The following is a 115343-nucleotide window of genomic DNA, read 5'->3' on the forward strand; positions in this document are numbered from 1 at the left end:
TACATCAGACAGGCACTGGATAGCTTTCTCATGCAGAAAACAGATTTTGATTATGAAATATTGGTTCATGACGATGCATCCACCGATGGAACCAGTGAGATCATAAGGGAGTATGCAGCAAAATACCCAGGTAAAATCAAACCACTTATCCAGACGGAAAACCAGTATTCCCAGGGCATTGATAACATCAGTGGTGCGTTTAATTTTCCAAGAGCCAGTGGAAAATATATCTTTATGTGCGATGGAGATGATTATTTTGTCTCTCCTTATAAGCTGCAAAAGCAGGTAGATTATATGGAGGCAAATAAAGATTGTACACTTTGTATCCATAGTGCAGCGATCCATCTGGTAGGAAAGGCTTTCACCAAAAAGCAGATGAGACCTTACACAAACAGCAGAAAGATTACTCCGCAAGAGATGATTGACAAAACATCTGGATATGCCATGTCCTCCATGGCTTTCCCTTTAAGCCTTGTAAAAGAACTACCAGATTACTATGTGGATTGCCCCGTGGGAGATACTCCGATCCAGTTGATGGCAGCAGAAAAAGGGTATGGTTACTATTTTGATGAGCCCATGAGTGCATATCGGGTAGGGGTGGCTGGTTCTTGGACCGTATCAGGTAAAAGTGGAGATTATGCCAGAAAACAGAAGACTTACTATGAACGGATGAAACGTGTCTATAAGGAGTTTGATTCTGCCACAAAGGGACGGTTCCATAGAGCGGTAAGAAGTGCATCTTTAAGAACTTACTATCAGACCATGGTCAACACAAGACAATTTAAAGAAATCTATAAACGGGAATTTAGAACTTTTTATAAAGAGCTGGATCGAACAACCCGGGCATTGATTTTCCTTGAGTGTCGGACACCGCTTCTCTACCAGTGGATGAGAGAAAAATACACAGGTCAAAAATAAAAGACAGGAAAAGATCGGCATACGCCAGATACTTCCCTGTCTTTCGGAGAAATCAATGACAAAAACTTACTGTACTACGTTGGGATCGGTTGGATCCCAAGTCTGAGTCTCCGGTATAATCTGTTCAATGGCAGGACGTTCAAAGGGTCCTGGAACAGGTGATTCATAAATATTTACGGTAGTTCCGATGGCACAATGATCGTAGATCCATTTGGCATCTCGGGTCAGCAGTCGGATGCATCCGGCCGATTCGGCGATGCTTAAATAATTATAGGTCGTTGGATCTAGTGTTTTATTATCTGGTTTGCTGTAAAGAATGGAATGGATCAAAAACCCTTTATAAACCCTTGTTGCATACTGGGTGTAAATTCCGTGATTCATATCTCTCCAGCGGTATTTGATTGGTGTCTGATAGGTACCAAGTGGAGTATCTGATCCTGTGGAAGTCAAAAACGTCTTTACTGGAATGATAAACCCGTTCTGTCCGTCTTTGCCATAAACGGTCATGGTGTTCATCTGTTTGTTGATTTGGATTAAAAATGGTCCTTTGTTTCCTAGGATTGGTTCTAAGTCGGAAAGGAGACGACCCGTTTCATCAAAGTAGTATTTGTATCCGTCGATATACTGCCAACCAGTAACTGGATTGGAATCAACAAAATAATACCTCTGGTTTCCATCCCATGCCCAGCCAGTAAAAGCGGTTCCGTCGCCGTTATAATACCGGAGCGAACCGTCAATCTGCTGCATTCCGTCGGGACCAGCAGAAATAAGTGGTGTTTCCATTGCATATGGAAATTGAGTATTCTTTGCAAAAAATGCCATACGAAATTCTGTTATGTAATGTCCCGTTCCCATGGTTCCTGCGCTGGCTCCGTTCTTAGCCCAGTCTGTGACGGTTCCATCCTCAAGCTTCGCCGAGTAGTAGAGATCAAAGCGGTTGTTTACATATCCAGAAAACCGCATCTGTATCGCCTCGATGTTAATATCATTGGGGTAATTGGTGGTTTGCTGACCGTTCATCACCCAGGGAGACCAACCGGTGCTTGCTGTATAGCTCCGGTATAATACGTTTCCTACAATGTTCGTTAAAAACGTGGACATACCGTGGAACCCCTCGCCGTTATTTGTTATCCATGCATCATTTACAAATGGCTGGGACCAGTTACTGTCACCTACCATAACCGTAGTCTGGAGCCGGGGGGTATTGGCTTTTAATGCTTCCTGAGCGGCTTTCTCCGCTTCATCGACAACACCATCTTCGCCGCCGGCGTCTCCTTCCTGTTCCATGTCTATGCCGGCATTTGCCAAAGCGGTTTCTGCTTCTTCTGTAGTGACATTCCCCGTCGACTTGCCATCTTCTTTCTGGTTGTCAGACTCACTAATTGGGACGCCATTCTTGAAGCCCGGTCCGAAAGACTCTTTTGCAAAGGAAAAAGAAGCCTGTCCCAGGACAAGAGCAGCCGTGAAACAAAATGCCATCAGGCCGCGTGTCAGTTTTCGCATAATTTAAAACCTCCTGAATTTATGTAATAAATACTATATTCCATAACACTTTATCACAAACAAATCTAAAATGCTATATACGATTTACATTTACTGGGTAATATAGTACAATAAGGCGGAAATGTCAATTGGAAATACGAGGAGAAAACCTAGTATGTATCAGGAAAATATAAAAGAAAAAGTGCTTTCTGGCCTGTTCTGGAAAGTCATGGAAAATGGGGGAACTCAAGGGATTCAGTTTCTGGTTTCCGTCCTTCTTGCCCGTATGCTGACACCAGCGGAGTCTGGGGAAGTCATGCTGATTATGATATTTATTACCATAGGAAATGTATTCGTACAGAGTGGATTTAACACCTCTCTAATTCAGAAGCCTCATGTAGAGGAAGCAGACTATTCCTCTGCTTTTTTCATGAGTGCTGCCATCGCAGCGGTGCTTTATGCACTGCTTTTTCTGTCTGCACCTCTGATTGCGTCTTTTTATGGACAACCAGTGTTTCAACCGGCGATTCGGGTCATGGCGATTACCTTGTTTTTTGGAGCAGCCATTTCCGTTCAATCTGCATCCGCTGCAAGGAATATGGAGTTTCGCAAATTATGCATTGCCAGTTTGTTTGCAGCGCTTGGTTCTGGCTTCATCGGTGTGGGACTGGCGGTAAAGGGGTATGGGTTGTGGTCTCTTGTTATGCAGCAGTTTTTTTACAGCCTGTTTCTCATGGTTTTGCTTCATTTTCAAAGGACTTGGATTCCCAGATTTTTGTTTTCTGCGAAAAAGGCAGGAGAACTTTTTTCTTATGGCTGGAAGATCCTGTTATCGGGTCTGATTGATACGATTTTTACCAATGTTTATGGACTTGTGATCGGAAAAATATATAATACGGATATGATGGGGCAATACTCAAGAGGGAACCAGTTTCCAGCTTTGATTGCCAATAACTTAGGTGCGGCGATCCAGTCCGTTATGCTTCCAGCATTTTCTGCCTATCAGACCGATCGGAATCGGGTGAGAAATATGGTGAGAAGATCCATTACCACAAGCTCTTATCTGGTATTTCCTATGATGGCAGGGCTAATTGCAGTCGCAGAACCCATGGTGAAGCTTCTATTGACCGATCAGTATCTGCCCTGCGTTCCTATGCTCCGCCTGCTTTGTGTGGCGTATGCTACCTGGCCTCTCCATGTGGCAAACCTACAGGCTATAAACGCACTGGGGCGTAGCGAGATATTTTTAAAACTGGAAGTAATTAAAAAGGCAGTCAGTGTGGCCGCTCTTATAATAAGCATCCCATTTGGGATCTATACCATGGTGGCGTTACGTGCGGTTACCGACTTTATCTGTACATTTATCAATTCCTATCCCAATAAAAAGTTGTTAAATTATAGCTTTTTAGAACAATGGAGGGATGTATTCCCATCTTTTATCTTGTCAGCCATCATGTGTGCACTGGTCTATGGGGTACAGTTTTTAATAGAAGGAACGTTACTTACGCTTGTCGTTCAGATCTTCGTGGGAGTCGTATCCTATGTGGGTCTATCTTGGCTTTTTAAAATCGAAAGCTTTTTCTACCTGTGCCGTACCGCAGGGATACTGAAACGGTAGTGGGTAGTTCTGGTTTACATTTTAAAGGGGATATTGTAGAATATAGAAACACGAAACAGGAAACAGAGGAATAAAAATGGAACGAAAAAACATGGCATGGAACATGATAGGAAGCCTGATCTATGCAGGCTCTAGCATGCTATTAACAGCCTTGGTCAACCATCTGGTGGGAACAAGTCAGGGAGGAATCTTTGGCTTTGCTTTCAGCACCTTCGGACAGCAGATGTTTCTGGTGGCCTATTTTGGTATGAGACCGCTGCAGAGCACAGACATAAGGGGAACCTATACCTTCGGTGAATACCGGCTGGCACGTCTGATTACCTGTACGGGTGCCGTATTGTTTGGAATCGGATATCTGCTCTACCAGTTTTACGTGTCACCCTCCGGTTATACCGTGGAAAAAGGACTGGTGGTGTTTTTGATGGTTTTATATAAAGTCCTTGATGGATACGCAGATGTCTATGAATCGGAATTTCAACGAGTGGGGAAGCTTTATTTAACCGGACAAGCAATGGCCTTGCGGACCCTTTTATCGGTAGTTTGTTTCTTGGGAACGCTGGCAGTGACAAGGAATCTGGTTTTTTCCAGTGCGGTAGCAGTTCTTTCTCAGGGCGCAGGAATTTTTTTGTTTGACCGGAAAATCTCTCTTACCCTTACAAAGATTCAGTATTCTCGTACACAAAATAAGCAATGGAACATCTTACACGATGGCTTTTTGTTGTTCTTATCTGTGTTTCTTGATGGGCTTATCTTTGCCATGGCAAAATATGCCGTGGATGCCCAGATGACCTCCACAGACAATGCGGTATTTGTAGCTATTTTCATGCCGACTTCGATCATTAACCTGGCGGCCAATTTTGTAATACGTCCATTTTTGACCCGGCTCTCCGCCTTGTGGGAGGAGAAAAATTTTCCAAAATTCAAACAGATGTTACAACGGTTAACCAGCATTATCATAGGACTGACTGTGATTGCCTTAATCGGGGCATGGTTTCTCGGGGCACCGGTCCTTGGGGCAATCTCCAATGTAGAGCTTATGCCATACCGCACTGGACTTTTGGCCATTATTCTGGGAGGGGGGTTCTTTGCGGTTATGAATCTCTTCTATTATGTACTTGTTATTATGAAGAAACAAAAACTTATCTTTCTTGGCTATGTTCCGGTTTGCATCGCATCCTTTTTTCTATCCTACTGGTTTGTAAAAGTAGGAGGAATCAATGGAGGGGCATGTTCCTATCTGATTGAAATGCTGCTTTTGATGCTATGTTTTGTATATCAGGCAGGAAAGGTATTTGTGACGGAAGAAAAGAAACGGAGGAACCAGTGGGAATGAAGGAACGGGTGCTGGTAGTCATACCTGCTTATAACGAAGCATTGAATATCGAACGGGTGGTAGGGGAAGTGATCGAAAACTACCCGATGTATGATTATGTGATTATAAATGACGGATCTACCGATCATACGGCTAAAATTTGTAGAGAGCATGGTTGGAAGATCATTGATTTACCAATGAACTTAGGGCTAGCCGGTGCGTTTCAAACTGGATTAAAATATGCACACCGCAAAGGGTATGCGTACGCCATCCAGTTTGACGGAGACGGACAACACAGGCCAGAATTCATTCTTCCGATGAAAGAGAAGATGGATGAAGGATATGATATTGTGATCGGGTCTCGCTTCTTAACAGAGAAAAAGCCACGTTCTATAAGAATGCTTGGCAGCAGGCTGCTTAGCCTTGCGATCTGGTTTACCACAGGGGTGAGAGTAAAAGATCCCACATCAGGAATGCGCATGTTTAATCGGAAGATGATTAAAGAATTTGCAGATGGTTTAAACTATGGACCAGAGCCGGATACCATATCTTATTTAATCAGACAGGGAGCAGATGTAGCAGAGATTCCTGTGGTTATGGATGAAAGGCTTCTTGGAGAAAGTTATTTAAACCCATTGAATGCGGCACGTTACATGGGAAAGATGATGTTTTCCATCTTGTTTGTACAAAGCTTCCGCATACGAAACAGAGGATAAAGGAAGGGAGAACGTGATATGACAGTTTTACTTCGCTGCGTGCTGATCAGTGTATCCATATTACTTACATGCTATGTGTTAAAAAGAATCCGTCATTCAAAGATGAAGATTGAAGATTCTATCTTCTGGGTGATGTTTTCTCTGCTCTTGGTGGTTTTTAGCATATTTCCCCGAGTGGCGGATTTTATCTCTCGTATCGTAGGGACTTATTCCACTGCCAATTTTATTTTTGCTTTTATGATTTTCATTCTATTATCCAAAGTATTTTTCCAATCCATTAAGATATCCCAGTTGGAGCGGAGAGTGACGGAGTTGATTCAGATGCTGGCGCTGGATAAAGAGGTGGAGAAAGGGAAGGAGGAGAAAAAAAGTGAAGCAGATTCCAATTAAAAAAGGCTTGTGGCTTACGGTTGGCACCATTCTTCTTTTACTCTTTTTATTTGTCCGCACGTACAAAAAAACCATTATTGGGATTCCTTCCCCAGAGTTTGAAGCAGTTCGGCGTTTTTATTGGTGGATTCTTGTGGCAGGTTGTGGATTTCTTTTATTTCTTGGCTTCTTTTTGTGGATAAAAGAAAGTTTTTCCCTCTGGCTGTTTGCAGTGGCAATGGTGGGGATGGGTCTTTTTTATCTATTTGTACTGACCCCTTTTTCCGCTCCCGATGAAGCGGCTCATTTTGTGAGTGCGTATCGGCTTTCCAGTCAGATCATGGGAAAACAGCCAGTAGCAGATGAGGAATATGCAAAGCAAGCAGGAGTAAAAGAAAAGGAAAGAATCAAACGAGGCGCCAATGTACTGGTTCGAAGTGGGGATGACAGTTCTTTCCTCTCCAATCAGCCGGGGCAGGTCACGTATGAACGTATTTTGACGGAGTTGTTCTCTATGGATCACAGCCAGTCCGTTACCGTTCGAGAAGAAATTCCCGTTAATACTACTCCGGTTGTGTATCTTCCCCAGGCACTTGGAATTACCGTGGCAAGGCTATTAAACCTTGGTTATGTCCCTTTGGTTTATCTTGGAAGACTTATGAATCTGTTGGCATTTGTTTCCATGGCTTGCCTCTCTTATCGTCTTATGCCTTTTAAAAAAGAGTTAATTATGGCAGTGTCTTGTCTGCCTATGTCCCTTCATCTGGCGGCATCTTTTTCCTATGATGCAGCGTTTATCGGTTTATCCCTGGTGCTTTTGTCCTGGTGTTTTTATTTGGCTTATGAAAAAAAAGAAGTATCCACCAAAGATGTTTTGATCCTGACTCTTTTGCTGATTCTTTTGGAACCAGGTAAGATCGTATATCTTCCGGCAGCAGGAATCTGCCTTTTGATTCCAGTTTCTAAATTTAAATCAAAAAAGCATTATATTCTGTCTGTGCTTAGTGTCATCACAGTTGTATTCCTTGCCGTATTTTTGGTGAATCATCTGGTGCTATCGGCCTGGGCAGGGGCGACCGAAAGCTATGTGGGCTGGAATCAGGCGGCTGGATATACCTTATCTGACGTATGGAAATATCCCTATGAAGTGATTGGAGTATATTATGAAACGCTGGTTACGCAGTTTGATTACTATCTGGTCACCATGCTGGGAGGCTTTTTGGGGAATTTGGATCCCAATCTGACCGTTCCTCCCTTTTGCCTTACTATTTTGTGGTACGTGTTATTTGTCAGCGTGGTAAGACGAGAAGAGGAGACGGTTCCCATCACAGGTAGGCAGAAATGTTACCTATTATTGTTGGTGTTTTTAAGTGCAGGTCTAGTTCTTACTTCCATGTTTCTTGGATGGACGCCCAGGGATTTGACTTATATCACAGGGGTTCAGGGACGTTATTTTATTCCACTCCTGCCACTTTTATTAATTACCGTATTTGATAAACGTCTCGTCATTTTGGCAGACTTAAGAAAAAGTGCCTGGTATCTAGAATGTTTTGTAAGCATTTATGCCCTGATTCGGATTTGTTCGACGGCATGTCTGCGCTATTGATGGAAAGTTGAGGATAATCAGTTGGAAAACATAGAAAATGAAAACAAAACAGTGGATGTAATCATTCCGGTCTACCATCCGGATCATGTTTTTAAACGTCTCCTGATCCGGCTTGGGGAGCAAACCTATCCCATTCGGAAAATCATTCTTATGAATACAGAGAAATCTTATTGGGATCAGGAGGAATACCAAGGAATTTCTAATCTTGAGGTGCATCATGTGACGAAAGAGGAATTTGATCATGGTGGGACTAGAAATAAAGGGGCTGCTCATTCTGAAGCAGACATTATGGTGTTCATGACAGATGATGCGGTGCCTGCAAACCGAGAACTGATCCACTTCCTGGTTCAAGCCTTTCAACAGACGGGAAAAGATGGAGAGAGAGTAGTGGCAGCATATGCAAGACAACTTCCAAACCCGGATTGTGGGTTAACTGAACGCTTCACCAGATCTTTTAATTATCCGGCAGTAAGCAGGGTTAAAACAGGTGCAGACCTTAAAGAACTGGGGATCAAGACCTTCTTTTCTTCCAACGTTTGCTGTGCCTATGACCGAGTGGCCTTTGTAAAAGCGGGCGGTTTTATTAACAGAACCATATTCAATGAGGATATGATCTATGCAGGCAATGCAGTGCGGTACCGGAAAGAGGCCATTGCTTATGTGGCAGAGGCCAGAGTGATCCATTCTCATAATTATGGTTGTCTGGCCCAGTTAAAACGAAACTTTGATTTAGGGGTCTCACAGGCCGATCATTCCGAAGTGTTTTTGGGAATCCAATCCGAGCGTGAGGGAATCTGCTTGGTGAAAAAGACATGTGGCTGGTTGATCCACGAGAAAAAGCCATGGCTCATACCAGGCTTGATTGCAAAGAGTGGATTTAAATATTTGGGCTATTTACTGGGAAAACGGTACCGGAAACTACCGAAAAGATTAATCAAATGTTTGACCATGAATCGTTCCTATTGGAAGAAAAATGAAATAGAAGTGTAAAAGTAGAATCTGAAAAAACCGGGGAAACCCGGTTTTTTTGTTTGATCGCAAAAAAATGCTAACTCATCACAAATTTATCCTGCTTTTGTTTTGCTTAATGATTTAGTATAATAGGGATAGCATAGAAAAAAAGAGGCGAATTATGGAAAATGACAAAAAAAACCTTTTAATTCTGGTGGTGTTTGGATTGCTGGGGATTGTATTCCTTACCATGTTGACTTCTACCTTTTATAGTTACGTGTTAAAACGGAGTGGGGTGGAACATGCAGAAAACGCTCAGACGTATCAATATCATTATGTTATGATTATTGACGATCTGGATTCTCAATTTTGGAACGATGTATATGAAAGTGTTCGAAAAGAAGCAGCTCGAAACGATGCATATGTGGAATTAAAAGGCAGGAATCAATCTTCTGAATATAACGCGGTTGATTTTATGGATATGAGCATTGCCGCAAGGGTGGATGGAATACTTTTGGAATTTACAGGAGAGCCTAGTTTAGAACAGCGGATCAATGAGGCAACGGATCAGGGGATTCCGGTTGTGACTTTATTAAACGATGCTCCTACGACAAAACGCAAAAGTTATATCGGAATCAATTCCTATGAGTTAGGACTTTCGTACGGCAACCAGATTCTTAACATACTTTCTAAGAATCGTGACCATGCCAGGGTGATGATGCTTCTTCATGATAATTCCATCTTCAGCAGTCAGTCCCAGATCTATAATCAGATCAATAACCGTATGGTTACATCCAAAGAGACACAAGGAAGAATTAAATCAGAAGTGATAAAAATACCCTCCGGACGTGCCTTTGAATCAGAGGAAATTGTGCGGGACCTATTTCAGAATGCAGAAGGCCCCCCGGATATTATACTTTGTATGGACGAGGTGGATACGGAGGCCGTTTATCAGGCGGTTATTGATTATAACTGTGTGGGAAGAACTCAGGTTATCGGTTATTATAAATCAAAAGCAACTCTAGATGCGGTCAGAAAGGGAACCATGGCAATGACACTTTGCATTGATACCAGACAGTTGGGGAGGTACAGCGTTCAGGCATTAACGGAATGTATGAAAGATGGGCGAACCAATTCATTTTATAGTGTAGATTTGGAGTTTGTAACCAAGGACAATGCACTTAATTTTATTCAGAATCAACGGAGTGTCTATGAAAATTAATTGGAAATGCTTCTGGGATAATCTTCCGATTTCCCGTAAATTATTTTTAGAAATTGCAGTTACTGCGGTCGTTTTGTTTGCTTGTAACCTGTTTATTTATGCACAGATCAATCAGATGGTGGAACGAATGAATTCCGTCTATATGAGCAACGTAAACTTAAATGAATTATCCGATGCTTTAACCAATGTACAAAATTATATTTACAAGTACTTGCAGGTAAAAGACTCAGAATCTCTAAAAAACTACTATCGGTCGGAACAGGATTATAAAAAACTGTTAGAAGGACTAAATCAATCGGTGACGGACAATGAAATCCAGATTCTGGAGAAAAACATCCGCAACATGTCAAATGGCTATCTTATGATCACAGAAGAAGCGGTTCAGTCAAAACGGGGTCAGAATGTGGAAAAATATAAAAGCTCCTATGAATCGGCATTAAGGATATTTCAGTTTATAAACCATGACATTTCTGTGTTAAACAGCAAGCAGTTTAAGAACAATTCAGCCAGTTACCAGACCCTGCAAGCAGCGCTGCAGTATTTGGAAATCATAAGTTCCGTGATTCTTGTGATCGTGATGATCATCAGTCTGACGGTTATGATCATGATGACGAAAGACATCGTGACGCCCCTCACCAATCTGGCAGAGACGGCTAAACTTGTAGGGCAGGGGAACTTTAACGTCAAAGTGCCTTCGATTCGTACGGGGGATGAACTGGGGATCGTGACCGCAACGTTTAACCAGATGGTGGATAGTTTGGCTGAGTATGTGAATAAAATAAAGGAAAGTGCAGAAAAAGAGCAAGTGATGAAGGAACGGGAACTTTTGATGGAGAATCATCTAAAAGAGGCACAGTTAAAATACCTTCAGTCCCAGATTAATCCTCACTTTTTGTTTAATTCATTAAATGCAGGGGTTCAACTTGCCATGATGGAGGATGCTGAAAAAACTTCGATTTTCATGGAGCGGATGGCAGATTTTTTTCGTTATAATGTAAAAAAAGGATTGGAAGATGCCACGATACGGGAAGAAGTGGAAACGGTGGAAAACTATATCTATATTTTAAATGTCCGGTTTGCCGGTGATATTCATTATGAATCTAGGATTGATGAACAGGCAATGGAATTTTCCGTGCCCAGTATGATTCTGCAGCCATTGGTTGAAAATGCAGTAACTCACGGAATCCGGGATATAGAGTGGCAGGGAACCATTCGTCTAACCGTAAGAAATTTACATGAGATTATAGAGATCTGCATTGAAGACAATGGAATTGGGATAGACGAAGAAAAACTAATGCAGATCAACAATGGGAACCAAACCAGAAAGAATTTAAATTCGACCGGAATTGGGTTGACTAATGTGAGGTCTCGTTTGACCTTATACTATAACAGCGAACATATTTTCCGAATATTTAGTGAGGGAAATAACCGTGGGACCCGTGTGGTTTTGCGAATTCCGAAAAAAGGGGGAGATAGTAATGTTTCGGATACTGGTTGCTGACGATGAAGGGATTATGCTAGAATCCATACGAAGTATAATTAAATCAAACTTTGGAAGTGAATGTGAGATCAGCTGTGTAAAGACAGGCAGAGCCGTGGTGGAACAGGCAGGCTCGTTTCGTCCCGATATTGCATTTGTAGACATACAAATGCCAGGGCTCAATGGAATTCAGGCAATCAAAGAAGTACGTAAATTTAACCCATCCATTGTATTTATTATCATTACTGCCTTTGATAAATTTTCTTATGCCCAAGAAGCAGTTAATCTTGGGGTGATGGAATTTATGATGAAGCCAGTAAACAAAAAGAAAATCCTTGATGTCTGTGTAAAAGCGATGCATCAAGTCGAAGATGCAAGGAAGAAATTAAGCGATGACTTAAGAATCAAAGAGAAGTTAGAGATTGTAGTTCCCATGATTGAAAGTGGATTTATCTACAATGTGCTGCAGGACGATTCGGATGTTTCCCATACGGATTATGTAGATTTGCTGGATCTAAACATGCCCTATGGATTTATGAGCGTATTGGAGTTTGGAGACAGCTTTGAAGGAGGGACCATGACCAATGCCATTGGGGTCAGTGTGCGTGTTAATAAATATTACGCTATGTTCCGGGAAGTGGTCAAAGATTACTTCGAGTGTATCATTGGTCCAGCTATGGGAAACCGTCTGGTTTTGTTTCTTCCCTATGCACTGGAAAAAATGAATTATGAAAAGAGAGTAGAAGTCATAACAAGAACCAGAAATATGATTTATAAGCTGGAACAAAGCATTGACATCAAATGCAGAGGAGGCATTGGGGCAGTAAAGCCTCTGACACAGATTCGCGATTCTTACAAAGAAGCATTAAAATCCTTACGGGAAAGCGATAGTCATGTGGTTCATATTACGGATATTCCTGCGGTGGCAGAATACGATGGAGAATATCCTCTTGAGTTAGAAAACCAGTATTTAAAAAGAGGAATGCGTGCCGACAGAGAAGGGGCTTTGTCTTGTGCCAATGAGTTTTTTGACTGGATGATGGTTCATGGTGAAGGAGTAAGAGACAACATCGAGGTAAAGATACTAGAGCTTGTAATGCGGCTGGAACGTCGAGCATTTGAAGCAGGGAATGTACGATATGGGTTCCGATACCGGGAAAACTATTTAAACGAGTTGAAAGCGGCACCGGACCTAGAAGGATTACGACGATGGTTTTTGGATAAAACAAGGGTTTTATGCGAAAACATCAGTACGGCCAGAGAGAGGGAATATGAGAATGTAGTCTCTAGGGTCAAGGGGTATATTGATGAAAACTACGCAAAAGATCTATCCCTTGATGAAGTCTCAAAAATGGTGGATATCAGTCCTTATTATTTCAGCAAATTGTTCAAACAGGAGGTAGGTGAAAATTTCATAGAGTATGTAACCAGAACCAGAATTAAGCATGGCAGACAATTGTTGGAAGATCCCAGATACAGTATCAAAGAAGTCTGTGTGATGTCCGGCTACAGTGATCCAAATTATTTCAGCCGGATTTTCAAGAAATATGAAGGGATGACGCCAAGCGAATACAGGGAGAGGGAAACGTTATGAAACGATGGAGAGGGAGTATTCTTGTGGTGGTGCTTTGCTGTTTGTTTAGTAGTGGGTGTGCAAACATGCAGTCAGAGACGGAAGCAGAAAAAGGGGAGGAGGTTCATTCTGTAAAGGAAGATAGTCCCTTGCAGATCGGTCTTAGCATTGATTCGTTTGTAATTGAACGTTGGATTCGGGACCGGGATGTATTTACGTCTGCCGCAAAAGAAATGGGGGCAGAGGTGAATGTGCAAAATGCCAATGGGGATGTGGAGGAACAGATTGAGCAGATCCAGTATTTTATCAAAAAACAAATGGATGTGATCGTTGTAGTGGCAGGAGACTGTGAAGCCTTATCCGATGTGATGAAAAAGGCAAAGGATGCAGGAATTAAGACCATGTGCTATGACCGCCTGATTCAAAATGCTGACTGCGATATGTATATATCCTTTGATAACAGGGAAGTAGGAAGGCTTATGGGGGAAAGTCTTTTAAGGAACATGAATGATGGGGGAAAGATCTTTATGATCCAGGGTCCCCAAACCGATCACAATGTGGCAATGGTCCGGGAAGGATTTGACTCTGCCATACAAGGAACAAACATACAGGTTATCTATGAAAACAATTGTGAGGAATGGCTTGCAGAACAAGCATATGATTATGCAAAGGAAGCCTTAAAGATCTATCCCGATGTAAAAGGGATCATGTGCGGAAACGATGACCTCGCGACTCAGGTTTTTCGTGCTCTCTCCGAAGATCAGATGGCAGGAAAAGTCTGTCTGGTGGGGCAAGATGGGGATCTGATTGCATGTCAGAGAATCGTAGAGGGAACCCAGAATATGACTGCATTTAAATCCGTAGAAGAAGAAGCCAGACTGGCAGCAGAATATGCGGTTAAGTTGGGGAAAGGAAAACCCCTAGAAGGGGTCTCAAAGACCATCTCAGATGGAACGTATGATGTCCCAAGTTTGGAACTAAAACCAGTGGCGGTAACCAAAGATAATATGGATTCTGTTATTATCAAAGGGGGATTTCACGCCAGAGAAGACGTTTATCTCAATGTAAAAAGGAAATAGCATAATATTGTTTCTAAAAAGTCCTGATCCCTCAGGGCTTTTTTTTGTGTCGCTTAAATATGCTATTGGTTCACAAACAAGTGCTGATACGCCCATGCTACAATCAAATTATCAAAAACAAGTATTGGAGGAGGAAGTAACATGAAAAGAAAGATTGTAGCAGTTGCCATGTCTCTGGCAATGACCGCTGGTCTATTAGCGGGTTGTGGAAGTTCAGCAAGTTCAACCCCAAAAGACAGTGAATCTCAGACAACAACAGCAAAAGCAGAGGATACAAAGGCAGAGGAAGCAAAAACCGAAGGACCCAAAAAAGATGCTCTGATCGGGGTTGCGATGCCAACCAAAGATTTACAGAGATGGAATCAGGATGGCGCAAACATGAAAAAGGAACTGGAAGCTGCTGGTTACACCGTAGATTTGCAGTTTGCAAGCAATGATGTCCAGACCCAGGTTTCCCAGATTGAAAACATGATCTCCAATGGCTGCAACATGCTGGTGATCGCATCCATTGATGGAAGTTCTTTGGGAGAGCCGCTGTCGCAGGCAAAGGAGATGGGGATTCCTGTTATTGCCTATGACCGATTAATCATGAATACCGATGCAGTTACCTATTATGCAACGTTTGATAACTATAAGGTGGGTCAAAAGCAGGGAGAATATCTGGTAGAAGCATTGGGACTTGAATCTGCATCTGATCCAAAGAACATTGAACTTTTCACTGGAGACCCAGCAGATAATAATTGTAATTTCTTCTTTGGCGGTGCAATGGATGTGCTTCAGAAATACATTGACGATGGAAAATTGGTTGTAAAATCCGGGCAGACTTCCTTTGAACAGGTTGCAACGGAAAAATGGGATTCCGAAAAAGCACAGAACCGTATGGATACTGTTATCGCTGGAAACTATTCCGATGGAACTGTATTAGATGCCGTTCTTTGTTCCAATGACTCAACCGCACTTGGAGTTGAAAATGCACTGGCTTCGTCTTATACGGGGAATTACCCCATTATTACTGGTCAGGACTGTGACATTGCAAATGTTAAAAATGTGATTGCAGGCAAACAGGCAATGAGTGTATTCAAAGACACCCGTACTCTGGCTACTCAGGTAGTCAAGATGGTAGATTCCGTTATGCAAGGGGGGGAAGCTGAAATCAATGATACCCAGTCTTATGATAACGGAACTGAAGTCATTCCTACTTACCTGTGTGATCCGGTTGTAGTAACGCAGGACAATTACAAAGACATGCTCATTACTTCTGGCTACTATACAGAGGACCAGTTAAAGTAATCAAACAAATTTTATGGGACGGCTTTTAAAGCCGTCCTTGTAAATAACAGCAAGGAGGGGTATTCTTGGCAAAAATACTGTTGGAAATGAAAGACATCACCAAGACATTTCCAGGCGTTAAGGCACTGGATCATGTAAACCTTCAAGTAGAAGAAGGTGAGATACACGCTCTGGTAGGAGAAAACGGAGCGGGCAAGTCCACATTGATGAATGTATTAAGCGGCATATATCCCTATGGTTCCTATGAGGGAGACATTATATACAACGGAGAAATCTGCAAATTCAATCATATTGGGGATAGCGAAGAAAAAGGAATCGTAATCATACATCAAGAACTGGCACTGGTTCCTTATATGACCATTGCAGAAAATATGTATTTAGGAAATGAAAAAGGAAAGAAATATGCGATCAATTGGAATGAAACCTATGGGGAGGCAGACCGGTATTTAAAGACAGTAGGATTGTTAGAATCTTCCCAAACCAGGATTAAAGACATAGGAGTAGGAAAACAGCAGCTTGTGGAGATTGCAAAAGCTCTGGCAAAACGGGCCAGACTGCTGATTCTGGATGAACCTACCGCATCCTTAAACGAAGATGATTCCAAAGCACTTTTAGAGCTTTTGTTAAAATTTAAAAAGGAGGGTATGACCTCTATTATAATTTCTCACAAATTGAATGAAATTGCCTATGTAGCGGATAAGATTACAGTCGTCCGTGACGGCTCAACCATAGAGACGCTGGATCGGAAAACAGATAAGATTACAGAAGACCGGATTATCAAAGGAATGGTAGGCAGAGAACTAGTGGATCGCTTCCCCAAGCGGGAAAACGTAACCATAGGGGAAAAAGCCATGGAAGTTGATCACTGGAATGCCTATCACCCCCTTTATATGGAACGGAAGGTTGTCAACGACGTGTCCTTTTACATAAAAAAAGGAGAAGTAGTGGGGATCTGCGGACTGATGGGAGCAGGGAGAACCGAGCTTGCGATGAGTATTTTTGGAAAAAGCTACGGAACCAACGTATCTGGAACCCTTAAAATTCATGGAAAAGAGGTTACACTTCATACGGTAAGAGATGCCATTCGTCATAAACTGGCCTATGTAACCGAAGATAGAAAGAGCAATGGCTTAATTCTTGAAATGCCAATTAAGACCAACACCACAATTGCCAATCTGCAGGCAATCAGCAGCCACTCTATTATTGACAAAGATAAAGAAATAAATATAGCGGAAGAATACCGGGATAAATTAAAGACCAAATGCCCATCCGTAGAACAGAATGTAGGGAACTTAAGCGGAGGAAACCAACAAAAGGTTCTCCTGGCAAAATGGATGTTTGCAGAGCCGGATATCCTGATTTTAGATGAACCGACGAGAGGAATTGATGTAGGTGCAAAATATGAGATCTATTGTATCATCAACCGACTGGCGGCCGAAGGAAAATCTGTAATCATGATTTCCTCGGAACTGCCTGAGGTTCTTGGAATGTCAGATCGAATTTATATCATGAACGAAGGTCAGATTGCAGGTGAATTAGACGCTGGGGAAGCAACCCAGGAAAAAATCATGGCATGCATCTTAAAATCAGATAAAGGAGAGTAGAAGATGGAAAATAAGATGAAAATATCAGAAGGCATAAAAAAATATACCATGGTAATCGTTCTGGCTGTGGTCGTCATTCTATTTACAGTTAATACCGGTGGAAAGATGCTCTTGCCCCAGAATGTCAATAACTTAATCGCACAGAATGCTTATGTGTTCATATTGGCAACTGGTATGCTCTTTTGCATTCTGACAGGAGGAAACATTGATTTATCCGTAGGGTCATTGGTCTGTTTTGTAGGAGCAATTGGCGGAAGTTTAATGATAAAATTGGGCATGAATCCTTATCTCAGTCTCCTGTCTATGGTAGTTGTGGGGATACTCGCAGGTGCGTGGCAGGGATTCTGGATTGCCTATGTACGGATACCTCCTTTTATTGTAACACTGGCAGGGATGCTCATGTTCCGGGGACTGTCAAATGTGGTTCTAAAAGGAATGACCCTTTCTCCCATTCCGGATCCTTTTTTGAATCTGTTTAACACATATGTTCCTGACTTTTTTGGAATGGAAGGATTTAACCTAACCTGTTTTCTAGTCGGTATTATTGCCTGTCTGGCTTATATATTTGTTGAACTTTCAAGCCGCAATAAGAAGAAAAAGAAAGGGTATCGAGTAGACTCCCTAAATGGACTAATTGTCAAGATGGGAATTATCAGTTTGGTGGTTCTGATTTTCATGTTTAAACTGTCTCAATACAAAGGAATTCCAGCCGCTCTTATCTGGGTTGCAGTGGTAATTGGTATCTACAGTTACATATCTTCTAAGACCACGGTAGGACGATACTTCTATGCAGTTGGCGGCAATGAAAAGGCAACTAGGTTGTCTGGAATCGACACCAATAAAGTATACTTCCTCGCCTATTTGAATATGGGACTTTTATCAGCCGTTGCAGGAATGATTACAGTGGCCCGGCTAAACTCTGCAAATCCAACCGCAGGAAATAACTATGAGATGGATGCCATTGGCGCCTGCTTTATCGGCGGTGCTTCTGCATACGGCGGTACTGGAACGGTACCAGGTGTTATTGTAGGTGCAACTTTAATGGGAGTTTTAAATCTTGGAATGAGTATTATGGGGGTTGATCAGAACTTACAGAAAGTCGTAAAAGGAATTGTTTTGGTGGCAGCCGTTATTTTTGATGTTGTAAGTAAAAGAAAATCCTTTATTGCAAAACAGTAAAAGGAAGAGAAATAAAAGCTATAAAAACCCGTCTGACCAAATGAGTCAGCTGGGTTTTTATAGCTTTTTCAAGGTTTCATACGGAATATAGCAACAAAAATCCCCCGATATATGGAAATCTGGGTAAAATTGTGGTAGAATGCTACAAGTATAAGAATGTGTATTCGTGTAAAGGAGCTATAAATATGGGAAAGATAAAAGTAACAGCTTGTGAGATAGAAGGACTTTATGTAATTGAGCCAACGGTGTTTCCAGATTCCAGAGGATATTTCATGGAAACGTATAATCAGAATGATTTCAAAGAGGCAGGACTTACCATGAATTTTGTTCAGGATAATCAGTCCATGTCAGTCAAAGGAGTTTTGCGTGGACTTCATTTTCAGAAGCAGTTTCCACAGGGGAAGCTAGTTCGTGTCATCAAAGGTTCCGTATTTGATGTGGCGGTGGATTTAAGATCTTCTTCCCAAACCTACGGAAAGTGGTTTGGAGTCGAATTGTCCGCAGAAAACAAGAAACAGTTTTACATTTCAGAAGGCTTTGCCCATGGATTTCTAGTTCTGTCTGACGAAGCGGAATTTGCCTATAAGTGTACTGATTTTTATCATCCTGGTGATGAGGGCGGAATTTTGTGGAATGATAAAGAGATCGGCATAGAATGGCCCATAGAAGCGGACATGAACCTGACGATATCTGAGAAAGATCAGGCATGGAGTGGGATCCGTGATACCTTTAAATTTTAGTGAGAGGAGAAAACCATGAATTATTTGGTTTCCTTATTGAAAGAAATCTATTCAAAGAGAAGATTGATCCTGGATCTTGCAAAATCTGATTTTAAGAAACGGTTTGTCGGTTCCTACTTTGGAATTGCCTGGATGTTTTTGCAGCCCATGGCAACGATTCTGGTTTATTTTTTCGTATTCCAGATGGGATTTAAGAGTGTACCACCCGTTCCTGGCTATCCATATGTATTGTGGCTGATTCCTGGAATCGTACCCTGGTTTTATTTTAGCGAGATCTTAATTTTGGGGACTGGATGTCTTCAGGAATATAATTATCTAGTAAAAAAAGTGGTATTTCGGGTGGAAATTCTTCCCGTAATTAAGATGCTATCCTGTTTTATGGTTCATGGAATTTTTACGTTAATTATGATCCTGGTATTCTTCTTTTACGGGGAATTCCCAAAAGCTACCTGGATCCAGATCCTCTATTATTCCTTTGCCAGTTCCATGATATCATTAGCCATTGCCTATTTCACCAGTGCCATTCAGGTATTTTTTAAAGATATGGCACAGATCATAGGAATTTGCCTGCAGTTTGGCATGTGGATGGTACCGATCATGTGGGCACCGGAGATGTTTAAGAACACTCCAACTTGGCTGCCTTTTGTTTTAAAATTGAACCCGTTTTATTATATTGTAGCTGGTTACCGGGACAGTATGCTGACTGGGAATTGGCTTATAGAACGTCCCATTTTAGGGATCTATTTCTGGTCTGTAACTATAGTTCTGATGTTAATCGGATTAAAAACATTTAAGAAACTGCGTCCGCACTTTTCTGACGTGCTGTAAGCAGTCTATTTGGAGGATTCCATGCCCATAGAATCAAACAGCAAAGCACTGACTGTAAACGAAGTGACAAAAATATATCGATTATATGATAAACCCATCGACCGGTTAAAAGAGGCCATGGGCCTGACCCATAAAAACTACCATAAGGATTTCTATGCCTTGAATGGGGTTTCTTTTGAAGTGGAGAAAGGAAAATCAGTAGGAATCATTGGAACCAATGGTTCCGGTAAATCCACCATTTTAAAAATTATTACTGGGGTTTTGACTCCTACCACCGGAAGTGTGACTGTGAATGGAGTCATATCTGCGCTTTTGGAGCTAGGAGCTGGTTTTAATATGGATTATACGGGAATTGAAAACATCTACATGAATGGAACCATGATGGGATTTTCCAGAAAAGAGATGGATGAGAAGCTAAGTGACATTCTAGATTTTGCAGATATTGGAGAATTTGTTCACCAGCCGGTTAAAACCTATTCCAGTGGTATGTTTGTCCGACTGGCATTTGCCCTTGCCATCAATGTAGAACCAGAGATTCTCATTGTTGATGAGGCACTTTCTGTTGGAGATGTATTCTTTCAGGCAAAGTGTTACCGTCGGATGGAACAGATCCGGAAGAATGGGACAACCGTTTTGATGGTAACGCACGATATGGGAGCTATCATCAAATACTGCGATCGAGTGGTGGTATTAAACAAAGGCAATTTTATCGCAGAAGGAGAGCCGGGAAAGATGGTGGACCTGTATAAGAAGATCCTGGCAAATCAGATGGATGACTTGGGGGAAGAACAAGAGGAGATCCGTAACGATGTGATCAATGACTTCTCCGGAGAAGCAGTTACTGCAAATCAGGGATTGATGAAAAATAAGCTGACCGTGAACCCAAACCGAACCGAATACGGAGATAAGAAGGCCGAGATCGTGGACTTCGGACTGTTGGATGAACGGGGCAGTGTTACCAATCTTTTATTAAAAGGCGAATATTTCACCATAAAGGAACGGATTCATTTTACTGAGGCTGTTAGTTCTCCCATATTTACCTATACCATCAAAGACAAACGTGGAGCCGATTTAACTGGGACCAACACCATGTATGAGGGACAAGAGATAAAGCCGGTAAAAAAAGGCGATGAATATGAGGTGGAATTTAGGCAGAAGATGACGCTGCAGGGCGGAGAATATTTACTTTCCATGAGCTGTACCGGATTTGAGAATGGAGAACATGTTGTCTATCACCGCCTGTATGATATTGTAAATATCACAGTTATTTCCAATAAAAATACAGTAGGAGTTTATGATATGGAACCGGAAGTGAAAGCTACACTTCATCCGGCAGGAGAGTAAGGAGGTAGGACCCATGAATGATATCAGTCCTGAGATAAAGAAATTGTATCAAAAATATAAGGGAAATATTAAAGATATTTTAAAGGAGAATCCCAACCAGGAATATTTATATGCCTTGTCTGACCAAAGAGAGAATTTGTTGGAGTGGTATGAATGGAATCCGGATGGGAGACTTTTGCAAGTGGGTTCTGATTACGGTGCAATGACCGGACTCTACAGTCGACGAGTAAAAGAAGTAACCGTACTAGATGAAAATCAGAATAATCTGACTTTTAATCGGTCAAGATACCAGAAACAGGAAAATATTCGGTATGTAACCGGAACCCTTTCTTCTTTTGAAGATGCCGAGGGGTTTGATTATGTAGTCATGATTGGTTCGTTAGAGGAGCCTTATAAAGAACAGATTGCAAAAGCAAAATCCCTATTAAAACCCGAGGGAAAACTGATCCTTGCTGTTTGCAACCGTTTGGGGCTAAAATATCAGGCAGGTGCCATTCCTGATCCATGCCGTCTTGGAAAGACAGAACTGCTGGAACTTTTGTGCGGGACGAAACAAAACGATGGAACGGTCAGGTTTTATTATCCCATGCCTGATTACCGGCTTCCGGTCAACCTTTACTCCCCTGATTATTTACCAGGAAAAGGGGAGTTGACCCATGCCGTCCTGGCTTATGACTTTCCTCGCTATTTAAGATTTGATCTGGGGAAGTGGTATGATGAGGTTTGCGAGGGAAAAGAATTTGAGACATTTGCCAATTCCTATTTAACCATTTGGAGCCGTTATGAAGAAAATTAAGTTTGTAAAATACAACAAAACACGTAGGGATCAATTCCAGATCCGCACCAGTCTGGTGGAGGAAGGTGGCTGCCCGTATGTGGAAAAAACCGCTTTAAAAGACGAAGGGGTTTTACACATTCAGTCGCTGAAGGAGAAGTATAAAAGCTTAAAAGAGCAGAACCTTACATTAAACGTGGCAGAGGTGTCGGTCAGTGAAGACGGACGCACTGCCCGGTTTGAGTACTTAAAAGGAGAAACCTTTGCTGAGATACTAGGCAGAGAGATTGTAGATGGAACGGCGCCAGTCTCTAGAATTGAAGAGGGACTTTCCATGATATTTAAAGTCCGAAAAGATGGTATGGTTCCCTTTCACGAGACACCAGAATTTAACCAAGTCTTCGGTAGTCTGACAGGAGCCAAAGAACGGATCCAAAAAGACTGGACTTTTCAGGCTTCCAATATCGATTGCCTGTTTGAAAATATTATGATGACGGATGATGGCCCGTTCTGCTTGGATTATGAATGGGTATTTTTCTTTCCGATACCGGTTACCTTTGTTAAATACCGGGTGCTTTACTACTTCTACGAGCAGTATAAGAGCCTCTTAAGTTATGATTCCACGGAACAGTTTTTGGAAGAATTTGGAATAGATCTGGAACAGGCTGGTGTTTATCAGGAGATGGAAACCCAGTTTCAGGACTATGTACACGGGGAGAACCAGCAGATATATCTGGTTAACTACATGCATGAGACATTCGCATTGCCAGATAGCATGTACGAAGTGTCTCAGGTGATTGAGGATACCAAAGATCAGATTGCCCAGATGAAACTGGAATTGAAAGAAAAAGATGTGACTATCGCCAGGCAGCAGGAAGAAAAACGACTTACAGACAACCATGTGACCAATCAGGAGATGATTATAAGCACGTTAAGGAAAGACTGTGAAGAGATGCAGACCATCATAGAACGACTTCACAAACACCAGTCTTTTTTATACCGGGTTTTCAATAAAATCAGTAGAATCTTTGATGAGAAATTTCCGGAAGGAACAAGGAAACGTAAGTTAATGCGCTATGCCACAGACACCTTTCTTCATCCCATAAAATCGTTTTCCCTTTATACCACGAAGAAGGGAAGAAACTTAATTGAGGGTGATATGAAGATTGGGGAAGCATACCGGACCCATGGTAAATTGCGCTTTATAAAAGAGGGGCATCCCATGGTATCCATTATCATTCCAGTTTATAATCAGGTTCATTATACCTATGCCTGTCTTGCATCCATTTTAGAACAGACAAAGGACGTGGTTTACGAAGTTATCCTTGCAGATGACGTGTCCACGGATGCGACGGCACAGCTGTCTAAATTCGTGGAGAATGTAGTGATCTGCCGCAATGAGACCAATCAGGGATTTTTAAAAAACTGCAATCAGGCAGCGAAAGCGGCAAGAGGAAAGTACCTCATGTTCTTAAACAATGACACTCAGGTAACAAAAGGGTGGCTAACTAGTCTGGTGAACTTAATGGAGATGGATTCTTCCATTGGTATGGCCGGTTCCAAACTGGTGTATCCAGACGGACGTCTCCAAGAAGCAGGTGGAATTCTTTGGAGTGATGGATCTGGGTGGAATTATGGACGTCTTGATGATCCAGAGAAACCGGAATACAACTACGTCAAGGAGGTTGATTATATTTCAGGAGCTGCCATCCTACTGCCGAACTGGCTGTGGAAGCAGATTGGCGGGTTTGACGAACGGTTTGCACCTGCATATTGTGAGGACTCAGATCTTGCATTTGAAGTCAGAAAAGCTGGGCTCCGGGTGGTTTATCAGCCATGTTCCAAAGTGATTCATTTTGAAGGAATCTCCAACGGTACCGATGTAAATGGTACTGGTTTAAAACGGTATCAAGTGGAGAACAGCCACAAATTAAAAGAGAAGTGGGCCGACGAATTCAAGAATCAGTGTGAAAACAACGGAAATCCCGATCCTTTCCGAGCAAGAGAAAGGAGTCAGGGGAAAGACATCATTCTGGTTGTGGATCATTATGTGCCCACTTATGACCGAGATGCAGGTTCTAAAACCACGTTCCAGTATTTAAAGATGTTCGTGGAAAAAGGATATGTGGTTAAATTTTTAGGAGATAATTTCCTTCACGAGGAACCGTATTCCACCGTCTTACAGCAGATGGGAATTGAGATCCTTTACGGCAAAGAATGTCAGGCTGGGATATGGGACTGGTTAAAATCCCATGGAGATGAGATAAAAGTGGCCTATTTAAACCGACCTCATATCGCCCAGAAATACATTGATTTCATTCGGGAAAACACCAATATGAAAGTGATCTACTATGGTCACGATCTTCACTTTTTACGAGAGGGAAGAGAATATGAGCTGACGGGTGATCCCCAAAAAAGAGAAACGTCCGAATACTGGAGATCCATCGAACTGCGTTTGATGAAAAAAGCAGATATCTCCTATTATCCATCCTACGTGGAACGGGATGCCATTCATGAGATCGAGCCATCCATTCCGGTTAAATCCATTGTGGCATACGTCTATGAGCAGTTTTTGAATAATATATCACAAGATTTTACAAAAAGAGATGGACTTTTGTTTGTGGGAGGATTTGCGCACCCCCCGAATGCCGACGCGGTGCTTTGGTTTGCACGTGAGATCTTTCCTCTCATCCGAGAACAGTTATCGGTTCCCTTCTATATCGTAGGGTCCCGGGTGACGGATGAGATTAAGGAACTGGAAAAGCCAGGTAACGGAATCATCGTGAAAGGGTTTGTATCAGAGGAAGAACTGTTACAACTCTACGCCGAAAGCCGGATCGTGATCGTCCCTCTGCGTTATGGGGCAGGCGTCAAGGGAAAGGTGATCGAAGCACTCTATAATGGAGCGCCTATTGTTACTACCTCCATTGGAGCGGAAGGAATTCCAGAGGCAGATTCGGTTATGGTTGTTCGAGATGAACCAGAGACATTTTCACGAGAGGTTATTTCCTTATATCAGGATATAGACCGATTAGAGAAGATGTGTAAAAAGACCCAGAACTACATCCACCAGTATCATAGCATTGATGCTGCCTGGAGTGTTGTGGGAGAAGATTTTGAAGGAAATAAACAGCAAGAGAAATAATAGAGATCAGGAGGAGAAAAGATGCAGGCAGTTTTGCTGGCAGGTGGTCTTGGCACACGGCTTCGTTCGGTCGTTAGTGATAGACCAAAGCCCATGGCACTGATTTTAGACAAACCTTTTATGGAATATGTTGTTTTAGAACTGATCAAATTCGGAGTAACCCATATTATCTTTGCCGTAGGTTATAAAGGTTCTATGGTGGAAGAATATTTTAAGGATGGCAAGCAGTGGGGCATTTTGATTTCCTATTCCTATGAAGAAGAATTATTGGGAACGGCAGGTGCCATCAAACGTGCGGGGAAACTGGTAACAGAGGACTGGTTTTTGGCCTTGAATGCGGATACGTTTTATCAGATTGATTATAGCCGCTTAACGGAACTAACAAAAAAACCAGAACTGGATATGGCACTGGTACTAAGAGAGGTTCCTGATGTATCTAGGTACGGACAAGCCGTTCTTACCAAAGGGCGATTAACCTCATTTGATGAAAAAATAGAAGAAAAAAGACCGGGAACCATAAACGGAGGCTTTTACTTAATCCATCGTCCTCTTCTTGATACCATACCAGAGGGAAAGGTATCGTTAGAACACGAGATGATCCCAGGGTGGCTGTCTGAAGATAAAAGGATAGGTGGAATTATCAATGACGGTTATTTCATTGACATCGGAATTCCGGAAGATTATTACCGGTTTTTAAATGACGTGAAGAAAGGAACGGTGACCATATGATTATCAGAGGACGTGCTCCGTTAAGAGTCAGCTTTGGCGGCGGAGGAACCGATGTTGCTCCATTTTGTGTCAAACAAGGAGGAGCCATTATTGGAAGTACCATCAACAAATACGCCTACTGTTCCATTGTTCCGAGAGAAGATGAGCAGATTATCGTTCATTCTCTAGACTTTGATATGACTGTAAAGTACAATACCAGAGAAAACTATGTTTATGATGGACGTCTGGATCTGGTAACCGCTGCCTTAAAGGCAATGGATATCAAAAAAGGGTGCGAAGTGTATCTCCAGTGTGACGCTCCTCCCGGATCTGGACTGGGAACCTCTTCCACGGTTATGGTGGCACTTCTTACCGCCATGGCAAAATGGAAAGGGGTAGATTTAGATAGCTATGCAATGGCAGATCTTGCGTATCAGGTGGAACGGGAAGATTTAAAAATCGACGGAGGATTTCAGGATCAGTATGCAGCTACCTTTGGTGGATTTAATTTCATTGAATTTCATGGACGTAACGATGTGGTCGTCAATCCACTGAGGATCAAAAAAGAGATCATTCATGAACTAGAATACAATCTGCTGCTTTGTTACACCGGGAACATTCACGTATCAGCCAATATTATAAAAGATCAGGTGTCAAATTATGAGAAAAAAGATCCCTTCGATGCGATGTGTGAAGTGAAAGCACTCTCTTATGCGATGAAGGATGAATTGCTCAAAGGAAATCTCTATAGTTTTGGGAAACTGTTAGACTATGGCTGGCAGAGTAAAAAACGGATGAGCAACAAGATTTCCACCCCTCAAATTGATGAACTCTACGAAGAGGCAAAAAAAGCAGGAGCTCTTGGAGGAAAACTCTTAGGAGCCGGCGGAGGCGGATTTTTACTGGTATTTTGCCCCTATAACGTACGCCATAAGGTGGCGGCACGGATGGAAAAAGCGGGTGGACAGTTAACGGACTGGAATTTTGAACTTCGGGGAGCTCAGGCATGGATCACCGATGAGGCAAGATGGGATTATAAAGAAGTGAAAGTATCCATACCCGATGGAGAATACAAATTTAAATTGTAAATTTTAAGTCATAATAAAACGTGTACACATACGTCAGGAGAACGGATTGCATGGATAAAGTTGTATTTTTAGACCGAGATGGAACCATAAACAAAGAGGTGAATTATTTACACCGTCCTTCGGACCTGGTTCTCCTGCCCGGTGTGGTCTCTTCTTTAAGGAGACTAAAAGAACATGGATTTAAACTAGTGGTCATCACCAATCAGGCTGGAGTGGCAAGAGGATATTATAAAGAGGAAGACGTGATTAAGCTTCATGCATATTTAAATCAGCTCTTAATAAAAGAAGATGCAGGAATTGACCACTTTTTTTATTGTCCACACCACCCGGTACATGGAATTGGAAAGTACAAAACAGCATGTACCTGCAGAAAACCAGAGATAGGAATGTTTCAGATGGCAGAAGCCTTTTTCCAGGTGGACAAAGCGCTTTCCTACATGATAGGGGATAAGCGATTGGACACGGAAGCAGGGAAAAGATATGGGGTCAACACGGTCTTAGTAGGGACCGGATATGGAAGAGAATCTTACAGGGGTCTGTCCGAGGAAGAGAAAAAGACAGCCTTTGATGTTTATAAAGAAACCATGGAAGAAGCCGTAGACTGGATCCTTTCAGAAAAGGAGTGTGACTAGGATGGAACCGATGAACTATTTGGATGAACTGATCGAGCGTTATCCCGTATTATCCGGGATCAGAAACCAGATAACGACTGCTTATGAGATTCTGGCAGAATGTTATGAGAACGGAGGAACCCTGCTTCTAGCTGGCAATGGAGGAAGTGCGGCCGATGCGGAGCACATTGTCGGAGAATTGATGAAGGGATTTGTAAAACCCCGGAAGTTAGAGGCATCGTTTCAGGAAGAACTAAAAAAAGCGGATGTAACGGACGGAAGTTTACTGGCAGAAAAGCTGCAAAGAGGGTTGCCGGCGATTGCGCTGACGGGGCATCCAAGCCTTTCCACGGCTTATCTAAATGATGTGGATGGTACCATGATCTTTGCACAGCAAACCCTTGGCTATGGCAAAAAAGGGGATGTCCTATTGGGGATCTCCACTTCTGGAAATTCTCAGAATGTACGGTATGCCATGACAGTTGCAAAAGCTCTTGGAATGAAAACCATTGGACTATCAGGTAGAGATGGTGGACGTATGAAAGAGATGGCTGATGTGACCGTTATTGTACCAGAGACAGAGACATTTAAAATTCAGGAACTCCATCTGCCGGTTTATCATGCGCTATGCCTTATGCTGGAAGAACGGTTTTTTTAAACAGTGATTTCGAAAGGAGGAACTATGGACGATAGACAATGGACGGAAAAAGTGTCAGTCTGGAAAAGTGAAATCATTGCGGCCTTGCTTTTGTTTGGATTTGCTTTTTTCATCAACAGAGGAATTGAGATCAAAGGTCTTTATATGGACGATTTATATCTGTGGTCCTGTTATGGAGAACAGTCCTTTGCACAGTTTGTGTTTCCCATAGGAAGCACCCGGTTCCGTTTTGTTTACTATCTGGCTGCCTGGCTTGAGATGATGCTATTCGGGAGAGATATTTCCTTATTTGTTCCTTTTAATATTCTACTAAATAGCTGCATTGCCTATACGGTGTATCGATTTGGCAGACGACTCTCCAAACGGTGGCTGGTGGGATTTACCGGAGGAATCTTATATTTGCTGTCTCGAATGTCCTATTACCAGATCAGCCAGGTGTATGGTTTGATGGAAAGTCTGGCATTATGGGCGGCTCTTGGAATCTTATACTGCCTCTATCGGTATCTTACCGATGAAACCAAGGGGAAACGGTACGTTAAAATCGCAATTCTATTGTATTTTTCTGTTTGTTTTATTCATGAACGCTATATGGTATTATTGCCATTATTTTATGCAGCATTCTTGTTTAAAAAGGACAGGAGATGGAAACCATGGGGGGGAGTGACCGGTGCGTTTCTTATTGTACAGGGGATTCGGTTTCTCACCATTGGGAGCTTGTCACCAGCAGGAACCGGCGGAACGGCAGTGGAAGATACCTTCCATATTCTCGGTGCAGTCCGTTTCGCGCTCAGTCAGGTTCTTTATCTATTTGGAATCAATGCAGGCCCGGATCACCTAAACGGATTAAGCTGGATCAATTCCCCGTCCTGGGTGCGGGTATTTGTGGGATTTGCAGATGTACTCCTATTAATCATGATTATGGTTTTTCTCATCACGCTTATAAAAGAACGGAATCAGTTAAAAAAACGACTTCCTGTGGTTGGCCTTTTTTTGCTTTTTATTGCCTTATGTATTGGCTCCTCAAGTGTGACCATACGAGTGGAGACTAGATGGATCTATGTGTCCATGACGGCAGCCTGGCTGTTTGCCTGTTATATGTGTGGCATCGTAGTTCCAAAAAAGGAAGGACAAATCAGTTTAACCAAGCCCCTGTTATATTGTGGACTGTTCCTTTTATACGGACTGTTTCTACTTCCAGTCGAAAGTTTTTACAGAGGAAACTATGAAAACCTATATTATTGGTCATCCCAGCTGCGTTATAATTCTCTGGCAGAAGAAACCTATGGGAAGTATGGAGCCGATATTTTTGGAAAACGGATCTATATTATAGGAAACTCATATGAGATGAGTGATTTTACAGCAAGGACTTTCTTTAAGACCTTTGATCCGAAGAAGCTGGCACAGGGGACCGAAGTTAACTTTATTGATTCCATTCGGGACATTGGACTAATCGCTCCCAATATGCTTATTTTACGGGAGGATCCGGAACACAATGCATTTCAGGATGTAACTGATTTTGTTCGAAACTTAAAATTTGAGCGTGTCTATGGCAGCTATCCAGATGGCTGGCTGGATGAAAGTGCAAAAGTCAGAATTATGGCGGGCAAACAGGGAAAACTTAAGATGAAATTTTACTATCCAGGAGTAATCACAGGTCTAGAACATGTGATGGTAACCGTAGAAGGAAAGGAAACCACGATTCCCATAGAATCTGCAACAGTGACGGCTGAGATTGATGCCCCTCCTTTTAAGGTATCAGAAGTAACATTTGAAAGTAATTTTTACTACGAAGCCGCTACGGAAAAGCGGGGGGAGAAACATATGTCTGTTGTCGCCGAGATTACAGCTGATTAAGGAAAGAGGTAGAATGATGAATAGAAAAAGACGATATTATCTGATCCCTGCATTTGGGACCATCTTTTGCCTCTGGTATGTGTTTGCAGCAACCAGTGACGGAATCTATTCTGATTATGTCCGCCTTGTAAACAGTTATTTATCCAATGTGTGGGACCCGGCCAGGTTCTTTACTCCAGATATCCTCACCAGGATTCCCATCAATTATTTAGGACGAATCATCAACGTCTCATGGTTCGGATACAATCTCATGTTTGACCGGGTACTTGGCGTTTTGGCACTGGGACTTTCCGGTGGCGTCCTTACCGCCTACTGCATCCGAAAAAAGATTTCGTTTGGGTGGCTTTTGGTGTTAATGATGGTATTTTTTAGTTTGAATAAGTGGGAGATGCTGACAAATGGAAGTGGTTGGGCACACTTTTTAGCCTTTGCCTTTTTCTATTATCATTATGAAGTTATAGACCGGGTTTATACTGGAGAAGTACGTCCCCATGATCGATGGAAGCTCTACGTTCTTCCATTTGTCACCACACTTTTTATTGCTGGTCCTTATTGTGCGATCTATTCGGTTACGGTCATCTTAGCCTGTGCCGGAATCTTTTTCCTAAGAAAAAAAGAATCCAATCGGGATTTTATCCGGTACGGAATTTGTTCTCTGTCGGCTCTGGTTTTATACTTAGGCAGCAATTCGTTTGCAGTAGAGGATCATGCGGCTCCGGCAACGGTTTCTTTGTTTACTCAGCTAAAAGATACCCCTGGATTTTTTGCGCGCTTTATTATAAAATCCTTCTCTTCTATGGTGATTGGCGGAGAACGGGCAGAAGAAATTTTTTCCACCAATACTCCCTTTCTGATCCTTGGCTTGGCTGTGATGGTTTTGTATGCACTGGCACTTTGGCTCCAGTGGCGTTACAAGGTGTATGAAACAACCTTATTTCCTTTGATTCTTTTAGTGTCGGGTGGACTGAATCATGTTTTAATTGTTCTGTCCCGGTGGATCTTTTTAAGAGATAATTATGGAATCAGTTCCAGATACGCTCTGCAATACCAGATTGGGATATTGGGGATTTTACTCACTTTTTCCTTGGTCTTAAAACAGCAAAAGAAAAAAGTGGGTTCCGACTGGCCGCTTCGATTGGCTGCAGGGGCTGCCTGTGCCTTATTTCTCACTGGAAATGTCTATACGACCTATACGGAGATAAAAAAAGCACCCCTTCGGAAGAATCTTTTTGAAAAAAGAGCAGAACTGTCCCTTCATTTTGAAGAACTCACAGATGAGGAACTTCCAAAAGAATTTGAATATCGGCCTAGCCGGGCGGATAGCGGAGAGAAGGTTCGAAGTGCACTGACAATTTTAAAAGAAAATGGATACAGTGTATTTCATAATTCCAAGGAAAAAGAAAGATGAGTGAGGGTCATATGATACGATCAAGAAAGCACCGTTTTGCAATCTGGATTTTTATGGGGGGGTCTGTGGCTGCAATTTTGTATTCTCTGAAACAGATTCTGGGGATGGAAGCATTCCACTGGATGATAAATCAAAATGAATATAAGACGATGATGGCAGAGACAGCGGTGCTGTTTGCTGCCTTCTGTTTGTCCGGGCTTTTAATTCCTGGAAATAGAAGAAAACTCGGTGCTACAATCATAATAACTTCCATATTTTTATGGGCGCATCAGGTGTTTGTTCCAGTGGTGGTCGCTGGAGGGTATCTATTTGGCATCTTAGGGATGGGACATCTGATCCGGGTCAAACTGTTTAGACTTCCCCAAAAGGACGGAATTGCAGTGGATTTTCTAACCGGAGTATCGGCGGTTGTCTCCCTTTTTTGCCTCCTATCAGCTCTTGGATTTGGATCCATTCCTTGGCTAAAGGGCTTTGCTGTTGCAGGGTGGATTCTTTTTGCCCTTTTTGGAAGATCCGTTTTTAAATCAGAGAGAGTAGAAAATAGAGTTGCCTTTACCAACAGTGAGCTTGTGTTGCTTGCCTTTATTCTGACCATGGTCTGTATGCAGGCAGGAAGACTTAATATCGCAGTAGATTATGACAGCTTATGGTATGGAGTTCGGTCCCAGTATATCTTAAATAATGGGCATGGAATCTATGAAAATCTTGGTACCATTGGAATTGTGTACACATACTCAAAGGGATTTGAGGTGCTAACACTGCCGTTAGCAGATCTTCCGTCCTATAGTTTTGTTACAGCAGTCAACCTATGGCTTTCAGTCGGAGTTCTCTATTTGGGATATCATCTGGGGCGATTTAATTTAAAGCGGGGACAGGCAGTTTTTTTAACGGCTCTGTTATCGGGCACACCAGGAATTATGAATATGGCGGTTGCAGCGAAAAGTGATATGATTACCCTGTTGTTTCAGGCGATTTTGTTTTCCTGTTTTTTGTCTTATTTAAAGAAAGGAACCAGTTCCTATCGTTATCTGGTCTATGGGGTGGCAGCTTATTTGATCAGTCTGACGTTTAAGCCTACGGCCCTGATTTTTTCCACTGCAGTGTTTGGTATGGGATGTCTTTATATACTTGTTAAATTATTGATTCCTAAATTAGGAAAAGAAAAAGGAAATATCAGTTCTATCTTTGTGCTTCTAAGCGCAGCGGCAGCACTTCTGGGAATTTGGGGAAGAACCATAAAACTAACAGGACTTCCTGTTACATCTGTGTTCTCTGCCTTTTTCGTGAAGCTGGGATTTCATTTGAAATATCCATTCCGGATCAATCATATCCCCAATTGCAATGCCGGATTGTCTATGAAAGAACGGGTTTTGGGGTTCATAAAACGCCTTTACAGTTTCTTTTTTTCCCCAATAGGACCAGAAATGGACCATGTTATTCTTGCTTGGGGTGGATATTTGTTGTTCTTTCTTTTGATTTTGTGGATTACCGCCCAAATTTGGGGCAAACATGTGGATAAGGGAGAAAAAAAACACGTATCCGACTTTTTGGGTTTCGTATATGTTCCCTTTCTCATCGTCAATCTCATTGGTTTTGCCATGCTAAGCCAGGTGGATGGAAACTACTTTATGCTTCTTTATCTGCTCACGACGATTTGCGTGTTAAAAACCGCGGCGCAGGTGCCGGGTGCTGTGGTATGGAACAGTGCACGGGGGGCAGGAGCTTTTATACTGATTTTTTCCGTGTTTTTAACAGCTATGACAAACTGGAGCTGGAGTGTTGGATATACGCCGGTGTCCTTCCATCACAAAGGTTACTATAATCATATAGAAGAAACTCGTAAGAAGATGGAAGAAAAAGGAAATAATAGAATCTGGGAACTGGTGGCTTCCAATCCTCAGACCCGAATGATTGCCATCGGGAGCCATCCCGAAGTGCTGTCATTCCCATGCAATGTTCAATCCTACGATGATATTACAGGAGTATGGGGGAACGTAAAACTAGTAAAAAAGATGGATTACTTCGTGGATTTCATGGAGTATGCAAAGACAGATTTTGTCTATGTTCAGGCAAGCTATATTATGGAAAAGAATCGGTCCTATACCCTAGTTCGTGATCTGATTGAAGATGGAAAACTGGTTCCGGTATGCTATGAGAATGGGAATCTGCTGGCCAAGGTGGATCTTAAGGGGAGATACAGCCATATATCCCAACAAGCACTGACGGAATTCAAGCAATGTTATAGAAAAAAAGAAACCAAGCAAACGAAAGAGTGAAAGCAGCATTGAGGAGCAAACATATGGAAAAAAAATTATCGGTTGTTGTATCATGCTACAACGAAGAACAGGCACTTGGTCAGTTCTATGAGGAAACGCACCGTATTCTAAATAAACTTTACTGGGATTATGAACTTATCTTTGTCAATGATGGGAGTCAGGATGGCACGGAGGCTGTCTTAAAACAGCTTGCAGCAAAGGATAAAAGAGTGAAAGTGATTTGTTTTTCCAGAAATTTTGGGCATGAAGCAGCAATGATCGCAGGTCTGGATTACAGCGTAGGAGATGGAATCGTCTGCATGGATGCGGATTTACAACACCCACCGCAGTATCTGCCCCAAATTGTGGAGAAGCTAGAAGAAGGCTACGGAGTGATTAATATGGTCCGCACGAAGAATGAGTCTGCTGGTTGGGTTAAAAATTTTGCTTCTTCTGGATTCTACCGCTTGATCAACGTATTATCCGATGTTAAATTCGAACCCAATGCCTCGGACTTTTTCGCCATATCCAGACAAGCTGCAAAGGTACTGAAAGAGAACTACAGAGAAAAGGTCCGGTTCTTACGAGGCTATGTGCAAAACATTGGATTTGACCGGACAAACATTGAATATGAAGCTCGAGTGCGGGTAGCTGGAGAAAGCAAGTATAGCATAAAAAAATTATTTGCTTTTTCCATAAATACCATCATGTGTTTTTCCAATCTTCCGTTAAAACTTGGAATCTATGCGGGGTGTGGTGCGGGGATCCTTGGAATCTTGATGATGGCTTATACCATATGGAGTTGGGCGAGAGTAGGAACCCCCAGTGGGTATGCTACGATCATCGTACTGATCTGTTTCATGTTTGCGGTTCTGTTCTTAATTATAGGAGTCATCGGAAATTACATTGCCATCTTGTTTGCAGAATTAAAAGACAGACCCATCTATATTGTGAAAGAAACAGAGAATCTTAAGGACTAGGGAGCAGATAGAGTCAAACAATGCAAAAGACACCAGAGATCGATAACCGATTCTAGTGTCTTTTGTCATTCTATTATTTAGTGTATACCAGGTCCGATTTCTTTGGTAGGACTGGTCTCCCCTGTGGTTTCTGTATTTGCACTTGTTTGATTTTCTTTACGGGGAGCGTCAGGCTGTGTTCCAGAAGTGGGATCAGTCTCATTCGGAACTTCTGCTGGAGTTTGCGTGCAGACGCCGTTGGCATCGGAATCGTAGGAAACTCCATCGACTACAAAGGTAGTGGAAACTTTCATCTTTCCGTCCGATGGATCCAGATAATACGGTTTGCCGTTCACCGTTACCATGCCTTTTGCCATCGCACCGCTTTCACTAAAGTAGTACCAGTTACCATCTAACTGTCTCCATCCGGTGGTCATCTTACCGGAGGAGGTGCTTAAATAGTATTTGGAATCCTTTTCTTCCACCCATCCGGATTGCATCACACCGTTGGTATCAAGATAGTACCAGCTTCCATCGGTACTTACCCACCCAGAGCTCATAATCCCGTTTGGATTGAAGTGATACCACTGATTGTCTAACTGCTTCCATCCTGTGATTGCAGAGCCATCGTTGTCCATGTAGTACTTCATACGATCTTGCGTATTCCAACCAGTTACCATGGATCCATCCTTGTTTAAGAAATATCGTTTTCCGTTTAATTCCATCCATCCCGTTGCCATGACTCCGGAATCCTGTAGATAGTATCGTTTTCCGCCCATGTCTTTCCATCCGGTAATCATGTGTCCGGAAGGTTCATCCATGTAGTAGTACTGACCGTTTAGGTCCAGCCAGCCAGTTGCCATGGTTCCATCGGGATTTAAATAATACTTGGAGCTGTTATCCAAAAGCCATCCGGTATTCATGGAGCCGCCAGCATTGAAATAATACCAATGATCGGTAAGATTTTTCCAACCGGTAAACATTCGCCCATTTGATTCATCAAGGTAGTAACGCTGTCTGTCTTTGTCAAACCATCCTTTAAGAGGCTGCCCTTCTTCACTGATGAAAAACCAACCAGTTCCATCATTGATCCAGGCGTTTCTCTGCATGGCATAATTCTGGTAGTAATAGGTCTTATCTCCAATGGTTCTCCAGAGATTTTCAGGAAGTCTGGGTGTAAGATCTTGATATAAAAAGTCAACGTCGACGTTGCCGCTAATTCCATTGACGGACCCAGTACTTGTTACCTGCCACATGATGGGATTTTCAAACTTGTGTCTGGCTTCGTAACGAGCAACCCATACATCATAGTTCATGCTGGACAAATCAATCTTATTGGAAAGCCAATAATCATTGGCATAAACAATGGGATAATATCCAGCGTCCCGGATTCGGTCACAGAATGCGTTGATTACCTCGCTTACCTTCGTTGGCGGTAGGGTGCCAAGGCTGGCACTGTCTTCTGCATCAAATGCTATAGGGAAAGAGATTGGATAATCCTTTACCAAATCAAGAACAAAATCTGCTTCATCTCTTGCCATATCTGGCGTAGTAGCAAGGGAGTAAATATAAGCACCAACCTTTAATCCAGCTTGGGATGCCTGCTGAACATTGGTATGGAAATTAGGATCTGTGATCCCTTTGGAACGTGTTCCCAACATTACAAAGCTAACATCATCTGAAGCAACGGCTGACCAGTCAACTTGTCCCTGCCATCTGGAAACATCAATGCCTCTGGCAATAACTTCGGTGATTTTGGTACCGTCAGCCAACTGATAGGAACCATCCACCTTTTCATAACCAGCCGCCATGGAATCCATCGTGTGATGGAATCCACTCGACAGGAAAAGAATGGAACATAATGTGGCAGCGGCAAAACGCATGCCTGTTTTAGTATGTCTCAATGCTATAGCCTCCTGATTTTCTCTGAAAATTATTTGATCTGCTTATGTATAAAACAAAAGTGGGTATCCGCACCAAAGTGCAGATACCCACACCGATAGGATGTTCGTTCATTCTCAGCCAGGACCGTTTGTTTGCCCCGGTGTTAACTGATAGACTCCGGCTCCATTGTTTGATGAATTTGTGGTGCCGCCTGGAGTACCGTTTCCAGTTGCCCCCGGAGGGGAGGCTAAGTTATTCTGTCCGTTTCCAGAACTTCCACCTGGTCCGTTGTTTGTAATCCCGGCTGTAGAGTTGCTTCCACCTGGTGCATTCACGCTTCCGCCGCTGCTAGTTCCCGGAGCATTTCCGCTGTTGCCTCCGTTCCCTGACGGTGTGTTATTATTTGATCCAGAAGGGGCATTGGAACCGTTTGAACTGCCCTGATAGTTTCCATTGGAATCAAAGGTATAGCTTTTTCCATCAATGGTAAGGGTCGTATTCGTTGCCATCTTACCGGTAGAGGGATCTAGATAATAATAGACACCGGACAACTGAACCCAGCCAGTCATCATATGACCGGAATCATTAAAGTAATACCAGTTCTCGTCTATCTTTTTCCAACCATGGGTCATCTTCCCGTTGCTGGTGTTCATGTAATATTTATTGGTTCCATCACTGAGCCAGCCAGTCATCATCTTCCCAAGTACTGTTTTTTTGTCTGCATTGAGATAATAGTACTCGTTGTCAATTTGTTTCCAGCCAGTTACCATCTTCCCATCCGTTCCGAAGTAAAACCAGTCGTTCCCGACCTGATTCCATCCGATGGCGCAGGTTCCATCTTCTTTAAAGTTGTACCAGCCTCCGTCCATCTCACGCCAGCCGGTAGACATGGAACCGTCGCCTTTCATATAATAGTACTTGTCCCCGATCTTTAACCAGCCTTTAACCAGGATCCCGGTATCATCCATTAAATAATAATATTTTCCATCACTCTTGACCCACTTAGTACCCATGGCACCATTGGAATGAAAATAATACCAGTTCCCATTGATCTGCTTCCAGCCAGATGCCATATAACCTGTGGATAAATCAAGAAAATAAAAGGTTCCATCAGACGTCTTAACCCAGCCCTTATGGACAGAACCATCTTGGTCAAGATATTGCCAATGAGAGTCCTTCTCAACCCACCCGGTTGCGGCCCATGATGTCATTGCAGGCATCATGACTGCAGATCCGATTAGTCCTGCAAGTACCAGAGCTGCCGCTTTTTTTCCGTATCGCATATTGTTCGATTCCTCCTATTCTTGCCATTGCTTTTTCACATATTGATTTATTATAACATAGGACACATACCAATACTTAAACATTTTATTACGATTTGTAAACGAATTTCCAAAAATGTCATTTTTTAGATAATTTTTCACATCGTTTGCTGTAAGTTTTGGCATAACGATACATGATTATGGTATATTCGCCAAACTCTTCCCCAAGCGCTGCTTTGTACATCGCCCAAAGACTCCATAAGAAGCCACCAAGTGCCATATAGGCATAGATCCGGTATCGTTCGTCTTCATTGGGATCTCGTTCCAGATACATGGTTATCAGACGGTCAGTTTCTTCTTCATCATAATAGGAATAAATCGCACACATGGCAATATCGACAAGGGGATCACACATACCTGCATACTCCCAGTCGATAAGCTTAACCTCCCCATCTGGAAGGATCAAAAAGTTGTCGACCACCGTATCCACATGTGAGAGAACCTTCTCATTGTTTAATTTGTCCAGTTGATCCAATAGTCCATTGATCTGGGTGCGTACTTGATCATAATCTTCAAATGGAATGCTTTTGTTCTGCCTGCATAAGTCTTCATAAAACTGGATCCGTTCATGGAAATCAAAGGAATGTTCCACCTTAAGCCCAGTTTTATGAAACTTACGAACAACCTCCATACAGTGTTTCATTTCTTCCGGATTTTGAGGATCTGCATTATGGGTTCCTTCATAATATTCAGAAATTTTATATCCAGTCTCTCCATTAAAATAAATCACCGTCTCAGAGATCCCTTTGCCTGCAAGGACATCATAGACAGCTTTCTCCTGCTTCCGGTTTATTAATCGCTCGGTTCCAGGGCCTGGTATCCGGCAGATATAATGTTTCTTCTTAACTTTAAAGAGGAAGGATTTGTTGGTCATACCCGCTTTTAAACATCGGATTTCCGTGATATCAGATTCTGGAACCTGAAACACTTCCGATACCAGTTCCATCGCTGCACTGTCAGAACGATGTTGATATTTAATATCAAACAGGCGCAGTTCCTCCAGATTTTCAAATTCGTAGACTTCATCTTCCTGCCTCCGGTTTACATGCAGATGGATCTCTTTGCCCGCTGGCCAAAGATCAGGCAGCTTTTTAGACGCTTCCCCGGAGAGCATATCCATAAAGACATTTTCCCAGTAAAGCTGTTCAGTTCCAGGCATTTTATAATAACCTTCCAGCACAGGAATAAACTGTTTGGAGAATGATTTCGTAAAATAAGCAGGACCGTACATGACCCAGGCATCTGTTCCGCCTACCTGTATGTCTAAAATCTGTCCTTTCTTATTAAAGTCTAGACTCCACTCTGAAGTCTCTCCTTTCATAAAGACGGATGAGTACCAAGAGCCACCCTCAAAGGTATGATACATGTTATGGCGAATCCAGTTGTCAGAAGAGAGAATATATAGATTCTTCTTTATTAAAAGGTCTCTGACATGGTAGATGGTAGCCAGGTTGTTTTTCTTTGTATATTCTGGATTATAAAAAAGGTTCACTTGATATTTATCAATTAGGTATTCAAATTTTTCCTTCAAATAACCCACCACAATGGTGATGTCGGTGATACCAGCTTCATGAAGCTGGCGAATCTGCCGCTCAATCATCCGTTCTCCAAAGACTTCTAAGAGTCCCTTTGGGGTTTCAAAGGTTAAGGGAACAAAGCGAGATCCAAATCCAGCCGCCAGGATGATGGCACCATCTACTTTATGTTCGTGAAGCAGTGCTTGTCCATCTGGAAGCAGTTGATAGGTCTGACTGTTGGGTTCAAGTGAAATCAGCTTTTCTTCTATACAATCTTTGACCAGGCGATTGACGGTTCCAAGGGAAACAGACAGCTCCTGGGATAAATCTCGTTGGGTAACAGCCGGATTCTCCAAAACAGAACGGCAGATAATAATTCTACGATCCATAACAGTATAACCTCCATATAGGAATATTTGATGTTCAAATTTATGAGTTTCATAATTTATATGAACATTATACCATTGTTATAGCAAAAATCAATACAGGATTCTCTCTTTGTTTTCTGCCTGCAAAAGCGACGTTTTCATAGATTTTCAATGAAACACTAGCCTTATGTATGAAAAAAATACAATTTTAGAGGAATGAAACCGTTTCGTAATGTTTATGTAAGGAAATGAACAGAGAAATGTTATAGCATTTTCGTAAAAAATGTATTATACTGTTCCATGTGATGGAGGATTTGATAGCTTCTGGCGGAAATGTAAATATTTTGTGCTTTTTGAAAAATATGCAAAAAAAGTAAAAAAAGTATTGATAATTTCCATTGCAGGAAGTATAATTACCTCGTAATGCTATTAGGAATTTCAGAAAGTATTTCAAAAAGAAAAAAGGAGAGTGCATTAATTATGAGAAAGCAGACTAAATTAGTTGCTGTTTTATCAACAGCAGCACTGCTGGCAGTAGGCGCTTCCATGACTTCTTTCGCAGCAACAGGCTGGCAGGAAGAAAACGGTTCATGGGTGTACTATGACAGAAGCGGAGATTTAGAAACAGAGAAATGGGAAAAATCAGGAGATAACTGGTTTTACTTAAACGATGACGGCGAGATGACTACCGATGCAGTCGTTGAATACAGCGATAACTTCTACTATGTAGATGAGAATGGTGCTATGATAACCAACAAGTGGGTTTCTGTAGAAAATACAGAATCTGCTGATGATGATGATCAGCCTACCAATTATTGGTATTACTTTGGATCCAATGGTAAGGCTTATAAGAGCTCTAGCAACAGCGACAATGCTTCTTTCAAAACCATTAATGGCAAGAAATATATCTTCGATGATGAAGGTAAGATGTTATATGGCTGGATCAACAGTAACGGAGAAAGAGAAACAGCTGATGATGCATGGCAGACAGGTCTTTACTACTGTGGTACTGAGAATGACGGTGCACAGGCAGCAGGTTGGGCTCAGCTTGATATCGTTGATACAAATTATGATTCTACTAATACTGGATACTCCAGTGGTAATGTATTTGATGATGAAAATCAGACTCGTTGGTTCTACTTCAAGAGCAATGGTAAGAAGATTGACGACGAGGATGGTAAAGGCATCAATGGCAAGAAGTACAGCTTTGATGAATATGGCCGTATGAACGCAGAGTGGGTTGTTTTTGACGCTACTCCTGCAACTGCTAGCCAGGGTAATGCAGCTTACACTGAAAACTGGAGATACTACGGTACACCAGAGGATGGCGCTAGAGTAACCAAAGGATGGTTTAAGGTTGTTCCTGATGAATTCCTGAATACCGGTGATTATGATGATGATGAAGATGCTTGGTACTATTCTGATAAAGATGGTAAATTACTTGCATCTGAGATCAAAACAATCAACGGAAAAAAATACCTCTTTGATGAAAAGGGTAAGATGAAATCCGGATTAAAATTCGTTTCATTTAAAAATGATAGTACAAAAGAAGTAGATACCATTTTATCTGATGATAATGATGATCATCCATTCGATACAGAAGATAAATTCAAAGAGAATGCTCCTAAATTGACAGCGGATAATTATTATTGCTACTACTTCGGTGATGGCGATGATGGTTCTATGAAGACAAATAAGCAGACTCTTGATATTGATGGAGAGAGCTTTAGCTTCATATTCAACAAGTCCGGTACTTACAAGGGAACTGGTAAGACTGGTGTTGACAACAAAAAGTACTATTTAGCTGGTATGCTTTTAAAGGCTAAAAAGGAAGACAGATATGCTGTTGTTAAGATTACTTCTGTAAAAGATAAAACTGATGAGTATGATTTATTAACAACTGATGATTTCTACAAAGAAGAATATGTAACTAAGGGTGATGCAGCTAAGCAGGATAAGGATTGGACTGAGTATTATACAGTAAAAACCGATGATGCTAAAGCGGCTGGCGTTACTTACAGATTAGTTAATGCTTCTGGTAGTGTTCAGAAGAACAAATCCAAAGCAAAAGATGGCGAGGAACGTTGCTATCACCTTGATGGAAATAATATTGAATACGTTTATGCAGAAGACTAATCTTATACATTAAGATAAGTTACAGAAAGTCGGTGACGGGGAAACCCGTCACCGGTTTTTTTGTAAAAATGTATAGTTTATTTGCAATTGGTTTATGATTAATATTAAGAATTTGCTAAATCATTGTAGAGACCAGACTTCAGTGTTATACTATAAAACAAATGGATGGAAGGGGCTGGTACTGGTATGTTTATAAACGAAAAGGGGAGTAAGCAATCTGTGAATCAATATGATTTTAAGGCTTTGATTCTTGTGGTTTACATTATATTAATCGGTGTAATTTTCCCATTGGTTGTCAAAGATGCGTACTTTGATATATTAACCGTAAAATATTACTATTTCTGCATCTGTACGATTGGAATGATTATCATACTTTTTTTCTGTTATTTATTTACCGTAAAAACTAATTTTAGTATGGTTAAGCCAAATGGAATGAATGAAAGTCTGAAAAAACTTAGTAAGATGGATTATTTTGTTTTGTTGTTTTATTGTATTGCTGTTATTTCTACAATAACATCCTCTTATGTGTTTGAGTCATTTTGGGGAAATGAGGGACGATTTACAGGTCTTTTCTTAATTACTTGGTATGTGCTTTCTTATTTTTGCGTCAGTAAATTTTTGAAGTTTAAAAAGTTGTATCTTAATTTAATACTAATTGCTGGCCTTATTGTATGTATATTTGGTATTACCGATTATTTCAAATTAGATATATTGGGATTTAAAATTCGCCTGATGGATGCTCAAAAAGACATATTCACTTCAACTTTAGGCAATATTAATACTTATACCGCCTATGTGGGTATGATAACAGCAATTGCCACTGTTTTATATTCTAAGGCAGAAAATAAACTTCAATTGCTCTTATACTATCTTTGTATGATAATTACTTTTTTTGCTATAATAATGGGAGTTAGTGATAATGCCTACCTTTCGTTATTTGCATTGTTTGTTTTTTTACCTTTGTATCTATTCAAGAATATAAGAGGGATTAAGAGATACTTAATCATCTTAGCAAGCTTTTTTTCTGTCATTCAGACTATTGCCTGGATCAATGTATGGTTTGGAGATCGAGTGCTTGGTATCGATGGGTTGTTTGGGGTGATCGCTCATTTTTCTTATTTTCCTTACATTGTATTGGCCATATGGGGAATTATAGGAGTCTGGTATTTGATTGATTTTAAGCATCATAAGGATAGATCAGAGGAATGTGACAAATGGATTAGAATGGTTTGGTTCGGGTTTATTGGCTTGACCTTTCTATCAATTGTTTTTGTTTTGTACGATTGTAATATTGCTGGAAATGAAGAACGGTATCGCTCGTTTAGCAATTATTTAGTATTTAATGATGATTGGGGAACGCATCGTGGCTATATCTGGAGAAATGCTATGGAATGTTTTCGTGAATTGCCTATATGGAAAAAGTTGGTTGGATTTGGACCTGAGACATTTGGCATTTTGATTATGAATAAAACAGCAAACAATCCTTATCATGAATTGTTTGACAGTGCACATAATGAATATATACACTTATTGACGACGGTCGGTATTGTCGGATTGATGGCTTATTTGGGCATTCTTATATCATTTATAAAAAACGGGATAAAACAACAAATTAGTAATCCCTACGGAATAGCTATTTTGTTTGCCGTGATTTGTTATAGTGCTCAGGCATTTGTTAATTTAAATTTACCAATTGTAACTCCGATTTTCTGGCTTTTATTGGGTATGGGAGTGGCTGTATCTAATTCAAATAGTTAATATATAGAAAAGGAATTTTATTGGGGATTTAATGACCAATAGAATTCCTTTTTATTTTAATTAAACAAGTATATGTAATGTTTGGATATAGTGTAAATTTAGTTATAATTAGGGAATATATTACAATATTAATAAAATATTAAAGGATTTCCAATTCTTTTTGCTTTGTATCAAGTTGCGTTCTTAAGTGTTGGATGATATACTGTACAAAGGTTTATTTAGAGAAGTATACAAAGGCAATTTAGTAGATTACAATTAATAGAAGCTACTTCGATTGCAGAACTGCAGATAGCAATGGAACAGCAGGAAGCAGAAGGAGAGATTAATAAATTATGAATCAGAAAGATCAATTCAGGCGTATTATCAAATTTTTATCTTCGGCTATAGCGCTTGCGATTCAGATGGCTTTTTTTTGGATTGTTTGGATGCAATATTATAATAATAATATTGAACTTCCTTTCTTTCGCAAAGGGAACTGGCTGATGGCATCTCTTTATGGATTATTGATGTTTTTCTTTGTAAATACCTATGGGGGATTTAAAATTGGGTATTTGAGAAAGGGAGATATTATATATTCCCAGGTTTTAGCCACCGTTTGTGTAAATGCGGTTACATATATTCAAATCTGCTTGTTGGATCGTCATTTTGTGCATATCATTCCACTTTTGGTATTAACCTTTATACAGAGTATTATAGTTGCATTATGGGCAAGCATTTTTCAATGGATCTATGCTTCGCTATTCCCTCCTAGAAAGATGATTATGATAGCTGGTGATAGGGCGGCATTTGGATTGAAAATGAAAATAAATTCCCGGGAGGATAAGTATAACATTCGCGAGGTGATTAATATACGAAAGGGAATGAATTATATATATAAAAAAATCGAAGGGTATGAGGCAGTAATCATAGGCGATATTCCTTCCCAATATAGAAACCAAATTATGAAATATTGCTTTGAAAAATCGATTCGTACATATATGTTACCAAAAATATCTGACATTATTCTCAGAGGTTCCGATGATATTCATCTCTTTGACTCACCGTTACTACTGGCTAGAAATAATGGCTTTACTTTTGAACAAAAAATAATGAAACGGACTACTGATATTCTAATATCTTTGGGATTGCTACTTTTAACATCCCCAATTATGTTAATCACATCAGTTCTTATCAAAAAGTATGATGGAGGAACGATAATTCATAAACAAACACGTTTGACGATGGGTGGAAAAGAATTTAATGTATATAAATTTCGCAGTATGATTATGAATGCTGAAAAAGATGGGATAGCACGTTTGTCAGCGGAAGGGGATGTACGCGTGACACCCATAGGAAGGTTCATTAGAAAAACACGTATTGATGAACTTCCCCAGCTCTTTAATATCCTAAAGGGAGAGATGTCTCTGGTAGGACCAAGGCCTGAACGACCTCAGATCGTAAAAGAGTATCTGGAGTATATGCCGGAATTTGATTATCGGTTAAAGGTAAAAGGCGGCTTGACAGGTTATGCTCAAATTTATGGAAAGTATAATACAACACCATATGATAAGTTGAAACTGGATATGATGTATATTGAAAACTATTCTTTTCGACTGGATTTAAAATTAATCCTAATGACTCTAAAAGTCTTATTTATGAAGGAAAGTACAGAAGGGGTAGCAGAAGGACAAGTGACTGCCACATTAGATCCGGGAGCATACAATGAAGAAGATAAAGGTATTACAGATTAATAAATTATATTATCCGGATATTGGAGGGATTGAACGAACGGTTCAACATATTGCGGAGGGATTAAAGGAGTCGGTTGACATGAGTGTTCTGGTCTGTCAACCTAAAGGGCGTGGCGTAAAGGAAATCATTCACGGAGTTCCAGTACAACGTTGTGGGAGTTTCGGAACATTATTTTCGGTACCAATCTCTTTAAGCCTTTTGTGGGAACTTCGAAGAAAAGCGAAGGGACAGGATATCCTGCAATTTCATGCACCGTTTCCACTTGGAGATTTGGCATGTCTGCTGTCAGGGTATCATGGCAAGGTTGTCATATATTGGCATAGTGACGTTGTCAAGCAAAAGAAGCTCATGGTTTTGTATCGTCCAATCATGGAAAGGTTTTTGAAACGAGCCGATGCCATAATAGTAGGGGCAGAGGGGGTGAGTAAGGGGTCTTCTTATTTGAAACCTTATCAGAATAAATGTGTAACCATTCCTTTTGCTGTAAATCAAAAAATAGAACAAGAAGGAAAAGAATACCTGGAGCATGCTAAGCCGAACTTAGAAAAATGTGCTAGATTCTTATTTGTAGGAAGGTTGGTCTATTATAAAGGCGTTGATGTGCTGCTTCAGGCTTTTTCAACGGTTCCGAATGCAGAATTGGTCATAATTGGAAGTGGAGAATTAGAAGAAACTTTGAAAATTTACGTTAAAGATCAAGGGATGATTGACAGGGTTCATTTTTTAGGAAAGGTTGAGGAAGAAAGTTTATATCGTGCGTTCTCTGAATGTGATGTATTTGTATTACCTTCAGTAGCAAAAAGTGAAGCGTTTGGTCTTGTACAACTGGAAGCCATGGCTTACGGGAAGCCTGTGATCAATACAAATCTTGCAAGTGGAGTTCCTGAAGTTAGTTTAGATGGTATTACTGGCTTGACTGTGGAACCTGGTAATAAGCAAGAGTTAAGCAATGCAATGCAATGGCTGGTGGATCATCCTGAGGAACGGTGCAAGATGGGAATTGCAGCGAGACAGAGGCTGGAGAGTAACTACACCATGGAGGTCATGATGAATCGTATGATGAGACTATATGAATGTTTGCTGGGAGATGATTCTAACTCCTGTTGATACAAATATTGCAACACGTATATGGAGAGATGATATGAATATTTCAAAAGTGGTGTTGGAAGTAACCGGTTATTTAAAGCCGCTACTTCTGAAAATTTTCCCTTATCGGCTACTTCGCCAATTAAAGGGGAGGATGATACATAAAAGTTTTAATAAAATTTTAGATATGAAGAGGGAACCATTTCAAAGAAAAAGTTATAGAGACGGCATAAATTTAATTGGTAATATAAAAGCAGATACTGGATTGGGTCAGAGCTGCCGTCTGGTTGCATTGGAACTGGCTGAGGGACAATTTCCCTATTCGGTATATCAATATAACCAACTGGGAGTTATGTCGAATACGAATACACAGTTTGATTCCAAAATCTCCAAAGAACTTCCTTATAATGTGAATTTAATTCATATAAATCCCCATGAGTTAGGGTTAGCATTCTTACAGTTGGATCAATCTATATGGAACAAGAAGTATAACATAGGATTTTGGCTTTGGGAATTGGAAGAGTTTCCAGAGGAGTGGGTGCCATGTTTCCATGGGCTAGATGAGATTTGGACACCTTCTGAGTTTATCAGTAGGTGCATACGTAAAAAGACAGAATTGCCAGTTATCACAGTACCCTATCATGTTTCTGTATCCATCAAAAAAAAATATGATCGGTCGGATTTTTCTTTGCCAGAAGACGAATTCTTATTTTTGGTTATGTATGACAGAACAAGTATGACAGAAAGAAAAAATCCAAATGCCGTGTTAGAAGCTTATAAGAAGGCTTTTGGACAGGGAGAGAAAACGGGCCTGGTCATTAAGATAAACAATGGTACAGATGAAGAGATAGAGAAACTTAAATCAACATTGGAATGTTGCAGTAATGTATATTTTATTTCTGAGATTCTTGACCGGGATCAAGTGAACAGTCTGGTACAGTGCGTTGATGCTTTGGTATCTCTTCATAGAGCGGAAGGATTTGGACTTGTTTTAGCGGAAGCCATGTTGCTTGGAACTCCGACCATAGCTACAAACTGGTCCTCAAATACGGAATTTATGACGAAAGAAACGTCATGCCTTGTTGATTACCAGATGGTAGAATTGACCCATGATATAGGACTGTTTAAGAAGGGGAACCGCTGGGCGGAACCTGATGTGGAGAAGGCTGCATTATACATGCGTAAGTTATATGAAGAACCAAAATATTGTCTTGCGATGGCAGAACAAGCAAAAAGCTATATAAAAAAACGTTTAAGTATGGAACAGGCAGTTACTATCATTAATAAGAGAATCAGCAGGATATATGGGGAATGATAAAAATGAAAAAGAAAATTGCCATAGTAAACCAGCGATATGGTGCAAAAGTCAATGGTGGATCTGAATACTATACAAAGAAATTAGCTGAACATCTGTCAGAATACTATGATGTGGAAGTTCTTACCACTACAGCATTAGATTACGATACATGGGAATCCTATTATCAAGAGGGAGAGCAGGTAATCGATGAAATCCTTGTCCGCAGATTTTCAATCAAGAAACCCCGGAATATTATGGCATTTAAGATTATAAATAAATTGGTTCAATTGCTACCTTTGTTATGGCGGTTGTTGGAACCTATTTGGATTTATGCACAGGGGCCTTATTGCCCGGATTTAATTCGTTATATTAAGAATCACAAGAATGAATATGATTGCTTTATTTTTGTGACCTATCTATATTATACTACGGCTGTTGGACTGCCGTACGTTGCAGATAAAGCCATATTTGTACCTACTGCACACGATGAGTATTGCATTTACTTCCATGCCTACGAAAAACTATTTAAAACTCCGAAGGGAATTATATACTTGACTGGAGAAGAAAAGGATTTTGTGGAACTGTTATTTCAAAACAAAAGCGTACCTCATCAAGTGGCTGGTTCAGGTATTGAGATACCTGATCGTGTCTATGCTGGTAGCTTTAGGGAAAAATATCAGATCGAAACGGATTACGTTATCTATGTGGGGCGAGTTGACACAAGTAAAAAATGTGATAAGTTGTTTGAATACTTTACACAGTTTAACAAACAGAAACAAAGTGATTTAAAATTGGTCGTAGTGGGAAAGGTGATGATGGAGGAACCTGAGACTAAATGCATTCGTTGTCTGGGGTTTGTAAGTGAAGAAGACAAGTACTCTGCGATCGCTGGGGCTAAGGCATTAGTCATGCCGTCGGAACATGAAAGTTTATCATTGGTTGTGTTGGAAGCCATGGCGATGGGGGTCCCTGTTGTTGTAAATGGGGCGTGTGCAGTATTGAAAGGGCATTGTGAGAAGAGTGGAGCAGGCATTACCTATAACAATTACCAACAGTTTGAAGAGGCGCTTGAATTTTTACTTAAGAATGAAGTAGAATATGAAAAGATGCAATATTATGGTAAAAAATATATAGAAGAAAATTATAGTTGGGATAAAACTATTGATAAATATAAAATGATATTGGGTTAATTGAAAACACTAAACTCCCAGCTATGATTGGGAGTTTAGTGTACGTGGAAACGATGAGGTTATAACTAAAAAGCTTCCTATGATAAAATGAGAATGGAGTCGTGAGCCAACTCAAAAAAATAAGAGGTAGTTCAAATGAAAAAATGTTTATCACATAGTAAATGGAAATACCAGTACCATAAAGTGTTTATTTCAAAGTATCGTAAAAAGTAACTGTACGGGCAGATAAAAGACGATGTATCAGAAACACTTGACACACTATCCAAATATAAAAATGTAAAATAATAGTAGGAGCAGTATTTGTAAATCATGTAGTTTAAGCTTAGCAATTTTGGTAATTTGAAAGGAAAAAGTACACGGATGGTTTGTAGATTTTAAAGATAGAAATATCATTGTTTTATGTACATCGGCAGAATTATGAAACAGGAAGGGCTGGTTTCAAGTTATATGACTACACAGTTCTGTCCGCAAAAAGATACCTGAAACGAATCAAAGATTAAAAATGTCGTTGTTCGTCAAATCGATAAACAAACATATAGAAATGTTGTAGTAAGTGATTTAATATATGTCAGAGTCAGTATGAGCTAGGAACGTGTTCTTGTTTACCTATTTAATAAAATAATTGGTTACAGTGTGGAACGGAACAAATTAGCAGACCTTGTAAAAAGGGCATTTTAACTCGTAAAGGAAAATCTGAAAGATATTCAGATATTTCACACGGACCGTGGCAACGAATTCAAAAATCAGACCACGGATGTAATATTGGAATTATCTAAAATTCAACGTTCCCTCAGCCATAAAGGCTACTCCTAGTTTAATCAGTAGTCATGGTTTTAAGAAATTATTAAAAGATTTCCAATTCTTTTCTATAACCCAAAAGTTGCGTATTTAGTTGTTAAATGATATACTATGTTTGGGTTTATTTGTCGAATGACGAGAAATAAAGGCATTTGAAAGGCGGTTATTATGGAAACAATTGATATTGAAAAGATAATGCAAGAGATAAGGCAAGATATTAAAGAAAAAGGTTATACTAATGAAATGCTTAGTTTTGAGGATGTTGTTATGGTTAGTTCAGAGAATAAAACTATTGAAGAATATTTAGACCTTATGAATGGTTCATGGAACATACAGCCTTATAAAATATTACAAAGTGGATTTGGATTTGTTGGAAAACTGAAAAATTTTATTAAAAAAATCATAAGAAAGACTATAAAGTTTTACATAGAACCAATTGTTTCAGAACAAGATGAATTTAATGCCAATAATGTTAGAATTTTAAATAAATTTTATGACTATATGGAATCAAGTAATCAAAAGATTGAAAAGTTAGAAATAGAGATTCAACAGTTAAAAAAAATAATAAGTAAGTAGACGTGTAGGAGATGTGAAATGCGTATTATACAGATTATCCCAACGCTGGCATATGGGGATGCAGTTGGTAATGATGCAATGGCTCTGAAATGCGTTATTCAAGATATGGGATTTGAGACAGAGATTTATGCAGAAAATATTGTATGCCCGGAGAAAATGCCTGCCAAACTGGTTAATCAGATTCCGGCATTGTCAAAGGATGATATTGCTATTTTGCATCTTTCTACAGGTGCCAAAATAAATAATGAGTTTGGGAACCTTTTGTGCCGAAAAATTGTTCGGTATCATAATGTAACCCCGCCAGAATTCTTTGAAGTAAATGATCTTTATATTGCAGAAGTTAATAAGTGGGGGTTAAGGAGTGCTGCTTATTTAGCAGACAAAGTCGATTATTGTTTGGCAGATTCAGAATTTAATCGTCAGGATTTAATCGAACTAGGATATAAGTGTAAAATAGATGTCCTTCCGATATTGATCCCTTTTGAGGATTATAAAAAAAAACCAGATCAAAAAATAATAAAAAAGTATAGCAAAACCCCTGTAGTTTTATTTACTGGGAGAGTTGCTCCAAATAAGAAGCATGAAGATATTATTCAATCTTTCTGTATGTACAAGAAATTTTATAATCCAAAAGCAGTTTTAGTTCTGGTTGGTTCTTATAAAGAAACAGATCTCTATTATCAGAGATTAAAAAAATACGTTGAAGAGCTAAATGTAGAAGATGTAATATTTACAGGTCATATTCATTTTAATGAAATCTTGGCTTATTATTACATAGCGGATGTTTTCTTGTGTCAGAGTGAACATGAAGGGTTTTGTGTGCCGCTAGTCGAGGCTATGTTTTTTGATAATCCAATTGTTGCGTATAAAAGTACTGCAATTCCTTTTACATTGGATAAAAGTGGTTTCCTTATGGATACCAAGGATCCACTTCTGGTTGCTGGGGTATTGCACGAGATAGATAAAAGCACAGATATGAGAAATCAGCTAATAAAAGAACAGCGAAAAAGGCTGGAGGTATTTTCCTTTGAAAGGATAAAATATCAGTTCGAAAAATTTATTAATTCATTTATAGAAAATGGGACGTGTAATGAAAAGAAAAATAGCAATTATTAATCAGCGATACGGTTTGGAAGTGAATGGTGGTTCAGAACTTTATACAAGACAAATTGCAGAGCGATTAAACCAATATTATGATGTCGAAGTTCTGACAAGTTGTGCAGTGGATTATATAATTTGGGACAATTTCTATCCAGTAGGTATTGAAATGGTCAATCAGGTTAGAGTTCGAAGGTTTAATATTGAACATAGCCGCAATGAATCAGTATTTCCAGGGTTGAATGATGCAATGCATAATAACCCAAATGTAACCACAGAGATTTCAGATGCATGGATTGAACAGTTAGGCCCGTTTTGTCCAACTCTAGTTCAATATGTGAAAGCACATGAAGACGATTACAGCTTATTTATTGTAGTGACTTATCTTTATTATCCAGCAGCTAAATGTATTCCATTAATTGGAGATAAGGTGATTTTTATTCCTACGGCACATGAAGAACCCTTTATTCATTTTAAAATGTATCAGCAAGTGTTTGAGTCTGCTAAAGCTTTTGTTTTCTTGACAGAGGAGGAAAAACGTTTGGTAGAAGGTCTTTTTGTTTTGGAAAATCAAAAAAAAGAGGTGATGGGTGTTGGTGTTGATATTCCAGATAAATTAGAGGCTGAAGGTTTTAACCGTTTTGAGAAGACAAATTACCTTATATATGTAGGGCGTATAGATGAAGGTAAAAATTGCCCTAGATTGTTTCAGTACTTTGTAGAATATAAACGAAGAAATCCGGGAGATTTAAAATTGATTTTGATGGGAAAGAAGGCATGTGCCATACCAAGGCATAAGGACATTATACCCATGGGATTTGTGAGCGAGGATACTAAGTTTACAGGAATATTAAACGCAAAACTATTAATTCTTCCTTCACTTTATGAAAGCCTTTCTATTGCGGTGCTTGAGGCTATGAAGATGGGAGTTCCGGTACTGGTGAACGGTAATTGCGATGTTTTAAAAGGCCATTGTCTGAAAAGTAATGCAGGATTGTATTATAAAAATTATTTTGAGTTTGAATCATGTATTAATTATATGTTGATACATCAAACAGTAGTACACCAAATGTCAGTAAATGCGAAAGATTATGTGGAACATTATTTCAATTGGGATAAGATTATGGAAAAATTCTGCAATTTGATTGAAGAAACAGCAGAGGTGTAAGATGAAGATTTATCAAATAGTAACTGCGCTGGGATATGGAGATGCAGTTGGGAATAATATTATTGCTTTAATGGACGCATTGAGACAGGAAGGATATGAAACAGGGGTATATGCCGAAACAATTGATGTTCGAATTGGTAATATAAATATAGGCTTGATTCAAGACATGCCTCTAATGAAAAAAGAAGATATCATAATATATCATTTGGCAACGGGAGCTGAGCTTAATTATTCTATAGTAAAATATTCTTGTAGAAAGATTCTAGTATACCATAATATTACTCCTCCTCACTTCTTTCTCCCATATAATGAGCAGGTGGCGCGTAATTGTGAGTACGGACTGGAAGGAACAAAATTCCTTGTGAATAAAGTTGATTATTGTCTCGCTGATTCGGCTTATAATAAAAAGGATCTGGAAAGCATGGGGAGTCAGACTGATATCGATGTTCTTCCGATTCTGGTCAAGTTTGAAGATTATAATAAAACGCCTGATGTGGCACTCATGAAGTGGTTGGATGACGGGTTTATAAACCTGCTTTTTGTTGGAAGAATTGCTCCAAACAAGAAGCAGGAAGATGTAATTGCTGCGTATGCATATTATAAAAAACATTACAATCCTAATTCAAGACTAATATTGGCTGGATCTTATGACGGAATGGAAAACTATTATCTGAAATTAAAGGCCTATATAGGAGCCAACGAGATAGATGATGTTATATTCACGGGACATATTAGATTTTCGGAAGTGCTAGCATATTATCGCAGTGCACATGTTTTTCTTTGTATGAGCGAACATGAGGGGTTTTGTGTACCGTTGGTTGAAGCGATGTTTTTCCAAGTACCAATCATAGCTTATGCATCTACGGCAGTTCCCGAAACGCTAGATAGAGCAGGTGTTTTAATGAAAGAAAAAAATCCATTATTAGCAGCTGGATTGATTAACAGGATCTGTTTAGATAAAGAAATGAAAAAAAAATTAATAGAATGTCAAAGAGAACGTTTGAATGATTTTTTGGCGGATACAATAAAGAGAGAGTTTATAAATGATATTAAGAGGTTTATAGGAGAATAGGATGATAAAGATTGCTTTTGTTAATCAGCGGTATGGACTGGAAGTGAATGGTGGTTCGGAATATTATACCCGTGTCATGGCTGAACATCTGAAAGATAGCTATGAAGTTGAAGTTCTTACCACTAAGGCTGTTGACTATGTAACATGGGCGAATTATTATAAGCATGATGAGGAAATCATCAATGACATTTTGGTAAAGCGTTTCTCTGTAGAAAAAGAACGCAATTCAGAAGAATTTAGCGTGCTGAATCAAAGTCTATTAAAAAGACGGAATCATACAGACCAAGAGGAACAGGCGTGGTTTGATGCACAAGGGCCGTTGGCATCGCAGTTAATACAATATGTAAGAGAGCATAAAGACGAATATGATGTATTTGTTTTTGTAACGTATCTGTATTATCTGACAGTTATGGCAATGCCAGAAGTGGCTGATAAAGCAGTGCTGATTCCTACTGCACACGATGAACCCTACATTTATTTTAGCCGATATAAAAGAATATTTACGATTCCCAAAGCAATTGTTTATCTGACAGATGAAGAGAAAGCATTTGTAAATAATCAGTTTTGTAACCAACATATCAAAAATGCTGTTATGGGGGTGGGCATCGATGTACCAAAGCGTGTGTCACCTTCTGAATTTACAGAAAAGTATAATTTGGAACAATATATTACTTATGTTGGTCGTATTGACGAATCTAAGGGTTGTAAATGGTTGTTTCAATATTTTGAAGAATATAAAAAAAGAAACCCAAATAATGAACTAAAATTAGTATTAATGGGAAAAACTGTATTGAAAATACCTAAAAACCCTGAAATTATAAGTTTGGGATTTGTGAGTGAAGATGAAAAATTTTCAGGGATTGCTGGGGCAAAGTCGCTTATTCTTCCTTCAGAATTTGAAAGTTTGTCTATATCGGTTCTAGAAGCCATGGCGTTGTCGATTCCAGTTATTGTAAATGGCCGTTGTGAAGTTCTAAAAGGACATTGTGAAAAAAGCAATGGTGGACTCTATTATAAAAACTATTATGAATTTGAAGGTTGCTTAGAATTTGTTCAGAACAATGTAGAAGTGTATGAGCAGATGCGCAATAATGCAAAGCAGTATGTGGAAAAAAACTTTAAATGGAATGTAATTATTGACAAATTCAAAAATATTGTGGATTTTGTAATAAGGGATCAAGCGATTTAATGGTATTGGAGGAAATATGGATATATTTAAGGAACTGTATTCTTATCGCGAAATGATATTTAGTTTAGTTAGAAGAGATCTGAATGGAAGATACAAAGGATCGGTACTCGGCTTTTTATGGACGTTTTTAAACCCTCTATTACAGCTATGTGTTTATACAATGGTTTTTTCTGTTATCATGAAAAATGGTATAGAAGATTTTTATCTATATTTATTCGTGGCCTTGGTTCCATGGATTTTTTTCAGTACTTCGATGGCGGGAGGATCAAGTTGCATTTGGACGCAGCAGGATTTAGTAAAGAAGATTTATTTTCCAAGAGAGGTACTGCCTATAGCGTTTGTAACGAGCCAGTTTGTAAATATGCTTTTGAGTTTTTTAGTTGTTTTAGCTGTTCTCATTATGTCTGGAAAGGGAATTAATATTGTTGCGATATTATACCTGCCGCTAATTATGTTAGTGGAATACCTACTTGCATTGTCTATGGCATTTATCACATCAGCTTTAACAGTATATTTGCGCGATTTGGAATATTTATTAGGAATTATTACAATGGCATGGCAATTTTTAACCCCAGTTATGTATTCCATAGATCAGGTACCTGAGAAGCTACAACCGATTTTTAATTTAAATCCAATGACTCCGATTATCATAGCTTATAGGGATATTCTTTATTATAAGAAGATTCCAGAAGTAGACACTTTACTGCGTGCGGTAATATTAGGTATTATTCTGATGATTATTGGAACTATAACTTTTTCAAGATTAAAACGCCATTTCGCGGAGGAAATGTAATGGATAGTTGTTATGCAATAGAAGTAAAACATGTTTCAAAAAGCTTTAAGGTATATTTGGATAAGGGACGTACGTTAAAGGAAAAGATGCTTTTTAGTGGACGCAGAAAATATGAAGAGAGAAAAGTTCTGAAAGATATTAGCTTTGAAGTGAAAAAGGGACAAGGGCTGGGCCTAATTGGACATAATGGTTGTGGTAAAAGTACTATGCTGAAGATGCTGACAAAGATCATGTATCCGGATTCTGGAACTATTGAGATGAGGGGCAGAGTATCCAGCTTGATAGAGCTTGGTGCAGGTTTTCATCCAGATATGAGTGGGAAACAAAATATTTACACTAACGCATCTATCTTTGGCTTAACTAAAAAGGAGATTGATGCTAGACTTGAAGATATTATTGCCTTTTCTGAACTTGAAGATTTTATTGATAATCCAGTAAGAACGTATTCATCGGGTATGTATATGCGTTTGGCATTTTCTGTTGCTATCAATGTGGATGCGGAGGTTTTGCTGATTGACGAAATTCTGGCAGTCGGAGATGCATCTTTTCAGGCAAAATGCTTTAATAAGCTAAAAGAAATCAAGGCTAGTGGCACAACGGTTGTAATTGTGTCGCATTCCTTGTCACAGATTGAAGAAATTTGTGAGACTTCAATATGGATTCATCAAGGAAAAGTGAGGGAGTGCGGAAATCCAAAAGATGTTCATGAAAAATATATGTTATACGTAATGGATAAGCGGATTGAGGTAGCAGAAAAAGAGTTAGTACGGCAGAATGAGAAAAGGGAAGAAGAGCACAAATTAGTTGAGTCAGTAAAGGATTCGGTAGAGAAAACTCTTATAAAGGATATAGAGATTACGGATGTAAAGATGTTAGATACATTAGGAAATGAGAGGAATATATTTAAAACAAATGATAGATGTGCAGTTAATATTTCTTTTAAAGTGAATACTGAAAGAAATAACATGCTTTTTGCAGCTGGCATATTAAGGATTGATGGAATTTTGTATCACTCTATGAAGATGAGGGTTGATGGTGAGAAGGGATATTGCTTAAAAGAAGATGGTGAAGTTTTATTAACAATTGATGATTTAACCATGCTTCCCGGCTTATACAGTATGGATGTAGCAATTGAAAATGAGGATGCTAGTATTGTCGATTATATTACCAATGCATATAAATTTGAGGTTGTTTCAATTATCCATGATGAAGGAATTACACGTTTAAAGCATTCATGGAAAGTGAGGTAGAAGAGTGGTTTTGGATTTTTCGGAGAAGAGACTAAAACACGAAGCGTTAAGTGTGGAGTATTTATCGGATAATATTGCGAAAAAACTTCGTTTAACTCCTGGGTATATTATTAATAAATACGATGGGCAAAAATTTATCTATCAGTCCTATTTATGTCTTTGGGATATAGAACCAAGAAATGATGAAATAAGAAAATATTTGTCTTTGTTGAACCAAGGTATGTCAAAGGAAGGAATTATTTACCTATTTCTTAAAGATTCTAGGTTAAATAAGGATATTGTATTTTCAGAACAGGCTTTTCTATTTTACAAGTGGAAATATCATAAATATGAATGGGATGTTTCTGATCTGTTAAAGTTTGATGGTCCGGTGTTTATAATGGAGTGTTATTTACAGTTATTGGAACGTAAACCGGATGAAGCAGGCTATTTGGAATTCTGTAACTGGCTAGATGAGGGAATGCCAAAAGAAGGAATTCTGTACATGATAGGTAGTTCAGAAGAAGTATTAAGTAAGAAAAAAGTTAAGGGAATCAGCAGTTATAAACTTGCATATGATAAGTTCATGAACAGTGTATACATCAAACGTAATGGGCAACTAGGGAAACTAAAAAAAATACGAAAAATGTTTTGTGTTCCAGCCATGACTGAGACTATTAGAAAAATCCTGCTTCGCAGTGATTTAAAAGACGATTTTCGAAATGAGCAAATATCTGATTGCTTGATTTATATACGTGAACAAAATGATTTTTTAGTAAGAAAAATGGATATAATGGAAAATGAGATAGCAGAATTAAAAAAGCAACTATCAAGAAAGTAATGGGTGTTGTGGAGGCATTAATTTGAAAAAAGTAGTAATTATTGGTGCAGGCGGACATGCAAGAAGTGTCATAGATATTTTTCTTCAGTCAGGAGATTATGAGATTGCGGGATGTCTTGACCCTTGTTATTCTTATAGAGGTAGCGTTGAATTTATGGAAGATATTCATATTATCGGTGATGATACTATTATACCCGATTTGGTTAAGTTAGGAATGGAATATGTTTTTATAGCAATAGGTGATAACAAACTACGGTGTAAACTTATGGATACAGTGAAAAAATATGCACTTCAAGTTGTAACAATAATAAGTCCTAATGCATATATATCACCCAGAGCAGAAATAGGCACAGGATCTTGTGTAATGGCAGGAGCTGCGATTAGTGTAAACTGCAAAATAGGGGAAGGTGTTATTATTAATACTAATTCATCTGTAGATCATGATTGCCAGATCAATGATTATGTACATATTGCACCAGGAACAGCTATTTCTGGCAGTACCATTATTAGTAAAGGGACACATATCGGTACGAATGCTGCTGTTATTGACGGTGTTCGTATTGGATCATGGTCTTACATTGGCGCAGGGGCGGCAGTGGTAAAGGACATCCCTTCCAATGTTATGGCGTATGGTGTTCCGGCAAAAATCATTAGAGAAATATAAATTCAAATTATAATAGTATATATTAAGGAGAAAAACAAAATGAAAAGATTTATACCTGTGGCAGTGCCTCATTTTGCTGGAAATGAAAAGAAATATGTAGATGACTGTATGGACACAGCCTGGATATCATCTGCAGGAAAGTATGTTAGTCAGTTTGAAGAAAAGTATGCGGAATATATGGGAATGAAAGAAGCCATTTCTTGTTGCAATGGAACGGTTGCCCTGCATATTCCGCTTATTGCGTTAGGCCTACAGCCTGGAGACGAGGTGATTATTCCCTCATTTACTTATATTGCTACTGCAAATGCAGTAAAATATTGTGGTGCAACACCTGTCTTTGCGGATTGTCTGCAAGATACATGGAATATTGATCCAGAAGATATCAAACGAAAAATCACATCTAAAACTAAAGGAATTATGCCTGTTCATTTATATGGGAATCCATGTGATATGGATGCCATCATGAAAATTGCTAAGGATCATGATTTATTTGTTATTGAAGATGCTGCAGAATGCCATGGAGCAACATATAAAGGTAGAAAAGTGGGAACATTTGGTGATGTGTCTACTTTCAGCTTCTTTGGAAATAAGATTATTACAACTGGAGAAGGTGGAATGGTCGTAACTAATAATGAAGAGCTGGCAAATCAGATGCGAATTTTAAAAGGGCAGGGACAAGATCCAAATAGACGATACTGGTTTATTGAAGTCGGTTATAATTACCGTATGACTAATATTGAAGCGGCGATTGGGTTGGCTCAGCTGGAAAATATTGAGCTTCATATCGGTGATAGGAGAAAAGTTGCTTCATGGTATCAGGAAGAGTTACATGGTATGGAGGATTATATCAAGTTTCAGGAGATTACTTCTGGGGCTGAAGGTGTCTGGTGGATGTTTTCCATCATTTTAAAAGATACTATAAAAATTACAAGAGATCAGTTAATGAACAAGTTAAAAGAAGATGGCATTGAGACCAGACCATTATTTTATCCTATGCATCTGATGCCTGTATATGAAGACCCCAACGCAGAATGTCCGGTCAGCGAAAAAATCGCAGCTAATGGTATGAATTTACCGACACATGCATTGCTGAGTAGGGATGATGTCAAATATATTTGTGAGAGATTAAGAGCTTATATCGTTTAAAGAGGAGCAATACATGAAAATAATAGTTGTAAGTACTATCGTTCCATTTGTAAATGGTGGTGGAGTATTTATTGTGGATTGGCTTGAAGAAAAGCTAAGAGAATATGGGCATCAGGTACAAAGCATAAAAATACCTTTTGTACATGATTATAGAACAGTAATGACTCAGATGCTTGGACTTCGTATGTATCATTTAGAAGATGAGTGTGATCGTCTTATTGCTATTAGGACACCCTCCTATTTGCTGAAACACCCGGATAAATATCTTTGGTTTATCCATCATTATAGGGAAATGTATGACTTGTGGGGATCAGAATATGAAAATATTCCAAAAGAAAACAACACCTTTGCAATACGTGAATTTGTAAAAAGAGCAGACGACCTAGCGTTTAGAGAGGCAAAAAAGATATATACGAATTCAGAGATTGTATCACGTAGATTATTGGATTATAATAATATTTCTGCTCAGCCAGTTTACCCACCGCTACTGCATCCAGAACAATTTTATTGTAATCAGTATGGAAACTTTATTTATTACTCGAGCAGAATTTGCGGTCATAAGCGACAACTGATGGCTATTGAAGCAATGAAGTTTGTGAAAACAGATGTCAAGCTAGTAATAAGTGGAAAATTTGAAACTACTTTAATTGAAGAGTTGATCAAAAATACAATAAAGAGAAATGAACTAGAAAATAGAGTTAAATTAGTAGACCGGTGGATTACTGAACATGAAAAAGCAGAATATTACGCTAATTGTCTTGCGGCAATTTATATACCTTTTGATGAAGACAGTTATGGTTATCCATCTTTGGAAGCACATCACAGTTGTAAAGCGGTAATTTCCTGCACTGATAGTGGCGGAACAAGTGAGCTTATTAAAGATGGGTATAACGGGTATATTATTGATTCTGAACCACATAAATTAGCAGAAGTATTTGATCAATTATATGAAAATAAAAAACTAGCAGAAACAATGGGAAATAATGGATTTAATAGAATCAATGAACTTGATATTACATGGGATAATGTAATCAGGAGGTTTACAGAGTGAAGATAGCAATAGTTAATAATATGGTTCCATATCTATATGGTGGAGCCGAATTTCTGGCTGACAGTTTGTGCAAAAAACTGGGGGAGTATGGGCATCAGTCAATAGTGATAAGTTATCCGTTTAAATGGGCGCCTAAAGAAGCTATATTAGATAGTATTATGGCAGTTAGATTAAACGAACTAGATAATTGCGATTTAGTGATTGCTTTAAAATTCCCTGCTTATTATATAAATCATCCTAATAAAAAGCTATGGTTATTACACCAGTTTCGGCAGGCCTATGATTTACACGGAACAGAATATGGAATGTTTAATGATAATGATGAGCATGACACTGCGATAAAGAATACAATTATTGATATGGATAATAGGTTTTTATCACAGATGGAAGGAAAGATTTTTACGAATTCTCATGTTGTAAGTGATAGGTTGATGAAATTTAATGGAATAAGTTCAGAGGTTCTTTATCCGCCATTAATGGATGCTTCATTATACTCTGTCGCAGAGGAGTATGGGGATTATATTTTTTACCCCAGCAGAGTGAACTATTCAAAGAGGCAGCACCTTGCAATAGAAGCCATGAGATATACGAAGTCAAAGGTGAAATTAATTATTGCTGGTAAAGGTGATTCTCCAGAAGATGAAAGATATTTGTTTCATTTAATAGAAATGTATAATTTGAGTGAAAGAGTTATATATCTGAATCGTTTTATTACGGAGCAGGAAAAAATAGACTTATTTAGAAAATCATTGGCAGGAATTTATATACCTTACGATGAAGATAGCTATGGATATGTAACCTTAGAAGGATTTCATGCAGGAAAGGCAATGATATCGTGTAAAGATGCTGGTGGAACAAACGTAGTTGTCAAAAATGAAATTACTGGTTACATGACAGATAACACCCCTCAGGCGTTGGCAGAAGCAATGGATAAATTATATAATGATAAGAAAAAGGCTAAGGAAATGGGATTGAATGGATTGCCATTATTGGAGAGTATAGGAATAACTTGGGATAATGTAATTAGGAGGCTTATAGAGTGAGAGTAGCATGGTTTACGCCGTTTAATATTGAAAGCGCAATTGGACGTTATAGTAAGTTCGCGACAGCTGTTTTAAAGAGATATGCAGATGTAGATATTTTTGTATGCCAGAACGGCAATCTTCATGACACAGACTGTAATATTGTGAATTATACAGTTGAAAATGCAGGTGAATCGCTGAAAAAATATGATATTGCTGTATATAATATAGGTGATAATGCAATTTATCATTCGGAGATTTATTTTGTATTAAAAAAGTATCCAGGAATAATTATTAATCATGATGTATGCCTACATAATTTGTTGAGAGGATATTATCTAGAGTATAAGAAAGATATTAATGGGTTTAAAGCCTTATTGAAAAGTACATATGGTGAGACTGAGGTTAAAGAAGTTTGGAATGCTGCTTTTTATCCGGAAAAGTTTGATAAATTGAATTTATTAAAATATAACTTATCAGAGCATATTGGAGATAATGCATTAGGTATGATTGTGCATTCTCAGTATCATGAAAAATATATGAGCAATAATTTTAAAGGCAGTATGGCAGTTATACCGCTTTTGAATATGAGCGATGAATTAGAACAGCTTGATAAAGGTATAAAATTTAATGGATATAGTAATAGTAAAATTCATATTTTGACAGTTGGTAATTTAAACAATAATAAGCGAATTCATTCTATAATATCTGTTTTGGGCGAAAATCCTATACTTGCTGAAAAGTTTGATTATACAATAATTGGATCACAAGACAATATAAGTTATTTTGGGAAGTTAAAACAATTGATTAATAAATATAAGTTAAATGATCAAGTTAAAATGCTGGGTTTTGTTAATCATAAAGAGTTAGCTTATTATTATCAGAGGGCAGATATTATATCTAATCTTCGTTTTCCAGCTTATGAAGGTGCATCGGCATCAATTCAAGAACAAATGGTAATTGGAAAACCATGCATAGTTACGAATACGGGAGTATATGCTGAGTATCCTGATGATTGCTTAATAAAGATTAATATAAATAATGAAATGCAAGAATTAACGAGAACATTTTTTGATATTATTGAAGAACATATTATAATAGAAAATATAGGAAAAAATGCTAAAGAGTTTGCATCAAAACACTTTGACAGAAATTTGTATGCATCAAGAGTATATGAATTCTTAAAACAGGTTATTTTTACTAGGCCAATATATGGTGTAAAAGATAAATGTATTCAGGTTATAAGTGATATGCCATCGGTTTATATGACAGGGCTACCCAGAAGAATAGCTGTGGAGATTGATGATTTATATAATTAGAAGTTATTTTTGGAGGAAAAATGAAATATCTGATTTTGGTAATATTACTTAATTGTATGTTATGGCCACTTATCTCTTCAAAAGGAAAGGTATGGCACATATTAAAAGCTTTGGTCGCCTGCTTTGGATTATTTATAACAGAGTATACAATTGTTTCATCTGTGCTACTATATTTTAATTTATTCGAGGTGAAAAGAGTCCTAATTATAGTCCTATTTATACAGATAGGAGGATATGTATTAGTTCGGCCCTCTTTAAAATTAGCATTAGAGTGTTTGGATTTTGATTTGAGAAAACATCTGGAAATAATTTTGTTGGTAATGTGTTTATTACCGATTATAGTACTGAAGTCTGTTCCCATAGCTCCCCTTTTTGATGCGGGTGTTTATGGAGCGAAAACACTGGATTTAATCTCGGAAGATAATACTAGCAACATTAAGACGTTAGGTGAACTTGAAGTAGCGAATAATTCGATAAAAGAAGAACTGCTGACACTGCAAAAAACACAGGCAGGAATTTATCTATTTCCGGTTAATTCACAAAGTGGGGATATGAAATATGAGTATCACGGATTGCCAACTTGGCCGGCAATGATGGCATTGTCTGCAAAAATTGGAGGCATTCGAAATATGAGCCAAATCTTGACTCCAATATTTATACTTATATGCTTAACTATGTATTTTTTTCTGGACAGCTTAAAGCTACCTAAAAAAAATAGATTATTATCAGTGCTTATTTTTGGGGCTTCTCCTCTGGTCCTTTATTTAGCAAAACTACCACTTTCAGAATTATTTATAACAGCACTTACATTTTTGACTCTTTTTCTCTTAAGTATGGAGGAGGATGTGCTGAAAATATTTGCTGGCCTTTCTTTAGGGGCGATGTGCTTATCGCATTTATCCTTATTTATGTATATGCCAATTATTTTTATTAGCTTATTAGTTTTGTGCGAGATGAAAAATAATAAGGTATACGGTATTGTTAATATTATATCTAATGGTATCCTTATGTTATCCCTATTCTATGCAAATAAAGTAACATCGTTATATACTGATGGTCAATTAGGAAAAATGTTTGGTCATAGTATTTCGATAAAAAATATAATTGGCATCATAATAATAGGAGCGCTCTTTTTTATAGTTATTCAAATTACGTTTATGTTCATAAAATATAATAACATTTTAAAGCGGTTATTAAGGACATTTTTGGAAAGCTATATTAATTACTTTATAATTGGTTTACTAATTTCACTCGGGATTTTTACTATCTACCAATCATATATTTTGGGATTTACAGATAAATTAAAAGTAACAGATGATTCCTGGAGATTTAGAGCATTATATATTAATAAAGGTATTATGTCTTTAAAATATTTGAATATAGTTAATATAATCATGGCATCATCATATGTGGCTTTTCCATTAGTTGTCTGGAATATGGTGCGAAAAAAAGGCAAGAAGATAGAAGCTATTCTTATGGAACTTGTATTAATTTATTCTTTAGCTATTTATACAATTCTGCGTTGTGATTCTCCAATAAATTATAGTTCATCCAGATATTTTGTACCATTTATTATTCCGATGATTGTTTTGTTATTAGCAGTATATGTAGTATCTAAGAAGCAAATAGTGATTATAAGCTGTATTTGCGTACTTACATCGTTACCATTCAATTTAATGCTGGCAAAGACAAATGAATACTATGGAAATATACAATTTATGGAAGATATTAGCATGATAGTGGGAAAACAAAGCTGGGTTTTTATTAATCCTGAAGAGACATTCGTATCTTACCAATTGACTACTAATCTAAGGGAATATAATGATAATAAAGTTTTTGACCTGGATTCTGTGGATAAATTGAGAAAGTATAGTGATGTACAGCCAATGTACGTGATTACAATGAATGAAATTAATAATGAAAAATATGAAAAAATATTGGAGAAAAAGTATCCTATAGTAGGAGAATTGTATAGTTTAAATGTAATATATCCTTTGACTGTAGGAAAAGCAATGATGCAAGTTTATGTATATAAAATAATTAGTACTTAGGAGGATTTATGAAACTTATCATACAAATACCGTGCTATAACGAAGCAGAAACGTTGGAAATTGCGTTGAAAGACCTGCCAAAAGAGATTAAGGGAATTGATACGGTTGAGTACTTAATTATTAATGACGGAAGTAAAGATAATACGGTTGAAGTAGCAAGAAAATGGGGGGTTCATTATATAGTAAATTTTAAACGAAATAAGGGACTTGCTAAAGGGTTTATGGCAGGTTTAGATGCGTGTTTAAGAAATGGTGCGGATATAATTGTGAATACGGATGCGGACAATCAATATTATGGAAAGGATATTGAGAAACTAGTTAAACCGATAATCCAAGGTAACGCAGATATCGTTATCGGCGAAAGACCAATTGATGATACGGAGCACTTTTCACTGATGAAGAAGAAGCTTCAACGCTTTGGCAGTTGGGTCGTAAGAAAGGCTTCAAAAACAGATATTCCAGATGCTCCCAGTGGTTTTCGAGCATATAGCCGTGAAGCGGCAATGCGATTAAATGTTGTGAATGAGTATACATATACACTTGAAACAATTGTTCAGGCTGGGCGAGATAAAATTGCTATGATATCAGTCCCCATTCGTACAAATCCAGAATTACGAAGTTCTCGCTTATTTAATAGTATGTTTGGGTATGTAAAGAAATCTATGTTGACAATTATCCGGGCTTTTATGATGTATAAACCGCTTCGTTTTTTTTCTTTGATAGGTTTAATACCCGTTCTTTTTGGAATTGGTATAGGAATTCGTTATTTGTTTTTTTTTGTAATTGGATCTGGAGATGGTCATGTACAGTCCTTAATTTTAGCAAGTTTATTGATTTTAGTGGGTGTGCAAACTATAGTTGTTGGCTTACAGGCTGATATTATTGCGGCGAATAGAAAAATTCTTGAAGATATCCAGTATCATGTAAGAAAACTTGATTATGATAAGGATAAGGATAATGCAGATAAAACGTAGACAAATAAATAGAATTTTGAACAGTGATAAAGTTCTTTACGGGGTGTTTGGTATAATTACTTCTATCTTGAATATAGTATTATTTCAAGTTTTAATTTGGACAGGTCTGGATTATAGATATTCAAATTTTATTACACTGGTTGTCGTAAAATTAGCAGCATATTTGTGCAATAAAAATTTTGTATTTCAAAGTAAGTCTGGAAGCCGTTTGGAACTGTTGAAAGAATTTTGTCGTTTTGTTGTTGCCCGAGGTGCCACCATGATTATTGATTATTTTGGTCTGATTTTTATGGCTGAAAATTTACGTGCAGATAAGTTTATTAGTAAATGTTTAATTACGGTTTTGGTTATAGCTATCAATTATTTTGTTGGAAAAAAGCATGTTTTTAAAACAAACAGATAAAAGTAAATTAGAATAATTCGGAAAGGCAAGGATATGCGAAAGATAGCAGTTGCAGGAACGGGATATGTAGGATTATCTAATGCAGTATTATTGGCACAGCACAATCAAGTGATGGCGTTGGATATTGTAGAAGAGAAAGTGGATTTAATTAATGAAAGGATTGCTCCAATTGCAGATATAGAATTAGAAGAGTATCTATCTAAAAAAGAATTAAATCTGAAAGCTACATTGAAGCCAGAAGAAGCATTCAGCGAAGCAGAGTTTATCATAATTTCTACGCCTACTAATTATGATTCGGTGAAAAATTACTTTGATACGAGAACCGTAGAAGACGCACTGGAGAAAGCATTAAGATTGGCACCAGATGCAATGATAATTATTAAATCCACTGTTCCGGTAGGGTATACAGAAGAGATTAGAAGGCGTTTTCAAAAGAATAATATTATGTTTTCACCAGAATTTTTGAGAGAGGGAAGGGCCTTGTATGATAATCTTTATCCTTCCAGAATTATAGTTGGAGAAGACTCAGACTGTGCCCATGAATTTGCGGGTCTATTACAACAAGGTGCAATAAAGAAAGATATTCCTACTTTATTTACTAATTCCACGGAGGCTGAAGCCATAAAGCTATTTGCCAATACATATCTGGCAATGCGTGTGTCGTTTTTTAATGAACTGGATACTTATGCAGAATTGCGTGGCTTGAATACAAAACAGATTATTGAAGGAGTATCTTTAGATCCAAGAATAGGAGATTTTTATAATAATCCATCGTTTGGATACGGTGGATACTGCCTGCCAAAAGATACGAAGCAATTGCTGGCAAATTATTCTGATGTTCCCAACAATATCATGGTCGCAATTGTAGATGCCAACCGAACTAGAAAGGATTTTATCGCTGAGCAAGTGCTGGCTTGCAATCCAGAGGTTGTGGGGGTATATCGCCTTACAATGAAATCTAATTCTGATAATTTCAGACAGTCATCAATTCAAGGAGTTATGAAGAGGATAAAGGCCAAGGGAATCAAAGTTGTGGTTTTTGAGCCTGCTATGAAAGAATCTGAATTTTTTAAATCTGCAGTAATACGGGACTTGGAAGACTTTAAGAAGATGTCGGACATTATTATAGCAAATCGCTGGGAAGCAGAACTTTTAGATGTACAAAATAAAGTTTATACCAGGGATATGTATGGAAGAGATTGAGAAGGTTATAAATTTTAAGATTAAAAGGAAAATATATAATGAAAAATCAGATTTTAAAAATAAAATCAGTTTGGTTAGAGTTTATAATTTGGTCAATATTTATTGGTAGTATATGTTTTATTCTAGTATATGGAATTGCTTCACTGGATGTTACAAATGATAATTGGCTTTTAAACGCGGAAGATCTAAATCAGCATTATATTGGTTGGAAATTTTTTAGAAGATCCGATTGGCGCTTTCCGGTTGGGTTGATACAGGGTATAACAGAAACTCCCATTTCTATTATTTATACAGATTCGATTCCGTTGTTTGCAGTTTTATTTAAATTAGCGTCTCCCATATTACCCAAAACATTTCAATATTTTGGACTGTGGGGGATTGTTTCTTTTATCTTACAAGCTTATTTTGCAATGATATTGTTAAACGTATTCATAAAAGAGAAATTTGCAATAATTACTGGCAGTATTTTTTTTGTAATGTCACCTATGGTCTTAATGCGTATGTTTGGTCATACTGCACTTGGAGGAAATTGGCTGATATTAGCCGCATTGTCCGCATGGGCTTATAGGAAAACAGTTAAAGGATTTAGATCTAATATTATGATATGGTCAACACTAATGGTTCTTGCGGTCACAGTGCATATGTATTATATTCCAATGGTCTTGGCTATTATGTGTGCATCTTATTTAAATCAAATTCTAGATGGCAAGAAAGAGAAAATTGTTAAATTGTCAATAGTTACAATTGGTATCTCAATCGTAAGTGCGCTTATAGTGATGTATGCTTTAGGAGCATTTTACGGTGAACCGAATGTGCTACAGGGTGGTGTAAGGCAGTTTTCCGCAAATTTAAATACATTTTTTAATTCACAGGGAACATCTATGTTTTTAAAAGGGTTTGCGTTGATATCATCTCTTCAAGGGGAAGGGTATGGATATTTAGGATTAGGGGTCATAGTTATGTTGGCATTAGGAATTACGGGAGGAATATTAAATAAGAAAAAAATTGAAATAGATAATAATTTTTTCTTATGCTTAATTATTCTTACTCTTATTCTTGGAGGCTATGCATTAAGTCCTTGTATTACATGGAATGCCAGAGTGTTGATTAATATTCCATGGCCTGAAGTAATTATTAAAGTTTTCAGTATTTTCAGAGTTACGGGTAGATTTGTTTGGCCAATTTATTATATTATATTTACTTTGGCTATTGTATTGTTGATAAAAGTATATTCAAAAAAATTATCTTTCCCGTTGCTAATAGCTGGAATTGTGTTACAGATGGCAGATATCTCTCCATTAATAAAAATTGCACATGAGAGAGTAGAAGCAGATATTCCATCAAGTATTATTCAGAATACAGCATGGGGAGATATGAAGGCAGATTTTGATAAAATAGAGTTTATTACAAGCTTTTCGAAAACCGGAGATCCGCAGGCTCTCCTTGTTAACTTTTTTTCTATGAAAGAAGTCTTTGATATAGCTGAATATGCATGTGATAATCAAATGAATATTAATGATTTTTATATTGGAAGAAGGAATGGAAAATATATAGAAGATACAAAATATGCAAATTGGTGCGGTCTTCTGAAGGGAGATGTCAATGAACGGACCATATATATATTTAGTAATATGCCATATATCTTGATAGATAATCCTAATATTAATATCTATGAATGTGATGGATTGATTATTGGTATATCCAGTAATTATAAATGGATAAATGAACCGGAAAATAAAGTCACCAAAACAAAACCAGTGGATATTATACGGGAGTCTATGTATATAAACAATGGAGTAGATATTGATGGACAGCGTATTATATATCCCAATGGTATTTCATATGGACCGTATGCACCTATTGATAAGGGTATTTATCAGGTTACTGCGGAAGGGAAAAATCTGAAATCAGGAGATTTTGATGTTTTTAGCCATGAGAAAAATAAAAATATTCCAATTTATAATTTAAAAAGATCATCAGAAAAAACTTCTTTTAATATAAAATTATTAGAACCAATATATGATATCGAAATTCGTTTGGCTAATAATCAAGATGATAATATTATTCTTAAAAAGTTAAATATACAAAAAATTGGAGATAAAAATTAATGATATCGGTTATATTACCAGCCTGTAATGAAGAAAAAATGATAGAAAAAGCATATTTTACTATAGTTGAGTTATTAAGAGCAGAAAAAATAATATATGAAATAATTTTTATAGACGATGGATCTAAAGATGGAACGTGGGATGAAATTCGTAGCCTTGAACAAAGAGGGGCGGTTAAAGGAATAACATTTTCTAGGAATTTTGGAAAAGAAGCGGCTATAATGGCGGGATTGACTTACGCTTCTGGAGATTGCTGTGTTGTAATGGATTGCGATTTACAGCATCCGCCTAAGACTATAATTGAAATGTACCGTTTATGGGAACAAGGATATGAAGTTATAGATGGAGTCAAGAAGAATAGAGGAAAAGAAAGCGGTTTACATAGAATTGCGGCCCAGACCTTTTATAGACTAATTAGTAATGCGACCCATCTGGATATGTCAAATGCATCTGATTTTAAGCTGCTTGATAGAAAAGCCGTAGATGTTTTATTGAGACTACCGGAAAGACAGCCTTTTTTTCGAGCATTATCTTCCTGGATAGGATTTAAAACGGCAGTGATTGAATTTGAGGTACAGGAACGTGAAATCGGTGAATCAAAATGGTCGTTGAAGTCACTGATAAAGTATGCGTTAACGAATATTACATCTTTTTCAACTATTCCGCTTCATTTTGTTACAATTTCGGGATTCCTGTTTTTGATTTTCTCCATGATACTGGGGATTCAGATGCTTTATTTTCACTATAGTGGACGTGCTTTAGAAGGTTTTACTACAATTATAATATTACTTCTTTTAATTGGAAGTATTTTGATGATTGGATTGGGTATTGTTGGCTATTATATTGCCAAAATATATGATGAAGTGAAAGGACGTCCTAGATACATTGTTTCCGAGATAGCTACATCTGAAAACGAGAAAAACAACAAGGATTCATTTAATATTTAATAAAATCATAATTTGCATTTCTCATATGCATATAGTACAATTATTTTTAGAATTAATTCATAAAAGGAGAACAGTTTATATGAACACAACAGCACTCATAATGGCGGGTGGTCGAGGAGAGCGTTTCTGGCCCAAAAGTCGTAAGAATTTGCCAAAGCAGTTTCTATCATTAACAGATGATGGAAAGACGATGATACAGTTAACCGTAGAGCGCATTTCTTCCGTAGTGAAGTTAGAAGATGTTTATATAGCTACCAATAAAGACTATAAGGCATTGGTTCTGGAACAATTACCAGGACTTCCGGAACAGAATGTTCTTTGTGAACCAGTAGGAAGAAATACGGCTCCTTGTATTGGTCTTGGTGCAATGCACATTGCGAAAAAATATGACGATGCCATCATGCTTGTTTTACCATCGGATCATCTGATAAAATTTAATAAGATGTTTATACGTACGTTGCAGGATGCTTGTAATGTTGCAGAGGAAAATAGCAATTTGGTTACGATCGGGATTATGCCTGATTATCCTGAGACAGGCTATGGATATATTAAATTTGATTCACGGATTACAGACGGACAAGCATATAAGGTGGATCGCTTTGTTGAGAAACCTAGTTTGGAAGTGGCCAAGGAATATCTAGCTTCAGAAGAGTATCTTTGGAATAGTGGAATGTTCATATGGAAGGTATCATCTATATTGAAAAATATGGAAAAGTTTATGCCTGATACTCATGAAGCACTAAAACGGATTCAGAATACCATAGGAACCGAACAGGAAGAAACAGTTTTGGAAAACGAATTTTACAGTTTAGAGTCCCAATCCATAGACTACGGGATTATGGAAAAGGCTGAGGATATTTACATTCTTCCAGGGGCATTTGGATGGGATGATGTAGGTTCCTGGCTTGCGGTAGAACGGATTAAAAAATCAAACGAGTTTGGAAATGTAGTAAATGGGAATATTATTACTGTGAATACTCATAATTGCGTGATTCAGGGAGAGAAGAAACTGATTGCAACTGTGGGACTGGAAGATATGATTGTAGTGGATACTAAAGATGCTACTTTGATTTGCTCGAAAGATCATGCCGGTGACATAAAGAAGGTTCTAGAAAATCTTAAAATCTGTAACCGAGAAGAATATATATAAGAAAGACGAAGGAGATAAAGAAATGAGAAAAGCGCTGATTACAGGTGTAACAGGACAAGATGGTTCCTATTTAGCAGAGCTTCTGTTAGAAAAGGGATATGAAGTTTATGGCATCATGAGAAGAAAGAGTGTAGTTGATTATGGCAACGTTGAGCATATGAAAGACAAGATTCACTTTATTTATGCAGATATGACAGATGTAGTTTCATTAATCAATGCCATGAAAATATCTCAGGCAGATGAGGTTTTTAATCTTGCTGCTCAGTCTTTCGTAGGAACCAGTTGGGAACAGCCACTGGCAACCGCCGATATCGATGCACTTGGCGTTACGAATATGTTAGAAGCAATCCGTACAATCAAGCCGGAAGCACGTTTTTATCAGGCATCTACCAGTGAGATGTTTGGTAAAGTTCAGGAGATGCCCCAGACAGAGAAGACTCCGTTTTATCCAAGAAGTCCATATGGAGTTGCAAAAGTGTATGGTCATTGGATTACGAAAAATTACCGGGAAAGTTATGACCTATATGCCTGCAGTGGAATTTTGTTTAATCATGAAAGTGAACGTCGTGGTTTGGAATTCGTAACTAGAAAGATCACAGATGCCGTTGTTAGAATAAAATTAGGGGTACAAGATTGTCTGGAACTGGGTAGTATGGATGCAAAACGTGATTGGGGACATTCTAAGGATTATGTAAAAGCGATGTGGCTTATGTTACAGCAAGAAAAAGCGGATGATTACGTAATAGCGACCAATGAGACCAGAACGGTTCGTGAGTTTGTTGAAACAGCTTTTTCTCATGTGGATATTGAAGTAGAGTGGAGCGGAAATGGAGTGGACGAAACCGGCATTGACAAAGCCACAGGAAAGACAATCGTTCGCGTGAATCCCAAATTCTTTAGACCTGCTGAGGTAGAAGTACTTCTTGGCAATCCAGCTAAGGCAGAAAAGGAATTAAACTGGAAGAGAGAAATCTCCTTTTCCGAATTAGTAAAACGAATGGTTGATAATGATAAGAAACTGGTTGAGGAAGAGATTAAGATCTCCGATTTAAAATAAATATTGAGGAAAAACTATGAAGAAAGCATTAATAATAGGTGCAGCAGGCTTCGTAGGAAACTATCTAATAGACCATATACAGAAAAACTGCATATGGTCTATTACAGTTACGAAGATGAAGCATGAAGATATCTCCTTAAATGGAGTGGAGATTAGAGACTTAAATATACTGGAATATGATGAAGTAAAAGAACTGATAACAGAAGTAAGACCTGACTTCATTTTTCATTTGGCAGCCCAAAGCTCTGTGGCACTTTCTTGGAAAAACCCCGGACTAACGGTTGATGTTAACATAAAGGGAAGTTTAAATGTGCTAGATTGTATTCGGGAATTGGACTATAACCCCAATGTTCTTCTGATCGGTTCAGGAGAAGAATATGGTCATGTGAAGGAAAGTGAAATACCAATTGGTGAAGATAATACGTTAAGACCTGGAAATCTCTATGCGGTCACAAAGGCTTGTCAGAATATGATCGGAAATATCTATGCAAATGCATATGGGATGAACGTGGTGATGGTAAGAGCATTTAACCATATTGGGCCAAACCAAAGCCCCCGGTTTGCGGTTGCAGATTTTTGCAAGCAGGTAGCGGAAATAGAATGTGGGAAGAAGGATCCAGTCATTCGAGTTGGAAATCTTGCGGCAAAACGTGATTTTACAGACGTAAGGGATGTAGTAAGGGCGTATGTATTACTTATTGAAAACGGACATGCAGGCGAAAATTATAACGTCGGATCGGGAAAGGCTGTATCCATTCAAGAAATACTAAACAAAATTGTGCAGTTTTCAATGGAATCCGTCTCCGTAGAAGTGGATGCTTCTAAAATACGGCCTCTTGATGTTCCTGTAATAGAAGCTGATATAACAAAACTTAAAAATTGTACAGGTTGGAGTCCGCTAATTTCACTGGAATCAACATTAAAAGAAACTCTGGATTATTGGAGAAAAGAGACAAATTGTTGGAAAGGATAAAATAGGGTGTAATATGAACGACAAGGTAATAAAGAGTTGGAAGGAATGGCAAGTTCAAGAGTTAGAAGATAATGATTTAGTAAAAGAACTGGAGCATATTGCAGATAATGATGAAGAAATATCGGATCGTTTTTACCGTGATCTGGAATTTGGTACCGGGGGATTACGCGGTGTTATAGGAGCAGGAACCAATCGTATGAATGTTTATACGGTAGCAAAGGCAACCCAGGGATATAGTAATTATCTAAAAAAGCACAAGGAGTGTCCAGCAGTAGCGATCGCTTACGACAGTAGAATTAAATCTGAAGTATTTGCGAGAAAAGCAGCTGAAGTATTCGCTGCCAATGGGATAAAAGTATATATATATCCGGAATTAATGCCCACACCAGCCCTATCATTTGCAGTACGACACTTAAAATGCTCAGGAGGGATTGTAATTACTGCAAGTCACAATCCAGCCAAATACAATGGATATAAAGTGTATGGTAGCGATGGCTGTCAGATTACGACAGAAGCTGCAGATGCGATTTTGGAAGAAATCAATTCTTTAGATCTATTTCAAGATGTAAAAAAGTCAATCTTTGACGATGAAATGACACATAAAAGAATAACTTATATTACGGAAGAAGTAAAAACGAAATTTCTTGATGCGGTATCCTCACAATCGTTATGTGGAGATGAGATAGATAAAAGTGTATCGATTGTTTATACACCTTTAAATGGTTCGGGCTTAAGCTGCGTCACTCAAGTGCTAGAACAAAATGGATTTACTAATATTTCTGTTGTTGCAGAGCAGGAAAAACCAGATGGGAATTTCCCAACCTGTCCATATCCAAATCCAGAGATAAAAGAAACATTAGAACTAGCGCTTAGAGATGCAAAAAAGCTGGGAAGCGATTTGCTTCTGGCTACTGATCCAGACTGTGACCGAGTAGGAATAGCCGTACGTGATAAAGATGATTACGTTTTGTTAAGTGGGAATGAAGTGGGAATGTTGCTTTTAGACTATATCTGTAAGCGCAGGATTGAGTTAAAAACAATGCCAGAGAAACCTGTTTTAATAAAAACAATTGTTACGATCGATATGGCAAAAAAGATAGCCGATGATTACGGAGTCCAAGTAATTGAGGTGTTAACTGGATTTAAGTTTATTGGAGAGCAGATTGGAATATTAGAAGCAAATGGGGAGGAAGATCGCTATATACTGGGCTTTGAGGAAAGTTATGGATATCTTACTGGTGGATATGTGCGTGACAAAGATGCGGTAGATGGTTCCTTGATGATATGTGAGATGTTTGCTTATCATAAGACCAATGGGGTTAGCCTGGTTGATCGGTTGAATGAGCTTTATCAGAAGTACGGGTATTGTTTGAACACGTTGCACAGTTATACGTTTGAGGGTGCAGAAGGGTTTTTAAAGATGCAGTCAATCATGCAGAGATTTCGTCACAGTCCTCTGGAACGATTGGCAAGCAAGAGAGTGGTTGACAGGAAAGACTATCTTACTGGTGTTGATGGACTACCGAAGTCAGATGTTATAAAATATTTTTTAGAAGAGGATATCTCTATTGTTATCAGACCATCGGGGACTGAACCGAAGTTGAAAGTATATCTATCTGTTAGTGCAAAAAATCAGAAGAATGCAAAGATGATAGAAACTGCGATCGCAAAAGAATTGGAGCAGCTATTGCAATAGAGTTAGGAAAAGATTACTGGTTTCCTTTTAGAGGGCGGAGAAGACCCCATACAGCTCTTGTACCAGCTAAGAGCAACTATTCAAGCCTGACGGCACAAAAGTCCCGTCAGGCTTGTTTCTGAAGGCCTGTACGGTTTTGGGTGCAATAATGATTGCTTACAACTTAATTATATCAGGTCAAAATATATTTAGTAAAAAAATTATAAAGGTGAAATTTATGTATAATAAATTTATTCATAGTATAAAAATTGACTGGAGCAAAATTAATGAAAATTCATATCTAAAAAAAATAGACTCAATTCGTAAAATTGATCAGCTTTCATTTACAAGTAATATAACTTTCTTTATAGGCGAGAATGGAACTGGTAAATCCACATTGCTAGAAGCAATTGCAGCAGTTTATGGATTTAATCCAGAAGGAGGTACCTTAAATTATAGGTTCAGCACGTATAATGATCTATCAGATTTAGGGAATGCTATTCGCATATCCAAAGGTTACAAAAGACCTATGTCTAGCTTTTTCTTTCGAGCAGAAAGCTTTTTTAACGTAGCAACTATGGCAATCGAGTATAATAGTATCTATGGTGAAAAAGGGTTACATGAGCAATCGCATGGAGAGAGTTTTTTATCTTTTTTTCAATCTTTTCAGGATGAGGGAATCTACATAATGGATGAACCGGAATCTGCATTATCCTTACAGAGGCAATTAACTTTACTGATTCAAATTGTTGAAATGGCAAAAAAAGGTTCGCAGTTTATTATTGCTACACATTCTCCCATTTTACTGGCAATCCCAAATGCTTCTATATGGTCATTTGACAATGGGAAAATTCATACATGCAAATATGAAGATACAGAAAATTATCAAATCCTTAAAATGCTCATAAATAATCGAGAATCATTTCTGAATCAATTATTAGCAGATAGAAAGTAAATAAAAAACCGTAGAGCATTTGTTTTGCTGCTACGGTTTTTTGTTTATAGTGTTCTTGCAAACGGCACTAACTCAGCTATTAAATTACGTGCAAATGCTTTTATTAATGCAATAACAACGATATCATCAAATCCTTTTGCACTAGGTATGATATCTTCTAGCTGTTTTCTAAAAAGCGGTACAGATAGTTTGTCAAACTCATTTTGTCGTAACACTTGGTTAAAAGCCACAAAGATTTCCCCTTTTTCCTCGTTAGTAATTCCTAATGTCAAGCACAATAGACTAATAGAAATAGGATTATCAAAGGAGTGACCTAATGCTTCGGCTATCTCCGCCAAACTATCGAAATATAATTGTTGTTTATCGTCCATCATATTAAATAAACCAACTTAATCCTTCCTTAATTGCTAAAGCTATGTTTGTTGCTACAGCCCTTGATACACCTGCATTATACAAACCTCTAAATACAGCATCATATACAGCCTGTGCAGGGATCTCTGACCATTCTAACAATGGTTCTATTGCCGCAGTAATTTTAGTAAAATGCTTTAGAAAATTTTTAGCTACTGTTTTACCGGACACTTTTTCGATTACTTTTGCCGCAGCGGATTTATTTTTTATAATAAATTTAATTGCTGATTTTACGACCTTAGAGCCCCAACTCTGTGGAGCTATAGTAGTTACATAATCACTTTCTTGTGGCATTGCTAATTGTTGAACTGCAGTTGTGGAAACTTGTGTTTCGGCAGCATACACGGTATTTGCTCCCCCAACTAATGGAGTAATTCCTACAGTTGCTGATAATATAATGGCTAAAATTCTTTTTCTCATTTTAATTCCTCCTTTTTTGTTTTTACATAGTAATTTATTTCAAACTTACAAATTCCTGCAAATGCCAATTAAACCAGTAGTATCCTCCCCTCTCTCCATAAACACATAATGATATTACAAAATTCATAACAACATTGTATATTAAATAATTTAAGCTGTCAATTAATGTTTTTTTACATTTACATCCAGAGTTGAATTGTTGCTAGCATCAATTAAGAATAAGACTCAATTATAATGTTATTACGATCCTAAACCTATGATTTAGGACTTTTTATCCAACGATTCAAATTAACCTAGTTAATTCCGCCAATCACTATAAATAGACATATATCATATAATTACCCTCATTTTTTGTAATATATGGTATGATTATAGTAGGAAAAGCGTATTTGCAAACTTATAGTAGGAAAGGGGTTATACGTATGAAGCATGAACGATTTAACTATAAAACTTTAGGTGAAATAAAAGCAAAGGCAAAGGAGCTGGGTGTGACCTTACCATTTGCCGATACAACGTCTATTCTAAAGGAAAAATTGAATGTAAATCAGGATGTGATCTGGAACAACCGCATGGGAATCGCACCCATGGAAGGAGCAGATTCCCTGCCGAGTGGGGCACCAACGGAATTAACCACACGTCGTTATGTAAGAGAAGCCGTTGGTGGAAGTGCTGTTATCTGGTTTGAAGCAATCTCCATCGTTCCCGAAGGACGTTCCAGTGCGCATCAGTTAATGTTAACGGAAGATAACTTAGAAGAATACAAAGTATTTACTAAAACCATCAAAGAAGCTGGATTAAAAGCCAATGGCTTTGCCCCTTATTTGATTATGCAGGCAAACCACAGTGGACGCTATTCCAATCCCGATGGGAGGCCAGCCCCTCTTATTGCTTATCGCCACCCAGAATATGAAAAACTGCGCAAAGCAGATGATTCCTGTATCGTTTCCGATGAATATCTGAAAGGGTTGGAAGAAAAATTTGGGAAGGCGGCAAAATTAGCCAAAGAGGCGGGATTTGATGCGATTGACATAAAATCATGTCACGGTTACTTATTGGCGGAATTATCTTCTGCCTATAACAGACCAGGACAATATGGTGGGAGTTTTGAGAATCGAACCCGCTTATTAAAGAATGGCATTTCTGCTGCAAAGGGATATGAAGATTCCAGTTTTCTTATAACGGCAAGAATCGGAATTTATGATGGATTTGCTTATCCCTATGGGTTTGGAGTAAAAGAAGACGAAGGAACGGTTCCTAATATGGAAGAACCCATTCGACTGATCCGGGAATTAAAGAAAGATTACGGCGTTGATATGGTAAACTTAACCATGGGAAATCCTTATGTAAGTACTCACGTAACAAGACCTTATGATGGTGGAACGTACATTCCAGATGAGCATCCACTTTTTGGAGTTTCCAGGATGATAGAAGGCATCGGGAAAGTGAAAAAAGCAGTACCTGAAATGATGATATCAGCATCTGGTCCAACCTATTTAAGACAGTATTCCGATTTATTGGCAGCAGGTGCCATAGAAGCTGGATTGTGTGATCATATACTATTTGGACGTATGTCATTTGCCAATCCAGAATTTCCAAAACAGATAATAGAAACAGGGAGATTGGATGCCAGTAAGGTCTGCGTTACCTGTGGCAAATGCGGGGATTTAATTCGGGCAGGAATACCCACTGGATGCATAATAAGAGATTCCGAAGTCTATATGAAGTATTATAGAGACTTTCAAAAACGATACAAAGAAAGCCACTGAATTGGTTTCCATAAGAAGTTAATTATAAAAAATAATTTAAAAGTTACCATAATATGCTTTCGATGGATAGCCAAAAAAATAACGAAATGTCAGACTAGAATGAATTACAAATCTTCATTTGTAAAAATATCCAAATTTTACCCTAATATTGATCGCAATTATGTCGACAATATAATTAATACATAATCATACATCTTGTATCAAAAATAGGTAGCATAGATACATATGGTGTTAAAAACCAATTTTGATTAGAATAATAACGATTTCGAAGGGGAGATTGACAAAAAAATGTCGAATTTTGCGGTTGATTTTACTTTTCAAATAAGAAAAAACATTTTATAGTGGAAACAAGAAAAGCAGAAAGAAGGAGGGGGATCTTTATGACGGACGCTGAGAAACTGCGAATTGTAGAGATGGAAAATGAGAGGTTAACAGAAGAGAACAGGAAACTCCATAAAGTGATTGAGAGGTTGAATCAGACGCTTAATAGATTGATCAGTCGTTACATAGGAATTGATAAAATTGCATGATGGGGAATAGACAAGGGAGCGCGAGGGCACTCCCGGATAATCCCAATCAGGGATCAATCCCGTCACTGGACTCGTCCTTATCATAGGGAATTAATCCTTTGTTTTTACGGACAAGTTCCCATATTGTCTGATGCATCCATTCGATGGTTTTATTCAGTTTTTCGTTTTCAATCTCCAACTCGGTAATGCGGTCTCCCATGCGGGCAATAATCTCCCGATTATTATTCACTTTGTGTGGCGTCAATAGACGCTTGACATATGGAGAAGAAGAGGCAATTATGTGAGAGGAAAGAAGTTCATCCCTTTCTTCACAGGATAGATCCATAAAGGCCTGATAGTTCATGGATAATGATATCATGTTCACCTTGCATTTGGGGCATACCGCATTCCGTTCTAGTTGATAATATCCATAATACCCGCATCTGGTACAATAGTACACGGACAGTTCTCTCATTGGTCTCCTCCTTTTTTTTGCTTGTTTAATAAAAACAATCTTCTTCTATAATATATAACGGATATTAATACATTTTGTAACGCAAAAAATAATATATTTGTAGAATAAAATAAAGATTTGTGAAATGTTAATAAAAAAACAATATAATTTTATACATAATACACAAAAGACCCGCAGCGATAGGCTGCGGGTCTTTCTGAACGGATGAATCATTTGTATATTAAATCATTTGTATATTAAAATCTTTCGTATTTAAAATCATTCGCAATCGTTATAGATAAGGTGGATTACTGAATAATGCCGTCTTTATTAACAACAAATACTTTATCATTGTTATCTTTGTAATCTTTGTAACCTGCACCAAGCTCTGGTTTCTCAATAGACTTGGAAGTAGAAGATGCGGTTTGAATGGTACCACTGGTATTAACCAAGTAGTTCACACCATTAAGGGAAACAGATGCGACTCTTAGGTCATCCCCTGCTTCTTTTCTTAACCCAAACTCATAAACGTTTTTGTCAAGAATCCCACTAAATCCCTGTCCTTTTTTACTTCCTGATGTTACAAAGTACCAAGTCTGGTTTTCATCTGTATCTTCATTAAAGATTGTTTGCTTTCCGGTATTCATAACACCATTGTCCCCGAAGTAGAAGTTAGAAACCACGTCATCACTAAGAGTGACTACTTCAAGTCCAGTCTGCATCTCACCTTTTGTATTAAAGCCATATTTCTCCGAATTGATAGTAAATAATCCGATGCCTTTTTTTGCATGATAGGGCGCACCGTCTTTTAGGTAGAACCAGTAAAGATTATCTTCCTTGCTAACCCCTTCGATTCCTTCGATTTCTCTCCATCCATCAACTCTTTGACCTGATTTTGGATCATAATACTGATATCCGTCTGCTGAATTGCTGTCCGTATTTTCGGCCGCTTCGGCTGGGGTTGCGGTTACAGGAAGTTTAAACCAGCCTGTCTGCATCTCACCATCTACAAAAGAATAGTAGGAGCCATCTATTTTTTTGTCAACTGCATTTGTTATCATAGTACCATTGGTATTAAAATAGTACCAGGATTGAAGATTTTCTGAAGAATCATCTTCGTTATCAAGTTCAAACCATCCATCTTTTCGTGCTCCATCGTTGTCATCGCCCAGGTAATAAGTTGATCCATCAATCTCAACCTTACCGGTCATCATCTGACCCATGTCGTCGAAATAGTACCACTGTCCATCGATTTTCTGCCACTTAGATTCTACTGCCTCTCCGTTGGTTCCAAAATAATGCCAATAAACTTCTGGAGAATCAGGAGTATCCCAGTAGCTATCGTTGGTTACGGAAATCCAATAATTTGAAACTCGTTTTCCGCTTTCGTCAACGTAGTACTCGTCAATTCTTTCATCTGTTGCGATATCGCCATCCTCGTTTAGATAATACCAGTCACTTCCGTATTTTTTCCAAGAGTCAGTTGCGTAATAATCGCCGTCTTCATAAAATTTCCAGGAACCGTCTTCCTCTACCCAGCCAGCTGATTTTGCATAAGCGGTGGTGGTTGTATTTAAGATAGCCAGTTGTGGAGCTGCAGCAGTAAGTACACCTGCAGCGGATAATACAGCCATCAATTTTAAATGCTTTTTCATAAATATGTTCTCTCCTTTTTTACAATAAGTTTTACCGTGGCCGAAAATCCATCGTTGCATTACTCTGCGATTATAACTTAAATGGTGGTGGGAATGAAAGTGAGGGTTCATGGAAGATATGGAAGGAGATAGCAGATCAAGAAAAAAGATAAGACGGGGAAGGGGTCTGGGGAATCGGTTAGCCCTTGTGGTTACTGGAGAAACTCGATTTAACAGCTCTATATATAAATAAGAAAGTAAGAAAACTTTAATAGGAAAATAATCCCTAGTGTGGTATAATCACTAGCAGAAAAGAAAGATTCCTGAATAGAGGAGAGAATACCCATGAGAATGAAAGTATCCAATTATATCGCCCAGAAACTAGTGGAATCTGGCATCAGTCAAGTGTTTTCTGTTACAGGCGGAGGCGCCATGCACTTAAACGATTCCCTGGGACATCAAGACGGTATGAACTGCTTATACAACCATCACGAACAGGCATGTGCCATTGCCGCTGAATCCTACGCAAGGATTGCAGGACGGATCGCAGCCGTTTGTGTTACGACGGGACCGGGTGGAACCAATGCCATAACGGGTGTGCTGGGAGGCTGGCTGGATTCCATTCCTATGCTCATCTTATCTGGACAGGTGCGTTATGATACCACAGCCAGATGGTCAGGACTTGGGATTCGTGCTATGGGGGATCAGGAATTTGATATCACGAAAGCGATCGCCTGCATGACAAAGTACAGTGAGATGGTCATTGATCCCATGCGCATCCGGTATTGCGTGGAGAAAGCGCTTTATCTTGCTCAATCAAAAAGACCTGGTCCCTCTTGGCTGGATATTCCTCTGGATGTGCAAGGAGCCTTTGTGGAGAACGAAGATTTGATTGGATTTGATCCGGAAGATTATGACCGGGGAGGAGACGGCTGGGCGTTTCCAAGCGTGGCGAAGATAAAAGATGACGATGCTGGTTTTGGGGAGAATCGTCAGGGACTGCTTCCCAAAGTTTCAAAAGAGACAGCCCGTATTATCTTAGAGAAGATAAAATCCTCCACTCGTCCTGTAATAAACGCAGGCAACGGCATTCGGATTGGACAAGCCCATGAACTATTTCTTCGTGTAGCAGAAAAACTAGGAATTCCTGTGGTGACTGGTTGGAACAGCGAGGATTGTATATATGATGCTCACCCACTCTATACGGGGCGAGGTGGCGGCATGGGGGACCGAGCAGGAAACTTTGCCATACAAAACAGTGATCTGGTTCTTTCTTTGGGCAGTCGTTTGAGCATTCGTCAAGTGGGGTATCATTATACCACTTGGGCAAGAGAAGCATATGTCATTGCCAATGATATCGACCCTGAAGAGTTAAAAAAACCCACCATCCATGTAGATATGAAAGTACATGCCGATGTGAAGGATTTGCTGATGGAATTGGAAGCGTTGCTGGATACAGAATATGAGGTGACAAGAGATACCCCTCTGTTTTTAGGCGGAAAAGGTCTTGGTTCTATGACTTGGAATGAAACCTGCCGTATGTGGAAAGAGACATATCCGGTGGTGACAAAAGAGCATTATGATCAGGAAGAGAACAAGGAAGCAAACGTCTATGCCATGATAAAGGAACTGAGCCGGAGGCTTTCAGAGGATCAGATCACAGTCGTTGGCAACGGTTCGGCTTGTGTGGTAGGAGGGCATGCTTATATTATAAAAAAAGGACAGCGCTTTATTACCAATTCCGCAGTTGCTTCTATGGGATATGATCTTCCTGCAGCTATTGGTGCCGCTGTGGCAGATAATAGACAGGATATCATTCTGGTTACGGGTGATGGAAGCATTCAGATGAATTTACAAGAACTTCAGACGATCATACACCACCGTTTGCCAGTGAAATTGTTTCTGATTAATAATGGAGGATACCATTCCATTCGACAGACCCAGATGAAATTCTTTGGAGATCCTTTGGTCGGCGTTGGAGAAGAGAGCAGAGATCTTAGCTTTCCAGACATGGAAAAGCTGTCAGGTGCATATGGATTCCCCTATGTCAGAGCCTGCCATAATGGAGAACTGGAATCTGCGATAGAAAAAACATTGGCAATAACTGGTCCCGTAGTTTGCGAAGTTTTTGTAAGCAGGGATCAGAATTTTGAACCCAAATCGTCTGCCAAGCGCTTGCCAGACCAAACCCTTGTTTCCCCCCCGTTAGAAGATCTTTCTCCATTTTTATCAGAGGAAGAGATGGATCGCAATATGATCATAGCGCGGATCAAAGAATAGACGGGAGGAAAGACATTGAATATCGTAGTAACAGGAGCTACCAGTTTTTTGGGACGGGCCTTGGTGGATGAGTTGTTAAAAAATCATTCAGTATATGCGGTGGTGCGCCCTGGTTCTAAAAATATAGGGAGCCTGAACAAAGACCGGGATAATCTTACTATAATTGAACGGGAATTAGAACAACTCCATGAACTCAATCAAGAGATCAAAGAACCGTGTCAGGCGTTTTATCATTTTGGCTGGGACGGTTCCGGAAGCGAGAACCGTATGAAACCCCTGGTTCAGAAAAAGAACGTAGAAGATTCTTTAAAAGCTCTGGAAGGTGCCAGACGTCTTGGCTGCCGAAGGTTTCTTTTTAGTGGGTCTCAGGCAGAATACGGCATTCACAGCCGCGCTATGTCAGAGGAGACGGAGTGCAGACCTGTTTCCGAATATGGCAAGGCCAAGCTGGAATTTTCACAAATGGCCATAAGTCAGACAAGAGAATGGAAAAAGGCAGGAGTATCCCAGATGGATTACCTTCATGCTAGAATCTTTAGCGTATACGGTCCGGGAGATCATCCATGGTCTTTGGTGGAAAGTTGTCTGCGTGCATTTGGTTCTGGAGACTATATTTCTCTGGGAGAATGTACACAGATGTGGAATTTTTTATATCTTACCGATTGCATCCGGGCACTGATACTTTTAATGGAACAAGAAAAAGAATCAGGTTCCGGAATTTATAATGTGGCAGGACCGGAAAGGGAAACCAGACCTCTACGGGAATACATCCGTATGATGTATGTAGGTATGGGGGGGCATGGGAGCTATAGCTTTGGGCTTTTAAAACCCAATGCAGAGGGACCTGCCAATCTCATCCCGGATATTAAAAGATTGGAACAAGATACCGGATGGCATCCCCAGGTATCATTTTTAGAAGGGATCAAACGAACCAACCAGTTCAATCATGATTGACAGAAAGGGATTTGTGAAGTATGAGAGATAGGACTTGTATTGTATGCGGCAGTCCATTGGGAGAAACACCGCTTTTGACATTACATGATATGCCGGCATCGGCACAGGATATTCCAGGCAGAGAAGAACGTAAAACAGAGCATGGGATTACGCTTAAACTTCATCAGTGCAGCCAGTGTGGTCTGGTTCAATTTGACTGTGAACCGGTGGCTTACTTTAAAGACGTGATCCGGTCTGGTGGATTTTCCACCACCATGGTGAATTTAAGAAAAAGTCAGTATAAGCATCTGATAGAAACATACCACCTAGAAGGGAAAACACTCATCGAGGCAGGATGTGGTCAGGGAGAATTTCTTTCGGTTCTCTCCGAATTTCCAGTGAATGCTTGTGGGATGGAGCACCGGGAAAGTCTGGTGGCTCTTGCAAAGGAGAAAGGACTTTCTGTCTGGAAGCAGTTTGCAAAAGAAGGCGAGATGCTGGCTTCCCCGGACGGAAAAATTTCTGGTCCCTATGATGGATTTTTATCTTTTAATTATTTAGAACATCAGCCAGATCCCGTGGGAATGCTTCGCTGCATTTGGAGGAATCTGACCGATGACGGAGTGGGACTAATCACAGTTCCCAGTCTGGAATATATTCTGGAATACGATGGATATTATGAACTGATTCGGGATCATCTGGCTTATTATACCTTTGATACACTGCGTTATGCCGTGGAGTTAGCAGGATTTACCGTATTAGAGGAAGAGATGGTGAACCGGGATACGTTGTCTGTTATCGTTAGAAAGGTACCAGAGACAGAGGAAACAGGCAATGGAAAGAAAGACAATTTCCAGAAGAAAGAAGGGGCCATCGTCGATGGATCCAGATTAGCAAAAAGTCGTGAGATCATAGAAGCGGAACTGGAAGAATTAATCAGGGAGTTAAAAGCTTCTGGTAAAAAGCTATCCTTGTGGGGGGCAAGTCATCAGGGCTTTACCCTTGCTTCTACAACTGGGATTGGAGCGTTTGCTGAATATATCATTGATTCTGCCCCATTTAAACAGGGGAGATATGCTCCGGCTTCTCACCTTCCGATTGTAGCCCCAGAGCACTTTAAAACGGATCCAGTGGATGCGGTTTTAATCGTGGCACCGGGCTATACCGAAGAGATAGCAGGGGCAATACGGAATAAATATGGATGGAATGTGGCTATTTTGGCGTTAAAATCCAATCATTTGGAAAGGATATAAGAAAAAGCGATGAAATCATTTGTTTTAAAAGAACCAGGAGTCGTAGGCTGGCACGATGCACCAGAGCCTTTGATCACCCCATACGGAGCGATTCTACGTCCCATAGCTGTGACTCCATGTTCAACCGATGTCCATACCGTGTATGGAGGCGGTTCAAGAAAAGCTCCCAATTTGGTATTGGGGCATGAATGTGTGGCAGAAGTTGTAGAGACAGGAGAACTGGTACGGGATTTTAAACCGAAGGACATAGTGGCAGTTCCTTCTATTACGCCAGACTGGAGAGCAAACGGAATCCAGGAAGGGAACTTCAAACATGGATCGGCGCCCTTTTCGGGTCATCAGCTTGGGCGCTCTATGCCAGGAGTATTTGCGGAGAAATTTCTCATTCCAGATGCAGATACCACACTGGCGAAGATACCAGAGGGAATCTCCTTAGAACAGGCATTGATGTGCGTGGATGTGGTTACCACTGGATTTACTGGAGCCGAGTATGCGGACATTAAGATTGGGGACACCGTGGTAGTTATAGGAATAGGCCCCATTGGTCTTATGGCAGTGGAGGGTGCCCGCCACTTAGGAGCCGCGCGAATTATCGCAGTGGGGACAAGACCGGTTTGTGTAGAACGGGCGAAGGAATTTGGAGCGACGGAAGTATTAAGCTACCGGGATGGGGATTTGGTTCAACAGGTGCTTAAACGGACCGATGGTCTGGGCGCAGACGGTGTGATCATCTGTGGCGGTGGAGATGAAGTGTTTGCCCAGGCAGTTGATATGGCTCGCTATGGAATCGGGACCATTTCCAATGTCAATTACTTTGGTGGAACGGGGAACCTTCCATTTCCCAAATTTTCAGGTGGACGGGGAATGGCCGGAAAAACCATTCACACAGAGCTTGCAGCCGGTGGAAGAGTCCGGATCGAACGCCTGTTAAAGATGGTTAAGTATGGAAGAATCAATCCGGAGAAGTTGGTAACCCACCATTTAAATGGTCTTGATCAGGTGGAACATGCTCTGGAACTTATGAGGGAGAAACCCTCGGATTTAATTAAAGCGATGGTCCGGATAGATTGGAAGTGAACAGATGAAAACAATTAGCATAATCGTTCCCTGTTATAATGAGGAAGAAAACGTGGAAGCCTTGCACCAGGCTATTTTGGGTGTGTTTCAATCAGATTTAAAAGAGTACGGGTATGAACTGATTTTTATTGATAATGATTCCTCGGATAGAACCAGAGATATCATTCGAGATATTTGCAAAAAAGACCAGGGAGTGAAGGGGATTTTTAATGCTAGAAATTTCGGGCAGTTTAATTCCCCCTATTATGCCATGCTTCAGTCCTCTGGAGACTGCACCGTCTTAATGGCAGCAGATTTTCAAGATCCGGTAGACATGATCCCTAGATATGTAAAGGAATGGGAGAACGGGTATAAAATAGTCATTGGGATAAAGAAGTCCAGCAAAGAAAGTAAGATCATGTACTGGTTGAGAACCTGTTATTATAAGATCATTAAGAAACTTTCTGATGTGGAACAGATCGAGCATTTTACTGGATTCGGGCTTTATGATAAAAAGTTCATTACCGTTTTAAAAGAATTAGATGATCCCACTCCTTTTTTAAGGGGGATTGTGGCTGAACTTGGATTTAAGAGAAAAGAGATCCCATATGAGCAACCCAAAAGGCGGGCAGGTATTACAAGCAACAATTTTTACCGGCTCTATGATGCCGCCATGTTAAGTGTGACTTCTTATACAAAAGTGGGACTTAGACTGGCGACCATAATCGGTAGTATCTTTTCGTTTGCCAGTATGTTGGTGGCTCTCATCTATCTGGTGCTAAAACTTCTATACTGGGATCGTTTCCCCGCAGGCATGGCGCCTGTTCTAATCGGCATGTGTTTTCTGGGATCAGTACAGATTTTCTTTATTGGTCTGGTTGGAGAGTACATTCTTTCTATTAATGCCCGTATTATGAAACGCCCTCTTGTAATCGAAGAGGAAAGAGTCAACTTTACCTGCGGTGAGGTAGAAGAAAGAGAGAATGTTCTTTTAGCAGCCGCGTCCATGGAGGATGGGAATGAAATATAAGATAGACGTAGCACGAATCCGGGAAAATTCCATTGTCTTAAATGGCTGGGTGATTGGAAAAGAGTTGGACGATGAAGTGGAATTTCAAGTCATGGATGGACAGGAAAATCCAGTGGAGTATAAATACGTTCCAGTAAAGCGGGACGATGTCAGTCAAATTTATTTTAAAAAGACAGTAAAGAAGGATTTAGGATTTGATATCAGAATTCCCTACATTCGTGATAAGAGGGGAGATCGGATCTTAATAATCCGATGTAAGAATCAGACCGCCAGAATAAAACTAAATACAGACATTATTGAAAAGTGGAACCGTTCTGCACATAAAAAGAGCATGAAATTAAAAAACATGCTGAATATGCAGACATTTGCATCTGCGTTGGATTTCTATAAAGAGAATGGATTAAAAGCACTGTGGGTAAAATCAAAGCATAAGCTTCATGGAATTGACAGCGATTATGATTATCCCGAATGGGTGGAACTTACAAAGACCACACAAGAGGAACTGGAACAGCAGAAAAAAACTAGGTTTGAATACATGCCAAAACTATCTGTCGTGGTGCCAGCTTATAAGACGCCAGAGCGGTTTCTTTCTGCAATGCTTGAGTCTCTTCTTGCGCAAACCTATGTCAATTGGGAGGTCTGCGTGGCTGATGGAAGCCCAAAAGGGGAGGGGGTTGAGCGGGTTCTAAAACGCTATGCCTTAAAAGACGAACGAATCCGTTATGTGATCCTTGGTGAGAATCTAGGGATTGCCGGCAATACCAATGCTGCCATGGAGATGGTTTCCGGAGATTTTATCGTATTGGCAGATCATGATGATACGTTGGCAGCAGATGCATTCTTTGAATGTGTGAAAGCGATTAATCTGGATCCAGAGATCGACGTGGTCTATACCGATGAGGATAAGTTAGATATTGATGGAGGAGAATTGTTTGAACCTCATTTTAAACCGGATTTTAACCCCGAGTTATTAACCAGCGTGAACTATATTTGTCATCTGTTTGTGGTGAGCCGGGAACTTAGCCTTTTAGTAGGTGGGTTTCAGGAAGCGTTTGATGGAGCACAGGATTACGATTTCATTCTTCGCTGTACGGAAAAGGCAAGAAAGATCTATCATGTGCCTAAGGCGCTTTATCATTGGCGCTGTCATCAGGATTCCACGGCAAGCAATCCAGAGAGCAAACTATATGCCTTTGAAGCCGGAGCAAATGCCATCAAAGCACATTATGAGCGACTGGGAATTCGGGTGCGCTCTGTGGAAAAAGGGGTGGATTACGGAATCTATCATTCTGTGTTTGAGATTGAAGGAGATCCATTGGTTTCTATTATTATTCCCAATAAGGATCATACGGCGGATTTGGATTTATGCATGCGTTCTATTATAGAAAAATCAACGTTTCAGAATTTTGAGTTTATTATAGTAGAAAATAACAGCACGAAGCCAGAGACGTTTGCCTATTACGAAGAGATTCAGAAGGAGTTTGAGTATGTTCGCGTGGTGACCTGGAAGAAAGAGTTTAATTATTCTGCTATCAATAACTTTGGGGTGACTTATGCAAAGGGAGAGTACTTACTGTTTTTAAATAATGATACGGAGATCATTCAACCCGAAAGTTTATGCGAGATGTTAGGATACTGCCAACGAAACGAAGTCGGTGTGGTAGGGGTCAGATTGTTGTATTCTGACGATACCATACAGCATGCCGGAGTGGTGGTTGGGTTTGGCGGCATTGCCGGACACACCTTTATTGGACTTCATAAGGCGGAAAGCAGTTATTTTAATCAGGCTATGTGTGCAAGGAATTACAGTGCCGTGACAGCGGCTTGTATGATGAGCAAGCGGTCGCTCTTTGATCAGGTAGGTGGATTTTCCGAAGATCTGGCGGTTGCATTTAATGACATCGACTATTGCATGAAGATCCGATCCTTAAACAAGCGGGTGGTTTATAATCCGTATGCTCTTTTTTATCACTATGAATCAAAATCCAGAGGGTTGGAAGACACACCGGAAAAAATAGAACGCTTTCACCAGGAGATCAAAACATTTAAAGAGAAATGGCCGGATATTTTAATAGAAGGAGATCCTTATTATAATCCGAATCTGACGCTGCGCAAATCCAATTTTGCACTTCGGGATTTAAAAAAGGAAAAAATCGGCGAACCCTATCGGTTAGAGGTATAATATGCAGAAAAAAGTAACCATCATCATTCCCAATTACAATGGATTGCGTTTCATGGAACCCTGTTTTCAGGCACTTAAGGCCCAAACGGAACAGAATTTTGAGCTTCTTGTGGTGGACAATGGTTCCACCGATGGAAGCATTGCGTGGTTAAAAGACCATGAGATCCCTTCCATATTTCTACCGGAGAACACAGGTTTCTCCGGTGCTGTGAATGTAGGAATTAAAAAAGCCAGTACCACTTATGTGATCTTATTAAACAATGATACGGAACCAGAACCTGATTATGTCGAAGAGATGGTACATGCCATAGGCCGTTCGAAAAAGATCTTTTCTGTCAGCAGTAAGATGATACAGCTTTACAACAAAGACAAGATGGATGACGCAGGAGATATGTACAGTGTACTTGGCTGGGCATTTCAAAGGGGCGTGGGACAAAAAAGTTCTGGTTATCAAAAACCTTGCCGAGTGTTTTCTGCTTGTGCCGGTGCCGCTATCTATCGGAGAGAAGTGTTTGAAAAAATCGGTGGATTTGATGAATCACATTTTGCTTATTTGGAAGATATTGATATCGGGTACCGGGCAAAGATTTATGGGTATGAGAATGTATATTGCCCAAAGGCAGTGGTTTATCATGTGGGGAGTGGAACCAGTGGTTCCAAATACAATTCCTTTAAAGTTCGACTTGCAGCCAGAAATAACGTCTATTTAAACTATAAAAACATGCCGGCCCTGCAGCTTCTTTTTAATTTATTTCCGATCTTATTGGGAATCGCTGTTAAATATTTTTTCTTCCGCAAAATTGGATTTGCATCTGATTATGTAGAAGGGTTGAAAGAAGGAATCAAAACAGCAGGAAAAACCAGGAAAATTTTGTTTAAGCCCTCTCGGTTTTTCCGTTATCTTAGGATTGAAGGAGAATTAATTCTGGGAACCTTTTTCTATATCTGGGAATTTTTAAGAAGAAAGCTATTAATTGACAGTTGATATTAAGAATATTTTAATGGCATCGGATTCATATATCATGTATAATATACGAGAAATTATCATGGGAAAGAAATGTGCAGTGCACGAATGGAAGGTTTAAGCTATGATAAAGGATAATCAGAAAAAATTCAACGGATTTCATGTAGCACTTGATGGAGTGGTTATAGTACTAGCTTATCTAGTTGCCTGGCTGCTGTTACTGTTAGGCAACCGGATTTTCAGCCCCGAAATAAATGTTTTGGCACCCCAGTATTATTTTGCGGCGCTTCTGATTCTGGTGCCTATGTACCTGTTGCTTTACGGCTTTTTCCATCTGTACGCACCGAAGAGAGTTCAGGCAAGGCGGTATGAATTTAGTAATATTTTAAAAGCAAACCTTCTGGGAGTTCTCTTGTTTACTCTGATCTTGTTTCTGATCAAGAAGAATCCTTATTTTAAATATTATTCCACCAGAATGGTTTTCTATTTTTTTGCCATTAATATTATTCTAGAAACCATAGAACGGAATCTGATTCGTCAGATCCTCCACTCCATGCGCACGAAGGGATACAATCAAAAACATATCCTCTTGATTGGCTACAGCCGTGCTGCGGAAGGGTTTATCGACCGGGTCCTTTATAGCCCGGAATGGGGATATCAGATCAAAGGGATTTTAGATAATACAAAGGAATGGGGAGCCTCATATAAAGACATTCATGTAATTGGTAAATTAAACGATTTAGATGAAATCCTAAGTCTCAATTCCTTAGATGAGATTGCCATTACCTTAAGCATTAGTGAATACGCAGATTTGGAACGAATTGTAGCTTCCTGTGAAAAATCAGGGGTTCATACAAAATTTATACCAGATTATAACAACATGATTCCTACAAGACCTTTTATTGAAGATCTTCAGGGTCTGCCAGTCGTCAATATACGAAGAGTACCACTTACGGATCCGGTTAATGCGTTAGTTAAGCGGGCGGTGGATTTATTCGGTGCAGCCGTTGCGTTGATCGTATTCTCGCCTGTGATGTTACTCACAGCTGTGTTAATTAAGCTGACGGCACCGGGACCTCTTATCTATAAACAGGAGAGAGTTGGACTTCATAATAAGTCCTTTTCTATGTATAAGTTCCGCTCCATGGTGGTACAAGCTCCATCGGAAGAACGGTTAAAGTGGACCACCCCTCATGATTCCAGAGTGACTCCAGTCGGGCGTTTTATTCGAAAAACCAGTATTGATGAGATGCCTCAGTTTTTCAATGTTTTACGGGGGGACATGAGTTTGGTTGGACCAAGACCGGAGCGGCCTCTTTTTGTTGGTAAATTCAAAGAAGAGATTCCCCGTTATATGATTAAACATCAGGTTCGTCCTGGCATCACAGGCTGGGCTCAGGTGAATGGATTCCGTGGGGATACTTCGATTACGAAACGGATTGAGCATGATCTGTATTATATAGAAAACTGGACCCTTGGATTTGATTTCAAAATCTTGTTCTTTACTGGATTCAAAGGGTTTATTAATAAAAATGCGTACTGATTTCAGTTATGGCATAGTTAGGATGAGGAAGATTAGATGAAAAACGAATTTGACGATGAATTAAATCGTGATCCAAAGAATAGGGGAACACGCAATACCGGCCCCCAAGACCAAAGACCCCGGTTCAAGAAAGAGCAACAAGAGCCTATGTTCCGTGGTCAGCAAAGAAGACAACCCTCATCCGGAGGGCAGACAACTTCAAGAACCCGTGGCTCGTCAGATGGAAAACTGGTGATTGGGGATGGAAAAACCAGGCAACAGTCAAGAATTGCGGCCCAGGAAAAAAACGCGGCGAACAGTCGATCGGCAGCGCAGGCAGCAAAAAAAAGAAAAATTCGCCGTTTTATTATTCTTGCTGTTTTTGAACTCTTTACCCTAGGCCTTATCTTTTCATATGCCTATGCACAAAGATTAATGGGATCCATTATAAGACCTGAAAATTTTAATGAAGATCAAGTACGAAACGAAGATTTGTCACAAGAGCAGAAAAAACATATGACTGGTTTTCGTACCATAGCGATTTTTGGAGTAGATAGCCGGGATGGCAATGTAAACCGGGGAACCAATGCGGATGTGATTATGATCTGCAATATTAACCGGGAGAATGGAGAGATCCGGTTAGCATCAGTTTTTCGAGATACATATCTAAATATTAATGATAGAAATACCTACAACAAAATCAATTCTGCCTATGCCAACGGGGGGGCTTCCCAGGCATTGGCTGCATTAAATAAAAATCTGGATTTGGATATCAGCGAATACGTAACGTTTAACTGGAAGTCGGTTGCAGACGGTATCAATATGTTAGGCGGAGTGGATATCGATATCAGCAAACCGGAATTTCGCTATATCAATTCCTTTATTACGGAGACGGTTAAGAAAACCGGAGTTCCTTCGGTGCACTTAAAGTCTGCGGGTATGAATCATCTAGATGGGGTACAAGCAGTTGCTTATGCCAGACTCCGAAAGATGGATACCGATTATGCCAGAACCGAACGCCAGCGCCTTGTCATTGAGAAGTCGTTTGCAAAGGCAAAAAAAGCGGATCTTGGATTGTTAAACCGAATCTTATTAATGGAGGTAGAACAAGTTGGTTCTAACCTAACCTTCAGCGATTTTACCGAATTGCTGTTGGATATAAACAAGTATCATATAGGAGAAACGGGAGGGTTTCCATTTGCCAGAGGAGATCTGCGTATGGGCAAAAAGGGAGATTGTGTTATCCCCCAGACCCTTGAGACCAATGTAGGTCAGCTTCATAAGTTTTTATTTGGAAAAGAGAATTACCAAGCGTCAGCTATGGTGAAAAAAATCAGTGCAAAGATCGCAGCCGATTCCGGAATGTATAAAAAAGGAACCAGCGTGGATCATGTGCCAACAGACAAAGGTTATGTTCCGGATAAAACAAAAGAGGAAACAAAGAAAGAGACGACGGAGGCGGATGAGACCAAAGCAGAAGATTCTTTGGAGGGAGAGACAGATGAATTTGGTTTCCCAGTGAGTACAACAGAGTCTTCTGATAACAGTAAAAATCCAACCAAGGAAACAAAACCAGGCGAAACATTACCCTCAGAGTCTACTTCCGGTCACGAAAAACCGTGGGAGACACAACCGACAAAACCAGATGGAAAGCCAGGAGAGACGAAGCCGACAAAACCGGGAAATACAAATCCAACACAGGAAACGCAGGGGCCAGGCACGGAGGAAACTACGGCAGAAACGAAAGCCACAGAGACAACAAAAGCCAATTATGGGCCAGGGACAATCGATGAGACTTTCCCAGTACAACCAGGCACGGATCAGGCGGCTCCAGTCGTTCCTGCTCCTCCCATGAATTAAAATAAGATAAATACAAATACTCCGTATAGAACGCTTAAAAGAAGCTGTTTTATGCGGAGTATCTGCATTTCACATATTCAATATAGATTTGTCACAGAATGATCACATTTCATTGATAAACTTTGAGTATAAAATAAATGAAACCAAACAAAACCAATAAACAGGAAAGGAGATTGATTCTATGTACGACGAATTTGAAAACAAAGATACGGGTCGTATCAATCCTGAAGAGCATAAAGATGAAACAGTCACTCCTCATTATCAGGAATATCAATATCAGAACCCCACACAAGCCCAATCATATGAGGCTGGAATGAAACCGAAAAAAAAGAGAGGGTTTTTAAAAAAGGCAGCAGGTTTGGCGGGAGCAGCCCTGGTCTTTGGAATTGTGGCAGGAAGCACGATGGTTGGGATCAACTGGGCAGCAGGCGCCTATGCAAACCAAAGGTCAGTTGAGATCGGCCGTGCACAGACCATATCTCCCACCGTATCAGATAATAGTGTCACGGCTTCGAACACTTCAAAGGTTACTACCTCCAATGACGTTTCTGCCATTGTAGATAAGGCCATGCCATCGGTGGTTGCCATCACAAGTAAGGTGGTCTATGAAAGCCAAACCTGGTTTGGTCCGATGCAGCGGGAAGGGGAAGGAAGTGGTTCTGGGATTGTTGTAGGCAAGAATGACGACGAACTTTTAATTGTCACCAACAATCATGTGGTACAGGGAGCACAAGAATTAAAAGTGACCTTTATTGATCAGGTTGCAGTGGATGCAGCCATCAAGGGAACCGATGCAGATAGTGACCTTGCAGTAATTGCAGTTCCACTAAAAAACATTTCATCGGATACACTTTCTAAGATTGCCGTTGCTTCCATGGGAGATTCAGACCAATTAAAAGTGGGCCAGGGAGTCATTGCCATCGGGAATGCATTGGGATACGGGCAATCGGTAACGGTAGGATATATCAGTGCACTGGACCGTTCAGTTCAAACAGAAGACGGAACCAACCGAGATTTACTTCAGACCGACGCAGCCATAAACCCAGGTAACAGTGGTGGTGCTTTGATCAATATGTTAGGAGAAGTGGTTGGAATCAATTCAGCCAAATACTCTTCCACAGAAGTGGAAGGTATGGGATATGCAATCCCCATATCAAAAGCGCAGAAAATCATAGATACACTCATCACCAAAGAAACAAGAAAACAAGTTGCAGATAAGGACCAGGGATATTTGGGCATTCAGTGTAAGAATATTGATGCATCTACAAGTCAGCAGCTTGGTATGCCTCAGGGAGTCTTTATCTATAAGATTGTAGAAGGAGGCGCAGCCTCTAAGTCGGATCTTAGGGAAAAAGATATCGTCACTAAGTTTGACGGACAGGGAGTTCGAACTTATGATGATCTAACCGGTATGCTCAAATATTATAAAGGAGGAACCAAGGTGACTTTGACGGTACAGTCTCTAGAGAATGGGCAGTACGTAGAAAGAAATGTAGACATTACACTTGGCAGTAGACCAGTGCAGGAGAATCCTCAAGAATAAATCGATAAGCGAGAATGAAAAATCCCCTCCTTTCAGTATGAAATTATAACTGGAAGGGGGGCTTTTTCATTCTTCCTATTTGTAAAAAAAATCTAAAGTCCTAGTCTGCACTTGTAGGAGTGTTTTAAATGCTTTATAATAACTTTGTATGGTAGTATAAAATGAAACACAAAGGAGAACGTAGTTTGGACGATAAAGATGTGATAGAAGAATCAATCAAAGAATCAAATACAAATCAGTCCGATTCCCATAAGAAGAAAAAAGAAGATGACGATCAGGAATATGAGAAGATTTGTTATGTCTGCCGACGGCCGGAGAGTAAAACAGGTCCCATGGTTTCCATGCCAGGGGATATGTGTCTTTGTCATGACTGTATGCAGAAGGCGTTTGATTCCGTAACCAGCGGTGGAATGGACCTATCAAAGATATCTAGTATGCCATTTATGAACTTAAATTTAAATGATTTAGGGAACCTAAACCAGAAGGATTTTGAGATTCCAAAGAAACAAAAGGTAAAAAAAAGGTCAGAGAGTGCACCCAAGCAGCAGTTGGAATTAAAAGACATGAAAGCGCCCCACATCATTCGTCAGAAATTAGATGAATATGTGATTGGTCAGGAACAGGCGAAGAAAGTGATTTCAGTGGCTGTTTATAATCATTATAAAAGAGTTTATCTTGTGAATCAAGAGGAGAAGAAAGAGGAGAAGAAAGAGGAGAAAATAGAGGAAGAAACCGTTGCAATTGAAAAATCCAATATATTGATGATTGGACCAACGGGAAGCGGTAAAACATATCTGGTTAAGACTCTGGCGAAGCTGCTTGATGTTCCCCTTGCCATTGCGGATGCCACCTCCTTAACCGAAGCCGGATACATAGGCGATGACATAGAAAGTGTGATATCCAAGCTTCTTTCTGCCGCAGACAATGATGTGGAAAAAGCGGAGAGAGGGATCATCTTTATTGATGAGATTGACAAAATTGCGAAAAAGAAAAATACAAGCAGCCGGGATGTGAGTGGAGAGTCGGTACAGCAGGAGCTTCTAAAACTATTAGAAGGCAGTGCAGTAGAGGTTCCTGTAGGTTCAAACCAGAAGAATGCCTTAACGCCTATGACAACCGTGCGAACGGAAAACATTCTATTTATTTGCGGCGGTGCGTTTCCAGATCTGGAGGATATCATAAAGGAACGATTAAAAGAAAAATCATCGATTGGATTTTCGGCAGTCTTAAATGATCAGTATGAGAATGAACCTGATATTCTCACCCATGTAATTCATGAGGATCTAAGAAAATTTGGTATGATACCGGAATTTTTAGGACGACTTCCCATTACCGTAACGCTTGAGTCTCTCACAAAAGAGCTCTTGACCCGGGTGTTGAAGGAACCAAAGAATGCCATATTAAAACAATATCAAAAGCTTTTGGAGCTAGATGAAGTGAAACTTTCCTTTGAAGAGGATGCACTGGAATGGATCGCAGAAGAGGCACTGAAGAAAAAGACAGGTGCGAGAGCCTTGCGTGCCATCATTGAGAACTTTATGCTTGATATTATGTATGAGATTCCAAAAGATCCGGGGATTGGTTCTGTTGTGATTACAAGAGCTTATTTAGACAAAATCGGCGGACCTATGATTCAGATGAGGGGATAGTGTAATCAGGGATAAAATTCTTCTTTCGGTAGGATAATGAAGAGGAAAGGAGTGAGCGTATGATATTTATGGGTATAATTGCTTTACTGGCAGCTCTGGATCTTTTGATAAAAAAGATAATAGAAGAACAAGAGGAGTCTGAATTCCCCAAGGAACTTCATAGAAGTGGCGGTAAGATTATGTTATATCAAAACCGCAATTCTGGATTTTCGTTTGGGTTTTTAAAGGAACATCCGGGACTTGTTCGGATGATACCCCTTGCCGCTGCCGCCTTTCTTGGTGGTATGCTGGCTGGTCACCTTCAGCATAAAGGAAGAGTTGCAGATAAGATTGGACTGTCCATTTTATTGGGCGGTGCAGTCAGTAATTTATATGACAGATTGGCGCGGCATTATGTTGTGGATTATTTCAGCATTCAATGTGGAAAATTGAAAAAAGTTGTGTTTAATCTTGGAGATTTCTTTATCTTTCTGGGTGCCGCAATCTTGTTCGCTGCAGAAATTGTTCGGACCTTTCGGGAACGATAACACAAAAAAAGCGGCTGTATTCTTGACACAGCCGCTTAACTATTGTAAAATCAGTCTAAAATATGATAAATTAGGAGTTGATCTTTTTGGATTCAAGTGACTATTTACAGTTGCTTATGTTAGTTTTTTTAGTTGCATTATCATCCCTTTTCTCTTCGGCTGAGACAGCCCTAACCATGGTGAATAAGATTAAGATACGTACGATGGCAGATTCAGGCAGCAAGAATGCCATTACCCTTACGAAAGTGATGGAAAACCAGGGGAAGATGCTCAGCGCTATTTTAGTCGGGAACAATCTGGTGAATTTAACCGCTTCATCCCTGTCGACCACGCTGGTTATGAGTATCTGGGGGAATCAGGCCATCAGCATTGGAACCGGCATTCTTACTCTTGCAATTCTGGTGTTTGGTGAGATCTCACCAAAAACAATCGCAACGCTATACCCCGAAGCATTATCTTTAAGCTATGCAAAATTTATCTATATATTTATGATAATTATGACCCCGGTTATCTATGTGGTGCATGTGTTATCATCCGCATTTTTACGTTTGATTCATGTAAATCCCAATCGGAAGCAAGATGCCATGACAGAGGACGAGCTTCGTACAATTGTTGAAGTCAGTCACGAAGAGGGTGTCATTGAATTTGAAGAACGTAAGATGATCAATAATGTGTTTGATTTCGGTGATTCCGTTGCCCGTGACATTATGATTCCAAGGATAGATATGACACTGGTGGAGGTCAATGCTACTTACGATGAGATGATCGACACCTTCAAAGAAGAGATGTATACTAGGATTCCGGTTTACGAAGAAACCAACGATAATGTCATAGGAATCATTAATATGAAAGATTTTTTGCTGATGGATCACAAGGAAAACTTTCATATTCGTGATTTTTTAAGAGAGCCTCTCTATACATATGAGTACAAAAAGACAGCAGAACTCATGTTAGAGATGCGTCAGACATGCAACAATGTTGTGATCGTCTTAGATGAATACGGTGCAGCCGCCGGTATGATCACGTTAGAAGATCTTTTGGAAGAAATCGTAGGAGAGATTCGGGATGAATACGATGAAGACGAAGAAGATGAATTGATAGAGATTGCTCCTTCCACATATGTAGTAGAAGGTTCCATGAAGTTAGATGATTTAAACGACAGGTTGGATCTGGAACTGGAATCAGAAGATTATGATTCCATTGGTGGTCTGATTATCGGCCAGATCGACCGGTTTCCTCTAGAGGGAGAGGAAGTGGTCTGTCAGGGGATCCGCCTCGTGGTAGAAGAACTTGATAAGAACCGGATTGAGAAGGTACGGATGTATCTGCCCCTTTCCGAATAAGAAGGGATAAAACCCCGCCAGGCTGTATTTCCAAGTGTTACCTGACGGGGGTGGGGATTAACTTAGCATTCCTCCGGCTGTCCCACTGACGGCGCAGACGGCCATGGTAGTCAGAATCTGGTTTAAGGATCCGTTTATGCCTCGGTTCATCAAAAACGAGATGGCAAGCAGTATGACAAAATACAAAAGACCCAAAAGAAGACCCCAAAAGAACCGGCGTTGCCGGATGCTTTTGCCCATGAGCAGACCTCCGATCAGGCAGGATAGGATGTAGACAACATTGACACCTAACCGGATCTGATCTTCTTTTAACCGGAATCTATAAAGTCCTAAGGCCAGGACCACCAACAGAATTCCAGTCAATATGTAGGTGATGAGCAAGTTTCTAAGTGTGACCTGAAACTTTGATTTTTCCATTTAACTACTCCTTATGTCTTGTCTTATGGTTCAATATATTCAAGTGATGCAGGGGATATTCTTATATGTTTGTACCGGAAAAAGAAATTGGGCATCCTTTTGCAGGGGGGATAAATCTTGCACTCATGAAAAACATGTGGTATAATCTCAAAGAATTAGGTAAATACAGGAGGTGTTAGTTTATGAAACACGTAAAGACATTAAGTTCCAGTACATTAAAAGAATCCATGAAAAAGGGCGGTTGCGGTGAGTGCCAGACTTCCTGCCAGTCCGCATGCAAGACATCCTGTACAGTAGGAAACCAAAGCTGCGAGAACAGCAATCGTTAATAAAAACTGTATAGAACAGCCATAAGGCAGATGAGCATATGCCCCTACGGTCGTTATGACGGTAGGGGTTGCTTTGCTTGTTAAAATAAAACCATGAATGGTTCTAATCATTCATATGAAGGAGTATACCAGTGATTCATCAATATATTAATAATGGCTTCCATGTTATAATGGATGTCAACAGCGGTTCCGTTCATGCTGTAGATCCGGTTATGTATGATGCAGTCCGGATTGCAGCCGATCTGGTATCGGACCAAGAAGAACCTGCAGCACTACCAAACGAAGTAGAACGCAAAATCTTAGACCAGTTGTCAGATCAATATGGGGAGTCTGAAGTAAAAGAAGCGATCCAGGAGATACAGGCACTCATTTTAAAAGGCGAGCTGTTTACCAGTGATGTCTACCATGATTATGTGGTGGATTTTAAAAAAAGAAAAACCGTAGTAAAAGCTCTTTGCTTACATATTGCCCATGACTGCAATCTGGCCTGTAAGTACTGCTTCGCAGAAGAAGGGGAGTATCATGGACGCCGTGCACTCATGTCATTTGAAGTGGGAAAAAAGGCTTTGGATTTTCTTCTTACCAATTCTGGCAATAGAAAAAACTTAGAAGTGGACTTTTTTGGTGGGGAACCTCTCATGAATTGGGAGGTCGTTAAAAAACTTGTTGAATACGGACGCTCAAAAGAGAAAGAATATAATAAGAAGTTTCGATTCACTATGACCACCAACGGTGTGTTATTAAACGATGAAATTATGGAATACTGCAATCGGGAGATGAGCAATGTAGTATTAAGTTTAGATGGACGGAAAGAGATTAATGATCAGATGAGGCCATTCCGTAACGGAAAAGGCAGCTATGATTTAATCGTTCCTAAGTTTCAGAAATTTGCAAAGATGAGAGAAGACAAGGATTATTACATCCGTGGTACCTTTACCCGCAACAATTTAGACTTTGCATCCGATGTTTTGGAATTTGCAGATCTTGGTTTTAAAAGTATGTCCATTGAACCAGTGGTAGCACAGCCAGAAGAAGATTACGCCATTCGGGAAGAGGATCTTCCCCTTATCTTAAAAGAGTATGACGATCTGGCGGTGGAATATATCCGTAGACACAAAGAAGGAAAAGGATTTCAGTTCTTTCATTTTAATATTGATTTGCAGCAGGGACCCTGCGTTGCAAAACGATTGTCTGGATGTGGTTCCGGAACAGAGTATTTGGCAGTCACCCCATGGGGAGACTTTTATCCATGCCACCAATTTGTCGGAGAAGATAAATTTCTCCTTGGCAATGTAGATACAGGTGTGACCAACGCAGAAATCCGCGATGAGTTTAAACTTTGCAATGTTTATGCAAAAGATAAGTGTAAGGATTGTTTTGCAAGGTTTTATTGCAGCGGAGGATGTGCAGCTAACTCCTATAACTTCCATGGAAGCATAACAGATGCCTATGATATCGGCTGCGAAATGCAGAAGAAACGGATCGAGTGTGCTATCATGATCAAGGCGGCTCTGGCTGAAGAATAAAGATAAAGGAGAAAAGTCATGAAAAGTAACAAAGGCAAAGGTCTTATTGGGCTAATTTTTGCACTGGTTATGGTGGGAGTGTTCGGTTATTTTGGATTTACCACCATGGGAGACATTAAACTCGGACTCGATCTGGCAGGGGGTGTCAGTATTACGTATCAGGCAAAGGCGGACAAGCCTAGTGCCGAGGATATGAAAGATACGATTTACAAATTACAGCAAAGAGTTCAAAACTATAGTACGGAAGCAGAGGTTTATCAGGAAGGGGATAATCGAATTAACGTAGATATCCCTGGAGTATCCGATGCGAACGCAATATTAGAGGAACTTGGCAAACCAGGATCTCTTACATTTACCGATGAAACAGGAAAGACCATATTAAACGGAAATCAGGTGGCTACGGCCAAACCGGTGATCGCTGATGAGAACGGCATGAAGAAATATATGGTTGATTTAACCTTCACAGAAGAAGGAAAGAAGATATTCGGCGAAGCGACCACAAAGAATGTGGGAAAAAGAATCGCCATTGTCTATGACAGCAAAATTTATTCCAATCCTGTGGTTCAAGAACCCATTACCCAGGGACAGTGCCAGATCAGTGGCATGGATTCTTATGAAGAAGCGGAAACACTTGCATCCACCATACGAATCGGTTCCCTTTCACTGGAACTAGAAGAACTCCGTTCCAACGTGGTAGGTGCGAAACTTGGACAGGAAGCAATCTCAACCAGCTTAAAGGCAGGCGCAATCGGTTTTGGAATTGTTGCAATCTTTATGCTTATTGTATACTTAATTCCTGGCTTGGCTTCCGTCATTGCTTTGTCCATCTACGTAGGAATCATATTAATCTTACTGGCCGCCTTTGAAGTCACCCTAACCCTGCCTGGAGTTGCAGGTATCATACTATCCATCGGTATGGCGGTGGATGCCAATGTTATTATATTCACACGAATTAAAGAAGAGATCGGTTCTGGAAAAGTGGTTAAGACTGCGATACAGACAGGTTTTAGTAAGGCGCTGTCTGCCATTGTCGATGGGAATGTTACAACTTTAATTGCAGCAGCAGTGCTGTTTTGGAGAGGTTCTGGTTCCGTAAAAGGATTTGCCTCCACTTTGGCAATTGGTATTGTTCTATCCATGTTTACTGCTCTGTTTATCACAAGGTTTGTATTAGGCCGCTTGTTCTTACTGGGCATTGAAAATCCAAAGTTTTATGGCTCGAAAAAGGACAACAAAACGATCGATTTCTTGTCAAAAAGAAAAATATGGTTTGCGTGTTCCCTTGCGGTAATTCTTGTTGGCTTTGTTGGGTTGTATCTAAATCAATCTCAGACAGGAAGTATTTTGAATTACAGCATGGAATTTAAAGGCGGAACGTCTACCAATGTAACCTTTAATGAAGATATGTCACTGGATCAGATTTCTTCAAAGGTTGTACCTTTAGTGGAAGAAGTGACCCAGGATACAGATGTTCAGACACAGAAAGTAGCAGGTACAAATGAAGTTATCATTAAGACCAAGACGTTAACTGTGGAAGAACGAAAGTCTTTAAACAAATCTATGGTAGATAATTTTAAGGTGGAATCGGAGAAGATTACAGCCGAAAGTATCTCTGGTGCGATTAGCAAGGAGATGAAGCGAGATGCCGTTGTGGCTATGATTATAGCAACTATTTGTATGCTTCTCTATATCTGGTTTCGGTTTAAAGATATCCGATTTGCGGGAAGTGCGGTTCTGGCTCTGGTGCATGATGTTTTAGTGGTGCTGACCTTCTATGCGCTCTTTAAATGGTCCGTAGGTTCTACGTTCATTGCATGTATGCTTACCATAGTTGGATATTCCATCAATGCAACCATTGTAATCTTTGACCGAATTCGTGAAAATTTAAAGACACTAAATCGTCTAGAGCTTTCTGAAATCGTTAATATTAGTATTACACAGACCTTTACAAGAAGTTTAAATACTTCTTTTACCACATTTGTTATGGTATTTGTGCTGTATCTCATGGGAGTATCTTCGATCCGTGAGTTTGCTCTGCCACTGATGGTAGGGATCATATGCGGTACGTATTCATCTGTATGTATTACCGGTTCTCTCTGGTATGTTTTGAGCTTAAACAAGAACAAAAAAAGCCAGAAGGGGAAAACAGCTGCTAAGAAACAAATAAAATAAAAGTAAGGAAAGAAAATGAATTATAAAATCTTAGCCACAGACGGTCGGGCAAAGCAAGGTGAGCTTACCACCGTCCACGGTACGATCAAAACTCCGGTTTTTATGAATGTTGGTACGGTTGCTGCTATAAAAGGTGCAGTTTCTACAGATGATCTTCGTGAGATCAAAACGCAGGTAGAACTGTCCAATACCTATCACCTGCATGTTCGAACCGGAGATCAGGTAATCAAAGAATTTGGCGGTCTTCATAAGTTTATGAATTGGGATCGTCCCATTCTTACTGATTCAGGGGGATTTCAGGTATTTTCTCTCACCGGTCTGCGAAAGATTAAGGAAGAAGGTGTCTATTTCCAGTCACACATTGATGGACACCGGATCTTTATGGGGCCGGAGGAAAGCATGCAGATTCAGTCCAATTTGGCCTCTACAATTGCCATGGCATTTGATGAATGTCCACCGCATCCGGCCACGAGGGAATATATGCAAAACAGTGTGGACCGGACGACCAGATGGTTGGAGCGTTGTCGGTGTGAGATGGCAAGGCTGAAGACTCTGCCAGATACCATAAATCCAGATCAGATGCTGTTTGGAATCAATCAGGGGGGAACCTATGAAGATATCCGGATTGAACATGCAAAGACCATATCTGCTATGGATTTAGATGGATATGCACTGGGTGGCTTGGCGGTTGGAGAAAGTCATGAGGAGATGTACCGGATTCTTGATGAGACGGTACCTTATCTGCCGCAAGACAAGCCCACGTATTTGATGGGGGTAGGAACTCCGGCAAATATTTTGGAATCCGTGGAACGAGGGGTAGACTTTTTTGACTGTGTATATCCGTCCAGGAATGGACGGCATGGTCATGTATACACCAACCAAGGGAAGAGAAATATGTTCAACGCCAGATATGAACTTGACCACAGACCGATGGAAGAAGGGTGTCAGTGCCCAGCATGCCGCTCTTACAGCAGAGCGTATATCCGGCATTTATTAAAAGCCAAAGAAATGCTTGGCATGAGATTATGTGTCTTGCATAATTTGTACTTTTATAATACAATGATGGAAGAGATTCGCGATGCAATCGAAAATCATCGTTATGTGGAATACAAGGAACAGAAACTTTCTGGTATGAAAGTAGTAGAATCCGAGACATAATGTACGAAAAGCAGTAGGTGAAAAGCAGGACTGAAGGTTTCCTATACGGAGAAGGACAGGCAGGCGACGGATCTATATATGAAGGAGGAAATGGTTATGTTATTAGCAACAGGCGGTGGCATGGGCATGGGTTTCTGGGTGATTTACATCGCAGTAATCTTTGGCTTTATGTATTTTATCGCAATTAGACCACAGAAGAAAGAAAAGAAAAGGCAGCAGGAGTTGTTTTCAAACATAGCAGTTGGAGACAGCGTGCTAACATCCAGTGGATTTTATGGAGTGATCATTGATATGACAGATGATACAGTTATTGTTGAATTCGGGAATAATAAGAATTGTAGAATTCCTATGCAGAAAACAGCCATTGTTCAGGTTGAGAAACCAGAAATATAAAAAAACTACCCGGAAAAATTCCGGGTAGTTTTTTTATCTCATAGGACATTCTGTCTTTTTTTGAGTTCCAGCTTGACAATTATTCGATTCCGTATTATACTTCAAACGTATTTAGTTCAAAAATGAACTATCAGCAATTCGGAACTAAGAAACAGCATAGGACATTTGACATATGATTTAGTAAGGGTTCTATTATGAATTCTTTCACCGGATCACCAGGAGTAGAGATGAGAGAAGAAGAGATATACGTTCCTTTTTTTGCAAAAATAGATAAGATATGCCAGAAGGCATGCTGTCAGTCTGTGGCTGAATATGGTTTTACCCCCAATGAGATTTTAGTAATTATGTTTTTAGCTGACCATCAAGAGCGAAACAGCGCCACAGAGATTGCACAGTACCGAAACATCTCAAAGGGATTGATCGCAAAATCGGTGGAATCCTTATGCGAGAAAGCATATTTGACAACAGAACGAGATGCGTTTGACCGCAGGCTAGTACGCCTTAATTTGACTAGGAAAAGCCTGGAGGTGGTTCAACAGGTTAGACAGTGTAAAAGGAATTTGATGGAGGAAATTATAGCGGGGATTCCAGAAGAGGATCTAAACGTTCTTCATCGTACATCAAAGCGGATGGAGGAGAATTTAAGAGCGCTAAACGCTCCTAGATCCAACCACCATCCAGATTGATGATCTGACCCGTTAGATAATAATGATTCTCCCCCAGCTGACAGGCAAGATCACCAACCTCTTCTGGGGTGCCAAGTCTTCCAGCGGGAATTTCATCGATTAGTGCCTGACGTTCCTCTTTTTGAAGGAACTGATTCATCTCGGTATCAATGGCACCACAGGCGATTGCGTTGACCTGAATGTTACTAGGAGCCAGTTCCTTTGCCAGAGCTTTTGTAAAGGCATTGAGTCCACCTTTTGTGGTAGAATAGGCCACTTCGCAGGAAGCGCCACATACACCCCATACGGAAGAGATATTGATGATCTTTCCTTGCTTTTGACTCAGCATCAAAGGGATTGCCTGGTGACAGCAGTTGAAGGCAGACGTTAGATTGGTTCGAATTATTCGATCCCAGTCATCAATGTTCATATCCTGCAAAAGTCCCAGATAGGAAATTCCCGCGTTATTTACCAATACGTCAAGAGAACCATATTGGTTGCTTATTTGTGAAAAGAGTTCCTTACATTGGGCAGAATCGCCTATATCTCCTAAGTAGGAAAGGCAGGAGACACGAAAAGATTCCACTTCTTTTTTTGTCTGATTAAGAAGTTCTTTGCTATGAAGACAATTGATAATTACATGGTATCCTTTTTTTGCATAGGAGATTGCAATTGCTTTCCCGATCCCTCGGGAAGCACCGGTTACGAGTACAGTTTTACCAGTCATAAGATCACCCCTTTTGTTTGTTTATAATAATATTATTCTAACAAATCAGCGTACAGATTGCAATGTATGGATTTCCTAGTAAAGGAAAGGGGAGATAGAATGAATATAGAAGATATTACAGAAGATATTACAGAAAGAAATAAGAAAGCAGGTAGATAAAATGAGTGAGTTATATGATGTTGTAATTATCGGTTCAGGTCCCGCAGGATTATCCGCTGCCGTTTATGGCAAGAGGGCAGAACTTAAGATGGTAGTAATTGAAAAAGAGATGGCAAGTGGAGGTCAGGTTCTTAATACCTACGAGGTTGACAACTATCCAGGATTGCCAGGAATCAACGGGTATGATCTTGGACTGAAGTTCCGGGAACATGCAGAAAAGCTGGGAGCTGAGTTTTCCAACGACGAAGTACTTCGAATTGAAGCTGCCAACGGCGAATTTACAGTAGTAGGCGAAGAAAGAACTTATGTAACCAAGACGGTTTTGATCGCAACTGGTGCCCATCATAGAAAACTTCGGGTTATTGGAGAAGAAGAACTGACCGGTATGGGAGTCTCCTACTGTGCAACTTGTGACGGAGCATTCTTTCGCAATAAAGTGGCAGCCGTTGTTGGTGGAGGCGATGTAGCCATTGAGGATGCGATCTTCTTAGCCAGAATGTGTAAAAAAGTTTACTTAATTCATAGGAGAAATCAATTACGAGGTGCAAAGACATTGCAGACTCAGTTGTTAAAACAAGAGAATGTTGAAATCATCTGGGATACAGTTGTAGAGGAAATTGAAGGGGGAGATCAGGTCGAGTCTCTTACCATTAAAAATACAAAAACAGAAAAATCCGATAAGCTCGCCGTTGACGGTGTGTTTATAGCGGTCGGGATCAATCCTCAGAGTGAGGCATTTAATAACCTTGTGGAAATGGATCATGGATATATCAAAGCGGACGAAGACTGTGAGACAAACGTACCAGGAATATTTGCAGCCGGTGATGTTAGGACAAAACAGCTTAGACAGATATCGACGGCGGTTTCAGACGGTGCCAATGCCATCACCAGCGTAGAACGGTATCTGACAAGAGTATAAGAAAAAAGCAGCCAGTTCAAAATTCTGGCTGCTTTTTGTAGAAATCAGGGACGAAACGGATTAAAATTCTGGTTCAATCAATCCGTAGGAGCCGCCTTTTCTTTTATATACCACGTTTACTTCGTCGGAGTCTGCATTTAAAAATACAAAAAAACTGTGACCAAGTAGTTCCATCTGGATGCAAGCTTCCTCGGTATCCATAGGTTTTACAGCAAATTTCTTTGTTTTTACAATTTCCACCTGATCATCGATTGTTGTTTCTGTATCCATGAAAGCCTGGGAGAAGGATAAAGCATTCTGCTTTTTGTCTATTAATTTGTTCTTATATTTTTTTAGTTGTCGTTCCAGGATCTCTTCGACAAGATCAATGGAAACATACATATCAGTGCTTGATTCCTCTGCTCGAATGATATGGCCCTTTACCGGAATCGTAACTTCAATTTTATGGATTTCTTTTTGTACGCTGAGCCTTACGGTTGCTTCTGTAGCGGGGGCGAAAAAACGTTCTAGCTTTCCAAGTTTCTCCTCGATGGCTTGTTTAAGCCCTGTTGTGACCTCAATATTTCTTCCTGTAATAGTAAAATTCATAAGTCATCCGCTCCTTTTTCTTGAGATGGTTATAGTATATCACTTTTATGAGAATAATTCAATTGGATTGTAAAATTATAAGAAAATTTATGAAAAATTCATGTGAATATTCTCATCTTATATTTTATCAATTTATAAAAAAACTATTGATGGACTTAAAAAAATGTCAAGGGAAAAATGGAATTATTCGTCGAAAATTTGAATTTTATGACAATTATACAAAAATCATACAGTTTGATGTTCAAAGTAAAATACTGGTAATCCATGGCGAATAAATGTGGATAATGTGGATAAGTCGGTGTATAACTGTTATTTTCTATAATTATGGGATTTGTTGGTGGGGATAAAAGTGGGGGAAACATACACAATCCAATGTGGATAATGTGGAAAAGTTAAAAATCGAACAAATTTTTTGTGCAATGTGTCAGGTTTACCATAATTCTTTCCCCATTTGCTGCCGTTTGCTGGGGAATTAGGAAGGACTTGGTAACGAATGGTCTGAATGTTACCAGAATGTTAATTTTTTATGAATTCATTGAATTAAAGAGGAGTTAGTGCTACAATATACGAGATTGTAATGCGTATATTGTTAAGTAGAGTAGGAGAATAGATCATGAACTTGGTTCAAAAAATATTTGGAACTCATAGTGAAAGAGAATTGAGAATCATCAATCCCATCGTAGATAAGATAGAGGCTCTCCGGCCCGATATGGTTAAGCTATCGGATGAAGAACTGAAAAATCAGACAAAGCTGTTTAAAGAGAGACTTGCAGAAGGTGAGACTCTTGATGATATATTGCCAGAAGCTTTTGCTACTGTAAGAGAAGCTGGGCGCAGAGTTCTTAATATGGAACATTTCCGTGTACAGTTGATCGGAGGCTTGGTTCTCCATCAGGGACGTATTGCTGAGATGAGAACAGGTGAAGGTAAGACTTTGGTTTCTACCTGTCCCGCTTATTTGAATGCTCTATTAGGCAACGGTGTTCAGATTGTTACGGTCAACGACTATCTGGCAAAGCGTGATGCGGAATGGATGGGAAGAGTCCATGAATTTTTGGGTATGACCGTAGGAATCGTATTAAATTCCATGAATTCCGACGAAAGACGTGCTGCGTACAACTGTGATATTACGTATGTAACCAACAACGAGCTTGGATTTGATTATTTAAGAGATAATATGGCCATCTATAAGGAACAGATGGTTTTAAAGAATCTGGACTTCTGCATCATTGATGAGGTGGATTCAGTTTTGATCGATGAAGCGAGAACTCCTTTGATTATTTCAGGTCAAAGTGGGAAGTCTACGAAACTGTATGAGGTCTGCGATATCTTTGCCCACCAGTTGGAAAAAGGAGAAACCTCCGGTGAATTCTCAAAGATGGCTGCCATTATGGGAGAAGAAATTGAAGAATCCGGTGATTTTATCGTAGATGAGAAGGACAAGGTAGTTAATTTAACCGAACAGGGTGTGGAGAAGGCAGAGCAGTACTTTCATATCGAGAACCTATCGGATCCTGAGAATTTAGAGATTCAGCATAATATCATATTAGCTCTTCGTGCCAACAATTTGATGTTTCGGGATAAAGACTATGTGGTAAAAGATGATGAAGTATTGATCGTAGATGAATTTACAGGACGTATTATGCCAGGAAGACGCTATTCTGACGGTCTCCATCAGGCAATTGAAGCAAAAGAACACGTGAATGTCCGCAGAGAAAGTAAGACGCTGGCAACCATTACGTTCCAAAACTTCTTTAATAAATACAATAAAAAAGCAGGTATGACTGGTACCGCTCTTACCGAGGAAAAGGAATTTAGAAACACCTATGGTATGGATGCCATTGCGATTCCTACCAACCGCCCGGTGGCGCGTTTAGATCAGGAAGATGCTGTTTATAAGACGAAGAAAGAAAAATTTGAAGCTGTTTGCGATGAAGTTGCAGTTGCATATTCGAAAGGTCAGCCAGTACTAGTTGGTACCATTACCATCGAGACTTCTGAGATGTTAAGTGGATTGCTCAAACGAAAAGGTATCCCTCATAAAGTCTTAAACGCCAAGTATCATGAGCTGGAAGCGGAAATTGTTGCAGATGCTGGTATTCATAAGGCAGTTACCATTGCGACGAATATGGCTGGACGTGGTACGGATATTAAGCTTGATGATAAGGCAAAAGAAGCTGGTGGGCTTAAGATCATTGGTACAGAGCGTCATGAGTCTCGACGAATTGATAATCAGCTGCGTGGACGTTCCGGACGTCAGGGCGATCCAGGTGAATCTAGATTCTATATTTCTCTGGAAGATGATTTGATGCGTTTGTTTGGTTCCGAACGTCTGGTAGGAATGTTTAATACTCTAGGCGTACCGGAAGGAGAGCAGATCGAGCATAAGATGCTTTCGAATGCCATTGAAAAAGCGCAGATGAAGATTGAGACCAACAACTATGGAATCCGTGAGAACCTTTTAAAATACGATGAAGTCATGAACGAACAAAGAGAAGTAATCTATGACGAACGGAAAAAGGTACTTGATGGAGACAATATGCGTGACGTTGTGTTAAAGATGGTTACGGATATTGTGGAGAACTCAGTGGATTTATCCGTCATTGAGGATCAATCACCAGAAGAATGGAATTTAGAAGAACTGAATATGCTTCTTCTTCCGATCATTCCCTTAGAGACGATTACGCTTCCAGAGGATATGCAGATCAAGAAAAACGAATTGAAACATATGTTAAAGGAAGAGGCGATCAAGCTGTATGAAACTAAAGAAGCCGAATTCCCAGAAGCAGAACAGATTCGTGAGATGGAACGAGTTATTTTATTAAAGGTGATTGACAACAAATGGATGTCTCATATTGATGATATGGACCAGCTGCGCCAGGGAATTGGTTTACAGGCGTATGGACAGAGAGATCCGTTGGTAGAATATAAGATGAGCGGTTATCAGATGTTTGAGGAGATGACGGCAGCCATCCGGGAAGAAACCGTAAGGATTCTATTCCACATCCGAGTGGAACAAAAAGTGGAGAGAGAACCTGCTGCCAAGGTGACTGGAACCAACAAAGATGACAGTGGAGTGAAAGCTCCAGTGAAAAAGGCGGAGAATAAGGTTTATCCAAATGATCCTTGTCCATGTGGTTCTGGCAAAAAGTACAAGCAGTGCTGCGGACGTAAATTAGTATAGTGTTTTATAAAATTGGAGTTCGCGCCCATAAGTTAGGAGCGGACCCCAATTTTGTATTATAAATAAAAAAACGAAAGTGGGTGACACAGTGGTAGAGTTAGATCAATACAAATACGAATTATCAACGTATGAAAAACCATTAGTGGAAGTGAGGGATTCACTTTAACTTAGATCAAAAGTTAAAGCGGATTGATGAACTTGACAAATCGATGGAAGAACCGGACTTCTGGGGAGACCCGGAGAAATCAACAAAGATTGTTCAGTTTGCAAAAAATTTAAAAGATACAGTACAAAGTTATAAAGACTTAGAGCAGCAGTTTGAAGATATCGGTGTCATGATTGAGATGGGGAATGAAGAGAATGATCCTTCCCTTGTTTTGGAAGTGGCAGAGATGTTAAGTGATTTTAAAGAGAGTCTGGAGCAGATGCGGATCAATACACTGTTATCAGAAGAGTATGACAGCCACAATGCTATTTTAAAGCTGAATGCAGGAGCAGGAGGAACTGAATCCTGTGACTGGTGTAGTATGCTTTACCGTATGTTCCTTCGTTGGTCAGAGAAAAAAGGATTTAAGACAGAAGTGCTTGACTATTTAGACGGTGATGAGGCTGGAATTAAATCAGTTACTGTACAGATTAATGGTGAGAATGCTTACGGATATTTAAAGTCTGAAAAAGGCGTACACCGCCTGGTTCGTATCTCTCCCTTTAATGCAGCCGGCAAGCGTCAGACATCCTTTGTTTCTTGTGATGTTATGCCAGATATTGAAGAGGACTTGGATGTAGAAATCAATGACGATGAATTGCGGATTGACACGTATCGTTCCAGTGGTGCAGGTGGTCAGCATATCAATAAAACATCTTCCGCAATCCGAATTACTCATCTCCCTTCTGGTATTGTAGTTCAGTGTCAGAATGAGCGTTCTCAATTTCAGAACAAAGACAAAGCCATGCAGATGTTAAAGGCAAAGCTTTATATGAGAAAACAGCAGGAGAATGCGGAAAAACTTTCTGGGATCCGAGGCGATGTGACAGACATTGGCTGGGGGAACCAGATTCGTTCTTATGTCATGCAGCCTTACACCATGGTGAAGGATCACAGAACCAATGCAGAGACGGGAAATGTCAACAGTGTACTAGATGGAGCTTTGGATCTGTTTATGTATGCGTATTTACGCTGGATCAGTACAGGAGCCAAGGCAGGAGAGAATGGACCAGAATAAAATTCTCTGCATTTTTTTTAGAACCTAAGAAATAAAATAGAAAATATAGTTGCATACCAAGCACAAATATGATAATATCTTCCCTATGAACACAAATGTATTTCCATTGCGGACACAGAAGGGGAGATATTTTTTTATGGAAGAAAAAAGTAAATATTTTGTGGTAAAGCAAAAAGCTGTGCCTGAAGTATTGCTAAAAGTCGTTGAGGCAAAGAAGCTATTGGAATCGGAGCGAGTCATCACCGTGCAGGAAGCGACGGATCGAGTTGGGATCAGCCGCAGCTCTTTTTATAAATATAAAGATGATATCTTCCCATTTTACGATAATACAAAGGGAAAAACCATTACGTTAGTGATGCAGATGGATGATGAACCGGGGTTACTGTCAGATCTGCTTCGTGTGGTTGCTGTGTACCGTGCCAATATCCTGACCATACATCAGAGTATTCCAGTGAATGGAGTCGCTACCTTAACGATCAGTGTTGAGGTACGAAAAGCCACGGGCAATGTCTCAGAAATGGTTGAGGAATTGGAAGAAAAAGATGGAATTCACCACGTAAAAATTTTAGCCAGGGAGTAATAAAGTATGATGAATGTTGCAGTTATGGGCTATGGTACCATAGGATCCGGTGTTGTAGAAATTTTGGAAAAAAACAAAGATACCATAGAAAAAAAGACAGGCGAAACAGTAGATGTTAAATATGTACTCGATTTAAGAGAATTTCCGGGTACAACGATAGCAGATAAGATTGTACATGATTTCTCTATCATTGAAAAGGACCCAGAAATCACCATGGTGATTGAGACCATGGGAGGACTGAATCCAGCTTATCCATTTGTAAAGGCATGTTTAAAAGCAGGGAAGCATGTTGCTACTTCCAATAAGGCACTGGTTGCGGCTCACGGCACTGAACTTTTAAAAATAGCCGAAGAAAAAAAAGTGAATTTCTTCTTTGAGGCAAGTGTTGGCGGAGGGATTCCCATCATTCGGCCTCTTTACACTTCACTGGCTGGAGAGAAGATATTAGAAATCACAGGAATTTTAAATGGTACCACGAATTACATACTGACAAAGATGAGCCAGTCAGGAGAGTCTTTTGAGAGCGCACTCAAAAAGGCACAGGAACTTGGCTATGCAGAGCGAAATCCGGAGGCTGATGTAGAAGGACATGACACTTGTAGAAAGATAGCTATATTGACTGCGTTGGCTTCGGGTCACGAAGTGAATTTCCAGCATATTTATACAGAAGGGATAACAAATATCACAGATGTAGATTTCCGTTATGCCGAAGCGCTTAAAACTTCAGTGAAACTGTTTGGTTCCAGCCGTATCAGCGAAGGAAACGTTCATGCATTCGTAGCACCAGTTATGATAGGAATGGATCATCCGCTCTATTTTGTGAGTGATGTCTATAATGGAATTCTGGTAAAAGGAAATATGCTTGGGACTTCCATGTTCTACGGAAGCGGAGCAGGGAAACTTCCTACTGCAAGTGCAGTTGTTGCAGATATTATGGAAGTCTTAAATCACAAAACGGATCATGTTAAGATGGGTTGGGATGAGAAGTGTCTGGCCATTTCTTCCATAGAAGATCTGTCCTTTCAGTATTTTATCAGAATCAAAGGGATTTATGGTAAACGAAGGAAAGAAGTAGAAGCAGTCTTTGGAAATGTGGAAGTAACAGAACTAGATCATATGGATGAGTTCGCCGTTCTGACAGAGGCCATGACGGAAGAAGCGTATCAACAGAAAGCAAAAGAGCTGTCAGGAATCAGACAGCGCATCCGTGCAGAATTTTAATTTTCGCCAGGAGGCAGCAATGTTAGTAGTTAAAAAGTTTGGCGGTAGTTCCGTCGCAGACAAAGATAGAATCTTTCATGTAGCCAGACGCTGTATCGAAGAATATGAAAAAGGCAATCAGGTAGTAGTGGTCTTATCCGCTATGGGAAAAACCACGGACGGCCTTATAGCCAAGGCACATGAGATGAACCAGAATCCACCCAAAAGAGAGATGGATATGCTC

At 39.6% G+C, this 115343-nt stretch carries 95 protein-coding genes (2 of these 95 running past the window's edge); 84 read left to right on the forward strand and 11 right to left on the reverse strand.

Translation table 11 applies throughout. The features are described 5' to 3' along the window. Positions 1-918, forward strand: partial view of a glycosyltransferase gene (locus tag EFT72_RS01875; RefSeq protein WP_124065125.1) — the 3' portion only. Its footprint begins 42 nt before the window's first position; 918 of the gene's 960 nt are visible here — the last part of the coding sequence; its start codon lies off the left edge, out of view; it ends in the stop codon at positions 916-918. A 66-nt stretch (positions 919-984) separates the two neighbouring features. Here the strand turns inward: EFT72_RS01875 and EFT72_RS01880 are convergent, their stop codons facing one another. Beyond that, entirely contained in the window at positions 985-2421 is a 1437-nt protein-coding gene (locus EFT72_RS01880) for a L,D-transpeptidase (RefSeq protein WP_124065126.1), read from the reverse strand. A gap of 154 nt (positions 2422-2575) precedes the next feature. On the opposite strand from EFT72_RS01880, the gene EFT72_RS01885 reads away from it, so the two are divergent. The 26 genes from EFT72_RS01885 to EFT72_RS02010 all read left to right on the forward strand — a co-directional run bounded on the left by EFT72_RS01885 (position 2576) and on the right by EFT72_RS02010 (position 34793). Beyond that, positions 2576-4018, forward strand: coding sequence for a lipopolysaccharide biosynthesis protein (locus EFT72_RS01885; RefSeq protein ID WP_124065127.1), 1443 nt, complete (start codon positions 2576-2578; stop codon positions 4016-4018). A 76-nt stretch (positions 4019-4094) separates the two neighbouring features. Continuing rightward, entirely contained in the window at positions 4095-5351 is a 1257-nt protein-coding gene (locus tag EFT72_RS01890; protein WP_124065128.1) for a lipopolysaccharide biosynthesis protein, read from the forward strand. After that, positions 5348-6046 (forward strand): glycosyltransferase family 2 protein, encoded by a 699-nt coding sequence (locus tag EFT72_RS01895; protein ID WP_124065265.1) that lies wholly within the window; start codon positions 5348-5350, stop codon positions 6044-6046. Before EFT72_RS01890 ends, EFT72_RS01895 begins: the two co-directional genes overlap by 4 nt. Before the next feature lie 18 nt (positions 6047-6064). Continuing rightward, on the forward strand, positions 6065-6436 hold the full coding sequence (locus EFT72_RS01900) for a DUF2304 domain-containing protein (protein WP_124065129.1): 372 nt from the start codon (positions 6065-6067) through the stop codon (positions 6434-6436). Continuing rightward, positions 6417-8021 (forward strand): DUF2142 domain-containing protein, encoded by a 1605-nt coding sequence (locus EFT72_RS01905; RefSeq protein ID WP_124065130.1) that lies wholly within the window; start codon positions 6417-6419, stop codon positions 8019-8021. The genes EFT72_RS01900 and EFT72_RS01905 overlap by 20 nt, the downstream gene beginning before the upstream one ends. A gap of 21 nt (positions 8022-8042) precedes the next feature. Then, the gene (locus EFT72_RS01910) at positions 8043-9011 is read left to right on the forward strand and encodes a glycosyltransferase family 2 protein (protein WP_124065131.1); all 969 of its coding nucleotides are present in this window, start codon (positions 8043-8045) and stop codon (positions 9009-9011) included. 142 nt (positions 9012-9153) lie between these two features. After that, positions 9154-10194 carry a substrate-binding domain-containing protein gene (locus tag EFT72_RS01915; protein WP_124065132.1) on the forward strand — a complete coding sequence of 347 codons (1041 nt, stop codon included), beginning with the start codon at positions 9154-9156 and terminating at the stop codon, positions 10192-10194. Next, on the forward strand, positions 10184-11695 hold the full coding sequence (locus EFT72_RS01920; protein WP_124065133.1) for a histidine kinase: 1512 nt from the start codon (positions 10184-10186) through the stop codon (positions 11693-11695). The genes EFT72_RS01915 and EFT72_RS01920 overlap by 11 nt, the downstream gene beginning before the upstream one ends. Further along, positions 11673-13268, forward strand: coding sequence for a helix-turn-helix domain-containing protein (locus EFT72_RS01925; protein ID WP_124065134.1), 1596 nt, complete (start codon positions 11673-11675; stop codon positions 13266-13268). The genes EFT72_RS01920 and EFT72_RS01925 overlap by 23 nt, the downstream gene beginning before the upstream one ends. After that, positions 13265-14326 carry a substrate-binding domain-containing protein gene (locus EFT72_RS01930; protein ID WP_124065135.1) on the forward strand — a complete coding sequence of 354 codons (1062 nt, stop codon included), beginning with the start codon at positions 13265-13267 and terminating at the stop codon, positions 14324-14326. The genes EFT72_RS01925 and EFT72_RS01930 overlap by 4 nt, the downstream gene beginning before the upstream one ends. Before the next feature lie 141 nt (positions 14327-14467). Further along, positions 14468-15616 carry a multiple monosaccharide ABC transporter substrate-binding protein gene (gene chvE, locus EFT72_RS01935; protein ID WP_124065136.1) on the forward strand — a complete coding sequence of 383 codons (1149 nt, stop codon included), beginning with the start codon at positions 14468-14470 and terminating at the stop codon, positions 15614-15616. A gap of 65 nt (positions 15617-15681) precedes the next feature. Next, entirely contained in the window at positions 15682-17220 is a 1539-nt protein-coding gene (gene mmsA, locus EFT72_RS01940) for a multiple monosaccharide ABC transporter ATP-binding protein (RefSeq protein ID WP_124065137.1), read from the forward strand. A 3-nt stretch (positions 17221-17223) separates the two neighbouring features. Next, positions 17224-18399, forward strand: coding sequence for a multiple monosaccharide ABC transporter permease (gene mmsB, locus EFT72_RS01945; RefSeq protein WP_124065138.1), 1176 nt, complete (start codon positions 17224-17226; stop codon positions 18397-18399). Between the two features lie 185 nt (positions 18400-18584). Then, the gene (gene rfbC, locus EFT72_RS01950) at positions 18585-19139 is read left to right on the forward strand and encodes a dTDP-4-dehydrorhamnose 3,5-epimerase (RefSeq protein WP_124065139.1); all 555 of its coding nucleotides are present in this window, start codon (positions 18585-18587) and stop codon (positions 19137-19139) included. 15 nt (positions 19140-19154) lie between these two features. Then, complete coding sequence (locus EFT72_RS01955) at positions 19155-19967, forward strand: ABC transporter permease (protein ID WP_124065140.1); 813 nt, start codon at positions 19155-19157, stop codon at positions 19965-19967. Positions 19968-19988: 21 nt separating this feature from the next. Continuing rightward, positions 19989-21311: an ABC transporter ATP-binding protein gene (locus EFT72_RS01960; protein ID WP_124065141.1), complete on the forward strand. Its 1323-nt coding sequence runs from the start codon at positions 19989-19991 to the stop codon at positions 21309-21311. A gap of 13 nt (positions 21312-21324) precedes the next feature. Beyond that, a complete protein-coding gene (locus EFT72_RS01965) occupies positions 21325-22107 on the forward strand; it encodes a methyltransferase domain-containing protein (protein WP_124065142.1) in 783 nt (260 codons plus the stop codon). Continuing rightward, positions 22094-25231, forward strand: coding sequence for a glycosyltransferase (locus EFT72_RS01970; protein WP_124065143.1), 3138 nt, complete (start codon positions 22094-22096; stop codon positions 25229-25231). Before EFT72_RS01965 ends, EFT72_RS01970 begins: the two co-directional genes overlap by 14 nt. A 21-nt stretch (positions 25232-25252) precedes the next feature. Continuing rightward, a complete protein-coding gene (locus EFT72_RS01975) occupies positions 25253-25960 on the forward strand; it encodes a nucleotidyltransferase family protein (protein WP_124065144.1) in 708 nt (235 codons plus the stop codon). Then, entirely contained in the window at positions 25957-27027 is a 1071-nt protein-coding gene (locus EFT72_RS01980; RefSeq protein ID WP_124065145.1) for a GHMP kinase, read from the forward strand. The genes EFT72_RS01975 and EFT72_RS01980 overlap by 4 nt, the downstream gene beginning before the upstream one ends. A gap of 50 nt (positions 27028-27077) precedes the next feature. After that, a complete protein-coding gene (locus EFT72_RS01985; protein WP_124065146.1) occupies positions 27078-27659 on the forward strand; it encodes an HAD family hydrolase in 582 nt (193 codons plus the stop codon). 10 nt (positions 27660-27669) lie between these two features. Then, positions 27670-28296: an SIS domain-containing protein gene (locus tag EFT72_RS01990; RefSeq protein WP_347561828.1), complete on the forward strand. Its 627-nt coding sequence runs from the start codon at positions 27670-27672 to the stop codon at positions 28294-28296. Positions 28297-28320: 24 nt separating this feature from the next. Continuing rightward, entirely contained in the window at positions 28321-30150 is a 1830-nt protein-coding gene (locus tag EFT72_RS01995; RefSeq protein ID WP_124065148.1) for a hypothetical protein, read from the forward strand. Positions 30151-30163: 13 nt separating this feature from the next. Then, on the forward strand, positions 30164-31558 hold the full coding sequence (locus EFT72_RS02000) for a hypothetical protein (protein WP_347561829.1): 1395 nt from the start codon (positions 30164-30166) through the stop codon (positions 31556-31558). A gap of 11 nt (positions 31559-31569) precedes the next feature. Further along, positions 31570-33834 (forward strand): sodium:solute symporter, encoded by a 2265-nt coding sequence (locus EFT72_RS02005; RefSeq protein WP_124065149.1) that lies wholly within the window; start codon positions 31570-31572, stop codon positions 33832-33834. A gap of 23 nt (positions 33835-33857) precedes the next feature. Continuing rightward, the gene (locus EFT72_RS02010) at positions 33858-34793 is read left to right on the forward strand and encodes a glycosyltransferase family 2 protein (RefSeq protein ID WP_124065150.1); all 936 of its coding nucleotides are present in this window, start codon (positions 33858-33860) and stop codon (positions 34791-34793) included. A gap of 77 nt (positions 34794-34870) precedes the next feature. Here the strand turns inward: EFT72_RS02010 and EFT72_RS02015 are convergent, their stop codons facing one another. The 3 genes from EFT72_RS02015 to EFT72_RS02025 all read right to left on the reverse strand — a co-directional run bounded on the left by EFT72_RS02015 (position 34871) and on the right by EFT72_RS02025 (position 39884). Beyond that, entirely contained in the window at positions 34871-36676 is a 1806-nt protein-coding gene (locus EFT72_RS02015; protein WP_124065151.1) for a GH25 family lysozyme, read from the reverse strand. 114 nt (positions 36677-36790) lie between these two features. Next, positions 36791-37939 carry an N-acetylmuramoyl-L-alanine amidase family protein gene (locus tag EFT72_RS02020; RefSeq protein ID WP_124065152.1) on the reverse strand — a complete coding sequence of 383 codons (1149 nt, stop codon included), beginning with the start codon at positions 37937-37939 and terminating at the stop codon, positions 36791-36793. 118 nt (positions 37940-38057) lie between these two features. Continuing rightward, the gene (locus tag EFT72_RS02025) at positions 38058-39884 is read right to left on the reverse strand and encodes a phosphotransferase (protein ID WP_124065153.1); all 1827 of its coding nucleotides are present in this window, start codon (positions 39882-39884) and stop codon (positions 38058-38060) included. A 459-nt stretch (positions 39885-40343) separates the two neighbouring features. Here EFT72_RS02025 and EFT72_RS02030 point away from each other — a divergent pair, with 459 nt between their 5' ends. The 30 genes from EFT72_RS02030 to EFT72_RS02175 all read left to right on the forward strand — a co-directional run bounded on the left by EFT72_RS02030 (position 40344) and on the right by EFT72_RS02175 (position 76523). Further along, positions 40344-41999, forward strand: a complete 1656-nt coding sequence (locus EFT72_RS02030) for a cell wall-binding protein (protein WP_124065154.1) — start codon at positions 40344-40346, stop codon at positions 41997-41999. A gap of 219 nt (positions 42000-42218) precedes the next feature. Further along, positions 42219-43757, forward strand: a complete 1539-nt coding sequence (locus tag EFT72_RS02035) for an O-antigen ligase family protein (RefSeq protein ID WP_243109917.1) — start codon at positions 42219-42221, stop codon at positions 43755-43757. A 332-nt stretch (positions 43758-44089) separates the two neighbouring features. Then, positions 44090-45487, forward strand: coding sequence for an exopolysaccharide biosynthesis polyprenyl glycosylphosphotransferase (locus tag EFT72_RS02040; protein WP_124065156.1), 1398 nt, complete (start codon positions 44090-44092; stop codon positions 45485-45487). Next, entirely contained in the window at positions 45459-46595 is a 1137-nt protein-coding gene (locus EFT72_RS02045) for a glycosyltransferase (RefSeq protein WP_124065157.1), read from the forward strand. The genes EFT72_RS02040 and EFT72_RS02045 overlap by 29 nt, the downstream gene beginning before the upstream one ends. Positions 46596-46629: 34 nt before the next feature. Continuing rightward, the gene (locus EFT72_RS02050; RefSeq protein WP_164473042.1) at positions 46630-47889 is read left to right on the forward strand and encodes a glycosyltransferase family 4 protein; all 1260 of its coding nucleotides are present in this window, start codon (positions 46630-46632) and stop codon (positions 47887-47889) included. A 5-nt stretch (positions 47890-47894) separates the two neighbouring features. Next, positions 47895-49061, forward strand: coding sequence for a glycosyltransferase family 4 protein (locus EFT72_RS02055; RefSeq protein WP_124065159.1), 1167 nt, complete (start codon positions 47895-47897; stop codon positions 49059-49061). 966 nt (positions 49062-50027) lie between these two features. Further along, positions 50028-50435 (forward strand): hypothetical protein, encoded by a 408-nt coding sequence (locus tag EFT72_RS02060; RefSeq protein WP_124065160.1) that lies wholly within the window; start codon positions 50028-50030, stop codon positions 50433-50435. Positions 50436-50453: 18 nt separating this feature from the next. Then, the gene (locus EFT72_RS02065) at positions 50454-51551 is read left to right on the forward strand and encodes a glycosyltransferase (protein WP_124065161.1); all 1098 of its coding nucleotides are present in this window, start codon (positions 50454-50456) and stop codon (positions 51549-51551) included. Continuing rightward, entirely contained in the window at positions 51526-52701 is a 1176-nt protein-coding gene (locus EFT72_RS02070; RefSeq protein ID WP_124065162.1) for a glycosyltransferase family 4 protein, read from the forward strand. Before EFT72_RS02065 ends, EFT72_RS02070 begins: the two co-directional genes overlap by 26 nt. Position 52702: 1 nt before the next feature. Then, positions 52703-53773: a glycosyltransferase gene (locus EFT72_RS02075; RefSeq protein ID WP_124065163.1), complete on the forward strand. Its 1071-nt coding sequence runs from the start codon at positions 52703-52705 to the stop codon at positions 53771-53773. A gap of 1 nt (position 53774) precedes the next feature. Further along, entirely contained in the window at positions 53775-54962 is a 1188-nt protein-coding gene (locus tag EFT72_RS02080; RefSeq protein WP_124065164.1) for a glycosyltransferase family 4 protein, read from the forward strand. 16 nt (positions 54963-54978) lie between these two features. Then, on the forward strand, positions 54979-55755 hold the full coding sequence (locus EFT72_RS02085; RefSeq protein WP_124065165.1) for an ABC transporter permease: 777 nt from the start codon (positions 54979-54981) through the stop codon (positions 55753-55755). Continuing rightward, on the forward strand, positions 55755-57005 hold the full coding sequence (locus tag EFT72_RS02090; protein ID WP_124065166.1) for an ABC transporter ATP-binding protein: 1251 nt from the start codon (positions 55755-55757) through the stop codon (positions 57003-57005). Before EFT72_RS02085 ends, EFT72_RS02090 begins: the two co-directional genes overlap by 1 nt. Before the next feature lie 4 nt (positions 57006-57009). Next, positions 57010-57825 (forward strand): hypothetical protein, encoded by an 816-nt coding sequence (locus tag EFT72_RS02095; RefSeq protein WP_124065167.1) that lies wholly within the window; start codon positions 57010-57012, stop codon positions 57823-57825. A 22-nt stretch (positions 57826-57847) separates the two neighbouring features. Next, positions 57848-58489 (forward strand): acetyltransferase, encoded by a 642-nt coding sequence (locus EFT72_RS02100; protein WP_164473043.1) that lies wholly within the window; start codon positions 57848-57850, stop codon positions 58487-58489. A 39-nt stretch (positions 58490-58528) separates the two neighbouring features. Further along, on the forward strand, positions 58529-59635 hold the full coding sequence (locus EFT72_RS02105) for a DegT/DnrJ/EryC1/StrS family aminotransferase (protein ID WP_124065169.1): 1107 nt from the start codon (positions 58529-58531) through the stop codon (positions 59633-59635). A 13-nt stretch (positions 59636-59648) separates the two neighbouring features. Continuing rightward, complete coding sequence (locus EFT72_RS02110; RefSeq protein ID WP_124065170.1) at positions 59649-60686, forward strand: glycosyltransferase family 4 protein; 1038 nt, start codon at positions 59649-59651, stop codon at positions 60684-60686. After that, positions 60683-61729 (forward strand): glycosyltransferase family 4 protein, encoded by a 1047-nt coding sequence (locus EFT72_RS02115; RefSeq protein ID WP_124065171.1) that lies wholly within the window; start codon positions 60683-60685, stop codon positions 61727-61729. The genes EFT72_RS02110 and EFT72_RS02115 overlap by 4 nt, the downstream gene beginning before the upstream one ends. Beyond that, entirely contained in the window at positions 61726-63027 is a 1302-nt protein-coding gene (locus EFT72_RS02120; RefSeq protein WP_124065172.1) for a glycosyltransferase, read from the forward strand. Before EFT72_RS02115 ends, EFT72_RS02120 begins: the two co-directional genes overlap by 4 nt. A gap of 20 nt (positions 63028-63047) precedes the next feature. Further along, the gene (locus EFT72_RS02125) at positions 63048-65078 is read left to right on the forward strand and encodes a hypothetical protein (RefSeq protein ID WP_124065173.1); all 2031 of its coding nucleotides are present in this window, start codon (positions 63048-63050) and stop codon (positions 65076-65078) included. Positions 65079-65086: 8 nt separating this feature from the next. Then, the gene (locus EFT72_RS02130; RefSeq protein WP_124065174.1) at positions 65087-66052 is read left to right on the forward strand and encodes a glycosyltransferase family 2 protein; all 966 of its coding nucleotides are present in this window, start codon (positions 65087-65089) and stop codon (positions 66050-66052) included. Further along, positions 66036-66455: a GtrA family protein gene (locus EFT72_RS02135; protein WP_164473044.1), complete on the forward strand. Its 420-nt coding sequence runs from the start codon at positions 66036-66038 to the stop codon at positions 66453-66455. The genes EFT72_RS02130 and EFT72_RS02135 overlap by 17 nt, the downstream gene beginning before the upstream one ends. 33 nt (positions 66456-66488) lie before the next feature. Further along, complete coding sequence (locus EFT72_RS02140; RefSeq protein ID WP_124065176.1) at positions 66489-67658, forward strand: nucleotide sugar dehydrogenase; 1170 nt, start codon at positions 66489-66491, stop codon at positions 67656-67658. 38 nt (positions 67659-67696) lie between these two features. Continuing rightward, a complete protein-coding gene (locus EFT72_RS02145; protein ID WP_124065177.1) occupies positions 67697-69766 on the forward strand; it encodes a DUF6311 domain-containing protein in 2070 nt (689 codons plus the stop codon). Then, positions 69766-70713 (forward strand): glycosyltransferase family 2 protein, encoded by a 948-nt coding sequence (locus EFT72_RS02150; RefSeq protein WP_124065178.1) that lies wholly within the window; start codon positions 69766-69768, stop codon positions 70711-70713. The genes EFT72_RS02145 and EFT72_RS02150 overlap by 1 nt, the downstream gene beginning before the upstream one ends. A gap of 79 nt (positions 70714-70792) precedes the next feature. Then, positions 70793-71863 carry a mannose-1-phosphate guanylyltransferase gene (locus tag EFT72_RS02155; protein WP_124065179.1) on the forward strand — a complete coding sequence of 357 codons (1071 nt, stop codon included), beginning with the start codon at positions 70793-70795 and terminating at the stop codon, positions 71861-71863. A 22-nt stretch (positions 71864-71885) separates the two neighbouring features. Continuing rightward, positions 71886-72920 carry a GDP-mannose 4,6-dehydratase gene (gene gmd / locus EFT72_RS02160; RefSeq protein WP_124065180.1) on the forward strand — a complete coding sequence of 345 codons (1035 nt, stop codon included), beginning with the start codon at positions 71886-71888 and terminating at the stop codon, positions 72918-72920. Positions 72921-72936: 16 nt separating this feature from the next. Beyond that, positions 72937-73893, forward strand: coding sequence for a GDP-mannose 4,6-dehydratase (locus tag EFT72_RS02165; protein ID WP_124065181.1), 957 nt, complete (start codon positions 72937-72939; stop codon positions 73891-73893). A 13-nt stretch (positions 73894-73906) separates the two neighbouring features. Beyond that, on the forward strand, positions 73907-75589 hold the full coding sequence (locus EFT72_RS02170) for a phospho-sugar mutase (RefSeq protein WP_124065182.1): 1683 nt from the start codon (positions 73907-73909) through the stop codon (positions 75587-75589). A 217-nt stretch (positions 75590-75806) separates the two neighbouring features. Further along, positions 75807-76523, forward strand: coding sequence for an AAA family ATPase (locus EFT72_RS02175; protein ID WP_124065269.1), 717 nt, complete (start codon positions 75807-75809; stop codon positions 76521-76523). A gap of 44 nt (positions 76524-76567) precedes the next feature. Here the strand turns inward: EFT72_RS02175 and EFT72_RS02180 are convergent, their stop codons facing one another. Both EFT72_RS02180 and EFT72_RS02185 read right to left on the reverse strand, forming a co-directional pair. After that, a complete protein-coding gene (locus EFT72_RS02180) occupies positions 76568-76897 on the reverse strand; it encodes a hypothetical protein (RefSeq protein ID WP_124065183.1) in 330 nt (109 codons plus the stop codon). A gap of 1 nt (position 76898) precedes the next feature. Continuing rightward, positions 76899-77354 (reverse strand): hypothetical protein, encoded by a 456-nt coding sequence (locus EFT72_RS02185; RefSeq protein WP_124065184.1) that lies wholly within the window; start codon positions 77352-77354, stop codon positions 76899-76901. Between the two features lie 422 nt (positions 77355-77776). Here EFT72_RS02185 and EFT72_RS02190 point away from each other — a divergent pair, with 422 nt between their 5' ends. Beyond that, the gene (locus EFT72_RS02190; RefSeq protein ID WP_124065185.1) at positions 77777-79120 is read left to right on the forward strand and encodes a flavin oxidoreductase/NADH oxidase; all 1344 of its coding nucleotides are present in this window, start codon (positions 77777-77779) and stop codon (positions 79118-79120) included. Between the two features lie 380 nt (positions 79121-79500). Next, positions 79501-79650 carry a hypothetical protein gene (locus tag EFT72_RS19095; RefSeq protein WP_164473045.1) on the forward strand — a complete coding sequence of 50 codons (150 nt, stop codon included), beginning with the start codon at positions 79501-79503 and terminating at the stop codon, positions 79648-79650. Between the two features lie 46 nt (positions 79651-79696). Here the strand turns inward: EFT72_RS19095 and EFT72_RS02195 are convergent, their stop codons facing one another. Both EFT72_RS02195 and EFT72_RS02200 read right to left on the reverse strand, forming a co-directional pair. Beyond that, the gene (locus tag EFT72_RS02195) at positions 79697-80104 is read right to left on the reverse strand and encodes a hypothetical protein (RefSeq protein ID WP_124065186.1); all 408 of its coding nucleotides are present in this window, start codon (positions 80102-80104) and stop codon (positions 79697-79699) included. 287 nt (positions 80105-80391) lie between these two features. Next, on the reverse strand, positions 80392-81738 hold the full coding sequence (locus EFT72_RS02200; protein ID WP_124065187.1) for a cell wall-binding protein: 1347 nt from the start codon (positions 81736-81738) through the stop codon (positions 80392-80394). A gap of 324 nt (positions 81739-82062) precedes the next feature. Between EFT72_RS02200 and EFT72_RS02205 the strand changes: the two genes are divergently transcribed. The 13 genes from EFT72_RS02205 (at position 82063) to EFT72_RS02265 (ending at position 99859) form a co-directional block, all read left to right on the forward strand. Beyond that, positions 82063-83997 (forward strand): thiamine pyrophosphate-binding protein, encoded by a 1935-nt coding sequence (locus EFT72_RS02205; protein ID WP_124065188.1) that lies wholly within the window; start codon positions 82063-82065, stop codon positions 83995-83997. A 15-nt stretch (positions 83998-84012) separates the two neighbouring features. After that, entirely contained in the window at positions 84013-84951 is a 939-nt protein-coding gene (locus EFT72_RS02210; RefSeq protein ID WP_124065189.1) for an NAD(P)-dependent oxidoreductase, read from the forward strand. 20 nt (positions 84952-84971) lie between these two features. After that, a complete protein-coding gene (locus EFT72_RS02215) occupies positions 84972-86183 on the forward strand; it encodes a class I SAM-dependent methyltransferase (protein WP_124065190.1) in 1212 nt (403 codons plus the stop codon). 9 nt (positions 86184-86192) lie between these two features. Further along, positions 86193-87260: a zinc-binding dehydrogenase gene (locus EFT72_RS02220; RefSeq protein WP_124065191.1), complete on the forward strand. Its 1068-nt coding sequence runs from the start codon at positions 86193-86195 to the stop codon at positions 87258-87260. A 4-nt stretch (positions 87261-87264) separates the two neighbouring features. Then, positions 87265-88269, forward strand: a complete 1005-nt coding sequence (locus EFT72_RS02225) for a glycosyltransferase family 2 protein (RefSeq protein WP_124065192.1) — start codon at positions 87265-87267, stop codon at positions 88267-88269. Next, a complete protein-coding gene (locus tag EFT72_RS02230) occupies positions 88259-90451 on the forward strand; it encodes a glycosyltransferase family 2 protein (protein WP_124065193.1) in 2193 nt (730 codons plus the stop codon). The genes EFT72_RS02225 and EFT72_RS02230 overlap by 11 nt, the downstream gene beginning before the upstream one ends. Position 90452: 1 nt before the next feature. Further along, the gene (locus EFT72_RS02235) at positions 90453-91436 is read left to right on the forward strand and encodes a glycosyltransferase family 2 protein (protein ID WP_124065195.1); all 984 of its coding nucleotides are present in this window, start codon (positions 90453-90455) and stop codon (positions 91434-91436) included. Between the two features lie 103 nt (positions 91437-91539). After that, the gene (locus EFT72_RS02240; RefSeq protein ID WP_124065197.1) at positions 91540-92958 is read left to right on the forward strand and encodes an undecaprenyl-phosphate glucose phosphotransferase; all 1419 of its coding nucleotides are present in this window, start codon (positions 91540-91542) and stop codon (positions 92956-92958) included. A gap of 36 nt (positions 92959-92994) precedes the next feature. After that, on the forward strand, positions 92995-94797 hold the full coding sequence (locus EFT72_RS02245) for an LCP family protein (protein WP_124065199.1): 1803 nt from the start codon (positions 92995-92997) through the stop codon (positions 94795-94797). 181 nt (positions 94798-94978) lie between these two features. Further along, positions 94979-96340: a trypsin-like peptidase domain-containing protein gene (locus EFT72_RS02250; protein ID WP_124065201.1), complete on the forward strand. Its 1362-nt coding sequence runs from the start codon at positions 94979-94981 to the stop codon at positions 96338-96340. A 161-nt stretch (positions 96341-96501) separates the two neighbouring features. Continuing rightward, positions 96502-97989: an ATP-dependent Clp protease ATP-binding subunit ClpX gene (gene clpX, locus EFT72_RS02255; protein WP_124065203.1), complete on the forward strand. Its 1488-nt coding sequence runs from the start codon at positions 96502-96504 to the stop codon at positions 97987-97989. 59 nt (positions 97990-98048) lie between these two features. Beyond that, positions 98049-98516, forward strand: a complete 468-nt coding sequence (gene lspA / locus EFT72_RS02260) for a signal peptidase II (RefSeq protein ID WP_124065205.1) — start codon at positions 98049-98051, stop codon at positions 98514-98516. Positions 98517-98602: 86 nt separating this feature from the next. Next, positions 98603-99859, forward strand: a complete 1257-nt coding sequence (locus EFT72_RS02265) for a hemolysin family protein (RefSeq protein ID WP_124065206.1) — start codon at positions 98603-98605, stop codon at positions 99857-99859. Positions 99860-99916: 57 nt separating this feature from the next. Here EFT72_RS02265 and EFT72_RS02270 read toward each other — a convergent pair whose 3' ends face one another. Next, complete coding sequence (locus EFT72_RS02270; RefSeq protein ID WP_124065207.1) at positions 99917-100276, reverse strand: TIGR04086 family membrane protein; 360 nt, start codon at positions 100274-100276, stop codon at positions 99917-99919. Between the two features lie 182 nt (positions 100277-100458). Here EFT72_RS02270 and scfA point away from each other — a divergent pair, with 182 nt between their 5' ends. The 6 genes from scfA to EFT72_RS02300 all read left to right on the forward strand — a co-directional run bounded on the left by scfA (position 100459) and on the right by EFT72_RS02300 (position 106540). Beyond that, positions 100459-100605, forward strand: a complete 147-nt coding sequence (gene scfA / locus EFT72_RS02275) for a six-cysteine ranthipeptide SCIFF (protein ID WP_097003442.1) — start codon at positions 100459-100461, stop codon at positions 100603-100605. Between the two features lie 131 nt (positions 100606-100736). Then, complete coding sequence (gene scfB, locus EFT72_RS02280) at positions 100737-102131, forward strand: thioether cross-link-forming SCIFF peptide maturase (RefSeq protein ID WP_124065208.1); 1395 nt, start codon at positions 100737-100739, stop codon at positions 102129-102131. An 18-nt stretch (positions 102132-102149) separates the two neighbouring features. Continuing rightward, entirely contained in the window at positions 102150-104303 is a 2154-nt protein-coding gene (secD, locus tag EFT72_RS02285; RefSeq protein WP_124065209.1) for a protein translocase subunit SecD, read from the forward strand. A gap of 15 nt (positions 104304-104318) precedes the next feature. Beyond that, positions 104319-105461, forward strand: a complete 1143-nt coding sequence (gene tgt / locus EFT72_RS02290) for a tRNA guanosine(34) transglycosylase Tgt (protein WP_124065210.1) — start codon at positions 104319-104321, stop codon at positions 105459-105461. 96 nt (positions 105462-105557) lie between these two features. Next, positions 105558-105854 carry a preprotein translocase subunit YajC gene (yajC, locus tag EFT72_RS02295; protein ID WP_124065211.1) on the forward strand — a complete coding sequence of 99 codons (297 nt, stop codon included), beginning with the start codon at positions 105558-105560 and terminating at the stop codon, positions 105852-105854. A gap of 194 nt (positions 105855-106048) precedes the next feature. Further along, positions 106049-106540: a MarR family winged helix-turn-helix transcriptional regulator gene (locus EFT72_RS02300; protein ID WP_124065212.1), complete on the forward strand. Its 492-nt coding sequence runs from the start codon at positions 106049-106051 to the stop codon at positions 106538-106540. Here EFT72_RS02300 and EFT72_RS02305 read toward each other — a convergent pair. Beyond that, positions 106515-107246: an SDR family oxidoreductase gene (locus EFT72_RS02305; protein WP_124065213.1), complete on the reverse strand. Its 732-nt coding sequence runs from the start codon at positions 107244-107246 to the stop codon at positions 106515-106517. The genes EFT72_RS02300 and EFT72_RS02305 overlap by 26 nt on opposite strands. A 139-nt stretch (positions 107247-107385) precedes the next feature. Here EFT72_RS02305 and trxB point away from each other — a divergent pair, with 139 nt between their 5' ends. Then, positions 107386-108324: a thioredoxin-disulfide reductase gene (gene trxB, locus EFT72_RS02310; RefSeq protein WP_279221923.1), complete on the forward strand. Its 939-nt coding sequence runs from the start codon at positions 107386-107388 to the stop codon at positions 108322-108324. A 60-nt stretch (positions 108325-108384) separates the two neighbouring features. Here the strand turns inward: trxB and raiA are convergent, their stop codons facing one another. Further along, positions 108385-108912, reverse strand: coding sequence for a ribosome-associated translation inhibitor RaiA (raiA, locus tag EFT72_RS02315; protein ID WP_124065217.1), 528 nt, complete (start codon positions 108910-108912; stop codon positions 108385-108387). A gap of 613 nt (positions 108913-109525) precedes the next feature. Here raiA and secA point away from each other — a divergent pair. The 5 genes from secA to EFT72_RS02340 form a co-directional block, all read left to right on the forward strand. Further along, positions 109526-112096, forward strand: coding sequence for a preprotein translocase subunit SecA (secA, locus tag EFT72_RS02320; RefSeq protein ID WP_124065218.1), 2571 nt, complete (start codon positions 109526-109528; stop codon positions 112094-112096). 88 nt (positions 112097-112184) lie between these two features. Further along, positions 112185-113319, forward strand: a protein-coding gene (gene prfB, locus EFT72_RS02325; RefSeq protein ID WP_124065220.1) for a peptide chain release factor 2 whose coding sequence is annotated in 2 segments (ribosomal slippage) — positions 112185-112259 and positions 112261-113319 — 1134 coding nt in all. Because the reading frame shifts where the segments join, the coding sequence is not laid out codon by codon here. Between the two features lie 136 nt (positions 113320-113455). Beyond that, the gene (locus tag EFT72_RS02330; RefSeq protein WP_124065222.1) at positions 113456-113899 is read left to right on the forward strand and encodes an ACT domain-containing protein; all 444 of its coding nucleotides are present in this window, start codon (positions 113456-113458) and stop codon (positions 113897-113899) included. A 6-nt stretch (positions 113900-113905) separates the two neighbouring features. Then, on the forward strand, positions 113906-115120 hold the full coding sequence (locus EFT72_RS02335; protein ID WP_124065224.1) for a homoserine dehydrogenase: 1215 nt from the start codon (positions 113906-113908) through the stop codon (positions 115118-115120). Between the two features lie 19 nt (positions 115121-115139). Then, positions 115140-115343, forward strand: partial view of an aspartate kinase gene (locus EFT72_RS02340; protein WP_124065226.1) — the start only. Its footprint extends 1005 nt past the window's final position; only the first 204 of its 1209 coding nucleotides appear in the window; the start codon lies at positions 115140-115142; its stop codon lies off the right edge, out of view.

It is taken from the genome of Clostridium sp. E02, from assembly GCF_003833015.1.
Classification (GTDB): Bacteria; Bacillota; Clostridia; order Lachnospirales; family Lachnospiraceae; genus Lacrimispora.

Coding starts and splice junctions, on each gene's coding strand:
- EFT72_RS01880 (WP_124065126.1), bottom strand. CDS start 2,421: ATGCGAAAACTGACACGCGGCCTGATGGCATTTTGTTTCACGGCTGCT.
- EFT72_RS01885 (WP_124065127.1), top strand. CDS start 2,576: ATGTATCAGGAAAATATAAAAGAAAAAGTGCTTTCTGGCCTGTTCTGG.
- EFT72_RS01890 (WP_124065128.1), top strand. CDS start 4,095: ATGGAACGAAAAAACATGGCATGGAACATGATAGGAAGCCTGATCTAT.
- EFT72_RS01895 (WP_124065265.1), top strand. CDS start 5,348: ATGAAGGAACGGGTGCTGGTAGTCATACCTGCTTATAACGAAGCATTG.
- EFT72_RS01900 (WP_124065129.1), top strand. CDS start 6,065: ATGACAGTTTTACTTCGCTGCGTGCTGATCAGTGTATCCATATTACTT.
- EFT72_RS01915 (WP_124065132.1), top strand. CDS start 9,154: ATGGAAAATGACAAAAAAAACCTTTTAATTCTGGTGGTGTTTGGATTG.
- EFT72_RS01920 (WP_124065133.1), top strand. CDS start 10,184: ATGAAAATTAATTGGAAATGCTTCTGGGATAATCTTCCGATTTCCCGT.
- EFT72_RS01925 (WP_124065134.1), top strand. CDS start 11,673: ATGTTTCGGATACTGGTTGCTGACGATGAAGGGATTATGCTAGAATCC.
- EFT72_RS01930 (WP_124065135.1), top strand. CDS start 13,265: ATGAAACGATGGAGAGGGAGTATTCTTGTGGTGGTGCTTTGCTGTTTG.
- chvE (WP_124065136.1), top strand. CDS start 14,468: ATGAAAAGAAAGATTGTAGCAGTTGCCATGTCTCTGGCAATGACCGCT.
- mmsB (WP_124065138.1), top strand. CDS start 17,224: ATGGAAAATAAGATGAAAATATCAGAAGGCATAAAAAAATATACCATG.
- rfbC (WP_124065139.1), top strand. CDS start 18,585: ATGGGAAAGATAAAAGTAACAGCTTGTGAGATAGAAGGACTTTATGTA.
- EFT72_RS01955 (WP_124065140.1), top strand. CDS start 19,155: ATGAATTATTTGGTTTCCTTATTGAAAGAAATCTATTCAAAGAGAAGA.
- EFT72_RS01960 (WP_124065141.1), top strand. CDS start 19,989: ATGCCCATAGAATCAAACAGCAAAGCACTGACTGTAAACGAAGTGACA.
- EFT72_RS01965 (WP_124065142.1), top strand. CDS start 21,325: ATGAATGATATCAGTCCTGAGATAAAGAAATTGTATCAAAAATATAAG.
- EFT72_RS01970 (WP_124065143.1), top strand. CDS start 22,094: ATGAAGAAAATTAAGTTTGTAAAATACAACAAAACACGTAGGGATCAA.
- EFT72_RS01975 (WP_124065144.1), top strand. CDS start 25,253: ATGCAGGCAGTTTTGCTGGCAGGTGGTCTTGGCACACGGCTTCGTTCG.
- EFT72_RS01980 (WP_124065145.1), top strand. CDS start 25,957: ATGATTATCAGAGGACGTGCTCCGTTAAGAGTCAGCTTTGGCGGCGGA.
- EFT72_RS01985 (WP_124065146.1), top strand. CDS start 27,078: ATGGATAAAGTTGTATTTTTAGACCGAGATGGAACCATAAACAAAGAG.
- EFT72_RS01990 (WP_347561828.1), top strand. CDS start 27,670: ATGAACTATTTGGATGAACTGATCGAGCGTTATCCCGTATTATCCGGG.
- EFT72_RS01995 (WP_124065148.1), top strand. CDS start 28,321: ATGGACGATAGACAATGGACGGAAAAAGTGTCAGTCTGGAAAAGTGAA.
- EFT72_RS02000 (WP_347561829.1), top strand. CDS start 30,164: ATGATGAATAGAAAAAGACGATATTATCTGATCCCTGCATTTGGGACC.
- EFT72_RS02005 (WP_124065149.1), top strand. CDS start 31,570: ATGATACGATCAAGAAAGCACCGTTTTGCAATCTGGATTTTTATGGGG.
- EFT72_RS02010 (WP_124065150.1), top strand. CDS start 33,858: ATGGAAAAAAAATTATCGGTTGTTGTATCATGCTACAACGAAGAACAG.
- EFT72_RS02020 (WP_124065152.1), bottom strand. CDS start 37,939: ATGCGATACGGAAAAAAAGCGGCAGCTCTGGTACTTGCAGGACTAATC.
- EFT72_RS02025 (WP_124065153.1), bottom strand. CDS start 39,884: ATGGATCGTAGAATTATTATCTGCCGTTCTGTTTTGGAGAATCCGGCT.
- EFT72_RS02030 (WP_124065154.1), top strand. CDS start 40,344: ATGAGAAAGCAGACTAAATTAGTTGCTGTTTTATCAACAGCAGCACTG.
- EFT72_RS02040 (WP_124065156.1), top strand. CDS start 44,090: ATGAATCAGAAAGATCAATTCAGGCGTATTATCAAATTTTTATCTTCG.
- EFT72_RS02045 (WP_124065157.1), top strand. CDS start 45,459: ATGAAGAAGATAAAGGTATTACAGATTAATAAATTATATTATCCGGAT.
- EFT72_RS02050 (WP_164473042.1), top strand. CDS start 46,630: ATGAATATTTCAAAAGTGGTGTTGGAAGTAACCGGTTATTTAAAGCCG.
- EFT72_RS02055 (WP_124065159.1), top strand. CDS start 47,895: ATGAAAAAGAAAATTGCCATAGTAAACCAGCGATATGGTGCAAAAGTC.
- EFT72_RS02060 (WP_124065160.1), top strand. CDS start 50,028: ATGGAAACAATTGATATTGAAAAGATAATGCAAGAGATAAGGCAAGAT.
- EFT72_RS02065 (WP_124065161.1), top strand. CDS start 50,454: ATGCGTATTATACAGATTATCCCAACGCTGGCATATGGGGATGCAGTT.
- EFT72_RS02070 (WP_124065162.1), top strand. CDS start 51,526: ATGAAAAGAAAAATAGCAATTATTAATCAGCGATACGGTTTGGAAGTG.
- EFT72_RS02075 (WP_124065163.1), top strand. CDS start 52,703: ATGAAGATTTATCAAATAGTAACTGCGCTGGGATATGGAGATGCAGTT.
- EFT72_RS02080 (WP_124065164.1), top strand. CDS start 53,775: ATGATAAAGATTGCTTTTGTTAATCAGCGGTATGGACTGGAAGTGAAT.
- EFT72_RS02085 (WP_124065165.1), top strand. CDS start 54,979: ATGGATATATTTAAGGAACTGTATTCTTATCGCGAAATGATATTTAGT.
- EFT72_RS02090 (WP_124065166.1), top strand. CDS start 55,755: ATGGATAGTTGTTATGCAATAGAAGTAAAACATGTTTCAAAAAGCTTT.
- EFT72_RS02105 (WP_124065169.1), top strand. CDS start 58,529: ATGAAAAGATTTATACCTGTGGCAGTGCCTCATTTTGCTGGAAATGAA.
- EFT72_RS02110 (WP_124065170.1), top strand. CDS start 59,649: ATGAAAATAATAGTTGTAAGTACTATCGTTCCATTTGTAAATGGTGGT.
- EFT72_RS02125 (WP_124065173.1), top strand. CDS start 63,048: ATGAAATATCTGATTTTGGTAATATTACTTAATTGTATGTTATGGCCA.
- EFT72_RS02130 (WP_124065174.1), top strand. CDS start 65,087: ATGAAACTTATCATACAAATACCGTGCTATAACGAAGCAGAAACGTTG.
- EFT72_RS02135 (WP_164473044.1), top strand. CDS start 66,036: ATGCAGATAAAACGTAGACAAATAAATAGAATTTTGAACAGTGATAAA.
- EFT72_RS02140 (WP_124065176.1), top strand. CDS start 66,489: ATGCGAAAGATAGCAGTTGCAGGAACGGGATATGTAGGATTATCTAAT.
- EFT72_RS02145 (WP_124065177.1), top strand. CDS start 67,697: ATGAAAAATCAGATTTTAAAAATAAAATCAGTTTGGTTAGAGTTTATA.
- EFT72_RS02150 (WP_124065178.1), top strand. CDS start 69,766: ATGATATCGGTTATATTACCAGCCTGTAATGAAGAAAAAATGATAGAA.
- EFT72_RS02155 (WP_124065179.1), top strand. CDS start 70,793: ATGAACACAACAGCACTCATAATGGCGGGTGGTCGAGGAGAGCGTTTC.
- gmd (WP_124065180.1), top strand. CDS start 71,886: ATGAGAAAAGCGCTGATTACAGGTGTAACAGGACAAGATGGTTCCTAT.
- EFT72_RS02165 (WP_124065181.1), top strand. CDS start 72,937: ATGAAGAAAGCATTAATAATAGGTGCAGCAGGCTTCGTAGGAAACTAT.
- EFT72_RS02170 (WP_124065182.1), top strand. CDS start 73,907: ATGAACGACAAGGTAATAAAGAGTTGGAAGGAATGGCAAGTTCAAGAG.
- EFT72_RS02175 (WP_124065269.1), top strand. CDS start 75,807: ATGTATAATAAATTTATTCATAGTATAAAAATTGACTGGAGCAAAATT.
- EFT72_RS02180 (WP_124065183.1), bottom strand. CDS start 76,897: ATGATGGACGATAAACAACAATTATATTTCGATAGTTTGGCGGAGATA.
- EFT72_RS02185 (WP_124065184.1), bottom strand. CDS start 77,354: ATGAGAAAAAGAATTTTAGCCATTATATTATCAGCAACTGTAGGAATT.
- EFT72_RS02190 (WP_124065185.1), top strand. CDS start 77,777: ATGAAGCATGAACGATTTAACTATAAAACTTTAGGTGAAATAAAAGCA.
- EFT72_RS19095 (WP_164473045.1), top strand. CDS start 79,501: ATGACGGACGCTGAGAAACTGCGAATTGTAGAGATGGAAAATGAGAGG.
- EFT72_RS02195 (WP_124065186.1), bottom strand. CDS start 80,104: ATGAGAGAACTGTCCGTGTACTATTGTACCAGATGCGGGTATTATGGA.
- EFT72_RS02200 (WP_124065187.1), bottom strand. CDS start 81,738: ATGAAAAAGCATTTAAAATTGATGGCTGTATTATCCGCTGCAGGTGTA.
- EFT72_RS02205 (WP_124065188.1), top strand. CDS start 82,063: ATGAGAATGAAAGTATCCAATTATATCGCCCAGAAACTAGTGGAATCT.
- EFT72_RS02215 (WP_124065190.1), top strand. CDS start 84,972: ATGAGAGATAGGACTTGTATTGTATGCGGCAGTCCATTGGGAGAAACA.
- EFT72_RS02220 (WP_124065191.1), top strand. CDS start 86,193: ATGAAATCATTTGTTTTAAAAGAACCAGGAGTCGTAGGCTGGCACGAT.
- EFT72_RS02225 (WP_124065192.1), top strand. CDS start 87,265: ATGAAAACAATTAGCATAATCGTTCCCTGTTATAATGAGGAAGAAAAC.
- EFT72_RS02230 (WP_124065193.1), top strand. CDS start 88,259: ATGAAATATAAGATAGACGTAGCACGAATCCGGGAAAATTCCATTGTC.
- EFT72_RS02235 (WP_124065195.1), top strand. CDS start 90,453: ATGCAGAAAAAAGTAACCATCATCATTCCCAATTACAATGGATTGCGT.
- EFT72_RS02240 (WP_124065197.1), top strand. CDS start 91,540: ATGATAAAGGATAATCAGAAAAAATTCAACGGATTTCATGTAGCACTT.
- EFT72_RS02245 (WP_124065199.1), top strand. CDS start 92,995: ATGAAAAACGAATTTGACGATGAATTAAATCGTGATCCAAAGAATAGG.
- EFT72_RS02250 (WP_124065201.1), top strand. CDS start 94,979: ATGTACGACGAATTTGAAAACAAAGATACGGGTCGTATCAATCCTGAA.
- clpX (WP_124065203.1), top strand. CDS start 96,502: ATGAAACACAAAGGAGAACGTAGTTTGGACGATAAAGATGTGATAGAA.
- lspA (WP_124065205.1), top strand. CDS start 98,049: ATGATATTTATGGGTATAATTGCTTTACTGGCAGCTCTGGATCTTTTG.
- EFT72_RS02270 (WP_124065207.1), bottom strand. CDS start 100,276: ATGGAAAAATCAAAGTTTCAGGTCACACTTAGAAACTTGCTCATCACC.
- scfA (WP_097003442.1), top strand. CDS start 100,459: ATGAAACACGTAAAGACATTAAGTTCCAGTACATTAAAAGAATCCATG.
- secD (WP_124065209.1), top strand. CDS start 102,150: ATGAAAAGTAACAAAGGCAAAGGTCTTATTGGGCTAATTTTTGCACTG.
- tgt (WP_124065210.1), top strand. CDS start 104,319: ATGAATTATAAAATCTTAGCCACAGACGGTCGGGCAAAGCAAGGTGAG.
- yajC (WP_124065211.1), top strand. CDS start 105,558: ATGTTATTAGCAACAGGCGGTGGCATGGGCATGGGTTTCTGGGTGATT.
- EFT72_RS02300 (WP_124065212.1), top strand. CDS start 106,049: ATGAATTCTTTCACCGGATCACCAGGAGTAGAGATGAGAGAAGAAGAG.
- EFT72_RS02305 (WP_124065213.1), bottom strand. CDS start 107,246: ATGACTGGTAAAACTGTACTCGTAACCGGTGCTTCCCGAGGGATCGGG.
- raiA (WP_124065217.1), bottom strand. CDS start 108,912: ATGAATTTTACTATTACAGGAAGAAATATTGAGGTCACAACAGGGCTT.
- secA (WP_124065218.1), top strand. CDS start 109,526: ATGAACTTGGTTCAAAAAATATTTGGAACTCATAGTGAAAGAGAATTG.
- EFT72_RS02330 (WP_124065222.1), top strand. CDS start 113,456: ATGGAAGAAAAAAGTAAATATTTTGTGGTAAAGCAAAAAGCTGTGCCT.
- EFT72_RS02335 (WP_124065224.1), top strand. CDS start 113,906: ATGATGAATGTTGCAGTTATGGGCTATGGTACCATAGGATCCGGTGTT.